Source organism: Pseudomonas sp. AP19 (assembly GCF_001728855.1).
Classification (GTDB): domain Bacteria; phylum Pseudomonadota; class Gammaproteobacteria; order Pseudomonadales; family Pseudomonadaceae; genus Aquipseudomonas; species Aquipseudomonas fluorescens.
The window spans coordinates 1-87,423 of the sequence record NZ_LXJP01000029.1 but is presented as its reverse complement, the minus strand read 5'-3'; the positions used below and the strand labels follow the sequence as shown (position 1 = coordinate 87,423).

73 protein-coding genes, 2 tRNA genes and 1 other RNA gene are annotated in these 87,423 nt (G+C 58.8%); 45 read left to right on the top strand and 31 right to left on the bottom strand.

Annotated elements, in window-relative coordinates; all coding sequences use genetic code 11:
* Positions 1–34 precede the first annotated feature (34 nt).
* Positions 35–1,888 carry a DUF4105 domain-containing protein gene (locus A7D21_RS20140; protein WP_053258098.1) on the bottom strand — a complete coding sequence of 618 codons (1,854 nt, stop codon included), beginning with the start codon at positions 1,886–1,888 and terminating at the stop codon, positions 35–37.
* A gap of 91 nt (positions 1,889–1,979) precedes the next feature.
* On the bottom strand, positions 1,980–2,468 hold the full coding sequence (locus A7D21_RS20135; protein ID WP_017139294.1) for a DUF3015 domain-containing protein: 489 nt from the start codon (positions 2,466–2,468) through the stop codon (positions 1,980–1,982).
* Positions 2,469–2,735: 267 nt separating this feature from the next.
* Here A7D21_RS20135 and A7D21_RS20130 point away from each other — a divergent pair, with 267 nt between their 5' ends.
* Both A7D21_RS20130 and A7D21_RS20125 read left to right on the top strand, forming a co-directional pair.
* Positions 2,736–5,174 (top strand): Lon protease family protein, encoded by a 2,439-nt coding sequence (locus tag A7D21_RS20130; protein WP_053258097.1) that lies wholly within the window; start codon positions 2,736–2,738, stop codon positions 5,172–5,174.
* Between the two features lie 313 nt (positions 5,175–5,487).
* The gene (locus A7D21_RS20125; protein WP_069552508.1) at positions 5,488–5,817 is read left to right on the top strand and encodes a hypothetical protein; all 330 of its coding nucleotides are present in this window, start codon (positions 5,488–5,490) and stop codon (positions 5,815–5,817) included.
* Positions 5,818–5,820: 3 nt separating this feature from the next.
* Here the strand turns inward: A7D21_RS20125 and A7D21_RS20120 are convergent, their stop codons facing one another.
* A complete protein-coding gene (locus A7D21_RS20120) occupies positions 5,821–7,644 on the bottom strand; it encodes a hypothetical protein (RefSeq protein ID WP_083272216.1) in 1,824 nt (607 codons plus the stop codon).
* A gap of 162 nt (positions 7,645–7,806) precedes the next feature.
* Here A7D21_RS20120 and A7D21_RS20115 point away from each other — a divergent pair, with 162 nt between their 5' ends.
* Positions 7,807–8,295: a TIGR00645 family protein gene (locus A7D21_RS20115; protein ID WP_053258095.1), complete on the top strand. Its 489-nt coding sequence runs from the start codon at positions 7,807–7,809 to the stop codon at positions 8,293–8,295.
* Between the two features lie 15 nt (positions 8,296–8,310).
* Here the strand turns inward: A7D21_RS20115 and A7D21_RS20110 are convergent, their stop codons facing one another.
* The 6 genes from A7D21_RS20110 to A7D21_RS20085 all read right to left on the bottom strand — a co-directional run bounded on the left by A7D21_RS20110 (position 8,311) and on the right by A7D21_RS20085 (position 16,817).
* The gene (locus tag A7D21_RS20110; protein WP_069552507.1) at positions 8,311–9,744 is read right to left on the bottom strand and encodes a glycosyltransferase family 39 protein; all 1,434 of its coding nucleotides are present in this window, start codon (positions 9,742–9,744) and stop codon (positions 8,311–8,313) included.
* Positions 9,745–9,872: 128 nt separating this feature from the next.
* On the bottom strand, positions 9,873–10,898 hold the full coding sequence (locus tag A7D21_RS20105) for a hypothetical protein (RefSeq protein WP_069552506.1): 1,026 nt from the start codon (positions 10,896–10,898) through the stop codon (positions 9,873–9,875).
* Positions 10,899–11,325: 427 nt separating this feature from the next.
* Positions 11,326–11,722: a transfer-messenger RNA gene (ssrA, locus tag A7D21_RS20100) on the bottom strand.
* A 104-nt stretch (positions 11,723–11,826) separates the two neighbouring features.
* Complete coding sequence (locus A7D21_RS20095) at positions 11,827–12,105, bottom strand: hypothetical protein (RefSeq protein WP_053258092.1); 279 nt, start codon at positions 12,103–12,105, stop codon at positions 11,827–11,829.
* 136 nt (positions 12,106–12,241) lie between these two features.
* Positions 12,242–15,052 carry an FAD-binding and (Fe-S)-binding domain-containing protein gene (locus A7D21_RS20090; RefSeq protein ID WP_069552505.1) on the bottom strand — a complete coding sequence of 937 codons (2,811 nt, stop codon included), beginning with the start codon at positions 15,050–15,052 and terminating at the stop codon, positions 12,242–12,244.
* A 70-nt stretch (positions 15,053–15,122) separates the two neighbouring features.
* Complete coding sequence (locus A7D21_RS20085) at positions 15,123–16,817, bottom strand: lactate permease LctP family transporter (protein ID WP_053258090.1); 1,695 nt, start codon at positions 16,815–16,817, stop codon at positions 15,123–15,125.
* Between the two features lie 262 nt (positions 16,818–17,079).
* Here A7D21_RS20085 and A7D21_RS20080 point away from each other — a divergent pair, with 262 nt between their 5' ends.
* Positions 17,080–17,847, top strand: coding sequence for a GntR family transcriptional regulator (locus tag A7D21_RS20080; protein WP_053258089.1), 768 nt, complete (start codon positions 17,080–17,082; stop codon positions 17,845–17,847).
* Between the two features lie 38 nt (positions 17,848–17,885).
* Here the strand turns inward: A7D21_RS20080 and smpB are convergent, their stop codons facing one another.
* The gene (smpB, locus tag A7D21_RS20075) at positions 17,886–18,368 is read right to left on the bottom strand and encodes an SsrA-binding protein SmpB (RefSeq protein WP_003176160.1); all 483 of its coding nucleotides are present in this window, start codon (positions 18,366–18,368) and stop codon (positions 17,886–17,888) included.
* 166 nt (positions 18,369–18,534) lie between these two features.
* Here smpB and A7D21_RS20070 point away from each other — a divergent pair, with 166 nt between their 5' ends.
* On the top strand, positions 18,535–18,969 hold the full coding sequence (locus tag A7D21_RS20070) for a type II toxin-antitoxin system RatA family toxin (RefSeq protein ID WP_053258088.1): 435 nt from the start codon (positions 18,535–18,537) through the stop codon (positions 18,967–18,969).
* The gene (locus A7D21_RS20065; RefSeq protein WP_053258087.1) at positions 18,962–19,264 is read left to right on the top strand and encodes an RnfH family protein; all 303 of its coding nucleotides are present in this window, start codon (positions 18,962–18,964) and stop codon (positions 19,262–19,264) included. Before A7D21_RS20070 ends, A7D21_RS20065 begins: the two co-directional genes overlap by 8 nt.
* 64 nt (positions 19,265–19,328) lie before the next feature.
* Here the strand turns inward: A7D21_RS20065 and A7D21_RS20060 are convergent, their stop codons facing one another.
* Positions 19,329–19,856: an outer membrane protein assembly factor BamE gene (locus A7D21_RS20060; protein ID WP_069552504.1), complete on the bottom strand. Its 528-nt coding sequence runs from the start codon at positions 19,854–19,856 to the stop codon at positions 19,329–19,331.
* A gap of 98 nt (positions 19,857–19,954) precedes the next feature.
* On the opposite strand from A7D21_RS20060, the gene fur reads away from it, so the two are divergent.
* The gene (gene fur / locus A7D21_RS20055) at positions 19,955–20,359 is read left to right on the top strand and encodes a ferric iron uptake transcriptional regulator (RefSeq protein WP_053258085.1); all 405 of its coding nucleotides are present in this window, start codon (positions 19,955–19,957) and stop codon (positions 20,357–20,359) included.
* 97 nt (positions 20,360–20,456) lie between these two features.
* Here the strand turns inward: fur and recN are convergent, their stop codons facing one another.
* The gene (gene recN / locus A7D21_RS20050; protein WP_069552503.1) at positions 20,457–22,130 is read right to left on the bottom strand and encodes a DNA repair protein RecN; all 1,674 of its coding nucleotides are present in this window, start codon (positions 22,128–22,130) and stop codon (positions 20,457–20,459) included.
* Between the two features lie 253 nt (positions 22,131–22,383).
* Between recN and grpE the strand changes: the two genes are divergently transcribed.
* The 8 genes from grpE (at position 22,384) to A7D21_RS20010 (ending at position 32,851) form a co-directional block, all read left to right on the top strand.
* On the top strand, positions 22,384–22,944 hold the full coding sequence (gene grpE / locus A7D21_RS20045; RefSeq protein ID WP_053258083.1) for a nucleotide exchange factor GrpE: 561 nt from the start codon (positions 22,384–22,386) through the stop codon (positions 22,942–22,944).
* Positions 22,945–23,046: 102 nt separating this feature from the next.
* Entirely contained in the window at positions 23,047–24,963 is a 1,917-nt protein-coding gene (gene dnaK / locus A7D21_RS20040) for a molecular chaperone DnaK (protein WP_053258082.1), read from the top strand.
* Between the two features lie 317 nt (positions 24,964–25,280).
* Entirely contained in the window at positions 25,281–26,405 is a 1,125-nt protein-coding gene (dnaJ, locus tag A7D21_RS20035) for a molecular chaperone DnaJ (protein ID WP_053258081.1), read from the top strand.
* 10 nt (positions 26,406–26,415) lie between these two features.
* Complete coding sequence (gene dapB / locus A7D21_RS20030) at positions 26,416–27,222, top strand: 4-hydroxy-tetrahydrodipicolinate reductase (RefSeq protein WP_069552502.1); 807 nt, start codon at positions 26,416–26,418, stop codon at positions 27,220–27,222.
* Positions 27,223–27,481: 259 nt separating this feature from the next.
* Positions 27,482–28,618: a glutamine-hydrolyzing carbamoyl-phosphate synthase small subunit gene (gene carA / locus A7D21_RS20025; protein ID WP_069552501.1), complete on the top strand. Its 1,137-nt coding sequence runs from the start codon at positions 27,482–27,484 to the stop codon at positions 28,616–28,618.
* Positions 28,619–28,723: 105 nt separating this feature from the next.
* Positions 28,724–31,945, top strand: a complete 3,222-nt coding sequence (gene carB / locus A7D21_RS20020) for a carbamoyl-phosphate synthase large subunit (RefSeq protein WP_017139259.1) — start codon at positions 28,724–28,726, stop codon at positions 31,943–31,945.
* A complete protein-coding gene (gene greA / locus A7D21_RS20015; RefSeq protein ID WP_069552500.1) occupies positions 31,942–32,418 on the top strand; it encodes a transcription elongation factor GreA in 477 nt (158 codons plus the stop codon). The genes carB and greA overlap by 4 nt, the downstream gene beginning before the upstream one ends.
* A gap of 28 nt (positions 32,419–32,446) precedes the next feature.
* Entirely contained in the window at positions 32,447–32,851 is a 405-nt protein-coding gene (locus A7D21_RS20010; RefSeq protein WP_053258077.1) for a hypothetical protein, read from the top strand.
* A 23-nt stretch (positions 32,852–32,874) separates the two neighbouring features.
* On the opposite strand, the gene A7D21_RS20005 is transcribed toward A7D21_RS20010, so the two are convergent.
* On the bottom strand, positions 32,875–33,183 hold the full coding sequence (locus A7D21_RS20005) for a YhbY family RNA-binding protein (RefSeq protein WP_017139256.1): 309 nt from the start codon (positions 33,181–33,183) through the stop codon (positions 32,875–32,877).
* Positions 33,184–33,288: 105 nt separating this feature from the next.
* Between A7D21_RS20005 and rlmE the strand changes: the two genes are divergently transcribed.
* The 16 genes from rlmE (at position 33,289) to A7D21_RS19925 (ending at position 49,504) form a co-directional block, all read left to right on the top strand.
* Positions 33,289–33,939 (top strand): 23S rRNA (uridine(2552)-2'-O)-methyltransferase RlmE, encoded by a 651-nt coding sequence (gene rlmE, locus A7D21_RS20000; protein WP_032862906.1) that lies wholly within the window; start codon positions 33,289–33,291, stop codon positions 33,937–33,939.
* A gap of 200 nt (positions 33,940–34,139) precedes the next feature.
* Positions 34,140–36,050 (top strand): ATP-dependent zinc metalloprotease FtsH, encoded by a 1,911-nt coding sequence (gene ftsH, locus A7D21_RS19995; RefSeq protein WP_017478564.1) that lies wholly within the window; start codon positions 34,140–34,142, stop codon positions 36,048–36,050.
* A gap of 8 nt (positions 36,051–36,058) precedes the next feature.
* Positions 36,059–36,910, top strand: a complete 852-nt coding sequence (gene folP, locus A7D21_RS19990) for a dihydropteroate synthase (protein WP_069552499.1) — start codon at positions 36,059–36,061, stop codon at positions 36,908–36,910.
* A gap of 16 nt (positions 36,911–36,926) precedes the next feature.
* The gene (gene glmM, locus A7D21_RS19985) at positions 36,927–38,264 is read left to right on the top strand and encodes a phosphoglucosamine mutase (RefSeq protein WP_053258075.1); all 1,338 of its coding nucleotides are present in this window, start codon (positions 36,927–36,929) and stop codon (positions 38,262–38,264) included.
* Positions 38,265–38,330: 66 nt separating this feature from the next.
* Positions 38,331–39,086 carry a triose-phosphate isomerase gene (gene tpiA, locus A7D21_RS19980; protein ID WP_003194193.1) on the top strand — a complete coding sequence of 252 codons (756 nt, stop codon included), beginning with the start codon at positions 38,331–38,333 and terminating at the stop codon, positions 39,084–39,086.
* 4 nt (positions 39,087–39,090) lie between these two features.
* Positions 39,091–39,474: a preprotein translocase subunit SecG gene (gene secG / locus A7D21_RS19975; protein ID WP_010206600.1), complete on the top strand. Its 384-nt coding sequence runs from the start codon at positions 39,091–39,093 to the stop codon at positions 39,472–39,474.
* A gap of 22 nt (positions 39,475–39,496) precedes the next feature.
* Positions 39,497–39,582 (top strand) — tRNA-Leu (locus A7D21_RS19970).
* A gap of 96 nt (positions 39,583–39,678) precedes the next feature.
* Positions 39,679–39,755 (top strand) — tRNA-Met (locus A7D21_RS19965).
* Between the two features lie 140 nt (positions 39,756–39,895).
* Positions 39,896–40,354: a ribosome maturation factor RimP gene (rimP, locus tag A7D21_RS19960; protein ID WP_003235029.1), complete on the top strand. Its 459-nt coding sequence runs from the start codon at positions 39,896–39,898 to the stop codon at positions 40,352–40,354.
* A gap of 47 nt (positions 40,355–40,401) precedes the next feature.
* Entirely contained in the window at positions 40,402–41,883 is a 1,482-nt protein-coding gene (gene nusA, locus A7D21_RS19955; protein ID WP_003212187.1) for a transcription termination factor NusA, read from the top strand.
* Positions 41,884–41,910: 27 nt separating this feature from the next.
* Positions 41,911–44,427: a translation initiation factor IF-2 gene (infB, locus tag A7D21_RS19950; RefSeq protein ID WP_069552498.1), complete on the top strand. Its 2,517-nt coding sequence runs from the start codon at positions 41,911–41,913 to the stop codon at positions 44,425–44,427.
* A 159-nt stretch (positions 44,428–44,586) separates the two neighbouring features.
* Positions 44,587–44,982: a 30S ribosome-binding factor RbfA gene (rbfA, locus tag A7D21_RS19945; RefSeq protein ID WP_016973761.1), complete on the top strand. Its 396-nt coding sequence runs from the start codon at positions 44,587–44,589 to the stop codon at positions 44,980–44,982.
* Between the two features lie 3 nt (positions 44,983–44,985).
* Positions 44,986–45,903 (top strand): tRNA pseudouridine(55) synthase TruB, encoded by a 918-nt coding sequence (truB, locus tag A7D21_RS19940; RefSeq protein WP_003235022.1) that lies wholly within the window; start codon positions 44,986–44,988, stop codon positions 45,901–45,903.
* Between the two features lie 115 nt (positions 45,904–46,018).
* A complete protein-coding gene (gene rpsO, locus A7D21_RS19935; RefSeq protein WP_003177875.1) occupies positions 46,019–46,288 on the top strand; it encodes a 30S ribosomal protein S15 in 270 nt (89 codons plus the stop codon).
* A gap of 194 nt (positions 46,289–46,482) precedes the next feature.
* Positions 46,483–48,588: a polyribonucleotide nucleotidyltransferase gene (pnp, locus tag A7D21_RS19930; RefSeq protein ID WP_053258071.1), complete on the top strand. Its 2,106-nt coding sequence runs from the start codon at positions 46,483–46,485 to the stop codon at positions 48,586–48,588.
* A gap of 295 nt (positions 48,589–48,883) precedes the next feature.
* On the top strand, positions 48,884–49,504 hold the full coding sequence (locus A7D21_RS19925) for a BON domain-containing protein (RefSeq protein WP_053258070.1): 621 nt from the start codon (positions 48,884–48,886) through the stop codon (positions 49,502–49,504).
* 286 nt (positions 49,505–49,790) lie between these two features.
* Here A7D21_RS19925 and A7D21_RS19920 read toward each other — a convergent pair whose 3' ends face one another.
* From A7D21_RS19920 to dksA, 14 genes are all read right to left on the bottom strand, one after another.
* Positions 49,791–52,724, bottom strand: a complete 2,934-nt coding sequence (locus A7D21_RS19920; RefSeq protein WP_053258069.1) for a DUF748 domain-containing protein — start codon at positions 52,722–52,724, stop codon at positions 49,791–49,793.
* A gap of 87 nt (positions 52,725–52,811) precedes the next feature.
* The gene (locus A7D21_RS19915) at positions 52,812–53,828 is read right to left on the bottom strand and encodes a class I SAM-dependent rRNA methyltransferase (RefSeq protein ID WP_069552497.1); all 1,017 of its coding nucleotides are present in this window, start codon (positions 53,826–53,828) and stop codon (positions 52,812–52,814) included.
* 55 nt (positions 53,829–53,883) lie between these two features.
* Complete coding sequence (locus A7D21_RS19910) at positions 53,884–54,753, bottom strand: oxygenase MpaB family protein (RefSeq protein ID WP_069552496.1); 870 nt, start codon at positions 54,751–54,753, stop codon at positions 53,884–53,886.
* 16 nt (positions 54,754–54,769) lie between these two features.
* Entirely contained in the window at positions 54,770–56,707 is a 1,938-nt protein-coding gene (gene acs, locus A7D21_RS19905) for an acetate--CoA ligase (protein WP_069552495.1), read from the bottom strand.
* Positions 56,708–56,812: 105 nt separating this feature from the next.
* Positions 56,813–58,477 carry a glucose-6-phosphate isomerase gene (gene pgi / locus A7D21_RS19900; RefSeq protein ID WP_069552494.1) on the bottom strand — a complete coding sequence of 555 codons (1,665 nt, stop codon included), beginning with the start codon at positions 58,475–58,477 and terminating at the stop codon, positions 56,813–56,815.
* Between the two features lie 241 nt (positions 58,478–58,718).
* Complete coding sequence (gene panC / locus A7D21_RS19895) at positions 58,719–59,570, bottom strand: pantoate--beta-alanine ligase (RefSeq protein WP_069552493.1); 852 nt, start codon at positions 59,568–59,570, stop codon at positions 58,719–58,721.
* The gene (gene panB / locus A7D21_RS19890; RefSeq protein ID WP_069552492.1) at positions 59,567–60,367 is read right to left on the bottom strand and encodes a 3-methyl-2-oxobutanoate hydroxymethyltransferase; all 801 of its coding nucleotides are present in this window, start codon (positions 60,365–60,367) and stop codon (positions 59,567–59,569) included. Before panB ends, panC begins: the two co-directional genes overlap by 4 nt.
* 368 nt (positions 60,368–60,735) lie before the next feature.
* Entirely contained in the window at positions 60,736–61,221 is a 486-nt protein-coding gene (gene folK, locus A7D21_RS19885) for a 2-amino-4-hydroxy-6-hydroxymethyldihydropteridine diphosphokinase (RefSeq protein WP_069552491.1), read from the bottom strand.
* 2 nt (positions 61,222–61,223) lie between these two features.
* The gene (locus A7D21_RS19880; RefSeq protein ID WP_053258061.1) at positions 61,224–62,627 is read right to left on the bottom strand and encodes a polynucleotide adenylyltransferase PcnB; all 1,404 of its coding nucleotides are present in this window, start codon (positions 62,625–62,627) and stop codon (positions 61,224–61,226) included.
* Positions 62,628–63,337: 710 nt separating this feature from the next.
* Positions 63,338–64,777: a sigma-54 dependent transcriptional regulator gene (locus tag A7D21_RS19875; RefSeq protein WP_053258060.1), complete on the bottom strand. Its 1,440-nt coding sequence runs from the start codon at positions 64,775–64,777 to the stop codon at positions 63,338–63,340.
* 22 nt (positions 64,778–64,799) lie between these two features.
* Positions 64,800–67,754: a sensor histidine kinase gene (locus A7D21_RS19870; protein WP_162232033.1), complete on the bottom strand. Its 2,955-nt coding sequence runs from the start codon at positions 67,752–67,754 to the stop codon at positions 64,800–64,802.
* Positions 67,738–67,914, bottom strand: coding sequence for a hypothetical protein (locus tag A7D21_RS35450; RefSeq protein WP_003176118.1), 177 nt, complete (start codon positions 67,912–67,914; stop codon positions 67,738–67,740). The genes A7D21_RS19870 and A7D21_RS35450 overlap by 17 nt, the downstream gene beginning before the upstream one ends.
* A gap of 62 nt (positions 67,915–67,976) precedes the next feature.
* Positions 67,977–68,864 carry a tRNA glutamyl-Q(34) synthetase GluQRS gene (gene gluQRS, locus A7D21_RS19865; RefSeq protein WP_053258058.1) on the bottom strand — a complete coding sequence of 296 codons (888 nt, stop codon included), beginning with the start codon at positions 68,862–68,864 and terminating at the stop codon, positions 67,977–67,979.
* Positions 68,865–68,947: 83 nt separating this feature from the next.
* The gene (gene dksA / locus A7D21_RS19860; RefSeq protein WP_025857127.1) at positions 68,948–69,391 is read right to left on the bottom strand and encodes an RNA polymerase-binding protein DksA; all 444 of its coding nucleotides are present in this window, start codon (positions 69,389–69,391) and stop codon (positions 68,948–68,950) included.
* Positions 69,392–69,710: 319 nt separating this feature from the next.
* Between dksA and A7D21_RS19855 the strand changes: the two genes are divergently transcribed.
* Together A7D21_RS19855 and sfsA are read left to right on the top strand one after the other, a co-directional pair.
* Positions 69,711–70,883 (top strand): pyridoxal phosphate-dependent aminotransferase, encoded by a 1,173-nt coding sequence (locus A7D21_RS19855; RefSeq protein WP_069552490.1) that lies wholly within the window; start codon positions 69,711–69,713, stop codon positions 70,881–70,883.
* Positions 70,883–71,596 (top strand): DNA/RNA nuclease SfsA, encoded by a 714-nt coding sequence (sfsA, locus tag A7D21_RS19850; RefSeq protein WP_069552489.1) that lies wholly within the window; start codon positions 70,883–70,885, stop codon positions 71,594–71,596. The genes A7D21_RS19855 and sfsA overlap by 1 nt, the downstream gene beginning before the upstream one ends.
* Here sfsA and A7D21_RS19845 read toward each other — a convergent pair.
* Positions 71,593–71,910 carry a Rieske 2Fe-2S domain-containing protein gene (locus A7D21_RS19845; protein WP_053258055.1) on the bottom strand — a complete coding sequence of 106 codons (318 nt, stop codon included), beginning with the start codon at positions 71,908–71,910 and terminating at the stop codon, positions 71,593–71,595. The genes sfsA and A7D21_RS19845 overlap by 4 nt on opposite strands.
* A 156-nt stretch (positions 71,911–72,066) precedes the next feature.
* Between A7D21_RS19845 and A7D21_RS19840 the strand changes: the two genes are divergently transcribed.
* Genes A7D21_RS19840 through A7D21_RS19830 form a run of 3 tightly spaced genes read left to right on the top strand, consistent with a single transcriptional unit; the run spans position 72,067 to position 74,746 of the window.
* Positions 72,067–72,945 carry a hemin ABC transporter substrate-binding protein gene (locus A7D21_RS19840; RefSeq protein WP_069552488.1) on the top strand — a complete coding sequence of 293 codons (879 nt, stop codon included), beginning with the start codon at positions 72,067–72,069 and terminating at the stop codon, positions 72,943–72,945.
* Positions 72,946–72,995: 50 nt separating this feature from the next.
* Positions 72,996–73,979: an iron ABC transporter permease gene (locus A7D21_RS19835; RefSeq protein WP_171902624.1), complete on the top strand. Its 984-nt coding sequence runs from the start codon at positions 72,996–72,998 to the stop codon at positions 73,977–73,979.
* Positions 73,979–74,746, top strand: coding sequence for a heme ABC transporter ATP-binding protein (locus tag A7D21_RS19830; RefSeq protein WP_069552486.1), 768 nt, complete (start codon positions 73,979–73,981; stop codon positions 74,744–74,746). The genes A7D21_RS19835 and A7D21_RS19830 overlap by 1 nt, the downstream gene beginning before the upstream one ends.
* Positions 74,747–74,989: 243 nt before the next feature.
* Here A7D21_RS19830 and A7D21_RS19825 read toward each other — a convergent pair whose 3' ends face one another.
* From A7D21_RS19825 to A7D21_RS19815, 3 genes are all read right to left on the bottom strand, one after another.
* Positions 74,990–75,262, bottom strand: coding sequence for a TfoX/Sxy family protein (locus tag A7D21_RS19825; RefSeq protein ID WP_010562703.1), 273 nt, complete (start codon positions 75,260–75,262; stop codon positions 74,990–74,992).
* Between the two features lie 202 nt (positions 75,263–75,464).
* Complete coding sequence (locus A7D21_RS19820) at positions 75,465–75,809, bottom strand: pentapeptide repeat-containing protein (protein ID WP_053258051.1); 345 nt, start codon at positions 75,807–75,809, stop codon at positions 75,465–75,467.
* Between the two features lie 93 nt (positions 75,810–75,902).
* A complete protein-coding gene (locus tag A7D21_RS19815; RefSeq protein WP_069552485.1) occupies positions 75,903–77,459 on the bottom strand; it encodes a bifunctional aminoglycoside phosphotransferase/ATP-binding protein in 1,557 nt (518 codons plus the stop codon).
* 118 nt (positions 77,460–77,577) lie between these two features.
* Between A7D21_RS19815 and mrcB the strand changes: the two genes are divergently transcribed.
* The 9 genes from mrcB (at position 77,578) to msrQ (ending at position 87,397) form a co-directional block, all read left to right on the top strand.
* Positions 77,578–79,902 (top strand): penicillin-binding protein 1B, encoded by a 2,325-nt coding sequence (mrcB, locus tag A7D21_RS19810; RefSeq protein WP_053258049.1) that lies wholly within the window; start codon positions 77,578–77,580, stop codon positions 79,900–79,902.
* A 16-nt stretch (positions 79,903–79,918) separates the two neighbouring features.
* Positions 79,919–80,653 carry a M48 family metallopeptidase gene (locus A7D21_RS19805; RefSeq protein ID WP_069552484.1) on the top strand — a complete coding sequence of 245 codons (735 nt, stop codon included), beginning with the start codon at positions 79,919–79,921 and terminating at the stop codon, positions 80,651–80,653.
* The gene (locus A7D21_RS19800) at positions 80,653–80,982 is read left to right on the top strand and encodes a YqcC family protein (protein ID WP_053258047.1); all 330 of its coding nucleotides are present in this window, start codon (positions 80,653–80,655) and stop codon (positions 80,980–80,982) included. Before A7D21_RS19805 ends, A7D21_RS19800 begins: the two co-directional genes overlap by 1 nt.
* Positions 80,983–81,413: 431 nt before the next feature.
* A complete protein-coding gene (locus A7D21_RS19795) occupies positions 81,414–83,138 on the top strand; it encodes an acetolactate synthase 3 large subunit (protein WP_053258279.1) in 1,725 nt (574 codons plus the stop codon).
* A 2-nt stretch (positions 83,139–83,140) separates the two neighbouring features.
* On the top strand, positions 83,141–83,632 hold the full coding sequence (gene ilvN, locus A7D21_RS19790; protein ID WP_003176102.1) for an acetolactate synthase small subunit: 492 nt from the start codon (positions 83,141–83,143) through the stop codon (positions 83,630–83,632).
* A gap of 47 nt (positions 83,633–83,679) precedes the next feature.
* A complete protein-coding gene (ilvC, locus tag A7D21_RS19785; RefSeq protein ID WP_003176099.1) occupies positions 83,680–84,696 on the top strand; it encodes a ketol-acid reductoisomerase in 1,017 nt (338 codons plus the stop codon).
* 146 nt (positions 84,697–84,842) lie between these two features.
* Positions 84,843–85,700: a CDP-diacylglycerol--serine O-phosphatidyltransferase gene (pssA, locus tag A7D21_RS19780; protein WP_053258046.1), complete on the top strand. Its 858-nt coding sequence runs from the start codon at positions 84,843–84,845 to the stop codon at positions 85,698–85,700.
* A gap of 63 nt (positions 85,701–85,763) precedes the next feature.
* Positions 85,764–86,777, top strand: a complete 1,014-nt coding sequence (msrP, locus tag A7D21_RS19775) for a protein-methionine-sulfoxide reductase catalytic subunit MsrP (protein WP_053258045.1) — start codon at positions 85,764–85,766, stop codon at positions 86,775–86,777.
* Positions 86,777–87,397 (top strand): protein-methionine-sulfoxide reductase heme-binding subunit MsrQ, encoded by a 621-nt coding sequence (gene msrQ / locus A7D21_RS19770; protein WP_053258044.1) that lies wholly within the window; start codon positions 86,777–86,779, stop codon positions 87,395–87,397. Before msrP ends, msrQ begins: the two co-directional genes overlap by 1 nt.
* The last annotated feature ends 26 nt before the right edge of the window (positions 87,398–87,423 follow it).

Genomic DNA, 87,423 nt, shown 5'->3' with positions numbered 1-87,423 from the left:
GCTCCCACATCGGGTCATCGCCGGGGCTTACAGATCAGTAGTGGTACCACTTCACTTCAAGCATCACTTCATTCACTGGCGTGGAAAGGTGGCTGTACTCGCGTTGGGCGCTCAGGCGTAACCCGAGGTTGCGCGACAATTCCCACTGCTGGTTCAGGCTCACACTGCGGCGCACTTCACCATTGGTGAAGAAATCGCCTTTGGCTTCCAGGCTCAAATTGCCCAGCGGGTTTTTCCACAGCAGGCCCGTGTTAAACCCGGCTGCCGGGGAGATGGCTTCGCTGAAGTCATTATTGTGTTCCACGCGCACCGTGCCGAGGGCGAAGCCGAGCATGTCGTCGCTCAGTTGCCAGGTGCCGCCAGCGCCGCCGTTAACGTGAGAGACCAGGGTTTGGTCGTCGTGTTTACCCGGCACGCGCTCCAGGCCTCCGGTCACTTGCCATGACCACGGCTGCAACAGCGCGTTGCGCGGGGTCAGCGAGCGGATGGTCGCCAGGTCCAGTTGCTGCACCTGCCAGTGGTTGCCTTCGTACTGGCGCAGCTTCATTTGCAGGATTTCAATCTGCGCGCCCAAGGGGAAGCCTTCGGCGTTGTCGTTAAGGTCGTGGTAGGCCATGCGCAGGCCGTATTCACCGAAGGTTTTGCTGCCACGGGTGCCGATGCCGGCTTGCCAGGTGCGTGATTCATGGCCATCTTCGGGCAGGCCCGGGCGCGCGATGTTGAGGTCGGGCGCGGGGTTCTGGTTGATCGCACGCAGCAGTTCGAAGCTGCGTTGGGAGCGTTCGGTGTCGCGCTCCAGGCCGTTGGCGCGGTAGCGACCCAAGCGATAGGCGGCGTCGATGATTAGCGCCTGGCGATCGCGGGGCAGGGCTTTGAAGGCCGGCTCCTGCAATTGCTTCTGGTCATCGCTGACTTTCAGTACCCATTGTTGCTCGTCGCCATCCAGCGGTTTGGCGCGTTCGAGCAGCTCGCGCTCACGGGACGGGCGGTAGTCAATCTTCTCCACCAAACCGGCTTCTTTTACCGCCTTAACGGTGTCGGTCGGGATCGCCGTCAACGGGAATTGCTCGGTCAGGCGCAGGCTTGGGCGGGCCACCTGGAGCAGTTCCAGCAGGCGGTAGGAGCAGTTTTCGTCGAAGAAGAAGTAGTCGAACTGGATCTGCTTGAGCTCCCACACGTGCCGGACCATGCGCTCTGTCTCGAGCTGGGTCAGGTTGAGGCGGTATTCCCACAGGTCGCGGTTTTCGAGGCTACGGTATTCCGAGAGCTTTTCTTGGTACGGCACCAGCGCAAACAGGCCGGGATAGCCGCCCATCAGGCCTTTCCAGGCATAGAGAATGCTGTTGTCGGAGCCTTCGATGTAGGCGCCGAAGTTGATCGCATAGCTGAGCAGGGCGGTGTTGTTGCTCTGCACGTCAGCCTGGTCGATGCGCAGCAGCGTGTGGCCGAACATAGACGACGGGCTGTTGAGGTAGGCCGCCGGGAAGATCATCACCGCGCTGTGGGGCGCGACGTCCTTGAACCATTGGGTGAATTCTTTGCACTCCAGTGCGGGCAGATCGGTGAGGTGCAACTGTTCCTTCAGCCAGCGGGTACGTGCCGGGTAAACGCACTGCGCATGTTTTTCACCCAGGCTTGCCGGAGCATACAGCGCTTCAACGGTGGCCTTGAGCTCGGCGTCCGGGTGGTGGGCACCGTCGGGGGCGAGGAAGAATTTCTTGTCGCTGACATAGCTGCGCCAGCCTTTGAGCTTGCCGGCTTCGTAATGGCCCAAAGACAGCCAGAACGGATCGTTGGCCAATTGCTGCAAACGTTGATCATCAATATGCGGGGCCGCGTATAGCGGGGCGCAGGCGAAGAGTGCCAACCAGGCAAGGCGTTTGAGCATAGGGGCAACTTAAGTCGGGAAAAGTGAGACCCAAAGGGGAGGCGGGTCCAAAAGTAAAACCCGCGCCTCGAAAGACGCGGGCCGGTCGAGCTTAAGCCTGGGTAGCGTATTTGGCCAGGCGGGTATCGCTTTTCAGTACAGCCAGGGTGTTGTTGTGCACGTCGTCAGCGGTCACGTCAGCTTTGCTGAAGATTTGCTGGAAGTGCTCGTGGGTCACGGCAGCAAAGTGCTCGCGATCTTCAGGCGCAACGCCCAGTACCACGGCATAGGTGGTCAGCGCTTCGCCGTTGCCCTTGGCCATGTCTTCGGAGAGCTCGTTCATCATGCCATTCATGGCAATCCAGGACTTGCCGCCGTAGGTCAGGGCGCTGTTGGTGCTGCAACCGTTGGTGCCCGAGGTCATGCCGAAGGTGGCGTTACCGGAGGTGCCGTTGGTGGTGGAAGCGAGGAAGTGGGCTGGAGTACCGCGCTGGCCTTCGAACAACATGTTGCCCCAACCGCAGTTCGGGCCACCTGGAGATTCAGCCATTGCATTGAGGGAGACAACGGTGAAGAGAGTACCAAGAAGGATCCGTTTCATAGCTTTGTTCTCTTTGTGTGCAAACCAATGGACAAGGGTTCAGGCGCTTCGCAGCGCCCTAGGGGCCAGTTATTAGTCCAACCCGCGCAATTTGGAGTTTAGGCACGTTCCTAGGGTTCCGTTATTTTTTATAAAACAAACCGAGTTGTCGCGATTTTTTTGTAGGAGGCCTCCCGTGTCCAGGCTTTCCCAAAGGCTCGCCTTGCCAGAGCGCGCAACCGGGAGCCAGAATGCGCTCATCTGCCCCGCCTGATGTAAGGAAGCCCGATGCCTGATCCTGTTGCTGCCAGCTTGCGTCTAGCGCCCGAAGCGCTGACTCGCCCTTTCTCCGCTGAACAGTTCAGCTTCTCGACCACTAATGATTTGGAGCCCTTTCGCGGTGTGCTTGGCCAGGAACGTGCGGTTGAAGCCTTGCAGTTCGGCGTGGCCATGCCACGCCCCGGTTACAACGTGTTTGTCATGGGTGAGCCGGGTACCGGCCGCTTTTCGTTCGTCAAACGCTACCTGAAGGCCGAAGGCAAACGCCTGCAGACCCCGGCGGACTGGGTCTATGTGAATAATTTTGATGAGCCGCGCGAACCGCGCGCCCTGGAATTGCCGGGCGGCGCTGCGGCGGCGTTCATTGCCGATATCAATGGGTTGGTCGACAACCTGGTCGCGACGTTCCCGGCCGTTTTCGAACACCCGACCTATCAACAGCGCAAAAGCGCCATCGACCGCGCCTTCAACCAGCGCTACGACAAGGCGTTGGATGTGATCGAACGCCTGGCCCTGGAAAAGGACGTGGCGCTCTACCGCGACAGCTCCAACATTGCCTTCACCCCGATGCTCGACGGCAAGGCGCTGGACGAAGCGGAGTTTTCGCAACTGCCGGAGGCTGATCGCGAGCGTTTCCACACGGATATTTCCGAACTGGAAGAACGCCTTAACGAAGAACTGGCCAGCCTGCCGCAGTGGAAGCGTGAGTCGAATAACCAACTGCGTCAGTTCAACGAAGAAACCATCACCCTGGCCCTGCAACCTTTGCTGGCGCCTCTGTCGGAAAAGTACGCGGAAAACGCCGGTGTTTGCGGTTATCTGCAAGCCATGCAGGTGTACCTGCTCAAAACCGTGGTCGAGCAACTGGTGGACGACGCCAAGACCGACGCCCAGGCCCGCAAGCTGCTCGAAGAGCAGTATTGCCCGAGCCTGGTGGTCGGCCACTCGGTCAACGGCGGTGCGCCGGTAGTGTTTGAGCCGCACCCGACCTACGACAACCTGTTTGGCCGTATCGAATACAGCACCGACCAGGGCGCGCTCTACACCACCTATCGCCAGTTGCGTCCGGGTGCTCTGCACCGTGCCAATGGCGGTTTCCTGATTCTGGAAGCCGAGAAAATGCTCAGCGAACCGTTTGTGTGGGACGCCCTCAAGCGTTCCCTGCAGTCGCGCAAGCTGAAGATGGAATCGCCACTGGGCGAGCTCGGCCGCCTGGCCACCGTGACCCTCAACCCGCAAATGATTCCGTTGCAGGTCAAGGTCATCATCATTGGTTCGCGCCAGCTCTACTACGCGTTGCAGGATGCCGATCCGGACTTCCAGGAGATGTTCCGCGTCCTGGTGGATTTCGACGAAGACATTCCGATGGTCGACGAGAGCCTGGAGCAGTTCGCCCAGTTGCTCAAAACCCGCACCTCGGAAGAAGGCATGGCGCCGCTGACGTCGGACGCCGTGGCGCGTCTGGCGACCTACAGCGCACGCCTGGCCGAACACCAGGGGCGTTTGTCGGCGCGTATCGGCGATTTGTTCCAGCTGGTGAGCGAGGCGGATTTCATTCGCCACCTGGCGGGTGATGAGATGACCGATGCCGGGCATATCGAGCGGGCGCTCAAGGCCAAGGCCACGCGTACCGGGCGTGTGTCGGCGCGGATTCTCGACGACATGCTCGCTGGGGTCATCCTGATCGACACCGCCGGTGCGGCCGTGGGCAAATGCAACGGGCTGACGGTGCTGGAAGTCGGCGATTCGGCCTTCGGCGTGCCGGCGCGGATTTCCGCCACGGTGTACCCGGGCGGCAGTGGCATCGTCGACATCGAGCGCGAGGTTAACCTCGGTCAGCCGATTCACTCCAAAGGCGTGATGATCCTTACCGGTTACCTGGGCAGCCGTTATGCCCAGGAATTCCCGCTGGCGATCTCGGCCAGTATCGCGCTGGAGCAGTCCTACGGGTACGTGGACGGCGACAGTGCCTCGTTGGGCGAGGCGTGCACCTTGATCTCGGCGTTGTCGAAAACGCCGCTCAAGCAGTGCTTTGCGATTACCGGCTCGATCAACCAATTCGGTGAAGTGCAGGCGGTGGGTGGGGTCAACGAGAAGATCGAAGGCTTCTTCCGCCTCTGCGAAGCGCGCGGGTTGACCGGCGAGCAGGGCGCGATCATTCCGCAAGCCAACGTCGCCACCTTGATGCTCGACGAGAAGGTGTTGCAGGCCGTGCGCAACGGGCAGTTCCACATCTATGCCGTGCGTCAGGCCGATGAGGCGCTGAGCTTGTTGGTCGGTGAGCCGGCCGGTGAGCCGGACGAGGAGGGGCAATTCCCTGAAGGCACGGTGAATGCGCGTGTGGTGGAGCGTTTGCGCGCGATTGCCGAGATGATCAGCGAGGACGACTTGAAGGAAGCGGAGAAGGAGCTGGCGCAGCAGGCGTTGGCGGAAGCCAAGCCGAGCTGATTGTCGTGACGCGGTCAGTGTGGGAGCGGGCTTGCTCGCGAAGGCGGTGGATCAGTCATTAACAATGTGTCTGACCGACAGCATTCGCGAGCAAGCCCGCTCCCACATTGGATCAGCGGAGTATTTGGAAACGGCGGTGAATTCGCCACTAAATTGACTTGCCTCTCAGGGGCCAACGCCCGTTGGTCCCTACAGCCTTGGTTTGTACTGGTTTTCTTCTATTCTGAGCGTAAGGGATATCTACAGGAGTCGCTGGATAGAGACAGCTTCGCCAGGCGCGAGGTTGAACACCGATCTACCGAGGGTCGCCGCCATGTCGCGCAACCTTTGCCTTACCCGCCAATGTTTGGGCCTGGTTACCCGTATCGAATGCTCCATTCGCCCTCTCGCGGGGGATAACGGGATGTGGACGTTGTTGTTTGCCGCTGGCATGACCGGCGAACAGCCCTCCACCATCAAGTCCCAAGGCCCGTTTCACGGGCCCTTCGTGGCAGAAACCATTCTGCAGTCAATTGTTGAAAGCCTGACCCTGCACGGTTATGCGCTGGCCGATGACCCGCAGATCTGGTGCCTGCACCTGCAGGCACATCTGCGACAACTCAATGGTGGGCGAGGCCAGACGCTCAGTGATACCCATCACTGAACACTATTTGCCCTCGGGCTTGTCCAGCTTCACTTCGAAACCGTATTGCACGGTACTCAGGTCAGTGCGCTGGTAACTTTCCAGCGTCGTCGGCTGGCCATAGAAATAAAACACGTCAAAGAGTGCCGTGCCGTACTCCTCGGCGCGGTGGCTCACACCGAGAATTTCCTTGAGGTAGTGGCCGCTGGCGTCCTTGGCGTAGAAACGCCAGCTGTCGGCGGGGAATTCTTTTTGATCGACAATCAGCGCGTTGTCTTTCAGCGACAGGCCTTTAGGCAGTTTGCCCACGTCAATCGTGGCTTTTTCGATCGTGGCCAGAAACAACGGTATCGAGCCGACTACGAAGGCGGGGTTTTCCGGGAACAGGGTGAGATCGTAAGTCAGCGTGCCGCTTCCTGCATTCAGCTCGAAGGCCTCGGTCGGCAGTTCGATGGGCTCGCCGCGTTCGCCTTTTTCATCCGCGGTGAAGAAGGTAATCGGCGACTCGCCGCTGTTGCGATCAGCGCCGACCAGGTCGTCATTGAACGTGAACGGGTGGTCAAACACGATTTTCGCGGCACTCGCGTCTTCGGTCGACTGGCTGATCGTCACGCTTTTTTTCAGCTGCTCCTCGGTCATCGCGGCGTCTTTTAGCCAACTGGCGGCGCTGTCGTCGTACACCGTGACCGGCATCGGCAAGGCTTGCACGGTCTTTTGCAGGCTGTTCTTGTCGAAACGCATCACCGGCAGGTCGAGGTCCTTGCGCGTGAGCGTGGCCTTGGAGAAGTCCAGTACATCGACCTGCAGGGTGTCGATCAAGCCATTGAAATACACCTTGGCGTAGTGGCTGCTTTGTTTGTGCTCAAAGGCTTTCTGCTCGTCCGTCAGGTGCTTTTCAAAGGCATCCGACCAGACCGTTTGCTTTTGCATCTCGGCCAGTTGTTTCTCGTAGAACGCTACTTGCGCGGCATTCTCGTTGATGGAGCCCGAGCGGGTCAGAAATTGCCCGCTACTGTCACGCGCCTGTACCAGTAAGGGGTTCGGCGATTCGTCACCGACCTCCGGTGCCAGTGGCTCGCTGTTGGTCAGTTCGATCTCGGCGTAGTTTTTCTCAAGCAGCAGCAGGTTGAGGGTGATATTGCCCTCGGTGCGTGTGTGGCCCACATCTTTTTTCGACAACTCGAATGTCAGCACCTTGCCGGGCGCAATCACCTCAACCGCGCCCTTGAGGCTGACTGGCTGCGGCTGGCTCTTGTTGTCGGTCTCGATACCCTCGATGAACGGGTAAGTCACGGTCAGGTCATCGGGGTTGGTCAGGTTGGAGCTGCTCGGGCTCAGTTGGATGCCTGGGTCGGTTTCCGACCATTCCGGCTGAAACGGGATGACTTTATTGTTGCTCAAGGTCACCGACTGCCATTCCAGGCCATGGGGGAAGGGGAACTGGTCCGGGGTGTTGAAGTTGAATGGGAACACCGGCTGCAAATCCGTCAGGTAGTCGGAATGCGAGGCTTTGCGCAGCACGAACAGGCCATTGATGTAGGTGTCCACCAAGGCTTGGGGCGTGGGGTAATGCTTGAGCAAGGCCAGGGTGTCTTCGCCGTATTCGGCTTCGATGGGCTTGTTGGCGAGTTTGACGCGCGCCCGTTCCAGCAACAGCAGCGAGCCGCCGAGGTCGGCAATGGCATCTCTGAGTTTGGGGTCTTGAATGGTGTCGAGCGACTGTTCGAACTTCGCGGTTTTTTCTTCGAGGGTCACCTGCTTCTGCTCTTCTTTGGGAGAGCAGCCGCCGGCCATCAGCAACGCCGCACACAGGCCGATCGTGGCCAAAGGGGATCGCACATCCATCATCTGAATCTTCCTGTCCGACATCATCGAGCCGAGTTAATGGACTCGACACTAGCAGAAAAATTCTCTTACAGATGCCGCTCAGGTCAGTTTTCTCGTGGTTACAGGGGTTTGTTAGCGGCTGGTATACTCGGCGCCATTTTTAGCCATGCTGTGTGAGAACCGATGGAACGCTTTATTGAAAATGCTATGTACGCCTCGCGTTGGCTGTTGGCGCCGATCTATCTGGGGCTTTCCCTGGGCTTGTTGATCCTGGCGCTGAAGTTCTTCCAGGAAATCATCCACGTGCTGCCTAACATCTTCACCATGTTGGAGTCGGAAGTGATCCTGCTGCTGCTGTCGTTGATCGACATGGCGCTGGTCGGTGGCTTGCTGGTGATGGTGATGATCTCCGGCTACGAGAACTTCGTCTCGCAGCTGGATATCGATGAGGATAAGGAAAAGCTCAACTGGCTGGGCACCATGGACTCCTCGTCACTGAAGATGAAGGTGGCAGCCTCCATCGTGGCGATTTCGTCCATTCACCTGCTGCGCATCTTCATGGACGCCAAGAACGTCGATCCGCAGCATTTGATGTGGTACGTGATCATCCACATGACCTTCGTGATCTCGGCGTTCGCCATGGGTTACCTGGACAAACTCACCAAGCATTGATGCCCGGCGCCGGCCTTACTGCTCTACGAAGTAGTAAGGCTGGCGACCGATCGCCATCTGCTTGATCACGGTGACTTTCTCAGCCAGTTGCTCGGGGCGGTCCAGCAGCGCCATGTTGCCGGGCTTGGAAGTCAGAAAACTACGCAGCTGCGCTTCAGTTTGCAGGATCGGCAAGTAGCCCTGCAGATAGAACACGCTGGCCCCGGCGATGCGCTCGTTAGGCTGGAACAGCACCACCTCCTTGCCTTCGGTTTGATAAGCCTTGGCCTGACTGATCACCGGTACGAAGGACTCGCGCAAGTCGGCTTTTGGTGCAAACCAGAAGGCGGCAGTCATGTAACTGACGATCAACAGCGTGAACACACCGCTGATCACGCCGCGGTGATAACGGTACAGCCCCGGTTTACGCGCTTTGAGCCACTCCAGCAGCACCCCTGCATATTCCGCGGCAAGGACGGCAGCTGCCGGTGTCAGTGCCATCAGGTAAACCACGCGCTTGCTGGACGCCAGGGTCAGCAGGGTGAACTGCGCCACCAGCCACACGCTGAAAAACAGGCGGTAGCGGTTACGCACCAGGCTTTTGCGAAAGTGCCACAGGCCCAGGTACACCAGAATGTTCCAGGGCAGGAAGGCCTCGGGCAGTTTTGCAAGGTAGTAATAGAACGGCTCGTAGTGCCCGGCCTCGACAAACGAGCCACTGAAGCGCCCGACGCTGTTGGTCCACAACACCTCGGCCACGGCCTGCAGGCCGCCACGCTGAAACAGAAACCCCAGCCAGATCAGCAGCGGCACCAGCGCCAGCAGCGTGAACAGCCCAGGCTTGAGCCAGTCGCCGATGCGCAGGCGCTTGTCCATTACGCTGGTGCTGAGCAGGTACACAAAAATCACAATGCCCGGCATCGCCAGGCCAAGTACACCTTTGCTCAACGTCGCGATCGCCATCCCGACGGTAAACAACGCCCACGCCCACACACTGGAGCCTTGACGGTCGGGCCGCACGGCCTGGTAGAAGGCCAGCAACGCAGTGGTCACACCGAGGCTGAGCAATGAATCCTCACCCACGCCGCGCACATTGCCCCAATAGCTGGCCATGGTCGCGAGGATCAGCGCCGCGCAGAACGCCAGGGTCTGTGGCCGCCCGAACTTGCGCAGCATTGCGTAAAACAACATCACGCTGAACAGCCCGGCAAACGCTGACGCCAGGCGTACCGCCCAGGTTGTGCCACCGAACAGGCGAATCGCTCCGGCATCCAACCAAAGGCTCAGCGGTGGTTTTTCCAGGAACGGCTCACGAAACAGGCGTGGGATAACCCAGTCATTGTCCAAGTGCATGGCCATGGCGATCCCGGCGACGCGGGCTTCGGTGGAGCCTTGCAGCTCATGGCTGCCAAGGGCGAAGAAGAACAACACCGCAACGAGAAGGAGCAGCAGCGAAACGGGACGCGTCATAGGTTCTAGCTACCGGGGCAAGGGGCCGTTCGGGGGAACGGCCGTGGCGATCGGCTAGTATAGGTAACGGATTCTTAATATTTCGTGAATGAATGTGCGGTTTTTGTAAGGCTCACAGGGCCCGATATTCATGGCTGTTTCAAGCTAGGCAGCGCCGCTTTGCCTTGCGCGGTCAGCACCGGTTCCAATTGCGCCCACGTGAAGCTCAACTCGTTGTCGCAGCCGTCGCCCGTGGCGGGCGTGGAGAGTTGCAGGCCTTGGGTGTTGAAGCTCAGGTCGAAGGTGGAGTAGCTGGTCACCGCCGGGCAGCCTTCGTCGGTGGTGGTTTGCTTGGCGAGCCAGTCGCTGAATGGGGTGGGCAACTTCACTTGGCCGGAGTAGGCGTCGTACCATTCCTGCTGCCCGCCGAGCCAGGTCCACGGGTCTACGCTGTCGCCGGTTTGCAGGTTCCAACTGTGCAGGCCCCAACTGATGCCGCCGCGCCCATAGCCTGCCGTCCAGCGATAGAACCGCACCGTGATCCACTGCGAGGACCAGTAAAACGGCTCCACCGTGATCTCACTGGTGGTCGTGCCGCCGCTCTGGTCCAGTGCATTGCGCCGCTCACGATAGAAGTCGGCCTGGCCGTCCGGGCTGACCGCCAGCCGCGCGAGGTCACGGTTGATCTTCTCGATAGTCGGCCCTTCGCCTTCCAGCTTGAAGGTGACCTGCCCACCCTGGGTGTGCACTTGGTAGGCGTGCTCGCGGAAAGCCTTCTTCTCGACCGTTACCTTCGGCGGCACTGCCTCGAGTGGCGTGTTATAGGTGTCGCTGGCGCAGCTTTCGGTATCCGCCCGCTTGAGCAGCACCGCCAGGCCTTTGCCTCCCGGGGCTTTGCTCCAGGTTCCCGTCAGCGTGTCACCTTGCGGCTCATCCAGCTGCCAGAAACCCGTGTTGCCTTCTTCGGCCCACGGTTCACTGGCGTTGGCTTGGGTCAGTTGGATGGGAGTGAGGATGCGCTGGTAGTAGTAACTGCCGTTGGCGCCATGGGCACCATTAAAACACGCGGTAATGGCGGATTTACCCAACGTGCCTTTCCACACACCTGCCAGGTCGGCAGCGTGGGTGAGCAAGGGCGCGCAGGCGAGGGCGATGACAGCGAAGGGCTTGAACACGGGTATCGGACTTCCGGTTGTCTGATAAAGGCGGTCAGGGTAATGGGAAGTGTGAGGGGATTCCAGCGGGCGAGGCCTGTGAGGTGTCTCGCCCGGCTAATCGAAACAGGGTAGCAACTGTACGCGGGTTAGCAGACCAGGAATCAACAAACCCAGCGCACCCGAAGCTGCCCTCACACACTGCCATAACGTAGTCCAGCAGATGCTGAACGGATGGTGGCGTTGCAGGCCTTGATATGAGCCGAGCGGCTAAACCCGGTCGCTGATTTTGCAGCGATGAGAGGAGGTTAGTCATGTAGGTTGCGTGGGAACAGTGCACCAATGGCGCGACATCTTGAAGCAACAATCCGAAGGCCCGCTGGCTGGGCTTTCCATCCTCCAGAAACAACAAAACCCGCACTAGGCGGGTTTTGTTGATGCTTCGAATTGGTGGAGCCGGGGGGATTTGAACCCCCGTCCGCCAGTACTCCGCTGTCGGTACTACATGCGTAGCCGTTTCTATTAAGTTAACCCTCAGCGACCCGAAGGGCAGGGTGCTTTGGGCGAGTTGTGTAAGTTTTAGCCGCTTCGTCCACAACGTACTGCACGGCGATTCTGTTCTATATGACAATCACTTTGGGTTTACAGACATCCCCTGGTGATTGCTGGACCCGAAGGTACCAGAAGCTCAGGGCTAAGGCTGCTTACGCAGCGAGAGCGAATTCCTGGCCGTAGTTTTCGTCATTGGCAACTATAAGAAGTTGCAACAGTGGATTTACGAGTTCTGTTACCAACTCGGCATGCACCTAAAGTTTCGCGACCGGCGTCGAATCCTAAACGGCCCCGTGCTTGTAACTCGTTGTTTCATAGTGAGTGACAAGCCTGTGCAGTGTACGCCAAACCGTCACGGAAGGCCAACCCGAAGGTTGGCTGCGACCGAGTGAGGCGCTTATTGACCGCCTTTTTCGCTGTTCTGCAGATCCTGCAGTGCTTTGGACGTGATCTCGATGCACTTCTTGTCATCACCGGCTGCGTGGGCTGCCTTGGCTTGGGAGACGGCGGTGTCGATTTCGCCGCTTTTGCCGCTGGTGTCGGTGGCTAGCAATGCTTTGCCGTTGTTGATTTTGTCCAGATTGATTCTGCACAGGTCAGTCTCACCTGCAGCGAAAACAGGGGAGGCCATCATCGCAGCGGTAACGAACAAACCAGCAAGAGCGGAACGCTTCATAGGGTATCTCCTTGCGAAAAAGGGCTCGACGCTGCTGGCGTTCAAGGCCTGCCGGCAGCATCACTGATGAGCCTCGTTCGCCGAGGCCTATGCAGATGACTACGCCGGCGCGCAGGGGTTCTGTTTTTTTGCAGGTTTAATGTGCGCGGGCCTGGGTGACCCGGTCCACGAGATACACCAAGCCGTGGTAATCGATGCCGCCATGCTGGGTCAATCCTATTTCGCAGGTACGGCTGGTGGAGATGCCTTCGCTGCAATATTGCACCGCGTCCTTGAGCGATCGCAGTGAGTGGGCATTGAGTTCCGGCGTGGTGAAGCCTTTGTCGCCGGCAAATCCGCAGCAGTGGATGCCTTCCGGGATTACCACGGTTTTGGCGCAGCGCCGCGCGAGTTCAATCAATGCCTGGCTCTCGCCCAGGTGTTGAGTGCTACAGGTGACGTGTACCGCAATGGGGGCGTCCTGAGGCGTGAAGTCGAGGCGGTCCATCAAGTGAGTGCGGATAAAGCGCACCGGGTCGTAGAGGTCCAGGCGCGTTTCGCCGAGGTCTTGTACCAGTCGCAGGGTGCAGGGGCTGGTGTCGCAGTAGATCGGGTCGAGGCCGCCACGACTGGCGTGGAGCAGGGCACCGATCAGTTCCTGACGCTTGTGCTCGGCCTGTTCGGCGTAGCCCTTGGAGGCGAAGGGCTGGCCGCAGCACAGGTTGTCCTGGTTGTCGGGGAAGACCACTTGGTAACCGGCTTTTTCCAGCAGGCCACGGGTTTTGTCGTACAGCGACATCTGCTCTTTATCACCTGCTGCCGGGCCCATGGCGCGTGAGACACAGGCCGCCAGGTAGACCACGCGCGGGCGCGTGTCCGTCACCGCCGGGCTGAAGCGAATGGCTTTTTCCGGCTGCGGCATGGCGTTGCTCCACTGCGGGATTTGCCCTTTGGAGAGCTGAGTCAGTGTGGCTGACAGCTTGGCCAGGCGCGGCGCGCCCAAGAGCATCCGTGCACCGTTGGCGACGTGCAGGGTGAAGCGCGCACCTTGCATCGCCGTGGCGAAATGGCTGGCGAGCCAATCGGCTGTTTTCGTATGGCCAGCATCGCGTGCGCGAAGCTTTTTCACCAGGTCGCCGGTATTGATGCCTACGGGGCAGCGTTGGGCGCATAACCCGGTGGCGGCGCAGGTATCGATGCCTTGGTAGTGATAGGCCGCTTCCAGTTCGGTGGTATCGACGCCCGCACGTTTCTTCGCCTGGATGTCGCGCCAGATCACAATGCGCTGGCGTGGGCTCAAGGTCAGGCCTTTCGATGGGCACACCGGCTCGCAGAAGCCACATTCGATGCACTTATCCACAAGCTCGTCGGCGGCGGGCAGGGGTTTGAGGTGCTTGAGGTGGATTTGCGGGTCTTCGCTGAGCACCACGTCGGGGTTGAGAATGCCGTTGGGGTCGAGCAGGCGTTTGAGCTGCCACATCAACTGATACGCATCGCTGCCCCACTCCAGCTCAACGAACGGCGCCATGTTGCGGCCGGTGCCGTGTTCGGCTTTCAGCGAGCCGCCAAACTCCACGGCTACCAGTTGTGCGACGTCGTCCATGAACGCTTGATAGCGTGCGACTTCTTCGCTGCTATTGAAGCCTTGGGTGAACACAAAGTGCAGATTGCCTTCCAGGGCATGTCCGAAAAGGATGGCTTCATCGTAGTGATGTTTGTCGAACAGCGCGATCAAGCGGTTCACGCCGATGGCCAGTTGTTCGACCGGGAAGGTCACGTCTTCGATGATCACCGTGGTGCCGGTTTTACGCACCGCGCCAACGGCCGGGAAGGTGTCTTTGCGGATAGCCCACAGGCGAGCGTTTTCTACGGGGTCTTCGGTGAAGTCGACCTGCTTTTCCACAGGGAATGCGGCCAGGGACGCCATGATCAGTGCCAGTTGCTCATGCAGCAATGCCGGCGAAGCGGCGCGGGATTCAATCAGCAGTGCGCAGGCATTTTCCGATAGCTGCTGTACGAAAGCCGGCATGCCCGGTTTGTCCTGTACCGAGCGCATGCTGCGCCGGTCCAGCAACTCGACGGCCGACACCGGTTGCGTCTTGAGCACCGTCACCGCGTTGCAGCAGGTCTCGACGTCCGGGAACACAATCAGCGCCGATGCTTTGTTCGGGTGATCAATGACGGTGTCGTATGTCACTGCGCTGATAAAGCCCAGGGTGCCTTCGGAACCCACCAGCAGATGGCTGAGGATATCCAATGGCTCATCGAAATCCACCAGTGCATTGAGTGACAGGCCGGTGGTGTTTTTCAGACGGTACTTGTGGCGGATTTTTGCAGCCAGTTCAGCGTTTGCCCGCGTCTCGCGACCCAGTTTCGCCAGGCGCTCCAGCAGTGCGCCGTGCTGTTCGCGAAATGCAGCGACGCTGGCTGCATCTTCGGTATCCAGACGGCTGCCGTCCGCCAGTACCAAGCGGATACCTGCCAGGGTGTGATAGGTGTTTTGCGCGGTGCCGCAGCACATACCGCTGGCATTGTTGGCGACAATGCCGCCAATTTTGCAGGCGTTGATCGACGCCGGGTCCGGCCCGATCTTGCGCCCGAACGGTGCCAGCCAGGCATTGGCTTGTGCGCCGATCACGCCGGGTTGCAGGCGGATCTGCGTGCCTTGCGCGCGAATCTCGCGGCCGTTCCAATTGTCACCCAGTACGATCAGCACCGAATCGCTGATGGCTTGGCCGGACAAGCTGGTGCCCGCAGCGCGGAAGGTCACGGGGACACGGTCACGCTGGGCGAGTTGCAGCAGCGCCACCACTTCCTCTTCCGATTCCACGCGAATCACCAGCTGTGGGATCAGTCGGTAAAAACTGGCGTCGGTGCCGAAGGCGAGCGTGGAAAGTGGATCGTCGAAGCGGCGATCTTTTGGGATCAGTTGTGCGGCGTCGCTCAGAAAAGCAGCAGGCAGGCTCATCGGTCCTCCAGAAATAGCAGACGCCGGAACCGTGTTCCGGCGTCGATTCTTACCCTATTGCGTGCAGGTCTCAGTGCACCAGCATACCGGTGAACCAGTAGGCCTGCGCCAGGGTGATCAGCCCGACGATGGTGGCGAAAAACAGGCTGTGCTTGAGGGTAAAGCGGAACAGGTCGGATTCCTTACCTACCAGGCCGGTCGCGGCGCACGCCACGGCGATCGATTGCGGCGAGATCATTTTGCCGGTCACGCCGCCGCTGGTATTGGCGGCGACCAGCAGCACGTCATTAACGCCAATCTGGTGGGCGGTGGTGGCTTGCAGCGAGCTGAACAGGGCGTTGGACGACGTGTCGGAGCCTGTCAGGAAAACCCCCAGCCAGCCGAGGAATGGCGAGAAGAATGGGAAGGCTGCACCCGTGCCGGCCAGCACAAGTGCCATGGTCGAGGACATGCCCGAGTAATTAGTGACGAAGGCGAAAGCCAGCACCATGCCGATGGACAGGATGGGCCAGCGCAATTCGTAGAAGGTTTCTTTTAAAGTGGTCAGACCAGTTTTTACGTCGATCTTGAGCACCAGCATCGAGATCAGCGCGGAGAAGAAAATCGCGGTGCCCGTTGCAGAGATCGGGTCCAGCTTGAATACCGCCGGAATCGCCGTCGGGTTGGCGACAATCGGGGCGACCTTGATGACCAATTGATCCAGGTGCGGGATCGCGAAGTTGAAGACCCAGCTGTACATCGAGCCGCCCGCAGCGAACATCGCTTTGAAGGGCTTGAGGGTCCAGAGGGTGACCAGTACGGTCAGGATCAGGAACGGCGACCACGCCTTGAATATTTGCCCCAGGCTGTAGGGCGAAGCGATGGTTTGACGCGGCTGGCCGAAACCGCCGACGCTGGCGGTGGCCGTAGCGCTGCCGGTGGCGCCAGCAATCTGTGCGCCGGCGGCGCGCTTGGGTTGCCAGACTTTCAAAAACAGGGTCAGGGCTACCAGGCTGACGAGTGCCGAGGTGATGTCCGGCAGTTCCGGGCCGATGAAGTTGGACGTGAAATATTGGGTGACGGCAAAGCTCAAGCCTGCCACCAAAGCCGCCGGCCAGGTTTCGCGAACGCCGCGCAGGCCGTCCATCATGAACACCAGCCAGAACGGTACAAACAGCGACAGCAGAGGCAGTTGGCGGCCGGCCATGGCGCCGATTTTGAAGGAATCAATACCGGTCACTTGCCCTGCGACGATGATTGGAATGCCCAAGGCGCCAAAGGCGACCGGCGCGGTGTTGGCGATCAGGCACAAGCCGGCGGCATACAGCGGGTTGAAGCCCAGGCCGACCAGCAGTGCGGCAGTAATCGCCACGGGGGCGCCGAAACCGGCCGCACCTTCAAGGAAGGCGCCAAAGCAGAAACCGATCAGCAGCACCTGAAGGCGCTGGTCGTCGGTGATCGACAGGACCGAGCTGCGGATGATTTCAAACTGGCCGCTCTTCACGGTCAGTTTGTAGAGGAAAACCGCGGCGACGATGATCCATGCGATCGGCCACAGGCCGTAGGCAAAACCATAACCGGCGGCGGCCAGCGCCATGTCGACCGGCATCTTGAAGGCGAAGATTGCCACCAGGATCGACAATGCCAGGGTAATGCTCCCGGCGACGTGGCCTTTGAGGCGAAACACGGCCAGGGCGAGGAAGAAGAATACGATCGGAATAACGGCGGCCAGTGCGGACAGGCCGAGGCTGCCGAGCGGGCTGTAGAGCTGTTGCCAGGTTTGCATATGGGGTGGCCCCTAATTGTTGTTGGTCAGGCACTGTTTAGTCAGCTTGGATAATTGGTAAGACCAATTTACAGCCGCTGTTGGCTAGAGTAAAAGTGTTGGCGTGGCTGTGTCAATTTGCCGCTGACGAAACTTTGGTCGTAGCGACGTGGCCGGGGTGGTCTGCTCGGGTTTATCGAAGGCGTTCTGATAGGTGCCGCAAGCGCGGCGATAGGCCAGAATAGAGGCCCCGGCGAGTGGTCGGGATTGTGGAGAATGAGTTATGGGGTTTGATCAGGTGCGTCAGCGCCGTTTGTCTGACGATATTGTCGAGCAGCTTGAGGGCATGATCCTCGAGGGCACGCTGAAGTCGGGCGAGCGCTTGCCGGCCGAGCGCGCTTTGGCTGAGCAGTTTGGCGTGTCGCGCCCGTCGTTGCGTGAGGCGATTCAGAAGCTGGCGGCCAAGGGGTTGTTGGTCAGTCGTCAGGGCGGCGGTAATTATGTAGCGGACTCTCTGGGGTCCACTTTCAGTGATCCGCTGCTGCACCTGCTGGAAAATAACCCGGAGGCTCAGCGTGATCTGCTCGAATTTCGGCAAACCCTCGAAGCGTCCTGTGCCTATTACGCGGCGTTGCGGGCTACCGAAGTCGACCGCGAGCGGCTGACGTCGGCTTTTGAAGCGTTACAGGATTGCTATACGCGTGTTGATGAGGTCAGCCGAGTGGAGGAGGGCGCGGCGGATGCGCGGTTTCACTTGGCCATCGCTGAGGCCAGTCATAACGCGGTGCTGCTGCACACCATTCGCGGGCTGTTTGATCTGCTCAAGCGTAACGTGGTGACCAACATCGGCGGCATGTACCAGCAGCGTACGGAGACCCGTGACATGCTGATCAGTCAGCATCGGGATTTGTACCTGGCAATTATCGAGGGGCGTGCCGAGCAGGCGCGGGAAGTCTCAACACGTCACCTGTTGTACGTGCAGGAAGTGTTGGAAGAGGTGCGTCAGGAAGTTCAGCGGGTGGCTCGGGCGGAGCGACGTAAAGGCATGTAGCCCGGGGTGAATCACCCAAGGCTACAGTGTCACAAGGATTACTCTTCCTTGCCCTTGTTGCGCACGGCGCGGTGCAACTCACGGTTGGAGTCGCGTTCGCGCTCAGTGTCGCGCTTGTCGTATTCCTTCTTGCCCTTGCCGAGCGCGATCTCGCACTTGACCAGGTGCTTGCTCCAGTACCAGGACAGGCAGATGCAGGCATAGCCTTTCTGCTGTACGGCGGCAGCGAGTTTTTCCAGTTCGCGGGCGTTGAGCAATAGCTTGCGCGTGCGCACCGGGTCGGCGATTACGTGGGTGCTCGCGGTCGTCAGCGGGGTGATATGGCTGCCCAGCAGCCATGCCTCGCCATCCTTGAGCAATACGTAGCTGTCGACCAGTTGCAGCTTGCTGGCACGCAGACTCTTTACTTCCCAGCCGGCCAGGACCAGACCAGCCTCGAACCGATGTTCGATGAAGTAATCGTGTCGCGCCTTTTTATTTTGCGCGATGGTCCCTGTAGGGTGTTTCTTTTGTTTAGCCATAGGGGCGGCATTATAGGGAGTTGCGAGCGTGTCGGCTACGGTCAACCTGCGTGCTTGAGCGTGTTGGACGAATCCCGGACAATACGGGCAGTTCTTAGGTTTTTTTCTCTCGCGGATCGGGCTGTTTTTTCGCGATGTTTGCTTCAGCAGTGGAAATAACGCTCACATGACGACGCACATTCAACGTTCGGCCTTACTGCCTTATCCGGCGCAGGCGCTCTATGACCTGGTCAACGACGTTGCGCGTTACCCGGAATTCCTGCCTTGGTGCTCCACCGCCGAGGTGCTGGAAAACAGTGATGAGCACATGGTTGCCAGTGTTGGGGTGGCCAAGGGCGGTCTTAGCCAGCATTTTGTTACGCGCAATGTGTTGGTGCCTGGGAAATCCATTGAAATGAATCTGCAGGAAGGGCCATTCACCCAGTTGCACGGGGTGTGGGTGTTCAAGGCGCTGACCGATAAGGCCTGCAAGATCAGCCTCGACCTGTCATTTGATTATGCGGGCCCAATTGTGCGCGCCACATTGGGGCCATTGTTCAACCAGGCGGCCAACACGCTGGTGGATGCATTCTGCCAGCGGGCCAAGGAACTGCATGGTTGAGATTGAAGTGGTGTATGCCGCCGAGGATCGCCAGGTCTTGTTGGCGGTGACGGTGCCTGCGGGCACCAGCCTGAGGGCGGCGGTGCAGGCATCGGGAATTGCAGCGCAATTTCCGGGGTTGGTGGTGGCTGATTGTCCTTTGGGGATTTTTGGCAAGGTGGTTGCGGACGCGGATGCGCAAGCTGTGCAGCCGGGTGATCGCATTGAGATTTACCGGCCGTTGCTGGCAGACCCCAAGGAAGTGCGCAGGCTGCGCGCGGCGAAGGCCGCGATGGCCAGGCAACAAAGTTCGTAACGCTGCCAATCGACAGGCCACAAAAAAGCCCGGCATGCCGGGCTTTTTGTTGTGCGCCGCAAAATTATTGCGGGGCGGTGTCCAGAGGCTGTGGCGTCGGGACCGGAACGGTTTGCACGCCGTCCACGTCCTTCTGGATCTGATCCAGCAAGGAACCTGGCTTGGCCGGCACCTCGGATTTCGGCTTCTCTGCTTCCTGCGCGGGCGCAGTCACATTGGTGCCGTTGCCCTTGCCCAGCAAGGCTTCATCACGGCTTACGCCGGGCATGAAGTCACCGGACAGGCTGACAAGCTGGTCATTGCCATTGAAAATGACACTGACGCGTTCCTGCTGGCGCTCACCGCCACCTGGCTGGATGCTGTAGAGATAATCCCAGCGATCGGCATGAAAAGTGTCGGTCAGCAGGGGGTTGCCCATGATAAACCGTACTTGCCGTCGGGTCATTCCCGGACGTAACTGGTCTATCATGTCCTGCGTGACGACATTGCCCTGCTGGATGTCGATTTTGTAAACCCCGGGGAATGAACAACCGGCGAGTGCGAGCAGTCCCACAAGGGCGAAACTGGTTAGCAAGAGCTTGGTGTTTTGCATCGGTGGGCGACTTCCACTATCTTGGCTGGGACAACGTAAACGCCGATCATACCCGTATTAAGAGAAGCTGCGAAGCAGCATCCGCGAGAAAGCTAACCATGGTTGAAAATAGCGAACTACGCAAAGCCGGTCTTAAAGTGACTCTGCCACGAGTCAAGATTCTACAAATGCTCGATTCTGCTGAGCAGCGCCACATGAGTGCCGAAGATGTTTACAAGGCGCTGATGGAGTCTAACGAGGACGTTGGCCTGGCCACGGTTTACCGTGTGCTGACCCAGTTTGAAGCCGCAGGGCTGGTGGTTCGTCATAATTTCGACGGCGGTCATGCGGTGTTCGAATTGGCTGACGGCGGTCATCACGACCACATGGTTGACCTGGATACCAATGAGGTTATCGAGTTCACCAGTCCGGAAATCGAGAAGCTCCAGCACACCATCGCTGAGCAGCATGGGTTCGATTTGGTGGACCATAATCTGGTGCTGTACATCCGTAAGAAAAAGTAAAAATCGACGCAGATTTGTTCTGCGAAACGATAGAAGGCGACCCTGGGGTCGCCTTCGTGCTTTCTATAAGAGAGAAAAACTGCGAAAAAAGCCCGGCTCAGGCCTTGCTAGCCACGACCATTTTTTTCGCGTGGGCCAGGGACTCCTTGGTCAGGTCGATACCGCCCAGCATTCGCGCCACTTCTTCTACGCGTTCCGACTTGTTCAGCTTGGACACCGCCGTGTGCGTCGCATCGCTGCCTCTTACTTTATGCACAAACAAATGCTGATGCCCTTGCGCAGCCACTTGCGGCAAGTGCGTCACCGTGAGTACCTGGCCGCGATCCCCTAGTCGGCGCAACAATTGGCCAACAATCTCCGCGGTCGGCCCGCCAATACCAACGTCCACTTCATCGAATACCAATGTGGGTACTCGTGATGTCTGGGCGGTAATCACCTGGATGGCCAGGCTGATCCGTGACAGTTCGCCACCGGACGCCACTTTCGCCAGTGCCTTGAGCGGCTGCCCAGGGTTGGCACTCACCAGCAGTTCCACCTGCTCCAGGCCGTGAGGTTGCAGCTCATTGCTGGTGTTGGTGTGCAGTTCGATGGTAAAGCGCCCGCCAGGCATGCCAAGGCGCTGAATTTCCTGCTCCACGGCGCTGGCCAGGCTTGTGGCTGCTTGCCGGCGCAGGTCGCTCAGCTCGCGGGCTTTCTCTTGGTAATGTCGGGCGAAAGAGGCGAGTTCGTCGCCCAGTCGCTCAATGGATTCATCGTTGGCGTTAAGGGTTTCAATTTCATCCAGCAACTTTTGCTGCATCGTCGCCACTTCGGTCGGCTGAATGCGATGTTTGCGTGCCAGGGTGTAGATGGTATCCAGGCGCTCCTCTATTTCCTGCAAGCGGGCTGGGTCGGCATCGAAGTGGTCGAGAAAGCGATTGAGCTCTCCCACGGCTTCTTCAACCTGGATCTGTGCGCTGGTCAGTAACGTGGTGGCTTCGTTCAGCGAGCCGGACGCATTGTTCACGCTGGACAGGCGATTGAGGCTGGCGGTCAGTGCATTGAGTACGTTGCCGGAATCGCTTTCGCTGCATTGCTCCACCACTTGCCGGCAGATACCCAGCAGGGTTTCGGCGTTGGTCAGGTTCTTGTGTTCCTGTTCCAGCTGTTCCAGCTCGGTTTCGCCCAGGCCCAGGCTTTCGAGCTCTTCGAGCTGATAGCTGAGCAACTGGTGGCGAGCGCGTTGCTCGTCGCCGGAGTTGGACAGTCGCTCCAGCTCCTGGCGCGTCTGTCTCCAGCGCTGGGCGGCAAGTTGTACTTGTCGGGCCAGATCGGTGGCGCCTGCGTATTCGTCGAGCAGGCGGCGATGGGTGTCGGTTTTCAGCAGGGATTGGTGTTCATGCTGGCTATGGATATCGATCAGCAGCTCGCCCAGGGCTTTCAAGTCGCCAAGGGGGCAGGGCGTGCCATTGATGTAGCCGCGTGAGCGTCCTTCTGCCGTGATGACTCGGCGCAGGATGCAGGGGCCTTCATTATTAAGGTCGCGCTCGGCCAGCCAGGCTTCGGCTTCGGGAATGTCTGCCAGGTCAAAGGTGGCCAGGATATCGGCCTTGTCGGCGCCTGGGCGCACCACGCCGCTATCGGCACGGTCGCCAAGGGTCAGGCCCAGGGCGTCGAGCATGATCGATTTGCCGGCGCCGGTTTCGCCTGTGATTACGCTCATCCCGCGATCCAGTTCGAGATCCAGATGTTCAACGATGGCGTAGTTATGTACGGACAGGTGCACGAGCATGACGGCCGCTCCCAGGCTTTAGGTCTGGTTATTTATACAGTGTTTTGTTTGGGGCTGACAATCCTGTCACTTAGCTCGATTTGCTTGGTCGAGTTAATTTATTAGTGCAATTGGGAATGACGGCCCAGGAATTGATCTGGCTCAACGAAAGACTTTTGGAAACGCCTGAGCCCTTGAACCTGGAAATTGTGGCCCCATATACCGGAACAGAAGCGCGAGTTCAGTTCGCGCAGGATTTTGAAAGGAGAAATCTATGGCTGACGAACAGACGCAGGATACGCAAACTCCAGACGCCAATTCGGCTGCCGGGGATGAACTGGCAACTCGTGTGCAAGTGCTCGAAGAGCAATTGGCCGCTGCGCAGGATCAGTCTTTGCGTGTTGCTGCCGATCTGCAGAACGTCCGCCGCCGCGCCGAGCAGGATGTCGAAAAGGCTCACAAATTCGCGTTGGAAAAATTCGCCAATGACCTGCTGCCGATTATCGACAGCCTGGAGCGTGGCCTTGAGTTGTCCAACCCGGCCGACGAAAACATCCGCCCGATGCGCGAAGGGATCGAGCTTACCCTGAAAATGTTCCAGGACACCCTGAAGCGTTATCAGTTGGAGGCCATCGATCCGCAAGGCGGCGAGCCGTTCAATGCAGAGCATCACCAAGCCATGGCCATGCAGGAAAGCCATGACCTTGAGCCGAACAGCGTATTGAAAGTGTTCCAGAAGGGTTACCAGCTCAACGGTCGCTTGTTGCGCCCGGCAATGGTGGTGGTGAGCAAGGCTCCTGCACCTGTTGCACCTTCTATTGATGAGCAGGCTTGAAATCCGCCGCAAGGCCCCCATTTATAAGTCAAGCGTTTAAGTGCTACCGCAGTTAGCCACCACTGCTGCGGCAACCAAATTCATGTTTCGGGAGAGTAAATCATGGGCAAAATTATCGGTATCGACCTGGGGACTACCAACTCCTGTGTCTCCGTGCTGGAAAACGGCGTTGCTAAAGTTATCGAAAACGCCGAAGGCGCGCGTACCACGCCGTCGATCATTGCTTACGCCAACGACGGTGAAATCCTCGTCGGTCAGTCGGCCAAGCGTCAGGCTGTGACCAATCCGCACAACACCCTGTATGCGGTGAAGCGTCTGATCGGTCGTAAGTTCGACGAAGAAGTCGTACAGAAAGACATCAAGATGGTCCCTTACAAAATCGCTAAGGCTGACAACGGTGACGCCTGGGTTGAAGTAAACGGCCAGAAAATGTCGCCGCCGCAAATCTCGGCTGAAATCTTGAAAAAGATGAAGAAAACCGCCGAAGACTACCTCGGTGAGACAGTGACCGAAGCGGTGATTACCGTTCCGGCCTACTTCAACGACAGCCAGCGTCAGGCGACCAAAGACGCCGGCCGCATCGCGGGTCTGGACGTAAAACGGATCATCAACGAACCGACCGCAGCTGCGCTGGCTTACGGTATGGACAAGGCCAAGGGCGACCACACCGTGATCGTTTACGACCTGGGTGGCGGTACGTTTGACGTCTCCGTGATCGAGATCGCTGAAGTTGACGGCGAGCACCAGTTTGAAGTGTTGGCCACCAACGGCGACACCTTCCTGGGTGGTGAAGACTTTGACATTCGTCTGATCGACTACCTCGTTGACGAATTCAAGAAAGAAAGCGGCATGAACCTCAAGGGTGACCCGCTGGCGATGCAGCGCCTGAAAGAAGCCGCCGAGAAAGCCAAGATCGAGCTGTCTTCCGCTCAGTCGACCGACGTTAACCTGCCGTACATCACTGCAGACGCTACCGGTCCTAAGCACTTGAACGTGAAAATCTCGCGTTCCAAGCTGGAAGCGCTGGTTGAAGACCTGGTTCAACGCACCATCGAGCCTTGCCGCATCGCGCTGAAAGACTCGGGCATCGACGTTGGCTCGATCAACGACGTGATCCTGGTCGGCGGTCAGACCCGTATGCCGCTGGTTCAGAAACTGGTCACCGAGTTCTTCGGTAAAGAAGCACGTAAAGACGTGAACCCGGACGAAGCCGTTGCCATGGGTGCTGCTATCCAGGGTGCGGTACTGGCCGGCGACGTGAAAGACGTGCTGCTGCTGGACGTCAGCCCGCTGACCCTGGGTATCGAAACCATGGGTGGCGTGATGACCGCGCTGATCGAGAAAAACACCACGATTCCTACCAAGAAATCGCAAGTGTTCTCGACTGCCGACGACAACCAGGGCGCTGTGACCATTCACGTGCTGCAAGGTGAGCGTAAACAAGCCGCTCAGAACAAGTCCTTGGGCAAGTTCGACCTGGCTGAGATTCCACCAGCACCACGTGGCGTGCCACAAATTGAAGTGACCTTCGACATCGATGCCAACGGCATTCTGCACGTAGGCGCTAAAGACAAGGCCACCGGCAAAGAGCAGAAGATCACCATCAAGGCCAACTCCGGTCTGTCTGATGAAGAAATTCAACAGATGATTCGTGATGCTGAAACCAATGCTGAAGCTGACAAGAAGTTTGAAGAGCTGGCCGGCGCCCGTAACCAGGGTGACGCACTGGTTCACTCGACGCGCAAAATGATCGCTGAAGCTGGCGATAAAGTGACCGCCGAAGAGAAAACTGCAATCGAAGCCGCGTTGGTTGCCCTGGAAGCCGCTGTTAAAGGCGACGACAAGGCTGCCATCGAAGCCAAGGTTGAGGAGCTGTCGAAAGTCTCCGCGCCAGTCGCTCAGAAAATGTACGCCGAGCAAGGCCAGCCGGCAGAAGGTGCTGCGCAACACGCAGAGCCTGAAGCCAAGCACGATGACGTTGTCGATGCCGAGTTCGAAGAAGTCAAAGACCACAAGTAAGTTGGTCGCCCGGTTGACCGCTATCAAGCGGTGACTGGTAGGATGTCGCCGCGCGGGAGCTTGCTCCCGCGTTGGCGTGTCTGGGGTATGCGAATTTTTACAACATGCGACAAGGCTCGGATGTTGGCGGTGTGACTGGGAATGCTCCTGCTTTCCGGGCGACAATCACCGCGTTTTTGGCCGGGTCCCTGGCTGAAAGCAGTAATGACCAGGATCGTTGAATTGACGTGAGTTGGGTCCGGGCCTGTATTGGGGCTCAACGAGTTTGGCAAGGCTCAGGAGGGTCTGGCCGAACGTCCTTAAGAGTGCAAAGACTTATGGCAAAGCGTGACTATTACGAAGTATTGGGTGTGGAGCGCGGTTCCAGCGAGGCGGACCTGAAAAAGGCTTACCGTCGCCTGGCGATGAAGCACCACCCGGACCGTAATCCGGATAGCAAAGAATCCGAAGAGATGTTCAAAGAGGCCAACGAGGCCTACGAATGCCTGTCTGATCCCAACAAGCGTGCGGCCTACGACCAGTATGGCCATGCCGGTGTCGACCCAAGCATGGGCGGCGGCGGTGCCGGTTTTGGTGGTCAGAACTTCTCCGATATTTTCGGTGATGTGTTCAGCGACTTCTTTGGTGGCGGCCGTGGCGGCCAGCGTGGCGGTGCCCAGCGTGGCAGCGACTTGCGTTACACCCTGGAGCTGAATCTGGAGGAGGCCGTACGCGGCACCACCGTCAATATCCGTGTGCCGACGCTGGTCAATTGCAAGCCGTGCGACGGTTCGGGTGCCAAGAAAGGCTCCTCGCCTATCACTTGCCCGACCTGCGGCGGTATCGGCCAGGTGCGCATGCAGCAGGGCTTCTTCTCGGTGCAGCAGACCTGCCCGCGTTGCCATGGCCAGGGCAAGATCATTTCTGACCCTTGCGATTCCTGCCACGGCGAAGGCCGTGTCGAAGAGTACAAGACCCTCTCGGTGAAGGTGCCGGCGGGTGTGGACACAGGTGATCGCATTCGTCTGTCGGGCGAGGGTGAGGCGGGTACGCAGGGTGGCCCAACAGGCGACCTGTATGTGGTGATCAATGTGCGCGAGCACTCGATCTTCCAGCGTGATGGCAAGCACCTGTTCTGCGAAGTGCCGATCAGCTTTGTCGACGCTGCATTGGGGGGTGAGCTGGAGATCCCGACGCTTGATGGTCGCGTCAAGCTGAAGATTCCTGAGGGGACGCAGACCGGCAAGCAGTTCCGTATTCGTGGCAAAGGCGTTGCGCCGGTGCGCGGTGGCGGTGCGGGTGACCTGATGTGCCGTGTGGCTGTGGAGACGCCGGTTAATCTGGGTCGTCGTCAGCGTGAATTGCTTGAAGAGTTCCGCAGCTCGTTGGAAGGTGATGACTCCCATTCACCGAAAACCACGGGCTTTTTCGATGGCGTGAAGCGCTTCTTCGGCGACCTGTAAGGAAGTGAATATGCGACGTATAGCCGTAATGGGCGCTGCCGGGCGCATGGGCAAAACGCTGGTTGAGGCGGTGCAGCAGCGCTCGCCGGCTTGCGGGTTGACCGCGGCGATTGTTCGTCCCGGCAGCACGTTGTTGGGGGCGGATGCCGGTGAGCTGGCCTCGCTGGGGCGCATTGGCGTTTCGCTGGCCGGTAATCTGGAGGCGGTGGCTGACGAATTCGACGTGCTCATCGACTTCACTCTGCCAGAGGTCATGCTGAAAAACCTGGCGTTCTGCCGCAAGGCGGGTAAGGCCATGGTGATCGGCACGACCGGGCTGAGTGCCGAGCAGAAGCAGTTGTTGGTGGAGGCGGGCAAGGATATTCCGGTTGTCTTCGCTGCCAACTTCAGTGTCGGTGTGAACCTGTCGCTCAAGCTGCTCGATATGGCCGCTCGTGTGCTGGGTGACGAGGCGGATATCGAGATCATCGAGACGCATCACCGCCACAAGATCGATGCGCCGTCGGGGACCGCGCTGAGCATGGGCGAGGCAATCGCTGATGCGCTGGGGCGTGACCTGTCGAAAGTTGCTGTTTACGGGCGTGAAGGCCATACCGGTGCGCGTGCGCGTGACACCATTGGCTTTGCCACCGTTCGCGGCGGTGATGTGGTCGGTGATCACACCGTGCTGTTTGCTACCGAAGGCGAGCGCTTGGAAATCACCCACAAAGCCTCCAGTCGCATGACGTTTGCCAAGGGCGCCGTACGTGCTGCGCTCTGGTTGGAAGGCCGCGAGCCTGGTCTGTATGACATGCGCGATGTGCTGGATCTGCACTAATCAGTAGCTAAAACGGGGGCTCGGGATTATCCTGAGGCCCCGTTTTTAACCGCTAAGCGACGTCCTGTCGCATTCCCCTGCCTTTAAGGCTCATTAGCGGTGGACCAAAAAAGCCTTTTTCTGTAAGCTACAGCTTTAGTGTGTCCACTAAAAGAGCGCAGAATAATTCAGTGAAGAAGCGGGGTGACGTGTCCATACGCCACTCCGCTTTTTTACAACCTGCGATCGCCCTTTCAGGCTTTATTTACGGGAGGTCTTCTTGACTAAGCCAGCCATACTCGCCCTTGCTGATGGCAGCATTTTTCGCGGCGAAGCCATTGGAGCCGACGGTCAAACCGTTGGAGAGGTGGTGTTTAACACTGCCATGACCGGCTATCAGGAAATCCTTACCGATCCTTCCTACGCCCAACAGATCGTTACCCTGACTTATCCGCACATCGGCAACACCGGTACTACACCGGAAGACGTCGAGTCTGATCGTGTCTGGTCGGCCGGTCTGGTGATTCGTGACCTGCCACTGGTTGCGAGCAACTGGCGTAATACGATGTCGCTGTCCGATTACCTGAAAGCCAACAACGTTGTGGCGATCGCCGGTATCGATACGCGCCGCCTGACACGCATCCTGCGTGAAAAAGGCTCGCAGAACGGCTGCATCATGGTCGGTGACAATATTTCCGAAGCGGCGGCGATTGCCGCAGCCCAAGGTTTCCCCGGCCTGAAAGGCATGGACCTGGCGAAAGTTGTCAGCGTGAAAGAGAAGTACGAGTGGCGCTCCACTGTCTGGGACCTGAAGACCGACAGTCACGCGACCATCGAAGCCTCCGAGCTGCCGTACCACGTTGTGGCTTACGACTACGGCGTCAAGTACAACATCCTGCGCATGTTGGTCGAGCGCGGTTGCCGCGTTACTGTGGTGCCGGCGCAAACCCCGGCCAGCGACGTGCTGGCCATGCAGCCGGACGGTGTGTTCCTGTCCAACGGCCCGGGCGACCCTGAGCCATGCGACTACGCCATCAAGGCAATCAAGGAAGTGCTGGAAACCGAGATTCCGGTGTTCGGCATCTGCCTCGGTCACCAGCTGCTGGCCCTGGCCTCCGGTGCCAAGACCCTCAAAATGGGTCATGGCCACCACGGCGCCAACCACCCTGTGCAAGACCTGGACACTGGCGTTGTAATGATCACCAGCCAGAACCACGGCTTTGCGGTGGATGAAGCGACCTTGCCGGGCAATGTCCGTGCGATTCACAAGTCGCTGTTCGACGGCTCCCTGCAAGGCATCGAGCGCACCGACAAGAGCGCGTTCAGCTTCCAGGGCCACCCTGAAGCAAGCCCGGGCCCGAACGACGTAGCGCCGCTGTTCGACCGTTTCATCAATGAGATGGCCAAGCGACGCTGACTGAGTGGCTTGCGGGCGGCCCCGAATGCCGGTGGCCCCCGCAAGCTCTTCAAAGATTGTTCAAGACGGCTTGCCGACTGACCTGCGGATTTGAGTGACAAACCCATGCCAAAACGTACAGACATAAAAAGCATCCTGATTCTCGGCGCTGGCCCGATTGTGATCGGCCAGGCCTGTGAATTCGACTACTCCGGCGCCCAGGCCTGTAAAGCCCTGCGCGAAGAGGGCTACCGCGTCATCCTGGTGAACTCCAACCCGGCCACCATCATGACCGACCCGGACATGGCCGACGCCACCTACATCGAGCCGATCAAGTGGCAGACGGTTGCCAAGATCATCGAGAAAGAGCGTCCAGACGCACTGCTGCCAACCATGGGCGGCCAGACTGCACTGAACTGCGCCCTGGACCTGGAGCGCGAAGGCGTGCTGGAAAAATTCGGCGTTGAGATGATCGGCGCGAATGCCGACACCATCGACAAGGCTGAAGACCGTTCGCGTTTCGACAAGGCCATGAAGTCCATCGGCCTTGACTGCCCGCGCTCCGGTATTGCCCACAGCATGGAAGAGGCCAACGCGGTTCTCGAAAAGCTGGGCTTCCCGTGCATCATTCGTCCGTCCTTCACCATGGGCGGCACCGGTGGCGGTATTGCTTACAACCGTGAAGAGTTCGAAGAAATCTGCGCGCGCGGTCTGGACCTGTCGCCGACTAAAGAACTGCTGATCGACGAATCCCTGATCGGCTGGAAAGAGTACGAAATGGAGGTTGTCCGCGATAAGAAGGACAACTGCATCATCGTCTGCTCCATCGAAAACTTCGACCCGATGGGCGTGCACACCGGTGACTCGATCACCGTTGCTCCGGCACAGACCCTGACGGACAAGGAATACCAGATCATGCGTAACGCCTCGTTGGCGGTATTGCGTGAGATCGGCGTTGAAACCGGCGGTTCCAACGTTCAGTTCGGTATCTGCCCGGACACCGGTCGTATGGTCGTGATCGAGATGAACCCGCGTGTGTCGCGTTCTTCGGCACTGGCATCGAAAGCGACCGGCTTCCCGATTGCGCGCATCGCTGCCAAGTTGGCGATCGGTTACACCTTGGACGAGCTGCAAAACGAAATCACGGGCGGCGCTACTCCGGCGTCCTTCGAGCCGTCTATCGACTACGTTGTGACCAAGCTGCCACGGTTTGCCTTCGAGAAATTCGCCAAGGCTGACGCGCGCCTGACCACCCAGATGAAATCCGTGGGTGAAGTCATGGCCATCGGCCGGACTTTCCAGGAATCCCTGCAGAAAGCCCTTCGCGGCCTGGAAGTGGGTGTTTGCGGCCTGGATGAAAAGCTCGACCTGAGCAACCCGGAAAGCATGAGCGTGCTCAAGCGCGAGCTGACCGTGCCGGGCGCCGAGCGCATCTGGTACGTGGCCGATGCTTTCCGCGCCGGCATGACCGTCGAGCAGATCTTCGGCATGAACATGATCGACCCTTGGTTCCTGGTGCAGATCGAAGACCTGATCAAGGAAGAAGAGAAGGTCAAGACCCTCGGTCTGTCCTCTATCGACCGCGACCTGATGTTCCGCCTCAAGCGCAAAGGCTTCTCCGACCAGCGTCTGGCCAAGCTGTTGGGTGTGACCGAGAAGAACCTGCGCACCCACCGCCACAAGCTGGAAATCTTCCCGGTCTACAAGCGCGTTGACACCTGCGCGGCCGAGTTCGCCACTGACACCGCGTACCTGTACTCCACTTACGAGGAAGAGTGCGAAGCCGCGCCGTCGGGCCGCGACAAGATCATTATCCTGGGCGGCGGGCCAAACCGTATCGGCCAGGGCATCGAGTTCGACTACTGCTGCGTACACGCCGCCCTCGCCCTGCGCGAAGATGGGTACGAGACCATCATGGTCAACTGCAACCCGGAAACCGTTTCCACTGACTACGACACTTCCGACCGTCTGTACTTCGAGCCGGTAACCCTGGAAGACGTGCTGGAAATCTGCCGCGTCGAGAAGCCAAAGGGCGTGATCGTCCAGTACGGCGGCCAAACCCCGCTGAAACTGGCTCGCGCACTGGAAGCAGCCGGCGTGCCGATCATCGGTACCAGCCCTGACGCTATCGACCGTGCCGAAGACCGTGAGCGCTTCCAGCAAATGGTTGAGCGCCTGAACCTGCGTCAGCCGCCTAACGCTACCGTGCGCAGCGAAGACGAAGCCATTCGTGCAGCCAGCAAGATCGGCTACCCGCTGGTGGTGCGTCCGTCCTACGTATTGGGCGGCCGTGCGATGGAAATCGTTTACGAAGAAGAAGAACTCAAGCGTTACCTGCGTGATGCGGTGAAAGTGTCCAACGACAGCCCGGTGCTGCTGGATCACTTCCTCAACTGCGCGATCGAAATGGACGTGGATGCGGTTTGCGACGGTACCGACGTCGTGATCGGCGCGATCATGCAGCACATCGAACAGGCGGGTGTTCACTCCGGTGACTCCGCATGCTCGCTGCCGCCGTACTCGCTGCCGGCGCACATCCAGGACGAGATGCGTGAACAGGTCAAGAAAATGGCCCTGGAACTGGGCGTTGTCGGCCTGATGAACGTTCAGTTGGCACTGCAAGGCGAAGACATCTACGTCATCGAAGTCAACCCGCGTGCTTCGCGTACCGTGCCATTTGTATCCAAGTGCATCGGTGTGTCCCTGGCCATGATCGCTGCCCGCGTGATGGCGGGTAAGACCCTGAAGGAAATCGGCTTCACCAAGGAAATCATTCCTAACTTCTACAGCGTGAAAGAGGCGGTGTTCCCATTCGCCAAATTCCCTGGTGTGGACCCGATCCTGGGCCCAGAGATGAAGTCCACCGGTGAAGTGATGGGTGTGGGCGACACTTTCGGTGAAGCATTCGCCAAGGCCCAGATGGGTGCCAGTGAAGTGCTGCCGACCGGTGGTACTGCATTCATCAGCGTGCGTGACGACGACAAACCGCTGGTTGCAGGCGTGGCCCGTGATCTGATCAACTTGGGCTTTGAAGTCGTGGCCACCGCTGGGACCGCCAAGCTGATCGAAGCTGCCGGCCTGAAAGTGCGTCGCGTGAACAAGGTGACGGAAGGCCGTCCGCATGTGGTCGACATGATCAAGAATGACGAAGTCACGCTGATCATCAACACCACCGAAGGTCGCCAGTCGATAGCGGATTCCTACTCCATTCGTCGTAATGCCTTGCAGCACAAGATCTACTGCACCACCACTATTGCTGCTGGCGAAGCCATCTGCGAAGCGCTCAAGTTCGGTCCGGAAAAGACCGTGCGTCGCTTGCAGGATCTACACGCAGGATTGAAGGCATGACCAAATACCCAATGACCGTCCAGGGCTTCAAGGCCCTGGAAGAGGAGCACGCCCATCTGACCAAGGTCGTCCGTCCAAAGCTGAGCCAGGACATCGGTACGGCCCGCGAGCTGGGTGACTTGAAGGAAAACGCCGAATACCACGCTGCTCGCGAGCAGCAGGGTATGGTTGAGGCGCGGATCCGTGATATCGAAGGCCGCCTGCAGAATTCGGTGGTGATCGACGTAACGACCATTACTAAAACCGGCAAGGTGATTTTCGGCACCACCGTGGAAATCGCCAACGTCGAAACGGACGAAAGCGTGGTTTACCAAATCGTCGGTGAGGACGAGGCTGACTTCAAACTCGGCAAGATCTCCGTCGGTTCACCACTGGCCCGCGCCTTGATCGCCAAGGAAGAGGGGGATGTGGTGACCGTTAAGACGCCAGGTGGCGTGACCGAGTACGAGATTGTTGAAGTCCGTCACGTCTGAAAGGCGGCGCCCGCTTCGCGCGGGTGCCATGCTTTGGCAGCTCGCCCAGATGCTTTGGGTGGGCGGCCTATGGTTGTTGCACATCGGTGTGTTGCCGGTGCTGGGCCTGATTGGCCTGGCGCCGCTGCTGATCGATGAGCTCAACGGAATGCTGAGTGCGCTGCTGGTCGGTTTTGCAGCGGCGTGCGTGACGCTCCAGGCATTGGTGCTGGTCAAGGCCGAGGGTTTGGGGAGCTTGTGGCGGGATATTCGCGGCCAACTGCTGTTGATGGCGCTCTATGCGTGCGCAATGTTTTGCGTGGTGCATGTGTGGCTGCCGCAAGCGTTGCGCTGGCAGCTATTCAGCTATCTTGTGCTAGGGTTCTCCGGCCTGGTGCTGGTTATACAGCCGGCGCCGGGATGGAGTGGCAGGGCGCGCGAAGCACGCCCGTGACCCTTGTTGTCATTTGACAGCTATTATTTGAAGCGGTGTACGTTCGACAGCTGCTTGTTGACGCTGAAGTTCTTGCGATACAGCAGCGCCATCTTGCCGATGACCTGAACCAGATCCGCTTTGCCGACCTTGCACAGTTCTGCAATGGCGGCCAAACGCGCTTCGCGGTCAAGGATGTTGACCTTGATCTTGATCAGTTCGTGATCGCCCAATGCGCGTTCAAGTTCGGCTAACACACCTTCAGTCAAACCGTTGTCTGCCACAATCAGAACTGGTTTCAGATGGTGGCCAATGGATTTGTACTGTTTCTTCTGCTCTTGAGTGAGCGGCATAATCTGACCCCTGCGTCTGATCTTGTAAAAAGCGGCGGCCAGTTTACCCGAGCGAGTCCGGGACCGCCCAGTTAATCACGACCCGTTTTATTTTCGAGGTGGCCCGTGGCCCGTTCCAAAACTAGTCTTAAGTGGCTGCAAGAGCATTTCAACGATCCTTACGTCAAAAAGGCGCAAAAGGACGGCTACCGTTCCCGGGCCAGCTACAAACTGCTGGAGATCCAGGACAAGGACAAATTGATTCGTCCAGGCATGAGCGTTATTGACCTTGGCGCAGCCCCTGGCGGTTGGTCCCAAGTGACCAGTCGTCTGATTGGTGGGCAAGGTCGACTGATCGCTTCCGATATTCTGGAAATGGACAGCATCCCGGATGTGACCTTTGTTCATGGTGACTTCACCCAGGACGCGGTGCTCGCACAGATCCTTGAAGCTGTGGGAAATTCGCAGGTAGACCTTGTGATTTCCGACATGGCCCCCAATATGAGTGGATTACCGGCTGTTGATATGCCGCGCGCGATGTTCCTTTGTGAGCTGGCGCTGGATTTGGCAGGTCGGGTTTTGCGTCCTGGCGGTGATTTTCTGGTGAAAGTCTTCCAGGGTGAAGGTTTTGACGAGTACCACAAGAACATCCGCAAGCTGTTCGACAAGGTGCAAACGCGCAAACCTGACTCTTCCCGAGACAGGTCTCGCGAGCAATACCTGCTGTGCCGCGGCTTCCGCGGTGTTGAAGGTGCAGCGAGTGAAGAGCGTTTTTGAGAAATTCGAGGAAGGCGATAGGTTTTTTTATATCGCTTTCGTCATGAAGCTTTACGAATATTGTGTAGTCAAAGTTTCACAAAGGGTTACAGACGGCGCCTGCCAGAGTTGTAGGTAATGTAGTAAGTTAGGCCGGTGAATATCATGCGAAGCGCGCGCCAGTAGCGGAGCTTGCTTCAGAGGGTAGTTAATTGAACGATATGGCAAAGAATCTGATCCTGTGGTTGATCATCGCGGCTGTCCTGGTGACGGTGATGAACAACTTCTCCAGCCCTAACGAGCCGCAGACCCTCAACTATTCCGACTTCATCCAGCAAGTTAAGGATGGCAAGGTCGAGCGCGTAGCGGTTGATGGCTACGTGATTACCGGCAAACGCAACGATGGCGACAGCTTCAAGACCATTCGTCCGGCAATTCAGGACAACGGTCTGATCGGCGACCTGGTGGATAACCATGTGGTTGTTGAAGGCAAGCAGCCTGAGCAGCAGAGCATCTGGACCCAGCTCCTGGTGGCCAGCTTCCCGATCCTGGTGATTATCGCCGTGTTCATGTTCTTCATGCGCCAGATGCAAGGTGGCGCGGGAGGCAAGGGCGGGCCGATGAGCTTCGGCAAGAGCAAGGCACGCCTGCTCTCCGAGGATCAGGTGAAGACCACCCTGGCTGACGTCGCAGGTTGTGATGAAGCCAAGGAAGAAGTCGGTGAGCTGGTTGAATTCCTGCGCGATCCGGGCAAGTTCCAGCGCCTGGGCGGCCGTATTCCTCGCGGCGTGCTGATGGTCGGCCCTCCGGGCACCGGTAAAACCTTGCTGGCCAAGGCGATTGCCGGCGAAGCCAAGGTGCCGTTCTTCACGATTTCCGGTTCTGACTTCGTCGAGATGTTTGTCGGTGTTGGTGCCAGCCGTGTTCGCGATATGTTCGAGCAGGCCAAGAAGCACGCCCCGTGCATCATTTTCATCGACGAAATCGACGCTGTTGGTCGCCATCGTGGTGCTGGCATGGGCGGTGGTCACGATGAGCGTGAGCAGACCCTCAACCAGTTGCTGGTGGAGATGGACGGCTTCGAAATGAATGACGGCATTATTGTCATCGCCGCCACCAACCGTCCGGACGTACTGGACCCTGCGCTGCTGCGTCCAGGCCGTTTCGACCGCCAGGTTGTGGTGGGTCTGCCGGACATCCGTGGTCGCGAACAGATTTTGAAAGTACACATGCGCAAAGTGCCGATGGGTGACGATGTGGCTCCGGCCGTGATTGCCCGTGGTACGCCAGGCTTCTCCGGTGCTGACCTGGCCAACCTGGTGAACGAGGCTTCGCTGTTCGCTGCCCGTACCGGCAAGCGCATCGTTGAAATGAAAGAGTTCGAACTGGCAAAAGACAAGATCATGATGGGCGCCGAGCGCAAATCCATGGTCATGTCCGAGAAAGAGAAGCAGAACACCGCTTATCACGAAGCCGGTCACGCCATTGTTGGTCGTGTGGTGCCTGAGCATGACCCGGTTTACAAGGTGTCGATCATTCCTCGTGGTCGGGCGCTGGGTGTCACCATGTTCCTGCCTGAAGAGGATCGTTACAGCCTCTCCAAGCGTGCGCTGATCAGTCAGATCTGCTCACTGTATGGTGGTCGTATTGCTGAAGAGATGACGCTTGGCTTTGATGGCGTCACCACCGGCGCCTCCAACGACATTATGCGTGCCAGTCAGATTGCGCGGAACATGGTGACCAAGTGGGGCTTGTCTGAAAAGCTTGGTCCCTTGATGTATGCCGAAGAAGAAGGCGAAGTGTTCCTGGGTCGTGGCGGTGGCGGTCAAGCTGCCAGCTTCTCGGGTGAAACGGCCAAGCTGATCGACTCCGAAGTGCGCAGCATCATTGACCAGTGCTACGGCACGGCCAAACAGATCCTGACCGACAACCGCGACAAGCTGGATGCCATGGCTGATGCGTTGATGAAGTACGAGACCATTGATGCCGACCAGATCGACGACATCATGGCGGGTCGTACACCTCGTGAGCCTCGTGATTGGGAAGGTGGTTCGGGCACTTCTGGTACTCCGCCAGTGGTTCAGAACGAGCGCCCTGAAGCCCCGATCGGCGGTCCGGCAGCTGACCACTAAGGTTTGAAATGACTTCTGCGTTGTCCTTAACCCGGTTGCCTTGCGGCAACCGGGTTCTTGATTTGGCCCATACACATGTCATGGGCATTCTTAATGTAACCCCCGATTCCTTTTCCGACGGTGGCCGCTTCAGTCAACTCGATGCCGCATTGCGTCATGCCGAGGCGATGGTGGCGGCTGGCGCGACCTTGATTGATGTGGGGGGTGAGTCGACTCGCCCGGGTGCTCGCGTTGTTTCTCCCCTTGAGGAGTTGGAGCGAGTGGCGCCAGTCGTCGAGCGCATTGCTCGCGAGCTGGATGTGATCATTTCGGTGGATACATCCACTCCGGCCGTGATGCGCGAGACAGCGCGCCTGGGGGCGGGACTCATCAACGATGTGCGCTCCCTGCAGCGGGACGGTGCCCTGGATGCAGCAGCGGCAACCGGTCTGCCGGTGTGCCTGATGCATATGCTGGGCGAGCCCGGCAATATGCAAGACAATCCGCACTATGACGATCTCGTGGGTGAAGTGAGTGGGTTTCTTGCTGAAAGGATCGCTCAGTGCACCAAGGTGGGAATCGCTGCCGAGAAGATCATCCTTGATCCCGGGTTTGGCTTTGCCAAGACCCTTCAGCACAATTTAAGCCTGTTCAAGCATATGGAAGCCTTGCATGCGCTTGGTCGGCCCCTGTTGGTCGGTGTTTCGCGCAAGAGCATGATAGGGCTTGCATTGAATCGTCCGGTGGGTGAGCGGTTGTACGGTGGCCTTGCTCTGGCAGCGCTTGCGGTTACCAAGGGCGCGCGTATCTTGCGTGTGCATGACGTCGCCGAGACTGTCGACGTAGTGCGTATGCTTGCCGCGGTAGAATCAGCCGAATAAGAACGATGGAGCACTTATGACTAAAAAATATTTTGGCACCGACGGTATCCGTGGTCGGGTCGGCGAATTTCCGATTACTCCTGATTTCATGCTCAAGCTGGGTTGGGCGGCAGGCATGGCGTTCCGCAGCATGGGCGCTTGCCGCATTCTGGTGGGCAAGGACACCCGTATTTCCGGTTACATGTTTGAGTCCGCGCTGGAGGCCGGCTTGTCCGCCGCAGGTGCTGACGTAATGCTGCTGGGGCCAATGCCGACACCGGCGATCGCTTACCTGACGCGTACCTTCCACGCTGAAGCCGGTATCGTGATCAGTGCCTCGCACAACCCTCATGATGACAATGGCATCAAGTTTTTCTCGGGGCAGGGCACCAAGTTGCCGGATGCAATCGAGCTGATGATCGAAGAGCTGCTGGATGCACCGATGACGGTGGTTGAGTCCAGCAAGCTGGGCAAGGTCTCGCGCATCAACGATGCGTCTGGCCGCTACATCGAGTTTTGCAAGAGCAGCGTGCCGACCAGTACCAATTTTGCCGGGCTGAAGCTTGTTGTCGATTGCGCCCATGGTGCGACCTACAAAGTGGCTCCGAGTGTATTCAAGGAGCTGGGCGCCGATGTGACGGTGCTGTCGGCTCAGCCGAATGGTTTGAATATCAACGAAAACTGCGGCTCCACCCATATGGAGCAGTTGCAGGCGGCTGTCCTGGCTGAGCATGCTGATCTTGGTATTGCGTTCGACGGAGATGGCGATCGTGTGCTGATGGTGGATCACACTGGGGCTATCGTGGATGGCGATGATTTGTTGTTCATCATTGCTCGCGACCTGCATGAGCGTGACAAGTTACAGGGCGGCGTCGTTGGCACCCTGATGAGCAACCTGGGGCTGGAACTGGCCTTGGCAGACCTTGGAATTCCCTTCGTGCGCGCCAATGTCGGTGACCGCTATGTGATCGCCGAACTGCTGGAGCGTAACTGGCAGGTGGGCGGTGAGAACTCGGGGCATGTGGTTTGCTTCCAGCACACGACGACTGGCGATGCGATTATTGCCGCCTTGCAGGTGCTGCTGTCCTTGCGTCGTCGTGAGGAGAGCCTTGCTCAGGCGCGCCAGGCGCTGCGTAAGTGCCCGCAGGTTTTGCTCAATGTGCGTTTTGCCGGTGGCGAAAACCCGATCGAGCACCCTGCGGTCAAAGACGCCTGCGAGCGCGTGACCCTGGCAATGGCGGGGCGTGGGCGGGTGTTACTGCGCAAGTCCGGCACGGAGCCTCTGGTGCGCGTCATGGTCGAAGGTGAAGATGAAACACAGGTTCGCGGCCATGCCGAAGACCTGGCAAAACTGGTAACTGAAATTTGCGCCTGAATTCGGCTTGCCAGTGTTGATGTGGTTGGGTAACATCTGCGCCCACTTTGACCGACGGGGTACAGCATGCGTCGCACTATGGTAGCTGGTAACTGGAAGATGCACGGTACCCGCGCCAGTGTCGCTGAGCTGATCAATGGCCTTCGTCACTTGGCCTTGCCTAGCGGTGTTGATGTTGCGGTTTTCCCGCCTTGCTTGCATATCAACCAAGTGGTTGATGGCTTGAAAGGTAAGTCGATTCAGGTCGGCGCGCAGAATTCTGCGGTGGAGCCCATGCAAGGTGCTTTGACCGGTGAGATTTCGCCGAGTCAGTTGGTAGATGCGGGTTGTTCCTATGTGCTTGTCGGGCACTCCGAGCGCCGTCAGATGATGGGCGAGCGTGATGGGACACTTAATCGCAAGTTCGCAGCGGCACAGGCTTGTGGCTTGATTCCGGTGTTGTGCATAGGGGAGACCCTTGAGCAGCGTGAATCGGGTAAAACTCTTGAAGTTGTCTCGCGTCAGCTGGGCAGCATCATCGAGGAGCTGGGTGTTGGTGCGTTTGCAAAGGCAGTAATTGCTTACGAGCCGGTCTGGGCCATTGGCACCGGGCTGACTGCTACACCGCAACAGGCGCAGGATGTGCACGCAGCCATTCGCGCACAGTTGGCGGCAGAGAATTCTGAGGTCGCGCAAGGTGTGCGGCTTCTATACGGCGGCAGCGTGAAGGCGGCCAATGCGGTCGAACTGTTCGGCATGCCGGATATCGATGGGGGGCTCATTGGTGGAGCTTCCCTGAATGCAGATGAGTTCGGTGCGATTTGTCGCGCCGCGGGAAACTGAAAAAATGCTGGAAACAGTCGTAGTCGTTTTTCATCTGTTGGCTGCCCTGGGCGTAGTTGCCCTGGTTTTGTTGCAACAGGGTAAAGGTGCGGATGCTGGTGCGTCTTTCGGTGCAGGTGCTTCAAATACTGTGTTCGGAAGCCAAGGTTCCTCTACCTTTCTTAGTAAGTTTACTGCTATACTTGCCGCCGGTTTCTTCATAACCAGCTTGGGGTTAGGTTACTTTGCTAAAGAGAAAGCTCATGTGCTGACTCAAGTAGGTCTCCCAAACCCAGCAGTGTTGGAAGTACCAAAAGCAAAACCGGCTTCTGATGATGTCCCGGTGCTTCAAGAGCAAAAGTCGGCTACTCCAGCGACTGACGTGCCTCCAGCTCAAGAGCAGAAGTAAGAAGGGTTGTAAACGCTGTATTGCCGAGGTGGTGGAATTGGTAGACACGCAACCTTGAGGTGGTTGTGCCCATAGGGTGTAGGGGTTCGAGTCCCCTTCTCGGTACCAATTATCAGGAGAGCCCGCTGTTGCGGGCTTTCTTGTAGGTGGAAGGTTACATTGACCCTGTAAGGGATCGGTCGTATACTTCCGCCCCAGCTTTGTCGCGGGGTGGAGCAGTCTGGTAGCTCGTCGGGCTCATAACCCGAAGGTCGTCGGTTCAAATCCGGCCCCCGCAACCAGTTTTAGCGGAGCCCCTTTTAAGGGGCTTTTTGTTAGCTGGACACTTTCAACGCCGCTATTCGACGGCGTTTCAAGGATGGGCGTTTCGCCCATTTTTTTATTTTGCACAGCATGCACATACATGCACGAGGGGGTTCAGGTGTCGAGCAAGCTAGAAGAGTTGCAGGCCTTGTTGGCCCCGGTGGTCGTGGCCCTAGGCTATGAATGCTGGGGTATTGAGTTTTCGGCTCAAGGTCGCCACTCAATGTTGCGCGTTTATATCGATAAAGAGGGCGGTGTGCTGGTGGACGATTGTGCCATTGTCAGCCGTCAGATCAGCGGTGTCCTGGATGTTGAAGATCCAATCTCCGTTGAATATACCCTCGAAGTTTCCTCGCCAGGCATGGAACGCCCACTGTTCACTATTGATCAGTTTGCAAAATTTGCCGGTGAACAAGTGAAGATCAAGCTGCGCTCCCCGTTCGAAGGGCGACGCAACTTTCAGGGCCTTCTGCGCGGTGTAGAAGAACAGGATGTCGTGGTGCAGGTAGAAGACCATGAATTCCTGTTGCCGATCGATATGATCGACAAGGCCAACATTATTCCCAGTTTTGACTGAGACGCGGATCCCGCGGATCCAATGGCTTGCGAAAGGCGAGGCGTACGATGAGCAAAGAAGTACTGCTGGTTGTTGAGTCGGTATCCAATGAAAAGGGCGTACCGGCAAACGTGATTTTTGAAGCGCTGGAGCTGGCCCTGGCCACTGCTACCAAAAAGCGTTTTGAAGACGAAGTGGATCTGCGTGTGGAAATCAACCGCCACACCGGTGCCTATGAGACTTTCCGTCGCTGGACGGTCGTCGAAGAAGCCGATCTTGATGATCCGGCCATCGAAACCTGGCCGAGCAAGGTTGCCGAAACGCACCCTGGCGCTCAGGTAGGTGATGTCGTCGAAGAAAAGATCGAATCGATCGAGTTCGGCCGTATTGCTGCACAGACCGCCAAGCAGGTCATCGTGCAGAAGGTTCGCGAAGCCGAGCGCGCTCAAGTCGTTGACGCTTATCGCGAGCGCCTGGGTGAAATTATCTCCGGCACCGTGAAAAAAGTCACCCGCGACAACGTGATCGTCGACCTGGGTAACAACGCAGAAGCGTTGCTGGCCCGCGAAGACATCATCTCTCGCGAAACCTTCCGGGTTGGCGTACGTCTGCGTGCGCTGCTCAAGGAAATCCGCACCGAGAACCGCGGCCCTCAGTTGATCCTGTCGCGTACCGCGCCGGAAATGCTGATCGAGCTGTTCCGTATTGAAGTGCCGGAAATCGCCGAAGGCCTGATCGAAGTCATGGCTGCGTCCCGCGACCCGGGTTCGCGCGCCAAGATCGCGGTCCGCTCCAAGGACAAACGCATTGACCCGCAAGGTGCTTGCATTGGTATGCGCGGTTCGCGCGTCCAGGCAGTGTCGGGCGAGTTGGGCGGTGAGCGTGTGGACATCGTCCTGTGGGACGATAACCCGGCGCAGTTCGTGATCAACGCCATGTCGCCAGCTGAAGTGGCGGCAATTATCGTTGACGAAGATGCCCATGCAATGGACATCGCCGTTGGCGCAGACAATCTGGCTCAGGCCATTGGTCGTGGTGGTCAGAACGTGCGTCTGGCCAGCCAACTGACCGGTTGGACCCTGAACGTGATGACCGAATCGGACATCCAGGCTAAGCAGCAAGCTGAAACCGGTGACATCCTGCGCAACTTCATCGACGAGCTGGAAGTCGACGAAGACCTGGCGCAGGTGCTGGTAGATGAAGGCTTCACCAGCCTGGAAGAGATTGCCTACGTACCGTTGGAAGAAATGCTCAACATCGACGGCTTTGACGAAGACACCGTCAACGAGCTTCGCGCTCGGGCCAAGGATCGTTTGTTGACTAAAGCCATCGCTACTGAGGAAAAGCTGGCAGACGCCCATCCGGCCGAAGACCTGCTCTCGCTTGAGGGTATGGACAAGGATTTGGCGATGGAACTGGCGGTGCGCGGCGTAATTACCCGCGAAGACCTGGCCGAGCAGTCTATTGACGATCTGCTCGACATCGACGGCATTGACGATGATCGTGCCGGCAAGTTGATCATGGCCGCCCGAGCCCATTGGTTCGAGTAACTAGGCGCGGCCTGAGGAGAGAAGTGCATGACGCAAGTCACGGTGAAACAACTGGCCGATGAGGTCAAAACACCGGTAGAGCGCCTGTTGCAGCAGATGCGTGAGGCAGGTCTGCCGCACACCGCCGCCGATGAAGGTGTGAGCGACAGTGAGAAGCAGTCTTTGCTGACTCACTTGAAGAGCAGCCACAAGGCGAAAGTGGAAGAACCGCGCAAGATTACATTGCAGCGCAAAACCACCAGCACCTTGCGTGTTGCTGGTAGCAAGAGCATCAGCGTTGAAGTACGCAAGAAGAAAGTCTTCGTACAGCGCAGCCCGGAAGAAATTGAAGCCGAGCGCAAACGCGAACTGGAAGAACGTCGCGCAGTAGAAAATGCTGCTCGTCAGAAGGCTGAAGAAGAAGCCAAGCGTCGCGCCGAAGAAGAAGCGCGTCGCCAGCCTGCTGCTGCGCAACCTGCTGCCACTGAGGCGGTCGCCGCGCCTGTTGAAGCTGTGCGTGAGGCCGCTCCGGTTGCCGCTGCACCTGCTCCTGCAGCTGACGCTCGCAAGCGTGACGAACCTCGTCGTCCGGACAAACCACGTGCCGACGATAATAATCGTCGCGGTGGTGGTGGCGATGGCGAGCGTAAAAACGCTCCGCATCGTGCCTCGGTCAAAGAGAAAGCGCCTGCTCCACGCGTTGCCCCTCGTACTACCGACGAAGAAAGCGATGGCTTCCGTCGTGGTGGTCGCGGCAAGGCCAAGCTGAAAAAGCGTAACGCCCACGGTTTCCAGAGCCCAACCGGCCCTGTCGTGCGTGATGTGCAGATCGGCGAGACCATCACTGTTGGCGATCTCGCCAATCAGATGTCGGTCAAGGCTGCTGAAATCATCAAGTTCATGTTCAAACTGGGTACTCCAGCGACCATCAACCAGGTGCTTGATCAGGAAACTGCTCAACTGGTAGCCGAAGAACTGGGCCACAAAGTGACCCTGGTCAGCGATACCGCTCTGGAAGACTCCCTGGCCGAGTCCTTGAAGTTTGAAGGTGAGACGTTCTCCCGTGCGCCAGTCGTGACCGTAATGGGCCACGTTGACCATGGTAAGACGTCGCTGCTCGATTACATTCGTCGTGCCAAGGTAGCTGCTGGCGAAGCCGGCGGTATCACCCAGCACATCGGCGCGTACCACGTTGAAACCGAACGCGGCATGGTTACTTTCCTCGACACCCCAGGTCACGCCGCGTTTACCGCAATGCGTGCCCGTGGTGCCAAGGCGACTGACATCGTGATCCTGGTTGTTGCAGCGGACGACGGCGTGATGCCGCAGACCATTGAAGCTGTCCAGCACGCCAAGGCTGCTGGTGTTCCACTGGTTGTTGCAGTGAACAAAATCGACAAGCCGGGCGCCGATCTTGATCGCATCCGTAGCGAACTGTCGGTTCACGGCGTGACGTCCGAAGAGTGGGGCGGTGATACGCCGTTTGTCTCGGTCTCGGCGAAAGTCGGTACCGGTGTAGACGAACTGCTCGAAGCAGTCCTGCTGCAAGCTGAAGTACTCGAACTGAAAGCCACTCCATCGGCCCCGGGTCGTGGCGTTGTGGTTGAATCGCGTCTCGACAAAGGTCGTGGCCCGGTTGCAACCGTACTGGTTCAAGACGGTACCCTGCGCCAAGGCGACATGGTGCTGGTCGGTTCGAACTACGGCCGTGTACGTGCCATGCTCGACGAGAACGGCAAGCCAATCAAAGAAGCCGGTCCTTCCATCCCTGTCGAGATCCTCGGCCTGGACGGTACTCCGGACGCTGGCGACGAGATGAGCGTAGTTGCTGACGAGAAGAAAGCCCGTGAAGTGGCTCTGTTCCGTCAAGGCAAGTTCCGCGAAGTCAAACTGGCTCGTGCTCACGCCGGCAAGCTGGAAAACATCTTTGAGAACATGGGTCAGGCAGAGAAGAAGACGCTCAACATCGTCCTCAAATCTGACGTTCGTGGTTCTCTCGAAGCGTTGAACGGCGCCTTGAACGGCCTGGGTAACGACGAAGTGCAAGTGCGTGTTGTCGGTGGCGGTGTCGGTGGTATCACCGAGTCCGACGCCAACCTGGCACTGGCTTCCAACGCTGTACTGTTCGGTTTCAACGTGCGTGCCGATGCTGGCGCTCGCAAGATCGTCGAGCAGGAAGGCCTGGACATGCGTTACTACAACGTCATCTACGACATCATCGAAGACGTCAAGAAAGCCCTTACCGGCATGCTTGGCAGTGACGTCCGGGAGAACATCCTGGGTGTTGCCGAGGTCCGTGACGTGTTCCGTTCGCCGAAATTCGGCGCGATTGCCGGCTGTATGGTTATCGAAGGCACTGTGCACCGTAACCGTCCAATCCGTGTACTGCGTGAAGACATCGTTATCTTCGAAGGCGAGCTGGAATCCCTGCGCCGCTTCAAGGATGACGCTTCTGAAGTACGTGCCGGCATGGAATGCGGTATCGGCGTCAAGAGCTACAACGACGTCAAGGCTGGCGACAAGATCGAAGTCTACGAGAAGGTTCAGGTTGCTCGCAGCCTCTAACTCGCGCACTTCCGGAGCCACGCAACGTGTGGGCATGCAGATGCCCCGCGCAGCGTACGGACTCTAAACGCAACGCCCGGTCTGGCTTTTGTCAGGCCGGGCGTTTGCCGCTTTCAGACCCCACGGGTTTCACCGTGTGGCAGTAACAGGTAACAAGACATGGCAAAAGAATACAGCCGTACCCAGCGTATCGGCGATCAAATGCAGCGCGAGTTGGCCCAGCTGATCCGTCGCGAAGTCAAAGACCCACGCGTTGGCCTGGTCACCATCACCGCCGTTGAAGTGAGCCGTGACGTTGGTCACGCGAAAATTTTCATCACCGTGATGGGGCAGGACAGCAGCGAAGAAATCGCGCAAAGCATCAAGGTGCTGAATTCGGCTGCAGGCTTCCTGCGCATGCAGTTGGCCCGTGAAATGAAGCTGCGCAGCGTGCCTCAGTTGCATTTCCACTACGACGAAAGCGTCGTGCGTGGTGCGCACCTGTCGGCACTGATCGAGCGCGCCGTGGCGGAAGACAGCCAGCACCCGTCCACACCTGAAGACGCCAAGGAGTAAGCGGTGGCTCAGGTCAAACGTATCCGTCGCAACGTCAGCGGCATCATTCTGCTCGACAAGCCCATTGGCTTTACCTCCAATGCCGCTTTGCAGAAGGTTCGCTGGTTGCTCAACGCCGAGAAGGCCGGGCATACCGGCAGCCTCGATCCCTTGGCCACCGGCGTATTGCCGTTGTGCTTTGGTGAGGCCACCAAGTTCTCGCAATACCTGCTCGATTCCGACAAGGGTTACGAAACCCTGATGCAACTGGGCAAGACCACCACCACGGCCGATGCCGAGGGTGATGTTTTGCAGGTTCGCGACGTGACCGTTGGTCGTGCTGATATTGAAGCTGCTTTACCCGGTTTTCGTGGGCAAATCAGTCAGATACCCCCGATGTACTCGGCGCTCAAGCGTGATGGGCAGCCTCTTTACAAGCTGGCACGTGCGGGCGAAGTAGTGGAGCGCGAACCGCGTTCTGTTACTATTGCCCGCTTGGAATTGCTCGCCTGTGAGGGCGACACTGCCCGCTTGGCCGTGGATTGCAGCAAAGGCACCTATATCCGTACCCTGGTGGAAGATATTGGTGAACAGCTCGGTTGCGGCGCGTACGTTGCAGAACTGCGACGCACGCAGGCAGGGCCTTTCAGCCTTGCCCAGACGGTCACGCTGGAAGAGTTGGAAGCGGTACATGCCGAAGGCGGCAATGAAGCAGTTGATCGCTTCCTGATGCCATCGGACAGCGGTTTGCTGGACTGGCCATTGCTGCACTTCTCGGAGCACAGCGCGTTCTACTGGCTAAACGGCCAGCCGGTACGCGCTCCGGACGCTCCGAAGTTCGGTATGGTGCGGGTACAAGATCATAACGGTCGCTTTATCGGTATCGGTGAAGTGAGCGAAGACGGGCGCATCGCGCCACGTCGACTAATTCGGTCAGAATGACCGGACGAGTGTGGCTGTTAACAGGCACGGTCAACACTCATTTTTAGATACAGGGATTTGTCCCTGGCCTGTTGAAACTGCCCTTTGGGTGGTTTCCTGAAAAAAGGATTGCCTCATGGCTCTCGACGTTCAAGAAAAAGCACAAATCGTTGCTGACTATCAGCAAGCTGTTGGTGACACTGGTTCGCCAGAAGTGCAAGTTGCACTGCTGACCCACAACATCAACAAGCTGCAAGGTCACTTCAAGGCCAACGGTAAAGATCACCACTCCCGTCGTGGTCTGATCCGCATGGTAAACCAGCGCCGTAAGCTGCTGGACTACCTGAAAGGCAAGGATCTGGGTCGTTATCAGACTCTGATCGGTCGCCTGGGTCTGCGTCGCTAATAAGCGATTGCGCTAGAGGTTGGTTGTCTGCCGTGTGTCAGTGGGATTCCCGCTGGCCCATGGCAGGCTCCCAGCCTCAAGTTTTATCTGGATACACGTTTTACCCTGGACCAGGCTCGGGCCGATTCCCGACATTGCCCAAGAATTTCGCAAGAAGACAAGTTCCCCAAGAGCCACAAAGAAGGTAGGACACCGTGAACCCGGTTATCAAAAAATTCCAGTTCGGTCAGTCGACCGTTACCCTCGAGACAGGCCGTATCGCCCGTCAAGCTTCCGGCGCAGTGCTGGTCACCGTTGATGACGACGTTACCGTACTGGTGACTGTTGTTGGCGCCAAGCACGCGGACCCAAGCAAGGGCTTCTTCCCTCTGTCCGTTCACTACCAGGAAAAGACTTACGCTGCCGGTAAGATCCCTGGCGGTTTCTTCAAGCGCGAAGGCCGTCCTTCCGAGAAAGAAACCCTGACTTCCCGACTGATCGACCGTCCGATCCGTCCGCTGTTCCCAGAAGGCTTCATGAACGAAGTGCAGGTTGTCTGCACCGTCGTTTCCACCAGCAAGAAGACCGATCCGGACATCGCTGCGATGATCGGTACCTCGGCTGCCCTGGCCATTTCCGGTATTCCTTTCGATGGTCCAATCGGCGCTGCCCGTGTTGCGTTCCACGAAAGCACCGGCTACCTGCTGAACCCGACTTACGAACAACAGAAAGCTTCGAGCCTGGACATGGTCGTTGCCGGTACTTCGGAAGCTGTGTTGATGGTTGAATCGGAAGCCAAAGAGCTGACCGAAGACCAGATGCTGGGCGCGGTACTGTTTGCTCACGACGAGTTCCAGGTTGTAATCAACGCTGTTAAAGAACTCGCTGCTGAAGCCGCCAAGCCAACCTGGACCTGGGCTCCACAAGCTGAAGCGACTGAACTGCTGGGCGCTATCCGCTCCGAGTTCGGCGCAGCGATCTCCGATGCCTACACCATCACCGTCAAGGCCGACCGTTATGCTCGCCTGGGCGAGCTGAAGGATCAGGTTGTGGCCAAGCTGTCCGGTGAAGAAGGCCAGCCTTCCTCCAGCGACGTCAAAGCTGCATTCGGTGAAATCGAATACCGCACCGTTCGCGAAAACATCGTTAACGGCAAGCCACGTATCGACGGCCGCGACACCCGCACCGTACGTCCGCTGAACATCGAAGTGGGTGTTCTGCCGAAGACTCACGGTTCGGCGCTCTTCACCCGCGGTGAAACTCAGGCTCTGGTCGTCGCAACCCTGGGTACTGCCCGTGACGCACAGTTGCTGGACACCCTGGAAGGCGAGAAAAAAGACCCGTTCATGCTGCACTACAACTTCCCTCCGTTCTCGGTTGGTGAGTGTGGTCGCATGGGTGGTGCTGGTCGTCGCGAAATCGGTCACGGCCGTCTGGCTCGTCGTTCGATTGCAGCCATGCTGCCTGCTGCTGACGTGTTCCCTTACACCATCCGTGTTGTGTCGGAAATCACTGAGTCCAACGGCTCCAGCTCCATGGCTTCGGTCTGTGGTGCTTCCCTGGCGTTGATGGATGCTGGTGTCCCGATGAAGGCACCGGTTGCCGGTATCGCCATGGGTCTGGTTAAAGAAGGCGAGAAGTTCGCCATCCTGACCGACATCCTGGGCGACGAAGACCACCTGGGCGACATGGACTTCAAAGTAGCCGGTACCGCCAAAGGTGTTACCGCGCTGCAGATGGACATCAAGATCAAGGGCATCACCGAAGAAATCATGGAAATCGCTCTGGGCCAAGCCCTGGAAGCGCGCCTGAACATCCTCGGTCAGATGAACCAGATCATTGGTCAGTCCCGTACCGAACTGTCGGAAAATGCTCCGACCATGATCGCGATGAAAATCGACACCGACAAAATCCGTGATGTTATCGGTAAAGGCGGCGCGACCATTCGTGCGATCTGTGAAGAGACCAAGGCTTCGATCGACATCGAAGACGACGGCTCGATCAAGATCTTCGGCGAAACCAAGGAAGCTGCAGAAGCTGCACGTCAGCGCGTTCTGGGTATCACCGCTGAGGCCGAGATCGGCAAGATCTACGTCGGTAAAGTTGAGCGCATCGTCGACTTCGGCGCATTCGTCAACATCCTGCCGGGCAAAGACGGTCTGGTTCACATCTCCATGCTGAGCGACGCTCGTGTTGAGAAAGTGACCGACATTCTGAAAGAAGGCCAGGAAGTGGAAGTGTTGGTACTGGACGTGGATAACCGCGGCCGTATCAAGCTGTCCATCAAGGACGTAGCAGCAGCCAAGGCTTCGGGCGTTTAATTACCCCTTTGCTCTAAGCTGAAAAAGGACTCTTCGGAGTCCTTTTTTTATGCGCGCAGGAAAATGTCGGGAAATCAGTCGCTTAGTTAATTCAAAAAAGCCGCAACTTGCACGCAGGCACGATCAGTTTCATGCAACTTGCACGATTCCGCGAATCGGCTGTTTTTTTAAGTTATTGTTTTATAAGGAAAATATCCGGTTGCAGGACTTGGCACAGTGCCTGCAATAACCCTGTTAACGCTGCAGCATCAACGTTCACACACTGCAGACTTTCAATAAAACAGGAGTTACTCGTATGAAGAAGTTCGCTCTCGCTACTGCTACCGCTCTGACCCTGGCCATGGGTGCTAACGTGGCCTTTGCTCAGACTTCCCAAGCGCCAATGACCCTGGCCGCTGGCGAAATGACCAAAGCCAAAGAGTCCACCTCGGACACTTGGATCACCACCAAAGTCAAAGCCGATCTGCTGACTGAAAAAGGTATTCCTGGCTCGGACATCAAGGTAGAAACCAACAAAGGTGTGGTTTCCCTGTCCTCGACAGTCGCCATTTCTGATGCTCAGAAAGCCACTGCTGTAGCGATCACCAAGAAAATCAAAGGCGTTACTGCCGTGTCCGCTGACGGCCTGATGGCGGGTGGCGCGACTAAAGCAGATAACGTCGACAAAACCAAAAGCGCCGCTGCTGGCGCAAAAGAGACCACCTCGGACACCTGGATCACCACCAAAGTGAAAGCTGACCTGGTTACCGAGAAAGGCATTCCTGGCACCGACATCAAAGTCGAAACCAATAAGGGTGTAGTGTCCCTGTCTTCGTCGGCCGCAGTGACTGAAGCTCAGAAAACCACCGCAGTGAATATCGCCAAGCAAATCAAAGGCGTTAAAGCTGTATCGGCTGATGGCCTGAAAGCAGAGTAACGCTCAACTTTTCGCCTGAACTGGGCGGCGGCGGCTCAGGGTGAGCTAGATATCCACCCGGTGCACCTCTTGAGTTCATGCGACCGACCACACGGATGTGGTCATTACAGGCCCCGGCACTTGTGTCGGGGCCTGTTCTATTGTGGGCTGGAATAAAACCAGCCCGACAAACATGAACGTGGGAGCTGGCTTGCCCGCGATGCAGGCACCTCGGTCGTTCAGTTGAACCGAGGTGATGCTATCGCAGGCAAGCCAGCTCCCACATTCGGATGATGTCGCTCAGGCGTTACTCGGCATCCAGATGCATCGGCGTTACCACACGACCATCCTTCTCTGCCTGCCCCAGGTTGGCGTCAATGAAGTAAACCCGGTCATCTTCCAGTTTACCCTTGTCCACCAAGTAGTCCTTGATGGTGCTGGCCCGGTCCTGGCCCAACTGGCGCAGCAGCACGTCACTGGCGCTCCAGAACTTGATCAAGCCATCCTTGAGCTTCGCAGTGCGATCATCGCTGCTCAGGTCCTTCCATTCTGCCGGTGGCTGTTGTTTCAGGCGAGTACGGTAGATGCCTTCGAGCAACGGTGCTTTTTCTTTCTCCGGTACAACCAGCAGCGAGGCCTGGGCTGGAACCTTGTCACCACGGCGCTGCAGGATCTTGTAGTAGTTGTACTGGTATTCACGCTCCAGACGTTCTGCGGCCAGGAATGGCCCATCGCTGCTGGCAGCCGCCGTGCCTTCGATTTCCAGGCGCAGGGTAGGGCGCTCTTTCAGCGCCTTGGCCAGGGTATTCAGGGCGCCTTCGGCGTCTTTGTTCAACTCACTGGAACCGGCGGCGAACGACACATTACCCAGGTCTTCCGAGCCGCCACCGCTTACCAGCCCGCCGATAAACTTGAACGGCGCCGTTGCCGCGCGTACGACCAGGTTGCGCAGGGTCTGCCACACAATCGGCATCACGCTGAATTGCGGGTTATTCAGGTCGCCAGTTACCGGCAGTTCGATGGAGATCTTGCCGTCAGAGTCCTTGAGCAGGGCGATTGCCAGGCGAATCGGCAAGTCCACGGCGTCGGCACTGTCGACCTTCTCACCCAATTGCAGCTGTTCGACCACCACCTTGTTTTCGGCCTTCAATTGGCCTTTGGTGATGACATAGTGCAGGTCGAGGTTGAGGCGGCCCTTGCGGATGCGAAAGCCCGCGAACTTGCCGGAGTACGGCGTCAATGTCGTGAGTTCAACGCGTTTGAAGCTGGTGGCGATATCCAGCGCCGCCATCGGGTCAAATGGGTTGACGCTGCCCTTGATGGTCACCGGGGCGTAGCGATCTACCTTACCGTTGATGTCGACGCTCGCCGGTTTGGCCTGGCGGCTGTCAATGGTGCCAATCTTCCCGTTGAGTTGTTGAATGGCAGTGGCAAAGTTGGGCGTGAGGCTGAAGTCGGCGAAGTTGGCCGAGCCATCATTGATCGCAACCTGCCCAATGTGAATGCCCAGTGGCTTCTCTTTGCTGGCCGCCGGCTTGGCTGCCGTCTTGTTGCCAGTGTCGGCCGGTTGCGGGATCAGCAAGTCATCGATGTTGGTGGTGCGGTCATCGTTGATCATGAAACGTGCGTAAGGCTGCAGCAGGTTGACCTTGTCGATCGACAGGCTATCGCCGTGCTGATAGTTCACGCCCTCCAGCATCAGGCGCTGCCATTTGACGAAGTCGCGGTTCTTGAGGGTGTCCAGGGTATGTAATTGATCGACCTGGGCACTGCCGGTGACCTGAAAGGCCAGTGGGTCCGTGTTTTTCAGGTTTACATCCAGATTGCTGCCCAACATGCCGCTGCGCAGTTCCAGGCGAATAAACGGGCTGATATAGGATTGGGCAACCCGCAGGTCGATATCCTGAGTATTCACTTTCAGTTTGGCGCTGACCGGGCTGAGGTTGACCTCGCCGACCGCCTGGATCTTGCCTTGCTTGCCCAGCCCGGTGTCGACTTTCAGGTTAAAGGGCTTCTGGTTGAGGCTGTCGAAGTTCTGCACATCGACATTCAACGGGCCCAGTTCCAGGGCGACTGCAGGTTTGGCCTGACGGTCAGCCAGGTGTACCTGATAGTTACGCAGTTGCACGTCTTTGAGCAGCACTTGCCAGGGTTTGCTGGGGGCTGCCGGTGCAGCTTTTGGCGAGTCGGCAGTGGCGGGCGCAGTGGCGGGTTCCGGTGCCTTGGCCGGTTTGCTCGGTTGGCTGGCAAACAGCTTTTGCCAATCCAGTTGCCCGTCGGCTTCGCGGGCCGCCCAGGTTTCCAGCTTGTTGCTGCGAATCTTGCCGACAATCACTTGCTGCTTGGCCAGGTCGACAGTGGTGTCGCTGACATCCAGGCGCTCCAGTCGCACCAATGGCCGGCCATCCGGTGCCTTGATGGCAAAGGGCGCGATGCTGGCGGACGTGTTGGTCAGGTTCAGCTCGGTTTCTTTGGCCAGGCTGAACTTGTAGTGGGTGCTGAAATTCAGCACACCGTTCTCAAGCACCAATGGCAGGGCATCTCGTACATACGGCCACCAGGCTTTCATTTTACCGTCGGTGACTTTCAGCGTGCCTTCGGAAGTGATCGGCACCAGGCTGAAGTTGCCTTTCCAGTCGATTTGCCCGCCTTCAGGGCCGGCAGCCACCAGCGTCATGTCGGCATTGTCTTCCGGCAAGGTGCTGAGGTTTTTCAGCTCGAAGTCGAGTTTGTTGTAGAGGAACTCAATCGGCTCGCTCGGGCGCAGATCCTTGAAGTGCACATAACCGCCGGCCAGCTTGATGCTGTCGATACGCAGCGGGAAAGGTTTGGCATTCGGGTCGGCCGGCGTCGGCTCACTCGGCGGCAGCTTGAACAGTTGCGCCAGATTCAGTTGGCCGGACTTATCGAACAGCAGTTCGGTCTTGGGCTGGTCCAGTTGTACGTCTGCCAGGTGCAGGGCGCGCGTCCAGAGACTGTCGATCTGCAGGTTGGCGTAAAGACGCTCGAAACCCACCTGTTCCTTGCCGGGTTCGCCGATCTTCAAGCCCCACAGTGTCAGCTCCAGGCTGAACGGGTTGAGCTCGATACGTTCGATCCGCGCCGGCACCGTGGCGTAATTGGCCAGTTGCTGGTTGGCTACACGAAGGGCGATGCCCGGCAGAATCAAAAAGCCCAGCAAGCTGTACAGAGCAAGGGCAGTCAACAAGGCGCCTATGGCGCGAATCAATCCTTTGGGCATGGGTGACGCCATCTATGTCGAACGAGAGTGCCTTGGAGTATGGCACGGGATTTCGGTTCCGAAGAAGCGGGTCTATTGAGACAAGTCTTACAGCTGCAGCATCAGTGTTTTCAGGGGCGGCTGCTGGTCCTGGGACGGGAAGTCCGTCCCCGGCGTGATGATTTGCCAGTCGCGTACCGGGCGGCCGGCTTTTTCGGCGCAACGCAGCACTTGTTCACGCCAGTCATCCATGCCGACTTTTGCGAGGTTGTTGCAGCAGATCAGCACGCCATTGTCGGCGGTCGTCAGCAACGCGGGTTTGAGCAGGCTCTGGTAGTCGCGCAACAGGTCAACGGTGCCGAATGCGCTCTTGGCCCAGGCCGGAGGGTCGAGCAGTACCAGGTCATATTGGCGTTGCTCAAGGCGCGGATAGCTCGGCAGCTTTTGGCCACGCCGCTGGGTGATCGGCAAACCCGCCAGTTGGCGAATTGCCGGGAAGTAGTCGGACTGCACAAAGTCCATGGTCGGCAAGTGCGGGTTGAGCAAGCCGTTTTCGCGACCGACCGCCAGGTTGCCCTCGGCGAAGTCCAGGTTGCACACCTCGCGTGCGCCACCGGCTGCCGCGCTCAAGCCTACGCCACAGGTGTAGGCGAACAGGTTGAGTACGCTTTTGCCGGCGCTGTGGTGCTTGACCCAACCACGGGTGTTGCGCAAATCCAGGAACAGCAACGGGTCCTGCCCGGCGTGGCGCCCACGTACACGGTAATTGAGTCCCCATTCGTGACCGACCTTGTCTTCCAGGGCTGCGGGTTCGGCGCGGTATACCGTGTCTTCGCGGTCGATTCGCGAGTTGCCACGGGAACGGTCGTTGTACACCAGCTGCAATTCCAGGCCCATGAACTGATTGACCTGTTGGTACAGGTCCAGCAGTTCCTCGGTGTGCAGGGACTGATGGAAGCTTTGCACCAGCAGTTGCGGGCCATAACGGTCGATGGTCAGGCCACCGGCGCCTTCCTGGCTGCCATGGAACAGCCGGTAGCAGTCGGTGCCCTGGGCATGCAGCTCGTTGATCAGGTCTTGGCGGTGGTCGAGGGCGGCGCGCAGCGCCTGATTCAAGGGAGTCATGGAGCGCGCCTTGCTGTAAATGGGGGCGCGGAGTTTAACAGCTATAGGCGCTGGCCTACATCAACCCCATCCGCCGATGGGCGCGTTGTACCGAACCATTGCGCATCGCCCAACGCAGCAACGGCGCGCTGCGCTTGACCCCGGCGCGGATCATCTGGCGTTGCAGCGGGCTCTGGTGTTGTTCGAGCATCGTGCTGGCCCAGTCCGGCAGCAGGTCGATCCCTGCTTGCATCATCAAACTGCCAAAGGGTTTGGCCAATGTGCTGGGGGCGGGTGCATTGACCAATAGGCGCAGCACTTCGCGGCTACGCTCGTCGCACAGCAATTGCGGACGAATGCGCGCCAGATAATCCGAAATTTCCTGCCGTGAGCGCGGAACATGTCGCGCGCCAAGCCTTTTGGCGACCAAAGCGATTTCGCTGTAGTAGCGATCCTGATCCCGCCCGCTGAGGTGCGGGTTTCGATAACGCAGGTGCGCCGCGAGGAAGTTGCTGACTTCCGCCACATGCACCCAGGTCAGCAGCTCTGGGTCGCTGGCCGCATAGGCTCGGCCGTCCGGAGCGTGCCCGACCACTTGCAGGTGGATGGTGCGCACTTTCTCAATCAGCCATTCGGCGTCCTTGCGCGAACCGAACGTGGTGCCGGAAATAAACTGTGAGGTCCGCCGCAAGCGTCCGAGCATGTCCTGGCGAAAGTTGGAGTGGTCCCACACACCGGCCAGGGCCAGCGGGTGCAAGGCTTGCAGCATCAACGCGCTGATGCCGCCGATGAGCATGCTGCTGAAGTCGCCATGGACTTGCCAGCTGACCGAGTCCGGTCCGAACAGGCCTGGGTCGCCCTTGGGGTTTTCCAGGTCCAACTGGCCCAGTGAAAGACCGGTGAGGCTCATCAGCTGGGTTTCGATGCGGCTGCGGATAAATTCCATGGCGACGCGGGGGTTCCTATCGATTCAGGCGTTTGTCGATCAGACCGTCTACGACACTGGGGTCAGCCAGGGTTGAGGTGTCGCCGAGGCTGTCCAGTTCGTTGCAGGCAATTTTGCGCAAAATCCGTCGCATGATCTTGCCGGAACGGGTTTTCGGCAAGGCGGGTGCCCATTGGATCAGGTCCGGCTTGGCAAAGCTGCCGATTTCCTGGCTGACCAAATCAAGCAGGTGCTTTTTCAGCGCGTCGTTGGGCTCGACCCCATTCATGGGGGTGACAAAGGCGTAAATCCCTTGGCCTTTAACGTCGTGGGGGTAGCCGACCACGGCGGCTTCGGCCACTTGGTCATGCAGCACCAGCGCGCTTTCCACTTCGGCGGTGCCGATACGGTGGCCGGACACGTTAATAACATCATCAATGCGCCCGGTGATCCAGTAGTCACCGTCCTCATCGCGCCGTGCGCCGTCGCCGGTGAAGTAGTAGCCGGGGTAGGGTTTGAAATAGGTGTCGATCATGCGCTGCGGGTCGCCGTAGATGCTGCGGATTTGCCCAGGCCAACTGGCTTTGATGGCAAGTACGCCACTGCCGGCGCCGCTCAATTCCTTGCCTTGTTCGTCGAGCAACACAGGCTGTACGCCAAACATCGGCTGGGTTGCGCAACCCGGTTTGATCCGTTGGGCGCTGACCAGCGGGCTGAGCATGATGCCGCCGGTTTCGGTCTGCCACCAGGTGTCGACGATCGGGCAACGCTGCTCGCCCACGGCGTTGAAATACCAGTCCCAGGCTTCCGGGTTTATCGGCTCGCCGACGCTGCCCAACAGGCGCAGGCTGGCGCGCGAGGTGCTCTCCAGTGGGCCGTGGCCCTCACGCATCAGGGCGCGCAGTGCGGTGGGCGCGGTGTAGAAGATATTGACGTTGTGCTTGTCGATCACCTGCCAGAAACGCGAGCTGCTCGGGTAGCTCGGCACGCCTTCGAATATCAGCGAAGTGGCGCCATTGGCCAGCGGGCCGTAGACGATATAGCTGTGGCCGGTGACCCAGCCTACATCGGCGGTGCACCAGAATACTTCGCCGTCGCGATAATCCAGCACGTACTTGAAGGTCATCGCGGCTTGCAGCAGGTAGCCGCCCGTGGTGTGCAACACGCCCTTGGGTTTGCCGGTGCTGCCGGAGGTGTAGAGGATGAACAGCGGGTCTTCGGCGTCCATTGGCTCCGGCGGGCAGTCGTCGCTGGCGGCCTCCAGGGCCTGTTGATACTTGAGGTCGCGGTCTTTTACCCAGGTAATGTCCGCACCGGTGCGCTGCACCACGACTACCGTGCTGACGTTCGGGCAACTGGCCAGGGCCTTGTCGACATTTTTTTTCAAGGCCACCGGCTTGCCACCGCGTACACCTTCGTCAGCGGTGATGACCGTGCGGCAGTCGGCATCGAGAATGCGATCGCGCAAGGCGTCCGGCGAGAACCCGCCAAACACCACCGAATGCACGGCGCCAATGCGTGTGCAGGCGAGCATTGCGTAGGCGGCTTCCGGGATCATCGGCATGTAGATGCACACCCGGTCGCCTTTCTTCACGCCACGACTTTTCAGCACATTGGCCAAGCGGCTGACGTTTTGGTGGAGTTGGCGGTAGGTGATTTTGGAAGACGTTGCAGGATCGTCGCCTTCCCAGATGAACGCTGGCTGGTCAGCGCGTTGCGCCAGGTGACGGTCGATGCAGTTGTAGCTGACGTTCAGTTGGCCGCCGGCAAACCATTGGGCTGCGCCGGTGTTGATGTCCGAGTGTTGAACGGTATGCCACGGGGTCATCCAGTGGAGAAAGCGCTTGGCCTGTTCGGCCCAGAAGATCTCGGGTTGCTCGATCGATTGGCGATAGAGGCGTTGGTAGTCTTCTTGATTAAGCTGCGCCGCCCGGCGCACGGCATCGGCGGTGGGGAATGTGCTGATATCGAACATGAGCGGTCCTTATTCTTGTTTTCGGGACAAGTCATAAAGATGCACGCACTGAGGGGAGGGTTCAAGGCCAACGTCCAAACGGACGTTGGCCTCGCGATACCTGGATCAGCCGCGGTGACGACCGCGGAAGTAGTTGATCAGGCCTTGGGTCGAAGCATCCTCGGCCGAGGTTTCTTCGGCGCCGGTCAGACGGTTGTACACGCCTTTGCCCAGCTCTTTGCCCAGCTCCACGCCCCATTGGTCGAAGGCGTTGATGCCCCAGATCACGCTCTGCACGAACACTTTGTGTTCATACATGGCCACCAGTGCGCCGAGGCGACGCGGGCTGATGCGTTCGACCACGAGGGTGTTGCTCGGGCGGTTGCCCGGGATCACCTTGTGCGGGGCCAGCTTCTGCACTTCATCTTCCGCAATGCCCTTCTCGCGCAGTTCGGCTTCGGCTTCACTGCGTGTCTTGCCGAGCATCAATGCCTGGCTTTGCGACAGGCAGTTGGCGAACAGCCACTGGTGGTGGTCGGACACTGGGTTGAAGCTGACGATCGGCACGATAAAGTCGGCCGGAATCAGTTGGGTCCCTTGGTGCAGCAACTGGTGGTAAGCGTGCTGACCGTTGCAACCGACGCCGCCCCAGATAACCGGGCCGGTGTCGGTGGACACTGGCGTGCCGTCCTGGCGCACGCTCTTGCCGTTGGATTCCATGTCCAGCTGTTGCAAGTGCTTGGTGATGTTACGCAGGTAGTGGTCGTACGGCAGGATCGCGTGGCTCTGCGCACCCCAGAAGTTGCCGTACCACACGCCCAGCAGACCCAGCAGCACCGGCATGTTGGCTTCGAACGGAGCATTCTGGAAATGCTGGTCCATGGTGTAGGCACCAGACAGCAGTTCCTTGAAGTTGGACATGCCAATGGCCAGGGCAATTGGCAAGCCAATGGCGGACCACAGCGAGTAACGGCCACCGACCCAGTCCCACATCGGGAAAATGTTTTCTTCGCGGATACCGAAAGCGACCGCCGCCGCGTTGTTGCTCGATACGGCGATGAAGTGGCGGTACAGCTCGGCTTCGGAACCGCCCTGGGCCAGGTACCAGGCGCGTGCCGCCTGGGCGTTTTTGAGGGTTTCCAGGGTGTTGAAGGACTTCGACGAGACGATAAACAGCGTGGTCTCGGCGCGCAGCTTCTGGGTCAGTTCGTGGAACTCACTGCCGTCGATGTTTGCCAGGTAATGGCAACGCACGCCTTTGTGGGCGTAGGACAGCAGCGCCTCGGAGACCAGCTCCGGGCCCAGGAACGAGCCACCGATACCGATGTTCACCACGTCAGTGATCGGCTTTTCGGTGTAGCCACGCCACAGGCCATCGTGGATACGGCCGACGAGGTCGGTGATCTGGTTCAGCACCTTGTGCACATCCGGCATGATGTTCACGCCATTGACCGACAGCTTGTCGCCGACTGGGCGGCGCAGGGCGGTGTGCAGGGCCGGGCGGCCTTCGGAGGAGTTAACCGGTTCGCCGGCATACAGCGCTTCGATCGCGCCTTTAAGGTCGACTTCCTTGGCCAGGGCCACCAGCAGGTCACGGGTTTCGCTGGTGATCAGGTTTTTCGAGTAATCGAGGAACAGCCCGCAGCTGCTCAAGGTGAATTGGGAGAAGCGCTGGGGATCGGCATCAAACGCTTCGCGCATGCTGAAATCCTGCATGGCGAGGCGGTGTTGGTTGAGCGCTTGCCAAGCGGGCAGAGCGGTAACGTCATGAGGAGTGCGGTAGTACGCCATCGCTGCGGGTTTCCTTTTTATTACGGGGACTTGCCTTTAGGACACTTCTAAATCCGGAACGTCCAGTCTTTCATAAGGCGTTGAGCTCCGGTCAGCGCCAACTATGGCGCAGGGCGATTACATTAAACCTAGCGTGTCGATATGTCTTGGCTTTGTCTGCGCTGTAGCCGGTACTTTTTTATACCGGCACAGCAGGGAGGGCAACTGTTTAGCGGTTTTTCAGGGGGAAAGGCCGGGTTGGTCAGGCCAGATTCAAGTGCAAGTTATCGATCAGGCGCGTAGCGCCCAAATACGCGGCTACCAGGATCACGACATCACGGTCTTCAGGCGTGGCGGCACGCAGGTGCACGCCTTGGCGCACTTCCAGGTAATCCAGGCGCAAACCGGCCGCTTCGATGTGCTGGATCTGCTCGGTGCGCAGCTTGGCGAAATCGTGGTCACCGCCCTTGATGGCGGCAGCGATCTGGCTGAGGCTGCGGTACAGCACGGGCGCGATGGCGCGTTGTTCTTCGGTGAGGTAACCGTTGCGCGATGACAGCGCGAGGCCGTCGGCGGCACGTACGGTTGGCTCGCCGATGATCTGGATCGGCATGTTCAGGTCATGGACCATGGCGCGAATAACCGCCAGTTGCTGGTAATCCTTCTGGCCAAACACGGCCATGTCCGGCTGGACCATGTTGAACAATTTGCTGACCACCGTGGCCACACCTTCGAAATGCCCTGGGCGACTGGCGCCGCAGAGGCCTTCGGACAGCTGCGGGACACTCACGCGGGTCTGGCCGGTCATGCCGCCGGGGTACATTTCTTCGACGGTCGGCGCGAACAGCAGGTTGCAACCGGCTTGCAGCAGCTTTTCCTGGTCGGCAGCCAGTGTGCGCGGGTATTTGTCCAGGTCTTCGCCGGCACCGAACTGCAGCGGGTTGACGAAAATGCTCGCCACCACGAAGTCCGATTGCTGCGCGGCCTTGGTCACCAGAGTGGCGTGGCCGCTGTGCAGGTTGCCCATGGTGGGCACAAAGCCAATGCGCTTGCCGGCACTGCGCGCGTGAGCGACGGCGGCGCGCAGCTCTCGTACTGTTTTAACGGTGTTCATGCAGAGAATCCGTGTTCGACGCCTGGGAAAGAAACGGCTTTGACTTCGTCCACGTAAGCGCTCAATGCTGCCTGGATGCTGTCCTGGCCGGCCATAAAGTTTTTCACGAACTTCGGCGCACGGCCGGTCAACGACAGGCCGAGCATGTCGTGCATCACCAGCACCTGGCCGTCGGTGGCGGAACCTGCGCCAATGCCGATCACCGGCACTTTGACGGCCTGGGTGATTTCCGCCGCCAGTTCGCTCGGCACGCACTCCAGCAGAATCATCGCCGCACCTGCTTGTTCCAGGGCGATGGCGTCCGCACGCATCTGGCGCGCCTGGGCTTCATTGCGACCTTGTACTTTATAGCCGCCAAGCAGGTTGACCGACTGCGGGGTCAGGCCCATGTGCACACACACGGGTACGCCGCGCTCAGCCAGCAGTCGGATCGACTCGGCGAGCCATACGGCGCCTTCCACTTTGATCATGTGCGCACCGGCTTGCATCAGTTTGCCGGCGTTTTGAAAGGTCTGCTCGACCGTGGCGTAACTCATGAACGGCAGGTCGGCGATGATGAAGGCGCCGTCGTTACCGCGTTTCACGCTGGCGGTGTGGTAGGCGAGTTCATCGGTGGTGACGGGCAGGGTGCTGTCATTCCCTTGAAGAACCATGCCCAGGGAGTCACCCACCAGTAGCACCTCGACGCCGGCCTGGCAGCAGGCCTGGGCGAAGGTGGCGTCGTAGCAGGTCAGCATGGTGATTTTTTCACCTTTGAGCTTCAGGCTCTGCAAGGTGGTCAGGGTAATGTCTGGCATGAAAAGGGTCCTCGTTCAGGCGCTTGGAAACAGCGAGTAACGCGCGTGAGTCTTCGTTTATACAGGCGCACTGTCTTGAGAGCAGTGCTTATAAGGCCTGGATTGCGCCCTTTAGCGCCGGGTCGGCGGCAGCGGGACGCCTATAGTCGTGATGAGGACACGGGAAGTCAATTGGATGTGTTACCGCATTGTTACGAGTGCGGTGTTACCGCTGTTACTGACGCGATTCAGCAGGTTGAACGCCGCTTGGCGTCACGCCGGCGATCAAGTGTGGGCGCTGGCTTGCCGGCGCTGCAGACGACTCGGCACATCCGCCACACCGCGTTGATGCGATCGCAGGCAAGCCAGCTGCTCCCACAGGGATCGCATCAAGCAGTCGGGAGGCGTTCCAGGCCGACGAACGGGCAGGCTGCCAGCAGTTCGCTGAGCGTTTGGCCGTTTGGCAGTTGCAGGTGGGTGGGGGCCAGTTCGGCCAGCGGGTACAACACGAACGCCCGCAGGTGCATCTGGTAATGGGGGACCTTGAGGCGCGGTTCATCGATCAGGCGATCGCCGAACAACAGGATATCCAGATCCAGGGTGCGTGGGCCCCAGCGTTCAAGGCGCTCGCGGCCCTGGTCGTTTTCGATGGCTTGCAACGCATCGAGCATCTCCAAGGGCGCGAGGCAGCTGTCCAGGGCGGCGACCGCATTGGTGTAGCGCGGTTGGCCCGGGAGCAGAGAGTCACTTTGATAAAACGCCGATACGCCGGCGACGCTGGTGCCTGGCAATAACGCTAACGCCTCTACGGCGCTGCGCAATTGTTGGTCCGGGGCCGCGAGATTGCTGCCCATGCCGATGTAGATACGGTCCACGTTTATTCGCCTGTGGCGCCCGATGCATCGACGGCGCTGCGTTTGCGCTTGCCACCACTGCGGCGACGCTTCTTCGGGCCTTCGCCGGCGCCATCGCCTTTGCTGCCGAGGTCACGAATCATGTCGCGACGCTGGCTGTCATTGGCATCCTGGTAGTCAGTCCACCATTCGCCCAGGCCGTCGGTCTGCTCCCCCGCGCTTTCGCGCAGCAACAGGAAGTCGTAGCCGGCGCGGAACCGCGGATTGTCCAGCAGCAGATCGGCGCGTTTGCCGCTGCGGCGCGGCAGGCGTTCCTGCATGTCCCAGATCTCGCGGATCGGCATGGTGAAGCGTTTTGGAATCGCGATGCGCTGGCACTGCTCGGCAATCAGTTCGTGCGCGGCTTCCTGCATGGCCGGGATCGGCGGCATGCCACGGTCTTGCAGGCGCAGGACGCGTTTGGGCAGGGCCGGCCATAACAAGGCGGCAAACAGGAACGCCGGGGTCACCGGTTTGTTCTGCTTGATGCGCAGGTCGGTGTTGATCAACGCCTCGCTGATCAGGGTGTGGGTGTACGTCGGGTTGTATTCCAGAGCCTCGGCGCTCGCCGGGAACAACGGATCGAACAACTGCAGGTCGACGAGCATTTCAAACGTGTCGGCGGCATAGCCCGACAGGAACAGCTTGAGCACTTCTTCAAACAGACGTGCCGACGGAATCTCACGCAACATCGGCGCCAGCTCGCGAATCGGCGCGGCGGTGTGTTTTTCGATGCCGAAGTTCAGCTTGGCGGCAAACCGTACGGCGCGCAGCATGCGTACCGGGTCTTCCTGGTAGCGCTGCGTCGGGTCGCCGATCAAGCGGATCAGGTTGTTGCGAATGTCGTGTACGCCATTGGCGTAATCCAGAATGCGCTCGCTGACCGGGTCGTAATACAGCGCATTGATGGTGAAGTCGCGGCGTTGCGCATCTTCTTCCAGGGTGCCGTACACGTTGTCGCGCAGGATGCGTCCGCTTTCGTTGCGGGAAGATTGGTTAGTGTCTTCCTCTTCATCGTTTTGCGGATGGCCTGCGCGGAAGGTCGCGACCTCGATGATTTCGCGACCAAAGTGGATGTGCACCAATTTGAAGCGGCGGCCGATGATTCGCGCGTTGCGGAATTCGGCACGCACTTGCTCCGGCGTGGCGCTGGTGGCGACGTCGAAATCCTTGGGCGTTATGTTGAGCAACATGTCGCGCACGCACCCGCCCACCAGGTAAGCCTGGTAGCCGGCGTTCTGCAAACGTTCGACGATGTTCACCGCATAACGGCTGAATTGAGCGCGCTGCAATGAATGCTGATTGCTGTTAAGCACTTCAGGCGTGCTGCGAATGTGTTGCGTACGACGCAAGGGGGAACGGAATGACTGGAACAACTTCTTCAGCATGGGATGCACTGTTTGAAGGAATGTTCGGCCATAACGAAGAATGACCGCATGATGGGCCGGGATTCTAGCATTTAGTCGAGGGATGGTGTAGGAACAAGCTGCAAGGCTTGCGCCAGAAGCTTAAAAGAAGGGTTGGCGGGTGCCAAATCGCAGAAACTACAAGGGGAGCCAAAGCTCCCCCAGAAGTAGTTGCGTGCTCTTTTTTTATTATTGATTGCGGGCTTCTTGTTTTTGTTGATCGCCCTCGCCATGAATTTTTACCTTCATGACACTCCCAATCGGGAGTCAAGAGCAAACGGATTGCTTTGGTCGCTGTGTTGCTGATCTATGATCCAACCAGTTCAGGCTCTGCCTTAGGGCAGTTTTTGTTGTTCTCGGCCTGGTTGCGGGGCAAGCCCCAAATGCAACGCCTCTCCAAAAGAATCAGTTAGCTGCGCCTCCGCCGTGTTGTTTTTGTTATGCGTGAGTCGATTCGTCTTATTTTTATTGTCTTGTACAAAGCTTGTTATTGTTTTTGTACTAAGCATATAGCAGGGTGCGTGCCAACTTTTGTGCCGCCCAGCAAAACCGGGGGGTTGAGGCGGTTTTGGCTTTTTGAAGGGCGAAAAAAAGCCGGGGCTTCGTTACCGTAAGCCCCGGCTTTTGTTACGTGAAAATTCAGCGGTAACAGTTTTTTCACATCTGAGGGTGTTACCTGTGAGGGCGCACCCTCAACTTTCGCTGGCAACCCCGGTCTTGCGCCGTGGAATGCCCAGGCGCTGGCGCCGTTCCCACAGGCACTTGCGGCTTACGCCCAGCTTGCGCGCCAGTTCGGTCTCGGTCATGTGGTCCTGATGCTCAAGGACGAAGTGCTGGAAGTAGTCTTCCAGTGACAAATCTTCAGTCGGCTCATGGCTGGTATTGCTGGCGCCGCCCTGTTGCGGGGCCAGGCCGATGAAATCGTCGTCCTCCAGGTCACTGAGCTCGATATCGATGCCCAGCAGCTCGGCGGAAATCTCCGGGCTCTCCGACAGAATCACTGCGCGCTCGACCGCATTCTCCAGCTCGCGCACGTTACCTGGCCACGAGTAGTGCCGAATCGCCTGCTCGGCGTCCGGGGCAAACTTGAGGTCGGTACGGTTGATTCGCGCGCTCTGGCGCAGCAGGAAGGCGCTGGCGATCTCGTTGACGTCGGCGCCACGCTCGCGCAGGGCCGGCAGCTTGAGTGCGATCACGTGCAGGCGGTAATACAAGTCTTCACGGAACTGGCCGATCTTGGCCAGGCTCTTCAGGTCCCGGTGGGTCGCAGCGATCAGGCGAACATCGACTTTCTGCGATTGCACCGAACCTACGCGGCGAATTTCGCCTTCCTGTAGCACGCGCAGCAAACGTGCCTGGGCTTCCAAAGGCAGTTCGCCGATTTCGTCCAGGAACAAGGTGCCGCCGTCCGCCGCTTCCACCAAACCTGCGCGCCCGGCGCTGGCGCCGGTAAACGCGCCTTTCTCGTGGCCGAACAGTTCGGACTCGATCAGGGATTCAGGGATCGCCGCGCAGTTCACCGAGATCATCGGCGCCTTGGCGCGCTTGGACAGGTTGTGCAGGGCGCGGGCGACCAGTTCTTTACCGGTGCCCGATTCGCCCTGAATCAATACATTGGAGTCGGTTGGCGCGACCTTGCGGATCTTGCTGTACAGATCCTGCATCGGAGGGCAGGAGCCGATGATGCCGATTTCGCCGTTGCTGTTGTCGACGCCTGGCTTGTCCGCGCCGTTGGCGCCTTTGCCGGCGGGGCGCTGTTCGGCCGGTGCACTGCTGGCCGACTGGCGGTCGCGCAGGATGCGGGCCACGGCCTGGAGCATTTCGTCGTGGTCGAACGGCTTGGCGATGTAGTCCACCGCACCCATCTTCATCGAGTCCACTGCCGAACGCAGGCTGGCGTAGCTGGTCATGATCAGCACGGGCGTGCCCTGGCCAAGCTTGATCAGCTCGGTCCCCGGCGCGCCCGGCAGACGCAGGTCGCTGACAATCAGGTCGAACGTGGGAATGCTGAATCGCTCTTGGGCTTCCTGCACCGAGCCGGCTTCGCTGACCTGGTACTGATTACGTTCAAGCAGGCGACGCAAGGCAGAGCGGATAATTGTTTCGTCTTCGACGATCAAAATGTGCGGCATTGATTCAATTCTCTCGACGGTCTCAGTTCACAGCGGACGTCGCTTCGACATGACGCGGCAAGGTCACCCGAATACGGGTGCCGCGTTGGCTTTCTGTGTCAGCCGGGCTGTCGATGGTGATTTGTCCATAATGCTCTTCAACGATGGAATAGACCAGTGCAAGGCCCAGACCGGTACCTTCACCTGGGTCCTTGGTGGTGAAGAAAGGTTCGAACAATCGGTCCATGATGTTCTGTGGAATACCGCTGCCTTCATCCTCCACGATCAGATCGACCGTGTGCTCGAACGCTTCGCTCTTGACGCGTACCGCGCTGTGCGGCGGGGAGGCGTCACGGGCGTTGGAAAGCAGGTTGATCAGCACCTGCGCCAAGCGTTGGGAGTCGCCGTCGACCCAGTGGTCCGGGTCGCACAGGTTGAAGAACTGTACTTCGAAATTGCGCCGGTTCAAGGCCAGCAGCCCAATGGCATCCTGCGCCACTTCGGCCAGGCACACCGCTTCGTCCAGATTCTGATGAGCGCCCGCGTGAGCAAAGCTCATCAGCGATTGCACGATGCGCGAAACGCGCTTGGTCTGCTCAAGGATCTGCCCGCTGATTTCGGTGATTTCACCGTCCTCTTCGCGCTCTTCCCGCAGGTTTTGCGCCAGGCAGGCAATACCGGTAATCGGATTGCCAATCTCGTGGGCGACACCCGCTGCCAGGCGGCCAATGCTTGCCAGGCGTTCGGAATGCACCAGTTTGTCTTCCAGCATCTGGGTTTCGGTCAGGTCTTCCACCAGCAGCACCAGGCCACTGTTGCCGGGCGCCAGTGGTTCATCAATGGCGGCTTTGTGCAGGTTGAGCCAGCGGGTCTGGCCGTCGAGCGCCAGATGCTGCTTGTGCAAGTGCTCGTCGGGCAGGTTGATAAAACCTTGCAGCAATTCTTTCCACGGGTCGGCCAGTGTATTCAGGCGCGAACCCACCACGCGCTGAGCGGCGATGCCGGTCAGCTCTTCCATGGCTTTGTTCCACATCAGGATCTCTTGATCCTTGGCCAGGGAGCACACGCCCATCGGCAGTTCCTGAAGGGTTTGACGGTGATAGCGGCGCAGGGCATCAAGTTCGGCGGCGAGACCGGTGAGGCGTGAGTGGTAATCCTCCAGCCGGCTCTCGATGAAATGGATGTCTTCGGTGACGTAGTTTTCGCCGCCGGCCTTGTAGGGCAAGAACGTTTCGACCATGTCCTGAGACACGCTCGGCCCCATCAGGCCGGACAGGTTGGCTTCGATACGGTCACGCAGCCGGCGCAGCGCATACGGGCGACGCTCGTCGAACGGCAGGTACAGATCGCGCAGCGCCTGTTCGACTTCTTTCTGTGCGGCCTTGGCGCCCAGCGGCTTGGCCAGTTGGGTGGCGAACTCCTGGGGTGAGGCGGCATGCAGTTCGCGCCGCTGCGGGCGCCGCACGTTGTCCACCGCGCAAGCTTCGGCAGCGCTGGTTTCTTCCGGGCTGGCGTTAGTGAACAGCGAGATCAGGGTGAACATCAGCACGTTGGCTGCCAGGGAGGCAATGGCCGCCATGTGCCAACTGGTGTCGTCCAGCACGTAGATCATGTTCAACAGCGGAATGTAGAAACCCTGCAGATTGCCGACCAGCGGCAGCAGCATGGTGACAATCCACACCAGGATCCCGGCCAGCAGCCCGGCGATGAAGCCACGGCGATTAGCGGTCGGCCAGTAGAGCACCGACAACACACCGGGCAGGAACTGCAAGGTGGCGACAAACGCGACGATGCCGAGGTTGGCCAGGTCTTGTCCGGCCCCCAGCAACAGGTAGAAACCATAGCCGGCCATGATGATCGCGACGATCAGCGCGCGCCGCGTCCACTTCAGCCAGCGGTAAATATTGCCTTCAGCCGGCGGCTGGTAAAGCGGTAACACCAGGTGATTGAGCGCCATGCCCGAAAGCGCGAGGGTGGTGACGATGATCAAGCCGCTGGCCGCCGATAAACCGCCGACGTAAGCCAGCAATGCCAGGGATTTGCTGTTGGCGGCAATACCGACGCCGAGGGTGAAGTATTCAGGGTTGGTGGTCGCGCCCAGCTTGAGGCCAGCCCAGAGAATCAGTGGCACCGCCAGGCTCATCAGCAGCAGGAACAACGGCAGGCCCCAGCTGGCGCTGACCAGTGAGCGCGGGTTGAGGTTCTCGGTGAACGTCATGTGGTACATGTGCGGCATCACGATTGCCGAGGCGAAGAACACCAGCAACAGCGTGCGCCACGGGCCTTCCTGCAGCGGGGTGTGCAGGGCGGCGAGGGCGGTCTGGTTTTGCAGCAACCACAGTTCCAGCTGTTGCGGGCCGTCGAATACGCCATACAGCGCATAGAGGCCGACCCCGCCGATGGCGATCAGCTTGATGACCGACTCAAACGCAATCGCAAACACCAGGCCTTCGTGTTTCTCGCGGGTGGCGATATGGCGTGAGCCAAAGAAAATCGTGAACAGCGTAATCAGCGCACAGAAGGCCAGGGCGACGCGATGCTGCACCGGCTCGCGGGTGAGGATGCTGATGGAGTCCGCCACGGCCTGGATCTGCAGGGCCAGTAGCGGCAGCACGCCGATCAGCATGAAGATCGTGGTCAGTGCGCCAGCCCAGGTGCTGCGAAAGCGGAAGGCAAACAGGTCCGCAAGGGACGACAGCTGATAAGTACGGGTGATTTTCAGGATCGGGTACAGCAGCACCGGCGCCAGCAGGAATGCGCCGGACACCCCCAGGTAGCTGGAAAGAAAGCCGTAGCCGTACTGATAGGCAAGGCCCACCGTGCCATAAAACGCCCAGGCGCTGGCGTATACGCCCAGGGACAAGGTGTACGTCAACGGATGGCGAATGATCGCCCGCGGAATCATTCCGCGCTCACTGATCCAGGCGACGCCGAACAACGCAGCCAGGTAGGCGGCGCTGATCAGCAGCATCTGGGTGAGGCTAAAGCTCATCGGCATCTTTTTGGCTCTGCAGGATGAAGGTCACGACGATCAGGATCAACCACAGTAGATAGGGGCGGTACCAGGCGCCCGTGGCGTCGATCCACCAATCCATGATGGCGGGGGAAAACAGGTAGATCCCGACGACCAGCAGCAGGACCAATCGATAGATGTACATGTTGGCCTCTGAGTAAAAAACTGCGGCGATGGTAACGGATGGCTGGGAAGCTGCAAGCGCCTTCAGCTCAATTGCGCTTCGGCCAGTGTGAGTGTGCGCGGGATCCGGTCGGCATCCCACTGCGCAATGCCCCAATCCAGCAGCTCCCGTGGGCTGGCGTGAAGCAGCTCGCTGCCGGGTTGTTGGCCGAGCGCGCGCAGGGCTCTCACTAGCAGAGGCGTAGCCTGGTCGGGTGTCAACGGCGGGGAACGGTAGGATTTGCCCAGCTTGTGACCGTCCGGCTGGATGATCAGCGGCACGTGCAGGTAGCGCGGTTGGCGCAGCCCCAAGAGTTCTTGCAGGTAAAGCTGGCGCGGTGTGGAGTCCAGCAGGTCGGCGCCGCGGACAATATCGGTAACACCTTGCCAGGCGTCGTCGAGTACCACGGCCAATTGATAGGCATACAGGCCGTCGCGGCGACGGATGACGAAATCGCCGACATCGCGCCCCAAGTGCTGTCGGAATTCGCCCTGTACGCGGTCGGTAAAGTGGTACTCCAGCTCAGGCACACGCAAGCGAATAGCCGCGTCTTGCTGATCATGCCCCGCATTTCGGCACAGCCCCGGGTAGATCCCGTGGTAGGGCTCCAGCTGTTTGCGCGAGCAGGTGCAGGCGTACGCGAGGCCGTGGTTGAACATATCGTTCAGTACTTTGGCATAGGCCTCATGCCGCTCGCTTTGTCGGACCAGTTCACCATCCCACTCGAAGCCATAGCTTTCCAGGGCATGGAGAATCGCGGCCTGGGCGCCGGGCTCCTCACGGGGTGGGTCGAGGTCTTCCATGCGCATCAGCCAGCGGCCTTGATTGGCGCGGGCATCGAGGTAGGAGGCGAGGGCGGCAACCAGTGAGCCAAAATGCAAATGGCCGCTGGGCGTGGGGGCGAAACGCCCGATATAGGTAGAGGCTGTCATGGGCCGGATACTACTGGAAAAACGGTAAATTCCAGAAACAAAAATGGGGCGTTCGCACGCCCCATTCGTTCAGCCCGGCAGAGTTACTTGCCGACCTGTTTTTCCTTGATTTCAGCCAAGGTCTTGCAGTCTACGCACAGGTCCGCAGTCGGGCGGGCTTCCAGGCGACGAATACCAATCTCGACGCCGCAGGATTCACACCAGCCGTATTCTTCGTCCTTGATCAGTTGCAGCGTCTTGTCGATCTTCTTGATCAGCTTGCGCTCGCGATCACGGGCGCGCAGTTCGAGGGCGAACTCTTCTTCCTGGCTGGCACGGTCGGCCGGGTCCGGAAAGTTGGCTGCTTCGTCCTTCATATGGTCAACGGTGCGGTCAACCTCCTGCATCAAGTCCTGTTTCCACTTGTTGAGGATTTTGGTGAAGTGCTCGCGCATGGGCTCGCCCATGTACTCCTCACCTTTCTTTTCGACGTAAGGTTCGAAGCCATTGAGGCCTTGAGTCTGCTGTTGCTTTGCTTGGGTGGACATGAATAGACCGCCTCTCACTCTTCTAATCCATTGCGCAGGATTGCAACGTCACCGACACCTGCCGGCCCTGCGGCTGCAAGCGGGCGAACTTACCAGATAGATTCAGGGTGCGCCACTCCCGGTTGTCGAGGCCCATCGCCACGGGGTTGCAAACTGCTACAGCCCGCCATGGCGGGGTATGCATGGCCTCGAATGTTGATTTTAGTCGTTTTGCGCGCGCCTGCCCGGCCGCACAAGTGGCCGAGCAGGCAATAGAGCATGTTTTACGTCGCGGGTTCGGTAGAATCCGAACTTTGTCCTCACCGTCTAAGGAAGGCTAATGGCTCAGCCCTACAGTGCGCGCAGTCGCGCCATCGAACCTTTTCATGTCATGGCGTTGCTGGCGCGAGCCAACGAGCTGCAGGCAGCCGGTCATGATGTCATCCACCTGGAAATCGGCGAGCCGGATTTCACCACGGCCGAACCGATCATCCAGGCCGGCCAGGCCGCACTGGCCAGCGGCAAGACGCGCTACACCGCGGCACGTGGGGTGCCGGAGTTGCGCGAGGCCATCAGCGGTTTTTACCAGCAGCGCTACGGGCTGAGCGTCGATCCTGAGCGCATTCTGATTACCCCCGGCGGCTCCGGCGCCCTATTGCTGGCAAGCAGCCTGCTGGTGGACCCAGGCAAGCACTGGCTGCTGGCGGACCCGGGTTACCCGTGCAACCGGCACTTTTTGCGGCTGGTGGAAGGCGCGGCGCAACTGGTGCCGGTAGGCCCCGAAGTGCGCTACCAATTGACCGCCGATCTGGTTGCCAGGCATTGGGACCAGGACAGCGTTGGTGCATTGGTCGCCTCCCCTGCAAACCCCACCGGCACCGTCCTCACCCGTGATGAGTTGGCCGGGTTGTCGAGTGCCATCAAGGCGCGTAACGGCCACTTGGTGGTGGATGAGATTTATCACGGCCTTACCTACGGCATTGATGCTGCCAGCGTGCTGGAAGTCGATGACGAGGCCTTCGTCTTGAATAGTTTTTCGAAGTATTTCGGCATGACCGGCTGGCGCCTGGGCTGGCTGGTGGCGCCGCCGGATGCGGTGAGCGAATTGGAGAAGCTCGCACAAAACCTCTACATCAGTGCACCGAGCATGGCCCAGTACGCAGCGTTGGCCTGTTTTGCCCCGCAGACCCTGAGCATTCTGGAAGAGCGCCGCGCCGAGTTCGGTCGCCGGCGTGACTTCCTGTTACCCGCCTTGCGCGAGCTGGGGTTCGGCATCGCCGTGGAACCGGAAGGTGCGTTCTACTTGTATGCCGATATCAGCGCGTTTGGCGGCGATGCCTTCGCGTTCTGCCGTCATTTCCTCGAAACCGAACATGTGGCTTTTACCCCAGGGCTGGACTTCGGTCGCTATAAAGCCGGTCACCATGTGCGTTTCGCCTACACGCAAAACCTTGATCGCCTACAAGAAGCGGTGGACCGGATTGCGCGTGGCCTGCGGAGTTGGCAAGGCTGATGCGCTTTCATCCTCCCCTCGAAGAAGGGCGGCTGATTCGCCGCTACAAGCGCTTTCTCACGGATATCGAAACGGTTACCGGCGAGTTGTTGACTATTCACTGCCCGAACACCGGTTCGATGCTCAATTGCATGGTGGAGGGTGGCCAGGTCTGGTTCAGTCGTTCCGACGACCCCAAGCGCAAGTTGCCGGGCACCTGGGAAATTGCCGAAACGCCGCAGGGCCGACTGGCGTGCGTCAATACGGCGCGCGCGAATCAGTTGGTTGAGGAGGCATTGCGCGCCGCAGTTATCACTGAACTCAATGGCTTTACCGCGCTGAAACGTGAAGTGCCTTACGGCCAGGAAAAAAGCCGCATCGACTTTCGCCTGGAATACCCGCAGGGCGAGGCGTACGTGGAAGTTAAAAGTGTAACCCTGGGTTTCGATGGCTCGGCAGTGGCGGCCTTCCCCGATGCGGTGACACAGCGAGGCGCCAAGCACTTGCGTGAGCTGGCGCACCTGGCCCGCGACGGCGTGCGGGCGGTGCAGCTGTATTGCGTCAACCTGTCGGGTATCGAGGCCGTGCGCCCGGCCGTGGAAATTGATGCTGGTTACGCTGCTGCGTTGCGTGAGGCCAAGGCGGCCGGCGTGGAGGTGCTGGCTTATGGTGTGCAGGTCACGCCTGAGGAAATTTACGTCGACCGCCGTTTGGAAGTGCTGATCGGCGACTAGAGTTCAACCCACAGGCCTTGCGCGTCTTCGCGGCCATGCAAGGCTTTGAGGCTTTGGCCTGCACACGGCCCGGCAATGCATTCGCCGTTTTCGATCAGGAACAGTGCGCCATGGGTTGCGCACTGAATCAGGCTGGCACTGGCGTCGAGGAAGTGATCAGGTTGCCATTCCAGCGGGATGCCGCGATGGGGGCAACGGTTGAGATAGAAGTAGGCAACGCCGTCCCGGCGCACGGCCAACAGCTTGCAACCGTCGATCTCGAAACCGAGGCTGGCGTTGGGAGCGAGCGTGTCGGAGGAGCAGAGAAACTTCATTTCAATCCTTAAGTGCCTTGACGTGCAAATGCAAACAATTATCAAATGCCGGCTTCGCCCGTTAGCTGGTTGGGCGCTCAGTACGATGCCAGACGGGTCTAATCTGTCACATCGGTGAGTGCTTGAGTGGCCCTGCCCTTGGAAGGAAACCCTGATATGCGCCTGAGTACCAGCGCTATTGCGCTCGTTGCCTCACTGCTGGTCAATCCCGGGGCGCAAGCCTCTGAACTGCCACAACGCTGGGTCAGTGCCGGTGGGGCGCTATCGGAATGGGTGACGGCCCTGGGCGGTGAGTCGAAGTTGGTAGGCGTCGATACCACCAGTCAGCATCCTGATTCGCTCACGAAGTTGCCCAGTATTGGCTACCAACGGCAGTTGTCGGCTGAAGGTATTTTAAGCCTGCGCCCGCAGGTTCTGGTCGGCACTGAAGAGATGGGCCCGCCGCCGGTGCTGGCGCAGATTCGGGGGGCGGGTGTGCAGGTCGAGATGTTCTCGGCGCAGCCCGATTTACCGACGTTGCAGGGGAACCTTCAGCATTTGGGCAAGTTGCTGGGCAGTGAGGCCAGGGCCAACGAATTGTTTACCGGCTATGAGCAGGCGCTTGAGCAGCAAAAAGCCTGGGTTGCCAAGGCCCAAACCACCCAAAAGGCACCGGGCGTGCTGTTGTTGCTCGGTCACGCGGGTGGCAAACCGCTGATTGCCGGTAAAGACACGGCTGCCGACTGGATGTTGCAGCTGGCAGGCGGCAAAAACCTGGCGACCCATACGGGTTACAAACCCTTTTCGGTGGAGTCGTTGGCGGGGTTGAGCCCCGATGTGCTGGTGTTTGCTGACCGCGCCTTAACCGGTGACGCCGCGAGGGCCGCCTTGTTCAAGGAGAGCCCGATTTTGGCTTCCACGCCGGCGGCCAAGAATAGTCGGGTGTTTGAGTTGGACCCAACCCTGCTGGTGGGAGGGCTCGGGCCACGCTTGCCGCAAAGCCTGGTGACGCTGTCTGCCGGGTTTTATCCGTCCCAGGCTAAACCTGCCCCATGACGACGTTGGTTAAACCGAAAACGCTCTTTATTGGGCTGGCGCTGTTATGTCTGTTGGCAACCTGGCTTTCATTGGCGTTGGGGCCTGTCAGCCTGCCTTTGCTGGATACGCTGAAGGCTGCGTTGCGCATGCTGGGGGCGCCGATTGAAGCTCACGGCCTGGAGCAGGCAGAGCTGATTTTAGGGCAGATCCGTTTGCCGCGTACCTTATTGGGGCTGGCCGTGGGCGGTGTCCTGGCATTGTCGGGCGTGGCAATGCAGGGGTTGTTTCGCAACCCGCTGGCCGATCCGGGGTTGGTCGGTGTTTCCAGTGGTGCGGCGTTGGGCGCGGCGATTGCGATCGTCGGCGGCTCGTTTTTTGGCGGTCTGCCGGATGCGTTTGGCCCGTATCTACTGTCGTTGTGCGCATTTCTCGGCGGTTTGGGCGTCACCGCACTGGTTTACCGGCTCGGCCGACGCAACGGCCAGACCAACGTTGCGACGATGCTGCTCGCCGGTATCGCCCTCACGGCCCTCGCCAGCTCGGCGGTGGGGTTGTTTACCTATTTGGCGGATGACGCCACGTTGCGCACGCTGACCTTCTGGAACCTGGGCAGCCTCAATGGCGCAAGCTATTCGCGGTTGTGGCCCTTGCTGCTGGTCAGTGCCGGTGTCGCGTTGTGGTTGCCGCGCCGGGCGAAAGCGTTGAATGCATTGTTACTGGGGGAGTCGGAGGCCAATCACCTTGGGATTGACGTGGAGCGGCTCAAGCGTGAACTGGTGTTCTGTACGGCTTTGGGGGTGGGCGCGGCGGTAGCGGCGGCGGGAATGATCGGGTTTGTCGGGCTGGTAGTGCCGCATCTTGTGCGGCTGTTGGCGGGGCCTGATCATCGGGTGCTGTTGCCGGCTTCGGTGCTGGCCGGGGCGAGCTTGTTGCTGTTTGCCGATCTGGTAGCGCGCTTGGCCCTGGCGCCGGCTGAATTGCCGATCGGCATCGTGACGGCGTTTATTGGTGCACCGTTTTTTCTGTATTTGTTGCTGCGAGGGCGTGCCTGATGCTGCGAGTCGAAGCGTTGCAGGTCAGGCGTGGTCGCAAAACCGTGCTGTCGGGGGTCACCCTGGACGTGTTGCCCGGTGAGGTGCTCGGCGTGCTGGGCCCGAATGGCGCGGGCAAAAGCACGTTGCTCGGTGCGCTGTGCGGCGAGCTTCAGCCGGATCAGGGCCATGTATGGCTGGATCAGCAAGCCTTGCAGGACTGGAGCGGGCCACAGCGTGCCCAGCGTCTGGCAGTGTTGCCGCAGTCATCCACCCTGGATTTCGCTTTTCGTGTCGAAGAGGTTGTAGGCATGGGCCGCTTGCCCCATCAGACCGGGCGGGTGAGAGATGAAGAAATTATTACCGCGGCGCTGCAGGCGGCGGATATCGAGCACTTGAGCGGTCGCAGTTACCTGGCCCTTTCGGGCGGTGAGCGCCAACGTGTGCACCTGGCGCGGGTTTTGGCGCAATTGTGGCCGGGGGAAGCGGGGCAGACGTTGCTGCTGGACGAGCCGACATCGATGCTCGATCCCTTGCACCAACACACGACCTTGCAGGCAATTCGTACATTTGCCGACCGGGGCGCGGCAGTGTTGGTGATCCTCCATGACCTCAATCTGGCGGCGCGTTACTGTGATCGCATTCTGTTGCTGGAAGGCGGGCGTCCACATGCGCTGGACACGCCGGCACAGGTGATGCGGCCTGAGCCGCTCAAGGCGGTGTTTGGCCTGGACGTATTGGTGCAGCCACACCCCGAGCGCGGGCATCCACTGATTATTGCGCGCTGAAATCAGTTTTTCTTAGGCAAAAAAAAGACCCGGCAAGAGCCGGGTCAAATAACCGTGATTAGCCTGATGAGGAGATAATCTGAGAGTCCGAACCAATGGTCTTTCAGTTATCGGCTGATCTCGCGACCAGTTGTGATAATCATAACGATTCTCATTTGAGAGTCAACAGTTGTTTTTCAGCGATCTGCCGTTTTCTCAAGTCAGCGTGCTTATAGCCCGTAAAAACTGGGTTTGCTAAGCGCCCTAATTCTTCTGGCGCGCTGAAATCGCATCCAATTGACGGTTCAGCGCTTCCTTGCGCTCTGCCGGGATATCGTTCCAATGAACATCCATCAATGCCCCCTCAATTGCATACAGCAGGACTTTCGACGCCCGGAACCCGCGAGTCCGTACCGCCCGATAGGCATCGACCGCTCCCAGCCGGCGCAAGTCGGACGCGCTGTGGATGCCCACCGCGTGCAGCCACTGCGCTGACGTCTTTCCAAGGTTTTTCAAGTGTTGCAGCTCATCGTTCATCAAGCCTCCTTGCGACGGCCGAATGGTGCGGTGGGTATCGTGACCAGGCAGGCCTGAAAGGGAGTGTAGCGCTCAGTAGGAAAAGCGTGATTCTTTGGTCAGGAACGGCTGAATCGCTATAAGAATGGCGTACGATTTTGAAGACAAGCAGGCAGGCGCTGCCCGGTACGCGCGGTACGTACCTCGGGCCCGGAGTGTGATGTTACTTGGTGCGGTAACGCAGGCGAGTGCCGAAATTAACCGACATCAGGATCTCGTCAGCCGTCAATTCGGCGGGGAAGTAGGTGCCGGAGATCTGCGCATGCGCCAGGCTGGCGCCTTCCAGTGAACAGTCGCGCAAATCCAGACCGCGCAGGTCGGCAGAGCGGAAATACGCGTCGGTAAAGTCCACGCCTGTGGCATTCAAATCACGCAGGTCCAACCCTCGGAAGTCGCCACCGCGCATGTCGATAATCCCGTCTTTGGGGCGTCCCTGGTTGAACCCGCGAATGTCGTCCTTGTGCAGGAGTGCGTAGAGCGGGGTATCAAGAAGCTTGGGCTGACTCATTGCGGCGACTCCTGTTGGAATTATGGCGCCATTATAGTGCCACTATTTCTCGGTCGCGCACCGAAGAACGGTGACACGACCAAGAAATATTTCTTACAGGCCGGGCAGGTGCTGACGAATGTGCGCGACTAATGCGTCCAGCGTCCCGCTTTCATTCGTCTCGACACGCTTGCTGAGGAGCTGCTCCTCGGCGGTCAGCGGGTCGCGACTGGCTTGCTGCTCTTCGATAATGCTCAGGGTCGCGTCGGAAGGATCGTTTTTATCGGCCTGACGTTGTGCCAGCCAGCTGGCGATAACGGCTTGCGGCGCATTGCAATCCAGGATCAGGAACGGCGCGCCGGTGGCTTCAGCAATTTTCGCGGCGGTGTCACGTTGTTCGCGCTTCAGGAACGTGGCATCCAGTACCACCGGGTACCCGGCGCGCAGCAGGGTATCGGCGATTTCGTTCAGGCGAGCGTAGGTCGCTGCGCTGGCATCGGCAGCATAGATACCGGCTTGCGGCGTGTTCTCGACTTTCTGCTCGCCGAACAGGCGCTTGCGCTCCACATCCGAGCGCAGGCGTACAGCGCCCAATGCTTCCACCAGGCGCATGGCAACGTGGCTTTTGCCGACGGCCGAGACGCCGTGGGTAATGGCGAGGAAACGCGAAGGAATGGTGCTGTAGCTTTCCGCCAGGTTGGCGTAGTTGCGGTACTGGCGCAGGGTGGTGGCGCGTTGCACCGGGCTTGCCTCGCTCGGCATGCTGAACAGTGCAACCTTGGCGCGGACCAGCGCACGGTAGGCTTTATAGAAGTTCAGCAGTTCAAGGCCTTGGTAGTCGCCGGTCAACTCCAGGTATTGGCTGATAAACCGGCGTGCCAGGGATTTGAGGCCGCGGTCTTCCAGGTCCATGGCCAGGAAGCCGGTGTCGGCGTAGACGTCGGTGAAGCGAAAGGGCTCATTGAACTCGATGCAGTCAAAAATCACGACCTGGCCATCGATCAGCGTGGCGTTGCCCAGGTGGATATCACCGTGGCATTCGCGAGTGAAACCGCCAAGTTTGCGTTGGGCCAGCAGCGGCTTGAGGCGCTCGAAGCTGCTTTCAGCCCAGGCTTGCAGGGCTTCCAGTTGCGCCAGGTCGGCCTTGTCGCTGAGGAAGGGGCGGATTTGCTCGAAGTTCTGGCGTACCGGCGCCATCACTTCGTCCGGGGTGCCGGCGGGGTGGTCTTGCGGCACTTTCGGTGCGGTCAGGTGGAAATGCGCAATCTGCTTGGCCATCTCATCAATGTGTGCGCTGGTCAGTTCGCCGTTGGCTTGCAAGGTGCTCAGCAGTTGGCTTTGCGGGAACTGGCGCATTTTCAGCGCGTACTCGATTACCGGGCCTTCGCCGCCCAATTGCGGGGCTTCGGCTGTGCCTGTGATCGGCAAGACTTCGAGATACAAATCTTTGGTCAGGCGCTGGTTGAGTCGCAGCTCTTCATTGCAAAAATGCCCGCGATCGGCCAGCTCAGTGAAATTCAGAAAGCCGAAGTTCATCGGTTTCTTCAGTTTATAAGCGAAGGGGCCCGTCAGTATGACCCAGGAAATATGGGTCTCGATGACTTGAAACGCTTCAACTGGATGCGGATACAAAGCCGGGTTTTGCAGTGCAGCAATCAGGGACTGGCTCACAGGCGATCCTTCAAAGTCTGGGGGAAATCATGGTCGGCATTATGGCGGTTACAGCCGGTCGTGCAAACCGCTGTCCGGCTCATGTTGATCATCGATAAAGTGCGTATAATCCGCCGCCATGACTCGAACCCGATCTCCCCGTTCCCGTAAAAAACCTCCTTCCCGCGGCCTGCGTCCGTGGCTGGGCTGGGCGCTCAAGCTAAGCCTGGTAGGCCTTGTCGTGCTCGCCGGCTTCGCGGTTTACCTCGATGCCGTGGTCCAGGAGAAGTTCTCCGGCAAGCGCTGGACCATCCCGGCCAAGGTGTATGCACGCCCGCTGGAATTGTTCACTGGCCAGAAGCTGAGCAAGGAAGACTTCCTGACTGAGCTCGATGCCCTGGGGTATCGCCGCGAGCCCGTGAGCAACGGCCCGGGTGCCGCCGCTGTCAGTGGTAACACTGTCGATTTGAATACCCGCGGCTTCCAGTTCTATGAAGGCCTCGAAAAAGCCCAGCCGGTGCGCGTGCGCTTCTCTGGCGATTACGTCGCAGAGCTGTCGTCGCTTAATGGTTCAAAGTTGCCTGTAGTTCGGCTTGAACCCTTGATGATCGGCGGGATTTACCCGAAGAACCTAGAAGATCGCATCCTGATCAAGCTTGATCAGGTGCCGCCCTACCTGTTGGAAACCTTGGTTGCGGTAGAAGATCGCGACTTTTACAGCCATTGGGGTGTGTCACCGAAGTCGATTGCTCGCGCGATCTGGGTGAACACCTCCGGTGGGAAGATGACACAGGGTGGCAGCACGCTGACGCAACAATTGGTCAAGAACTTCTACTTGACCAACGAGCGCAGCCTGACGCGTAAGCTCACCGAAGCCATGATGGCAATGCTGCTGGAACTGCATTACAGCAAGCAGGAAATCCTTGAGGCGTACCTCAACGAGGTCTTCGTCGGTCAGGATGGCCAGCGCGCCGTGCACGGGTTTGGCTTGGCCAGTCAGTTCTTCTTTGGCCAGCCTTTGTCCGAGCTGAAGTTGCATCAAGTCGCGTTGTTGGTCGGGATGGTCAAGGGCCCGTCCTATTACAACCCGCGGCGCAATCCGGAACGTGCGCTCGAGCGTCGTAACCTGGTGCTGGATGTGCTGGAACAGCAGGGTGTAGCCACTGCCGAACAAGTCGCTGCCGCAAAGAAAATGCCACTGGGTGTAACCACTCGCGGCAAGCTGGCGGACAGCTCCTTCCCAGGCTTTATCGACCTGGTCAAACGCCAGTTGCGTGAAGATTACCGCGACGAAGACTTGACCGAAGAAGGCCTGCGGATTTTCACCAGTTTCGACCCGATTCTGCAGATGAAAGCCGAAGCATCGGTGAACGACACATTCAAGCGCCTGACCGGCCGTAAAGGCTCGGATGAAGTCGAGGCGGCGATGGTCGTGACCAACCCGGAAACCGGCGAAGTCCAGGCCATGATCGGCAGTCGACAAGCCAGTTTTGCCGGTTTCAACCGCGCACTGGATGCCGTGCGGCCGATTGGCTCGCTGGTTAAGCCGGCGGTCTACCTGACGGCTTTGGAAAAACCAAGCAAATACACCCTGACCAGTTGGTTGTCGGATGACCCGCTTTCGGTCAAAGGTGCTGATGGCCAAGTGTGGACGCCGCAGAACTTCGATCGACGCTCCCACGGCACCGTGTTCCTGTACCAGGGCCTGGCGCATTCCTACAACATCTCCACCTCGCGCCTCGGGCTTGAGGTGGGTGTGCCGAATGTGCTGAAAACCTTGGGCCGCCTCGGCATTACCCGTGAGTTCCCGGCGTTCCCATCGATGCTTCTGGGGGCTGGCGCCATGACCCCAATGGAAGTGGCCACGATGTACCAGACTCTCGCCAACGGTGGTTTCAATACGCCGATGCGCGGCATTCGCAGCGTGCTGACCGCCGAGGGCGAGCCGCTCAAGCGCTATCCGTTCCAGATTCAGCAGCGTTTTGATGCGGGCTCCATCTACCTGATCCAGAACGCCATGCAGCGCGTAATGCGCGAAGGCACCGGGCGCTCGGTCTATAGCGTGCTGCCGTCGAACCTGACGCTGGCGGGCAAGACCGGTACCAGTAACGATTCGCGTGACAGCTGGTTCGCCGGCTTCGGCCAGGATGTGTTGGCGGTGGTGTGGCTTGGGCGTGACGACAATGGCAAGACACCGTTCACCGGTGCGACCGGTGCCCTGCAGGTCTGGACCAGTTTCATGCGCAAGGCCGACCCGCTGCCGCTGAACATGCCGCAGCCGGATAACATCGTGCAGGCTTGGATTGATCCGCATACCGGCCAAGGTTCCGATGCCAACTGTCCGGGCGCAGTACAGATGCCGTATATTCGCGGCAGCGAGCCACCACCCGGCGCCGCGTGCGGTGGCAGTGCCCCTGCTGACGCGGAATCGGTGATGGATTGGGTCAAGGGCTGGATGAATTAAGCAAAGAGGGTTTCAAGTGAACAAGTGGTTGATTCCAGCTATTACAGCTCTGGCGGTACTCAGCGGTTGCTCCAGCGTGCAACGCGGTTCGATTCCGGTGGTGGATTCGAGCACGACCGTTTCCAACAACGACCGCATTTCGGCCAATGGCGGTTTCCGTCAGACCGTGGTCAAGCGGCCTGCCCAAGCCACACCGCAAGCCATACCGCAGGATTCGGGTGTAGTGGTAATGGTGCCGGGCGCGGGTGCCGCTACGTCGGCGCCGATCAGTGCCGAGCCGTGGACCCCGGGGCCAAGCACATCGGGGCCTGTCGACTCCACGCCGATCCAGACGGCGCCGATCAACCAGGGCACCTACAACATGCCGTCCACGCCGAGCGGCATTCCGTCGCGTTCGAGCGCTGGCGGTCTGTCGGCTGACGAGCAACTGGATGGTCCGGTGTTGGCTTTGCTGACGACCGCCCAGCAGCAGCAAGCCAGCGGCGACTTGAATGGTGCGTCGTCGAGCCTTGAGCGTGCTCAACGTGTGGCACCTCGCGAGCCGCAAGTGTTGTATCGCCTCGCCCAAGTGCGCATGGCTCAGGGTGACGCGCCGCAGGCCGAGCAGTTCGCCCGTCGCGGCCTGACCATGGCCAATGGTCGTCCAGACCTGCAAGCCAACCTATGGGCCTTGATTGGTGATGCGCGTGCCGCACAAGGCGACGCGGCCGGGGCCGCTCAAGCTCGACAGAAAGCCAAGGTCAGCCTCTGATGGATGCACGGTTTCCAGCGATTGCTGAACAGTTATTGCTGATTGAGCGCGAGTTGCGTGTGCAGGGTTGGTGGGACGAAGTGTCCCCCAGCGCCGAGGCGCTGAGCAGCGTCGAGCCTTTCTCGGTCGATACCCTGGACTTTCACCAGTGGCTGCAATGGATCTTCCTGGTGCGCATGAAGCAGATTCTGGAGCAGGACCTGCCATTGCCCAATGCTTCAGGGATCCTTGAGATGGCCGAGATGGTCTATGCCGATCGGCCGGTTGAGAGCCTGGGTTTGCGAAATGCGCTGAAAAAGTTCGACCAATTGATCGTCGACGCTCGTTAATTGCCTGACTGCCGGTATTTCCGGCAGTCTTGCGCACATTTCTACCGCTTGACGACATTCAGGCGAGTTTTATCCCTCCTCAAACCCCTTTCTTCTACGTTCTCATGCGCTTAGTTGGAAAAAAGCGCAATTATTGCTTGACTTGAAGGGGCTGAAACAGAAGAATCCAAAGTCCGCTGTATCGGGACTGCCAGAAGCAGGCCCGCTCAGCAGATCATGAGGCGCATACCCGCGCCGACCTGTAACACCCGCAACGCGTTACCTCGCGCTGGGTGGGAAAAGCCCGCAACACTTGGGACGATCCCAATACTTGCTCAGTCAGTGCTGACGTAGTCGGCGACCACCGTCGCTCATGCTCTGTTGAGAAGTAAACCTATTAAGACCCGTCGGTTTTTAACGGACGGTATTCTGGCGTTTTAGAGGTGAACAACGTGGAGCTTTTATCTGGCGGTGAGATGCTCGTCCGCTTTTTGCGTGACGAAGGCGTCGATTATATCTACGGGTACCCAGGTGGTGCTCTGCTGCATGTCTACGACGCACTGTTCAAGGAACCGGCTGTTACCCACATCCTGGTTCGTCACGAACAGGCCGCGACCCATATGGCTGACGGTTACGCCCGTGCCACCGGTAAAGCCGGCGTGGTACTGGTTACGTCCGGCCCAGGCGCAACGAATGCCATTACCGGCATCGCGACTGCTTATATGGACTCCATTCCGATGGTGATCATTTCCGGCCAGGTCGCAAGCACCATGGTCGGTACCGATGCCTTCCAGGAAACCGACATGATCGGTATTTCCCGGCCGATCGTGAAACACAGCTTCATGATCAAGCATGCTTCGGAAATCCCGGAAGTCATGAAAAAGGCCTTCTACCTCGCACAGTCCGGTCGTCCCGGCCCTGTCGTGGTAGATATCCCGAAAGACATGACCAACCCGGCCGAAAAATTTGAATACGTCTTCCCCAAGAAAGCCAAGCTGCGTTCCTACAGCCCGGCTGTTCGTGGGCACTCGGGGCAAATCCGCAAGGCAGCAGAGATGCTCCTGGCAGCCAAACGCCCTGTGTTGTACTCGGGCGGTGGTGTCATTCTGGGCGGCGGTTCCGCACCGCTGACCGAACTGGCCAAACTGCTTAACCTGCCGGTAACCAACACCCTGATGGGCCTCGGCGCCTTCCCGGGCACCGATCGTCAGTTTGTCGGCATGCTCGGCATGCACGGTAGCTACACCGCCAACCTGGCCATGCACCACGCCGACGTGATCCTGGCCGTGGGCGCGCGTTTTGATGACCGTGTGATCAATGGCGCGAGCAAGTTCTGCCCGAATGCCAAGATTATCCACATCGACATCGACCCGGCGTCCATCTCCAAGACCATCAAGGCCGACGTGCCGATCGTTGGTCCAGTGGAAAGTGTGTTGACCGAAATGGTTGCCGCGCTCAAGGACATCGGCGAAACGCCGAACAAGGAATCCGTTGCCAGCTGGTGGAAGCAGATTGACGAGTGGCGCGGTGATCGCGGCCTGTTCCCTTACGACAAGGGCGACGGCAGCATCATCAAGCCGCAAACCGTGATCGAAACCCTGTGCGAAGTGACCAAGGGCGACGCCTTTGTGACCTCCGACGTGGGCCAGCACCAAATGTTCGCCGCCCAGTACTACAAGTTCGACAAGCCTAACCGCTGGATCAACTCCGGTGGTCTGGGCACGATGGGCTTTGGTTTCCCTGCGGCCATGGGCGTAAAGCTGAGCTTCCCAGACACCGACGTCGCGTGCGTCACCGGTGAGGGCAGCATCCAGATGAACATCCAGGAACTGTCGACGTGCTTGCAGTACGGCCTTCCGGTGAAGATCGTCTGCCTGAACAACGGCGTGCTGGGCATGGTTCGTCAGTGGCAGGACATGAGCTACGGTAGCCGTCACTCCCATTCCTACATGGAATCGTTGCCAGATTTCGTCAAATTGGTTGAAGCCTATGGCCACGTCGGCATGCGCATCACTGATTTGAAGGATCTCAAGCCGATGATGGAAGAGGCGTTCGCCATGAAGGACCGTCTGGTGTTCCTTGATATTCAGGTTGACACCAGCGAGCACGTCTACCCGATGCAAATCAAAGACGGCTCTATGCGCGATATGTGGCTGAACAAGACGGAGCGTACTTAATCATGCGGCATATTATCTCCCTGCTTCTGGAGAACGAACCCGGCGCTCTGTCTCGTGTTGTCGGCCTGTTTTCGCAACGCAACTACAACATCGAAAGCCTGACCGTGGCACCGACCGAAGACCCGACCCTGTCGCGCCTGACGTTGACCACCGTGGGCCACGATGAGGTGATCGAGCAGATCACCAAGAACCTCAACAAACTGATCGAAGTGGTCAAGCTGGTCGATCTGTCGGAAAGTGCCCACATCGAGCGTGAGCTGATGTTGGTAAAGGTTAAGGCGACGGGTGCTCAACGTGCCGAGATCAAACGGACTACCGATATTTATCGCGGGCAGATCGTCGATGTGAGCGCCAGCGTTTATACCGTGCAACTGACCGGTACAAGCGACAAGCTGGACAGCTTCATCCAGTCGATCGGGACGGCCTCGATTCTGGAAACGGTACGCAGTGGTGTCACCGGGATTGCCCGTGGCGACAAAGTACTCAGCATCTAACCCAAATTAGCGAATGGCCTTACGGCCTGGATATATAGAGGAACCTCATGAAAGTTTATTACGATAAAGATTGTGACCTGTCGATCATCCAGGGCAAGAAAGTCGCCATCATCGGCTACGGTTCCCAGGGTCACGCACAAGCTTGCAACCTGAAAGATTCCGGCGTTGACGTCACTGTTGGTCTGCGTAAAGGCTCGGCCACTGTTGCCAAGGCTGAAGCCCACGGTCTGAAAGTAACTGACGTTGCTTCCGCTGTTGCTGCTGCCGACCTGGTCATGATCCTGACCCCGGACGAGTTCCAGTCCGCGCTGTACAAGAACGAAATCGAGCCGAACATCAAGAAGGGCGCCACCCTGGCCTTCTCCCACGGCTTCGCGATTCACTACAACCAGGTTGTGCCACGCGCTGACCTCGACGTGATCATGATTGCGCCGAAAGCGCCGGGCCACACCGTGCGTTCCGAGTTCGTCAAAGGCGGCGGTATCCCTGACCTGATCGCGATCTACCAGGACGCTTCGGGCAACGCCAAAAACGTTGCGCTGTCCTACGCAGCGGGTGTTGGTGGCGGTCGTACCGGTATCATCGAAACCACCTTCAAGGACGAGACCGAAACCGACCTGTTCGGCGAGCAAGCTGTTCTGTGCGGCGGTACCGTTGAACTGGTTAAAGCCGGTTTCGAAACCCTGGTTGAAGCTGGCTATGCGCCGGAAATGGCCTACTTCGAATGCCTGCACGAACTGAAGCTGATCGTTGACCTCATGTACGAAGGCGGTATCGCCAACATGAACTACTCGATCTCCAACAACGCCGAATACGGCGAGTACGTGACTGGCCCGGAAGTTATCAACGCCGAGTCGCGTCAGGCTATGCGCAACGCCCTGAAACGTATTCAGGACGGCGAATACGCCAAAATGTTCATCAGCGAAGGCGCAACCGGCTACCCTTCGATGACTGCCAAGCGTCGTAACAACGCCGCTCACGGTATCGAAGTCATCGGCGAGCAACTGCGCTCCATGATGCCGTGGATCGGTGCCAACAAGATCGTCGACAAAGCCAAAAACTAAGTCGTACGTATCAAGAGAAAACGCGGCTTAGGCCGCGTTTTTTCGTTTGGGAGGCTGGTTCTGGTATAAAGCTGCATCGTTTGCGGGCGAACACTCGCCGCAAGTATTTGTCGAATTTTTTTCACACCCGTTGCAAGGTAAAGTCCATGAGCGAACGTCCCGACGAGCCAAGCCAGGCTTCTGACGCCGATAGCCTGCTACCGATCGATGAACATGTCGAAGAAGGGCATGACGCGGAAGGCCGCAAGGTCCGGCATCGTGGCATCTATCTCCTGCCCAATCTGTTCACCACGGCGAACCTGTTTGCCGGTTTCTATTCCATCATCAACTCCATGAGCGCTCAAAGCGCGTTGGCGGCGGGTGATGCGGCGAGCGCCAGCAAGTATTTCGGTTTTGCTGCCATCGCAATCTTTGTGGCCATGGTGCTCGACGGCCTTGATGGCCGTGTTGCGCGTATGACCAATACCCAAAGCGCCTTCGGTGCCGAGTACGACTCGTTGTCGGACATGGTTGCCTTTGGTGTGGCGCCTGCACTGCTGGCGTTCGCCTGGGCACTGGGCGATATGGGCAAGGTGGGCTGGATGGTTGCCTTCATCTACGTCGCGGGCGCTGCTTTGCGTCTGGCGCGCTTCAATACCCAGGTGGGTACGGCCGACAAGCGTTACTTCATTGGTCTCGCAAGCCCCGCTGCTGCGGGAGTGGTGGCGGGTATCGTCTGGGCGTTCAGTGACTACGGGATCCAGGGGTCGAAGATGTCTTTTCTGGTGGCCTTGATGGTTGCGGCGGCCGGCATGCTGATGGTCAGTAACATCAAGTACAACAGCTTTAAGGAGTTGGACCTCAAAGGGCGCGTGCCTTTCGTGGCTATCCTGGTGGTTGTGCTGGTGTTTGCCGTCGTGTTCAGTGATCCCCCGCGTATCCTGCTGCTGGCGTTCCTGGTCTACGCTGCTTCCGGGCCGATCCAATATTTGCTGCATCTGCGTCGCGACAAAACATTGTCTTAATGTAATGTTCCCCATACTCCGCAGTCTATTGGTGCATCAGTCCTCCAATGCTGCGGAGTTGCCATGTTAATCAAGATCCCCAAAGCGTCCGATTGCCTTGAATCGGATGTGACCCCCGAATCCTTCTACCTTTCTCGCCGCAGCCTGCTCGGCGGTGCGCTTGCCGGTGTCGCGGCCAGTAGTTTGCCGCGCTGGGCCAGTGCGGACGATGCTGCGCGTTATGCCGATGTCGAACCGGGCAACGCCCCCAGCTGGTTTGCCGAGAAGCTGCCGAGTACCAAGTGGCAGGCTGTCACGGTAAAGGACGAGGCTATCACCCCGTTCAAGGATGCAACCCACTACAACAACTTCTATGAGTTCGGTACGGACAAAGGGGATCCGGCGAAGAACGCGGGCTCGCTCAAGACCGAGCCATGGAGCGTGGTCATTGATGGGGAAGTCGCCAAGCCTGGGCGTTATGCCCTGGAAGACTTCATGAAGCCTTATCAGTTGGAAGAACGCATTTACCGGTTGCGCTGTGTCGAGGCTTGGTCAATGGTGATTCCGTGGATGGGCTTTCCCATTTCAGCCTTGCTCAAACAGGTTGAGCCGACCTCCAAGGCCAAGTACATCCGCTTTGAAACGCTCCAGGACCCGAAAAGCATGCCGGGTCAGCGTTCAAGCTTCGGCTTGATCGACTGGCCTTATGTAGAAGGGCTGCGTCTGGATGAAGCCATGAACCCGTTGGCGATTCTTGCCGTAGGCATGTATGGGCGTGAGTTGCCTAACCAGAACGGCGCGCCGTTGCGTTTGGTGGTGCCGTGGAAGTATGGCTTCAAGAGTGTGAAGTCCATTGTGCGCATCAGCCTTGTGAGCGAGCAGCCTAAAACCACGTGGCAGAGTATTGCGGCCAATGAGTATGGGTTCTACGCAAACGTGAATCCTACAGTCGACCATCCTCGCTGGACTCAGGCGCGGGAGCGTCGTCTGCCGAGCGGCTTATTCAGTCCAAATGTGCGCGAGACGCAGATGTTCAATGGCTACTCGGATGAGGTCGCTTCTCTTTATACAGGTCTCGATTTGCGGAAGAACTACTGATGCGTTATCCAATCTGGCGCATTGGCGTCTTTATAGCGGCGGCGATATGGCCATTTTTCTGGTTATATGAAGCGTGGAGCTCGGTGCTCGGGCCTGATCCTGGGAAAGTGCTGATGGATCGGTTGGGGCTTGGAACGCTGGTTCTGTTGCTGATCACACTGTGCATGACGCCACTGCAGAAGCTCAGTGGGTGGGCGGGGTGGATTGCTGTCCGCCGACAGCTGGGGCTCTGGTGTTTTGCGTATGTGGCTCTGCACCTGGCGGCTTACTGCGTGTTCATCCTTGGGCTTGATTGGTCGCAATTTGGTGTAGAGCTGCGCAAGCGGCCTTACATTATTGTGGGCGCGCTGGGTTTCCTCTGTTTACTGGTGCTGGCGGTGACGTCCAATCGCTATAGTCAGCGTCGGCTCGGCAGCCGTTGGAAGAAGCTGCATCGCCTGGTGTATGTGATTCTTGGGCTTGGTTTGCTGCATATGCTTTGGATCGTGCGGGCCGACCTGAAGGAGTGGGCCATCTATGCATCTATCGGTGCGCTGCTGTTGGTCTTGCGGATTCCACCAGTGACGCGTCGAATTCCCCGCCTTATTGCGAAAAAACCACTTTCTGCGACAAAAGCGTAATTAGCGCTTGACGGTAGATTCTGGGC

Excerpts from the sequence above, each read along its gene's own strand:
- glmM (WP_053258075.1), top strand. The coding sequence starts at position 36,927 with ATGACTAAAAAATATTTTGGCACCGACGGTATCCGTGGTCGGGTCGGC.
- A7D21_RS19925 (WP_053258070.1), top strand. The coding sequence starts at position 48,884 with ATGAAGAAGTTCGCTCTCGCTACTGCTACCGCTCTGACCCTGGCCATG.
- A7D21_RS20135 (WP_017139294.1), bottom strand. The coding sequence starts at position 2,468 with ATGAAACGGATCCTTCTTGGTACTCTCTTCACCGTTGTCTCCCTCAAT.
- smpB (WP_003176160.1), bottom strand. The coding sequence starts at position 18,368 with ATGGCTAAACAAAAGAAACACCCTACAGGGACCATCGCGCAAAATAAA.
- A7D21_RS20085 (WP_053258090.1), bottom strand. The coding sequence starts at position 16,817 with ATGCAAACCTGGCAACAGCTCTACAGCCCGCTCGGCAGCCTCGGCCTG.
- A7D21_RS19855 (WP_069552490.1), top strand. The coding sequence starts at position 69,711 with ATGGCTCAGCCCTACAGTGCGCGCAGTCGCGCCATCGAACCTTTTCAT.
- A7D21_RS19825 (WP_010562703.1), bottom strand. The coding sequence starts at position 75,262 with ATGAACGATGAGCTGCAACACTTGAAAAACCTTGGAAAGACGTCAGCG.
- A7D21_RS20080 (WP_053258089.1), top strand. The coding sequence starts at position 17,080 with ATGGGGTTTGATCAGGTGCGTCAGCGCCGTTTGTCTGACGATATTGTC.
- acs (WP_069552495.1), bottom strand. The coding sequence starts at position 56,707 with ATGTTCGATATCAGCACATTCCCCACCGCCGATGCCGTGCGCCGGGCG.
- A7D21_RS19910 (WP_069552496.1), bottom strand. The coding sequence starts at position 54,753 with ATGGAATTTATCCGCAGCCGCATCGAAACCCAGCTGATGAGCCTCACC.
- A7D21_RS19870 (WP_162232033.1), bottom strand. The coding sequence starts at position 67,754 with ATGCCGATGAGCTTTAGCCTCACCCAGATGCTGCTGATCAGCGCCGCC.
- A7D21_RS19880 (WP_053258061.1), bottom strand. The coding sequence starts at position 62,627 with ATGCTGAAGAAGTTGTTCCAGTCATTCCGTTCCCCCTTGCGTCGTACG.
- A7D21_RS19830 (WP_069552486.1), top strand. The coding sequence starts at position 73,979 with ATGCTGCGAGTCGAAGCGTTGCAGGTCAGGCGTGGTCGCAAAACCGTG.
- A7D21_RS20010 (WP_053258077.1), top strand. The coding sequence starts at position 32,447 with ATGCTTTGGCAGCTCGCCCAGATGCTTTGGGTGGGCGGCCTATGGTTG.
- A7D21_RS20115 (WP_053258095.1), top strand. The coding sequence starts at position 7,807 with ATGGAACGCTTTATTGAAAATGCTATGTACGCCTCGCGTTGGCTGTTG.
- A7D21_RS35450 (WP_003176118.1), bottom strand. The coding sequence starts at position 67,914 with ATGTACATCTATCGATTGGTCCTGCTGCTGGTCGTCGGGATCTACCTG.
- A7D21_RS20060 (WP_069552504.1), bottom strand. The coding sequence starts at position 19,856 with ATGCAAAACACCAAGCTCTTGCTAACCAGTTTCGCCCTTGTGGGACTG.
- A7D21_RS19875 (WP_053258060.1), bottom strand. The coding sequence starts at position 64,777 with ATGCCGCACATTTTGATCGTCGAAGACGAAACAATTATCCGCTCTGCC.
- rpsO (WP_003177875.1), top strand. The coding sequence starts at position 46,019 with ATGGCTCTCGACGTTCAAGAAAAAGCACAAATCGTTGCTGACTATCAG.
- dksA (WP_025857127.1), bottom strand. The coding sequence starts at position 69,391 with ATGTCCACCCAAGCAAAGCAACAGCAGACTCAAGGCCTCAATGGCTTC.
- sfsA (WP_069552489.1), top strand. The coding sequence starts at position 70,883 with ATGCGCTTTCATCCTCCCCTCGAAGAAGGGCGGCTGATTCGCCGCTAC.
- nusA (WP_003212187.1), top strand. The coding sequence starts at position 40,402 with ATGAGCAAAGAAGTACTGCTGGTTGTTGAGTCGGTATCCAATGAAAAG.
- A7D21_RS19820 (WP_053258051.1), bottom strand. The coding sequence starts at position 75,809 with ATGAGTCAGCCCAAGCTTCTTGATACCCCGCTCTACGCACTCCTGCAC.
- A7D21_RS20005 (WP_017139256.1), bottom strand. The coding sequence starts at position 33,183 with ATGCCGCTCACTCAAGAGCAGAAGAAACAGTACAAATCCATTGGCCAC.
- infB (WP_069552498.1), top strand. The coding sequence starts at position 41,911 with ATGACGCAAGTCACGGTGAAACAACTGGCCGATGAGGTCAAAACACCG.
- A7D21_RS20140 (WP_053258098.1), bottom strand. The coding sequence starts at position 1,888 with ATGCTCAAACGCCTTGCCTGGTTGGCACTCTTCGCCTGCGCCCCGCTA.
- A7D21_RS20065 (WP_053258087.1), top strand. The coding sequence starts at position 18,962 with ATGGTTGAGATTGAAGTGGTGTATGCCGCCGAGGATCGCCAGGTCTTG.
- mrcB (WP_053258049.1), top strand. The coding sequence starts at position 77,578 with ATGACTCGAACCCGATCTCCCCGTTCCCGTAAAAAACCTCCTTCCCGC.
- ilvN (WP_003176102.1), top strand. The coding sequence starts at position 83,141 with ATGCGGCATATTATCTCCCTGCTTCTGGAGAACGAACCCGGCGCTCTG.
- A7D21_RS20090 (WP_069552505.1), bottom strand. The coding sequence starts at position 15,052 with ATGAGCCTGCCTGCTGCTTTTCTGAGCGACGCCGCACAACTGATCCCA.
- ilvC (WP_003176099.1), top strand. The coding sequence starts at position 83,680 with ATGAAAGTTTATTACGATAAAGATTGTGACCTGTCGATCATCCAGGGC.
- A7D21_RS19800 (WP_053258047.1), top strand. The coding sequence starts at position 80,653 with ATGGATGCACGGTTTCCAGCGATTGCTGAACAGTTATTGCTGATTGAG.
- A7D21_RS19915 (WP_069552497.1), bottom strand. The coding sequence starts at position 53,828 with ATGACTCCCTTGAATCAGGCGCTGCGCGCCGCCCTCGACCACCGCCAA.
- panB (WP_069552492.1), bottom strand. The coding sequence starts at position 60,367 with ATGCCAGACATTACCCTGACCACCTTGCAGAGCCTGAAGCTCAAAGGT.
- pgi (WP_069552494.1), bottom strand. The coding sequence starts at position 58,477 with ATGGCGTACTACCGCACTCCTCATGACGTTACCGCTCTGCCCGCTTGG.
- A7D21_RS20095 (WP_053258092.1), bottom strand. The coding sequence starts at position 12,105 with ATGAAGCGTTCCGCTCTTGCTGGTTTGTTCGTTACCGCTGCGATGATG.
- A7D21_RS19845 (WP_053258055.1), bottom strand. The coding sequence starts at position 71,910 with ATGAAGTTTCTCTGCTCCTCCGACACGCTCGCTCCCAACGCCAGCCTC.
- msrP (WP_053258045.1), top strand. The coding sequence starts at position 85,764 with ATGTTAATCAAGATCCCCAAAGCGTCCGATTGCCTTGAATCGGATGTG.
- ftsH (WP_017478564.1), top strand. The coding sequence starts at position 34,140 with ATGGCAAAGAATCTGATCCTGTGGTTGATCATCGCGGCTGTCCTGGTG.
- A7D21_RS20130 (WP_053258097.1), top strand. The coding sequence starts at position 2,736 with ATGCCTGATCCTGTTGCTGCCAGCTTGCGTCTAGCGCCCGAAGCGCTG.
- tpiA (WP_003194193.1), top strand. The coding sequence starts at position 38,331 with ATGCGTCGCACTATGGTAGCTGGTAACTGGAAGATGCACGGTACCCGC.
- A7D21_RS20110 (WP_069552507.1), bottom strand. The coding sequence starts at position 9,744 with ATGACGCGTCCCGTTTCGCTGCTGCTCCTTCTCGTTGCGGTGTTGTTC.
- gluQRS (WP_053258058.1), bottom strand. The coding sequence starts at position 68,864 with ATGACAGCCTCTACCTATATCGGGCGTTTCGCCCCCACGCCCAGCGGC.
- dapB (WP_069552502.1), top strand. The coding sequence starts at position 26,416 with ATGCGACGTATAGCCGTAATGGGCGCTGCCGGGCGCATGGGCAAAACG.
- fur (WP_053258085.1), top strand. The coding sequence starts at position 19,955 with ATGGTTGAAAATAGCGAACTACGCAAAGCCGGTCTTAAAGTGACTCTG.
- A7D21_RS20070 (WP_053258088.1), top strand. The coding sequence starts at position 18,535 with ATGACGACGCACATTCAACGTTCGGCCTTACTGCCTTATCCGGCGCAG.
- A7D21_RS19840 (WP_069552488.1), top strand. The coding sequence starts at position 72,067 with ATGCGCCTGAGTACCAGCGCTATTGCGCTCGTTGCCTCACTGCTGGTC.
- panC (WP_069552493.1), bottom strand. The coding sequence starts at position 59,570 with ATGAACACCGTTAAAACAGTACGAGAGCTGCGCGCCGCCGTCGCTCAC.
- carB (WP_017139259.1), top strand. The coding sequence starts at position 28,724 with ATGCCAAAACGTACAGACATAAAAAGCATCCTGATTCTCGGCGCTGGC.
- A7D21_RS19920 (WP_053258069.1), bottom strand. The coding sequence starts at position 52,724 with ATGCCCAAAGGATTGATTCGCGCCATAGGCGCCTTGTTGACTGCCCTT.
- rbfA (WP_016973761.1), top strand. The coding sequence starts at position 44,587 with ATGGCAAAAGAATACAGCCGTACCCAGCGTATCGGCGATCAAATGCAG.
- grpE (WP_053258083.1), top strand. The coding sequence starts at position 22,384 with ATGGCTGACGAACAGACGCAGGATACGCAAACTCCAGACGCCAATTCG.
- dnaK (WP_053258082.1), top strand. The coding sequence starts at position 23,047 with ATGGGCAAAATTATCGGTATCGACCTGGGGACTACCAACTCCTGTGTC.
- A7D21_RS20120 (WP_083272216.1), bottom strand. The coding sequence starts at position 7,644 with ATGATGGATGTGCGATCCCCTTTGGCCACGATCGGCCTGTGTGCGGCG.
- recN (WP_069552503.1), bottom strand. The coding sequence starts at position 22,130 with ATGCTCGTGCACCTGTCCGTACATAACTACGCCATCGTTGAACATCTG.
- msrQ (WP_053258044.1), top strand. The coding sequence starts at position 86,777 with ATGCGTTATCCAATCTGGCGCATTGGCGTCTTTATAGCGGCGGCGATA.
- folP (WP_069552499.1), top strand. The coding sequence starts at position 36,059 with ATGACTTCTGCGTTGTCCTTAACCCGGTTGCCTTGCGGCAACCGGGTT.
- dnaJ (WP_053258081.1), top strand. The coding sequence starts at position 25,281 with ATGGCAAAGCGTGACTATTACGAAGTATTGGGTGTGGAGCGCGGTTCC.
- pssA (WP_053258046.1), top strand. The coding sequence starts at position 84,843 with ATGAGCGAACGTCCCGACGAGCCAAGCCAGGCTTCTGACGCCGATAGC.
- A7D21_RS20125 (WP_069552508.1), top strand. The coding sequence starts at position 5,488 with ATGTCGCGCAACCTTTGCCTTACCCGCCAATGTTTGGGCCTGGTTACC.
- secG (WP_010206600.1), top strand. The coding sequence starts at position 39,091 with ATGCTGGAAACAGTCGTAGTCGTTTTTCATCTGTTGGCTGCCCTGGGC.
- greA (WP_069552500.1), top strand. The coding sequence starts at position 31,942 with ATGACCAAATACCCAATGACCGTCCAGGGCTTCAAGGCCCTGGAAGAG.